At 71.3% G+C, this 115,343-nt stretch carries 90 protein-coding genes, 1 tRNA gene, 3 pseudogenes and 1 riboswitch (2 of these 95 running past the window's edge); of the genes and pseudogenes, 53 read left to right on the top strand and 41 right to left on the bottom strand.

Annotated features, from left to right (window positions below):
• Window positions 1–576 carry the 5' end (the start) of a leucyl aminopeptidase gene (locus IPK37_18375; GenBank protein ID QQS00726.1) on the bottom strand. Its footprint begins 936 nt before the window's first position, so the window shows 576 of its 1,512 coding nt (coding positions 1–576); the start codon lies at window positions 574–576; the stop codon falls past the left edge of the window.
• Window positions 577–689: 113 nt separating this feature from the next.
• On the opposite strand from IPK37_18375, the gene gcvT reads away from it, so the two are divergent.
• Window positions 690–1,799: a glycine cleavage system aminomethyltransferase GcvT gene (gcvT, locus tag IPK37_18370; GenBank protein QQS00725.1), complete on the top strand. Its 1,110-nt coding sequence runs from the start codon at window positions 690–692 to the stop codon at window positions 1,797–1,799.
• Between the two features lie 73 nt (window positions 1,800–1,872).
• Here gcvT and cobU read toward each other — a convergent pair whose 3' ends face one another.
• The 6 genes from cobU to IPK37_18340 form a co-directional block, all read right to left on the bottom strand.
• Window positions 1,873–2,475: a bifunctional adenosylcobinamide kinase/adenosylcobinamide-phosphate guanylyltransferase gene (gene cobU, locus IPK37_18365; GenBank protein QQS00724.1), complete on the bottom strand. Its 603-nt coding sequence runs from the start codon at window positions 2,473–2,475 to the stop codon at window positions 1,873–1,875.
• Window positions 2,472–3,356, bottom strand: a complete 885-nt coding sequence (locus IPK37_18360; protein ID QQS00723.1) for an ECF transporter S component — start codon at window positions 3,354–3,356, stop codon at window positions 2,472–2,474. Before IPK37_18360 ends, cobU begins: the two co-directional genes overlap by 4 nt.
• A complete protein-coding gene (locus tag IPK37_18355) occupies window positions 3,353–5,068 on the bottom strand; it encodes an ATP-binding cassette domain-containing protein (GenBank protein ID QQS00722.1) in 1,716 nt (571 codons plus the stop codon). The genes IPK37_18360 and IPK37_18355 overlap by 4 nt, the downstream gene beginning before the upstream one ends.
• A complete protein-coding gene (locus IPK37_18350) occupies window positions 5,065–6,354 on the bottom strand; it encodes an energy-coupling factor transporter transmembrane protein EcfT (GenBank protein ID QQS00721.1) in 1,290 nt (429 codons plus the stop codon). The genes IPK37_18355 and IPK37_18350 overlap by 4 nt, the downstream gene beginning before the upstream one ends.
• Window positions 6,355–6,387: 33 nt before the next feature.
• Complete coding sequence (locus IPK37_18345) at window positions 6,388–7,353, bottom strand: hypothetical protein (protein ID QQS00720.1); 966 nt, start codon at window positions 7,351–7,353, stop codon at window positions 6,388–6,390.
• A 138-nt stretch (window positions 7,354–7,491) separates the two neighbouring features.
• Window positions 7,492–7,617: riboswitch (cobalamin riboswitch) on the bottom strand.
• A 147-nt stretch (window positions 7,618–7,764) separates the two neighbouring features.
• Window positions 7,765–8,421: a TIGR03085 family protein gene (locus tag IPK37_18340; protein QQS00719.1), complete on the bottom strand. Its 657-nt coding sequence runs from the start codon at window positions 8,419–8,421 to the stop codon at window positions 7,765–7,767.
• A gap of 98 nt (window positions 8,422–8,519) precedes the next feature.
• Here IPK37_18340 and hisI point away from each other — a divergent pair, with 98 nt between their 5' ends.
• The 15 genes from hisI to IPK37_18265 all read left to right on the top strand — a co-directional run bounded on the left by hisI (window position 8,520) and on the right by IPK37_18265 (window position 26,636).
• Window positions 8,520–8,933 carry a phosphoribosyl-AMP cyclohydrolase gene (gene hisI, locus IPK37_18335; GenBank protein QQS00718.1) on the top strand — a complete coding sequence of 138 codons (414 nt, stop codon included), beginning with the start codon at window positions 8,520–8,522 and terminating at the stop codon, window positions 8,931–8,933.
• Window positions 8,930–10,531, top strand: coding sequence for an anthranilate synthase component I (locus IPK37_18330; GenBank protein QQS00717.1), 1,602 nt, complete (start codon window positions 8,930–8,932; stop codon window positions 10,529–10,531). Before hisI ends, IPK37_18330 begins: the two co-directional genes overlap by 4 nt.
• The gene (locus IPK37_18325) at window positions 10,528–11,337 is read left to right on the top strand and encodes a Trp biosynthesis-associated membrane protein (protein QQS00716.1); all 810 of its coding nucleotides are present in this window, start codon (window positions 10,528–10,530) and stop codon (window positions 11,335–11,337) included. The genes IPK37_18330 and IPK37_18325 overlap by 4 nt, the downstream gene beginning before the upstream one ends.
• 248 nt (window positions 11,338–11,585) lie before the next feature.
• On the top strand, window positions 11,586–11,792 hold the full coding sequence (locus IPK37_18320; protein ID QQS00715.1) for a hypothetical protein: 207 nt from the start codon (window positions 11,586–11,588) through the stop codon (window positions 11,790–11,792).
• 207 nt (window positions 11,793–11,999) lie between these two features.
• Window positions 12,000–12,821, top strand: coding sequence for an indole-3-glycerol phosphate synthase TrpC (gene trpC / locus IPK37_18315; protein ID QQS00714.1), 822 nt, complete (start codon window positions 12,000–12,002; stop codon window positions 12,819–12,821).
• A gap of 80 nt (window positions 12,822–12,901) precedes the next feature.
• Window positions 12,902–14,158, top strand: a complete 1,257-nt coding sequence (gene trpB / locus IPK37_18310) for a tryptophan synthase subunit beta (GenBank protein ID QQS03003.1) — start codon at window positions 12,902–12,904, stop codon at window positions 14,156–14,158.
• Between the two features lie 32 nt (window positions 14,159–14,190).
• Window positions 14,191–15,045, top strand: coding sequence for a tryptophan synthase subunit alpha (locus IPK37_18305; protein QQS03002.1), 855 nt, complete (start codon window positions 14,191–14,193; stop codon window positions 15,043–15,045).
• Entirely contained in the window at window positions 15,042–15,569 is a 528-nt protein-coding gene (locus tag IPK37_18300) for a DoxX family membrane protein (GenBank protein QQS00713.1), read from the top strand. Before IPK37_18305 ends, IPK37_18300 begins: the two co-directional genes overlap by 4 nt.
• Window positions 15,570–15,636: 67 nt before the next feature.
• Complete coding sequence (locus IPK37_18295) at window positions 15,637–16,491, top strand: thioredoxin domain-containing protein (protein ID QQS00712.1); 855 nt, start codon at window positions 15,637–15,639, stop codon at window positions 16,489–16,491.
• Between the two features lie 64 nt (window positions 16,492–16,555).
• Window positions 16,556–17,482: a prolipoprotein diacylglyceryl transferase gene (locus tag IPK37_18290; protein ID QQS00711.1), complete on the top strand. Its 927-nt coding sequence runs from the start codon at window positions 16,556–16,558 to the stop codon at window positions 17,480–17,482.
• Window positions 17,483–17,653: 171 nt separating this feature from the next.
• Window positions 17,654–22,204, top strand: coding sequence for a glutamate synthase large subunit (gene gltB / locus IPK37_18285; protein QQS00710.1), 4,551 nt, complete (start codon window positions 17,654–17,656; stop codon window positions 22,202–22,204).
• Window positions 22,197–23,654: a glutamate synthase subunit beta gene (locus IPK37_18280; GenBank protein ID QQS00709.1), complete on the top strand. Its 1,458-nt coding sequence runs from the start codon at window positions 22,197–22,199 to the stop codon at window positions 23,652–23,654. Before gltB ends, IPK37_18280 begins: the two co-directional genes overlap by 8 nt.
• Before the next feature lie 420 nt (window positions 23,655–24,074).
• Window positions 24,075–25,493: a pyruvate kinase gene (pyk, locus tag IPK37_18275; GenBank protein ID QQS00708.1), complete on the top strand. Its 1,419-nt coding sequence runs from the start codon at window positions 24,075–24,077 to the stop codon at window positions 25,491–25,493.
• 170 nt (window positions 25,494–25,663) lie between these two features.
• Window positions 25,664–25,746, top strand: a tRNA-Leu gene (locus IPK37_18270).
• A gap of 218 nt (window positions 25,747–25,964) precedes the next feature.
• On the top strand, window positions 25,965–26,636 hold the full coding sequence (locus IPK37_18265; GenBank protein QQS00707.1) for a response regulator: 672 nt from the start codon (window positions 25,965–25,967) through the stop codon (window positions 26,634–26,636).
• Between the two features lie 219 nt (window positions 26,637–26,855).
• Here IPK37_18265 and IPK37_18260 read toward each other — a convergent pair whose 3' ends face one another.
• Both IPK37_18260 and IPK37_18255 read right to left on the bottom strand, forming a co-directional pair.
• Window positions 26,856–27,629, bottom strand: coding sequence for a DUF554 domain-containing protein (locus IPK37_18260; protein ID QQS00706.1), 774 nt, complete (start codon window positions 27,627–27,629; stop codon window positions 26,856–26,858).
• 10 nt (window positions 27,630–27,639) lie between these two features.
• Window positions 27,640–28,098, bottom strand: coding sequence for a hotdog fold thioesterase (locus IPK37_18255; protein ID QQS03001.1), 459 nt, complete (start codon window positions 28,096–28,098; stop codon window positions 27,640–27,642).
• 200 nt (window positions 28,099–28,298) lie between these two features.
• Between IPK37_18255 and polA the strand changes: the two genes are divergently transcribed.
• The 3 genes from polA (at window position 28,299) to IPK37_18240 (ending at window position 31,914) form a co-directional block, all read left to right on the top strand.
• On the top strand, window positions 28,299–30,989 hold the full coding sequence (gene polA / locus IPK37_18250; GenBank protein QQS00705.1) for a DNA polymerase I: 2,691 nt from the start codon (window positions 28,299–28,301) through the stop codon (window positions 30,987–30,989).
• A gap of 203 nt (window positions 30,990–31,192) precedes the next feature.
• The gene (locus tag IPK37_18245) at window positions 31,193–31,417 is read left to right on the top strand and encodes an antitoxin (GenBank protein QQS03000.1); all 225 of its coding nucleotides are present in this window, start codon (window positions 31,193–31,195) and stop codon (window positions 31,415–31,417) included.
• Entirely contained in the window at window positions 31,408–31,914 is a 507-nt protein-coding gene (locus IPK37_18240) for a PIN domain-containing protein (protein ID QQS00704.1), read from the top strand. Before IPK37_18245 ends, IPK37_18240 begins: the two co-directional genes overlap by 10 nt.
• Here IPK37_18240 and IPK37_18235 read toward each other — a convergent pair.
• A complete protein-coding gene (locus IPK37_18235) occupies window positions 31,890–32,672 on the bottom strand; it encodes an ATP-binding protein (protein ID QQS00703.1) in 783 nt (260 codons plus the stop codon). The genes IPK37_18240 and IPK37_18235 overlap by 25 nt on opposite strands.
• Window positions 32,669–34,212: pseudogene (locus IPK37_18230) on the bottom strand (IS21 family transposase). The gene IPK37_18235 and the pseudogene IPK37_18230 overlap by 4 nt, the downstream one beginning before the upstream one ends.
• 332 nt (window positions 34,213–34,544) lie before the next feature.
• Between IPK37_18230 and IPK37_18225 the strand changes: the two are divergent.
• Window positions 34,545–34,979 carry an ASCH domain-containing protein gene (locus IPK37_18225; GenBank protein QQS00702.1) on the top strand — a complete coding sequence of 145 codons (435 nt, stop codon included), beginning with the start codon at window positions 34,545–34,547 and terminating at the stop codon, window positions 34,977–34,979.
• 346 nt (window positions 34,980–35,325) lie between these two features.
• Here IPK37_18225 and IPK37_18220 read toward each other — a convergent pair whose 3' ends face one another.
• Window positions 35,326–35,916, bottom strand: a complete 591-nt coding sequence (locus tag IPK37_18220) for an SDR family oxidoreductase (GenBank protein QQS02999.1) — start codon at window positions 35,914–35,916, stop codon at window positions 35,326–35,328.
• Between the two features lie 250 nt (window positions 35,917–36,166).
• Here IPK37_18220 and IPK37_18215 point away from each other — a divergent pair, with 250 nt between their 5' ends.
• Complete coding sequence (locus tag IPK37_18215; protein ID QQS00701.1) at window positions 36,167–36,661, top strand: winged helix-turn-helix transcriptional regulator; 495 nt, start codon at window positions 36,167–36,169, stop codon at window positions 36,659–36,661.
• On the opposite strand, the gene IPK37_18210 is transcribed toward IPK37_18215, so the two are convergent.
• The gene (locus tag IPK37_18210; GenBank protein QQS00700.1) at window positions 36,616–37,329 is read right to left on the bottom strand and encodes an ABATE domain-containing protein; all 714 of its coding nucleotides are present in this window, start codon (window positions 37,327–37,329) and stop codon (window positions 36,616–36,618) included. The two genes, IPK37_18215 and IPK37_18210, sit on opposite strands and share 46 nt — an antisense overlap.
• Before the next feature lie 74 nt (window positions 37,330–37,403).
• On the opposite strand from IPK37_18210, the pseudogene IPK37_18205 reads away from it, so the two are divergent.
• Window positions 37,404–38,016: pseudogene (locus IPK37_18205) on the top strand (class I SAM-dependent methyltransferase).
• A 365-nt stretch (window positions 38,017–38,381) separates the two neighbouring features.
• On the opposite strand, the gene IPK37_18200 reads toward IPK37_18205, so the two are convergent.
• The 3 genes from IPK37_18200 to IPK37_18190 all read right to left on the bottom strand — a co-directional run bounded on the left by IPK37_18200 (window position 38,382) and on the right by IPK37_18190 (window position 41,503).
• Window positions 38,382–39,407 (bottom strand): alpha/beta hydrolase, encoded by a 1,026-nt coding sequence (locus tag IPK37_18200; protein QQS00699.1) that lies wholly within the window; start codon window positions 39,405–39,407, stop codon window positions 38,382–38,384.
• Window positions 39,408–39,566: 159 nt separating this feature from the next.
• On the bottom strand, window positions 39,567–40,301 hold the full coding sequence (locus IPK37_18195; protein ID QQS00698.1) for a hypothetical protein: 735 nt from the start codon (window positions 40,299–40,301) through the stop codon (window positions 39,567–39,569).
• 299 nt (window positions 40,302–40,600) lie between these two features.
• Window positions 40,601–41,503 carry a class I SAM-dependent methyltransferase gene (locus IPK37_18190; GenBank protein ID QQS00697.1) on the bottom strand — a complete coding sequence of 301 codons (903 nt, stop codon included), beginning with the start codon at window positions 41,501–41,503 and terminating at the stop codon, window positions 40,601–40,603.
• A 265-nt stretch (window positions 41,504–41,768) separates the two neighbouring features.
• Between IPK37_18190 and rpsA the strand changes: the two genes are divergently transcribed.
• The 7 genes from rpsA (at window position 41,769) to IPK37_18155 (ending at window position 50,086) form a co-directional block, all read left to right on the top strand.
• Window positions 41,769–43,232: a 30S ribosomal protein S1 gene (rpsA, locus tag IPK37_18185; protein ID QQS00696.1), complete on the top strand. Its 1,464-nt coding sequence runs from the start codon at window positions 41,769–41,771 to the stop codon at window positions 43,230–43,232.
• A 393-nt stretch (window positions 43,233–43,625) separates the two neighbouring features.
• Window positions 43,626–44,390 carry a sugar ABC transporter permease gene (locus IPK37_18180; GenBank protein QQS02998.1) on the top strand — a complete coding sequence of 255 codons (765 nt, stop codon included), beginning with the start codon at window positions 43,626–43,628 and terminating at the stop codon, window positions 44,388–44,390.
• Window positions 44,387–45,241 carry a carbohydrate ABC transporter permease gene (locus IPK37_18175; protein QQS00695.1) on the top strand — a complete coding sequence of 285 codons (855 nt, stop codon included), beginning with the start codon at window positions 44,387–44,389 and terminating at the stop codon, window positions 45,239–45,241. The genes IPK37_18180 and IPK37_18175 overlap by 4 nt, the downstream gene beginning before the upstream one ends.
• A 39-nt stretch (window positions 45,242–45,280) precedes the next feature.
• A complete protein-coding gene (gene ugpC, locus IPK37_18170) occupies window positions 45,281–46,417 on the top strand; it encodes a sn-glycerol-3-phosphate ABC transporter ATP-binding protein UgpC (GenBank protein QQS00694.1) in 1,137 nt (378 codons plus the stop codon).
• A 79-nt stretch (window positions 46,418–46,496) separates the two neighbouring features.
• Window positions 46,497–47,822: an ABC transporter substrate-binding protein gene (locus IPK37_18165; GenBank protein QQS00693.1), complete on the top strand. Its 1,326-nt coding sequence runs from the start codon at window positions 46,497–46,499 to the stop codon at window positions 47,820–47,822.
• Window positions 47,819–48,739 (top strand): glycerophosphodiester phosphodiesterase, encoded by a 921-nt coding sequence (locus tag IPK37_18160; GenBank protein QQS00692.1) that lies wholly within the window; start codon window positions 47,819–47,821, stop codon window positions 48,737–48,739. The genes IPK37_18165 and IPK37_18160 overlap by 4 nt, the downstream gene beginning before the upstream one ends.
• A gap of 153 nt (window positions 48,740–48,892) precedes the next feature.
• On the top strand, window positions 48,893–50,086 hold the full coding sequence (locus tag IPK37_18155; protein QQS00691.1) for a dephospho-CoA kinase: 1,194 nt from the start codon (window positions 48,893–48,895) through the stop codon (window positions 50,084–50,086).
• Between the two features lie 21 nt (window positions 50,087–50,107).
• Here the strand turns inward: IPK37_18155 and IPK37_18150 are convergent, their stop codons facing one another.
• The 3 genes from IPK37_18150 to IPK37_18140 form a co-directional block, all read right to left on the bottom strand.
• Window positions 50,108–50,263: a hypothetical protein gene (locus IPK37_18150; protein ID QQS00690.1), complete on the bottom strand. Its 156-nt coding sequence runs from the start codon at window positions 50,261–50,263 to the stop codon at window positions 50,108–50,110.
• Between the two features lie 129 nt (window positions 50,264–50,392).
• Window positions 50,393–50,593: a helix-turn-helix transcriptional regulator gene (locus IPK37_18145; protein ID QQS02997.1), complete on the bottom strand. Its 201-nt coding sequence runs from the start codon at window positions 50,591–50,593 to the stop codon at window positions 50,393–50,395.
• A gap of 13 nt (window positions 50,594–50,606) precedes the next feature.
• On the bottom strand, window positions 50,607–50,999 hold the full coding sequence (locus IPK37_18140; protein QQS00689.1) for a hypothetical protein: 393 nt from the start codon (window positions 50,997–50,999) through the stop codon (window positions 50,607–50,609).
• Between the two features lie 271 nt (window positions 51,000–51,270).
• On the opposite strand from IPK37_18140, the gene uvrB reads away from it, so the two are divergent.
• Both uvrB and IPK37_18130 read left to right on the top strand, forming a co-directional pair.
• On the top strand, window positions 51,271–53,370 hold the full coding sequence (gene uvrB, locus IPK37_18135) for an excinuclease ABC subunit UvrB (protein ID QQS00688.1): 2,100 nt from the start codon (window positions 51,271–51,273) through the stop codon (window positions 53,368–53,370).
• Between the two features lie 333 nt (window positions 53,371–53,703).
• Window positions 53,704–54,744, top strand: a complete 1,041-nt coding sequence (locus tag IPK37_18130; protein QQS00687.1) for a TerC family protein — start codon at window positions 53,704–53,706, stop codon at window positions 54,742–54,744.
• A 5-nt stretch (window positions 54,745–54,749) separates the two neighbouring features.
• On the opposite strand, the gene IPK37_18125 is transcribed toward IPK37_18130, so the two are convergent.
• The 6 genes from IPK37_18125 to IPK37_18100 form a co-directional block, all read right to left on the bottom strand.
• Window positions 54,750–55,067, bottom strand: coding sequence for a helix-turn-helix transcriptional regulator (locus tag IPK37_18125; GenBank protein QQS00686.1), 318 nt, complete (start codon window positions 55,065–55,067; stop codon window positions 54,750–54,752).
• A gap of 895 nt (window positions 55,068–55,962) precedes the next feature.
• Window positions 55,963–57,840: a CocE/NonD family hydrolase gene (locus tag IPK37_18120; GenBank protein ID QQS00685.1), complete on the bottom strand. Its 1,878-nt coding sequence runs from the start codon at window positions 57,838–57,840 to the stop codon at window positions 55,963–55,965.
• A gap of 20 nt (window positions 57,841–57,860) precedes the next feature.
• Window positions 57,861–58,847: an amino acid ABC transporter substrate-binding protein gene (locus tag IPK37_18115; protein QQS02996.1), complete on the bottom strand. Its 987-nt coding sequence runs from the start codon at window positions 58,845–58,847 to the stop codon at window positions 57,861–57,863.
• 69 nt (window positions 58,848–58,916) lie between these two features.
• Complete coding sequence (locus IPK37_18110; GenBank protein QQS00684.1) at window positions 58,917–59,687, bottom strand: amino acid ABC transporter ATP-binding protein; 771 nt, start codon at window positions 59,685–59,687, stop codon at window positions 58,917–58,919.
• Complete coding sequence (locus tag IPK37_18105; protein ID QQS00683.1) at window positions 59,684–60,511, bottom strand: amino acid ABC transporter permease; 828 nt, start codon at window positions 60,509–60,511, stop codon at window positions 59,684–59,686. The genes IPK37_18110 and IPK37_18105 overlap by 4 nt, the downstream gene beginning before the upstream one ends.
• 179 nt (window positions 60,512–60,690) lie before the next feature.
• Window positions 60,691–61,308 carry a TetR family transcriptional regulator gene (locus tag IPK37_18100; GenBank protein ID QQS00682.1) on the bottom strand — a complete coding sequence of 206 codons (618 nt, stop codon included), beginning with the start codon at window positions 61,306–61,308 and terminating at the stop codon, window positions 60,691–60,693.
• Window positions 61,309–61,505: 197 nt separating this feature from the next.
• Here IPK37_18100 and IPK37_18095 point away from each other — a divergent pair, with 197 nt between their 5' ends.
• From IPK37_18095 to IPK37_18075, 5 genes are all read left to right on the top strand, one after another.
• Window positions 61,506–62,651, top strand: coding sequence for an acyl-CoA dehydrogenase family protein (locus tag IPK37_18095; protein QQS00681.1), 1,146 nt, complete (start codon window positions 61,506–61,508; stop codon window positions 62,649–62,651).
• A 114-nt stretch (window positions 62,652–62,765) separates the two neighbouring features.
• Window positions 62,766–63,518, top strand: coding sequence for an SDR family oxidoreductase (locus IPK37_18090; GenBank protein ID QQS00680.1), 753 nt, complete (start codon window positions 62,766–62,768; stop codon window positions 63,516–63,518).
• The gene (locus IPK37_18085; GenBank protein QQS00679.1) at window positions 63,518–64,618 is read left to right on the top strand and encodes a phosphotransferase family protein; all 1,101 of its coding nucleotides are present in this window, start codon (window positions 63,518–63,520) and stop codon (window positions 64,616–64,618) included. The genes IPK37_18090 and IPK37_18085 overlap by 1 nt, the downstream gene beginning before the upstream one ends.
• Window positions 64,618–65,853, top strand: coding sequence for an acyl-CoA dehydrogenase family protein (locus IPK37_18080; GenBank protein QQS00678.1), 1,236 nt, complete (start codon window positions 64,618–64,620; stop codon window positions 65,851–65,853). Before IPK37_18085 ends, IPK37_18080 begins: the two co-directional genes overlap by 1 nt.
• Complete coding sequence (locus tag IPK37_18075; protein ID QQS00677.1) at window positions 65,850–67,394, top strand: long-chain fatty acid--CoA ligase; 1,545 nt, start codon at window positions 65,850–65,852, stop codon at window positions 67,392–67,394. The genes IPK37_18080 and IPK37_18075 overlap by 4 nt, the downstream gene beginning before the upstream one ends.
• A gap of 14 nt (window positions 67,395–67,408) precedes the next feature.
• On the opposite strand, the gene IPK37_18070 is transcribed toward IPK37_18075, so the two are convergent.
• The 4 genes from IPK37_18070 to IPK37_18055 all read right to left on the bottom strand — a co-directional run bounded on the left by IPK37_18070 (window position 67,409) and on the right by IPK37_18055 (window position 71,646).
• A complete protein-coding gene (locus IPK37_18070) occupies window positions 67,409–68,917 on the bottom strand; it encodes an acetyl-CoA hydrolase/transferase family protein (GenBank protein ID QQS00676.1) in 1,509 nt (502 codons plus the stop codon).
• 210 nt (window positions 68,918–69,127) lie between these two features.
• Window positions 69,128–70,012: an EamA family transporter gene (locus tag IPK37_18065; GenBank protein ID QQS00675.1), complete on the bottom strand. Its 885-nt coding sequence runs from the start codon at window positions 70,010–70,012 to the stop codon at window positions 69,128–69,130.
• A gap of 112 nt (window positions 70,013–70,124) precedes the next feature.
• On the bottom strand, window positions 70,125–70,814 hold the full coding sequence (locus tag IPK37_18060; GenBank protein QQS00674.1) for an MBL fold metallo-hydrolase: 690 nt from the start codon (window positions 70,812–70,814) through the stop codon (window positions 70,125–70,127).
• Between the two features lie 70 nt (window positions 70,815–70,884).
• On the bottom strand, window positions 70,885–71,646 hold the full coding sequence (locus tag IPK37_18055) for a maleylpyruvate isomerase family mycothiol-dependent enzyme (protein QQS00673.1): 762 nt from the start codon (window positions 71,644–71,646) through the stop codon (window positions 70,885–70,887).
• Window positions 71,647–71,805: 159 nt separating this feature from the next.
• Between IPK37_18055 and uvrA the strand changes: the two genes are divergently transcribed.
• Window positions 71,806–74,937, top strand: coding sequence for an excinuclease ABC subunit UvrA (gene uvrA, locus IPK37_18050; protein QQS00672.1), 3,132 nt, complete (start codon window positions 71,806–71,808; stop codon window positions 74,935–74,937).
• Window positions 74,938–77,870: 2,933 nt separating this feature from the next.
• Here the strand turns inward: uvrA and IPK37_18045 are convergent.
• On the bottom strand, window positions 77,871–78,809 hold the full coding sequence (locus tag IPK37_18045) for a hypothetical protein (GenBank protein ID QQS00671.1): 939 nt from the start codon (window positions 78,807–78,809) through the stop codon (window positions 77,871–77,873).
• 462 nt (window positions 78,810–79,271) lie between these two features.
• On the opposite strand from IPK37_18045, the gene IPK37_18040 reads away from it, so the two are divergent.
• Window positions 79,272–79,799 (top strand): Rieske (2Fe-2S) protein, encoded by a 528-nt coding sequence (locus IPK37_18040; protein ID QQS00670.1) that lies wholly within the window; start codon window positions 79,272–79,274, stop codon window positions 79,797–79,799.
• 141 nt (window positions 79,800–79,940) lie between these two features.
• On the opposite strand, the gene IPK37_18035 is transcribed toward IPK37_18040, so the two are convergent.
• The 5 genes from IPK37_18035 to IPK37_18015 all read right to left on the bottom strand — a co-directional run bounded on the left by IPK37_18035 (window position 79,941) and on the right by IPK37_18015 (window position 85,568).
• A complete protein-coding gene (locus tag IPK37_18035) occupies window positions 79,941–80,645 on the bottom strand; it encodes an ABC transporter ATP-binding protein (GenBank protein QQS02995.1) in 705 nt (234 codons plus the stop codon).
• A gap of 20 nt (window positions 80,646–80,665) precedes the next feature.
• The gene (locus tag IPK37_18030) at window positions 80,666–81,448 is read right to left on the bottom strand and encodes an ABC transporter ATP-binding protein (protein ID QQS02994.1); all 783 of its coding nucleotides are present in this window, start codon (window positions 81,446–81,448) and stop codon (window positions 80,666–80,668) included.
• Between the two features lie 122 nt (window positions 81,449–81,570).
• On the bottom strand, window positions 81,571–83,295 hold the full coding sequence (locus IPK37_18025) for a branched-chain amino acid ABC transporter permease (protein QQS00669.1): 1,725 nt from the start codon (window positions 83,293–83,295) through the stop codon (window positions 81,571–81,573).
• Complete coding sequence (locus tag IPK37_18020; protein QQS00668.1) at window positions 83,292–84,215, bottom strand: branched-chain amino acid ABC transporter permease; 924 nt, start codon at window positions 84,213–84,215, stop codon at window positions 83,292–83,294. The genes IPK37_18025 and IPK37_18020 overlap by 4 nt, the downstream gene beginning before the upstream one ends.
• Window positions 84,216–84,335: 120 nt before the next feature.
• Window positions 84,336–85,568, bottom strand: coding sequence for a branched-chain amino acid ABC transporter substrate-binding protein (locus tag IPK37_18015; protein QQS00667.1), 1,233 nt, complete (start codon window positions 85,566–85,568; stop codon window positions 84,336–84,338).
• A gap of 287 nt (window positions 85,569–85,855) precedes the next feature.
• Here IPK37_18015 and uvrC point away from each other — a divergent pair, with 287 nt between their 5' ends.
• From uvrC to IPK37_17970, 9 genes are all read left to right on the top strand, one after another.
• The gene (gene uvrC / locus IPK37_18010; GenBank protein ID QQS00666.1) at window positions 85,856–87,814 is read left to right on the top strand and encodes an excinuclease ABC subunit UvrC; all 1,959 of its coding nucleotides are present in this window, start codon (window positions 85,856–85,858) and stop codon (window positions 87,812–87,814) included.
• Window positions 87,815–88,092: 278 nt separating this feature from the next.
• A complete protein-coding gene (rapZ, locus tag IPK37_18005) occupies window positions 88,093–88,926 on the top strand; it encodes an RNase adapter RapZ (protein ID QQS02993.1) in 834 nt (277 codons plus the stop codon).
• A complete protein-coding gene (yvcK, locus tag IPK37_18000) occupies window positions 88,910–89,872 on the top strand; it encodes a uridine diphosphate-N-acetylglucosamine-binding protein YvcK (protein QQS02992.1) in 963 nt (320 codons plus the stop codon). Before rapZ ends, yvcK begins: the two co-directional genes overlap by 17 nt.
• Before the next feature lie 120 nt (window positions 89,873–89,992).
• On the top strand, window positions 89,993–90,973 hold the full coding sequence (gene whiA / locus IPK37_17995; GenBank protein QQS00665.1) for a DNA-binding protein WhiA: 981 nt from the start codon (window positions 89,993–89,995) through the stop codon (window positions 90,971–90,973).
• A gap of 181 nt (window positions 90,974–91,154) precedes the next feature.
• Complete coding sequence (gap, locus tag IPK37_17990; protein QQS00664.1) at window positions 91,155–92,156, top strand: type I glyceraldehyde-3-phosphate dehydrogenase; 1,002 nt, start codon at window positions 91,155–91,157, stop codon at window positions 92,154–92,156.
• A 108-nt stretch (window positions 92,157–92,264) separates the two neighbouring features.
• Window positions 92,265–93,473 (top strand): phosphoglycerate kinase, encoded by a 1,209-nt coding sequence (locus tag IPK37_17985; GenBank protein ID QQS00663.1) that lies wholly within the window; start codon window positions 92,265–92,267, stop codon window positions 93,471–93,473.
• A gap of 4 nt (window positions 93,474–93,477) precedes the next feature.
• Window positions 93,478–94,269, top strand: coding sequence for a triose-phosphate isomerase (locus IPK37_17980; GenBank protein ID QQS00662.1), 792 nt, complete (start codon window positions 93,478–93,480; stop codon window positions 94,267–94,269).
• A gap of 333 nt (window positions 94,270–94,602) precedes the next feature.
• Window positions 94,603–94,848: a preprotein translocase subunit SecG gene (gene secG / locus IPK37_17975; protein ID QQS00661.1), complete on the top strand. Its 246-nt coding sequence runs from the start codon at window positions 94,603–94,605 to the stop codon at window positions 94,846–94,848.
• A 48-nt stretch (window positions 94,849–94,896) separates the two neighbouring features.
• Window positions 94,897–95,247, top strand: coding sequence for an RNA polymerase-binding protein RbpA (locus IPK37_17970; protein QQS00660.1), 351 nt, complete (start codon window positions 94,897–94,899; stop codon window positions 95,245–95,247).
• A 3-nt stretch (window positions 95,248–95,250) separates the two neighbouring features.
• On the opposite strand, the gene IPK37_17965 is transcribed toward IPK37_17970, so the two are convergent.
• From IPK37_17965 to IPK37_17950, 4 genes are read right to left on the bottom strand one after another with little or no spacing between them, the layout of a single operon-like run.
• Entirely contained in the window at window positions 95,251–96,393 is a 1,143-nt protein-coding gene (locus IPK37_17965) for a glucose-6-phosphate dehydrogenase assembly protein OpcA (protein ID QQS00659.1), read from the bottom strand.
• Window positions 96,390–97,934 carry a glucose-6-phosphate dehydrogenase gene (locus IPK37_17960; GenBank protein QQS00658.1) on the bottom strand — a complete coding sequence of 515 codons (1,545 nt, stop codon included), beginning with the start codon at window positions 97,932–97,934 and terminating at the stop codon, window positions 96,390–96,392. The genes IPK37_17965 and IPK37_17960 overlap by 4 nt, the downstream gene beginning before the upstream one ends.
• Entirely contained in the window at window positions 97,931–99,049 is a 1,119-nt protein-coding gene (tal, locus tag IPK37_17955; GenBank protein ID QQS00657.1) for a transaldolase, read from the bottom strand. Before tal ends, IPK37_17960 begins: the two co-directional genes overlap by 4 nt.
• Before the next feature lies 1 nt (window position 99,050).
• Window positions 99,051–101,222, bottom strand: a complete 2,172-nt coding sequence (locus IPK37_17950; protein QQS00656.1) for a transketolase — start codon at window positions 101,220–101,222, stop codon at window positions 99,051–99,053.
• A 342-nt stretch (window positions 101,223–101,564) separates the two neighbouring features.
• Between IPK37_17950 and IPK37_17945 the strand changes: the two genes are divergently transcribed.
• A complete protein-coding gene (locus tag IPK37_17945) occupies window positions 101,565–102,512 on the top strand; it encodes a protoheme IX farnesyltransferase (protein ID QQS02991.1) in 948 nt (315 codons plus the stop codon).
• A gap of 59 nt (window positions 102,513–102,571) precedes the next feature.
• Here IPK37_17945 and IPK37_17940 read toward each other — a convergent pair whose 3' ends face one another.
• Window positions 102,572–103,588, bottom strand: coding sequence for a potassium channel protein (locus IPK37_17940; protein QQS00655.1), 1,017 nt, complete (start codon window positions 103,586–103,588; stop codon window positions 102,572–102,574).
• Window positions 103,589–103,622: 34 nt separating this feature from the next.
• Window positions 103,623–104,591, bottom strand: a complete 969-nt coding sequence (locus IPK37_17935; GenBank protein ID QQS00654.1) for a heme A synthase — start codon at window positions 104,589–104,591, stop codon at window positions 103,623–103,625.
• Between the two features lie 294 nt (window positions 104,592–104,885).
• Between IPK37_17935 and IPK37_17930 the strand changes: the two genes are divergently transcribed.
• From IPK37_17930 to IPK37_17910, 5 genes and pseudogenes are all read left to right on the top strand, one after another.
• Complete coding sequence (locus tag IPK37_17930) at window positions 104,886–105,665, top strand: electron transfer flavoprotein subunit beta/FixA family protein (protein QQS00653.1); 780 nt, start codon at window positions 104,886–104,888, stop codon at window positions 105,663–105,665.
• A gap of 47 nt (window positions 105,666–105,712) precedes the next feature.
• A complete protein-coding gene (locus IPK37_17925; protein ID QQS00652.1) occupies window positions 105,713–106,675 on the top strand; it encodes an electron transfer flavoprotein subunit alpha/FixB family protein in 963 nt (320 codons plus the stop codon).
• A gap of 152 nt (window positions 106,676–106,827) precedes the next feature.
• On the top strand, window positions 106,828–109,062 hold the full coding sequence (locus tag IPK37_17920; protein QQS00651.1) for a (Fe-S)-binding protein: 2,235 nt from the start codon (window positions 106,828–106,830) through the stop codon (window positions 109,060–109,062).
• 14 nt (window positions 109,063–109,076) lie between these two features.
• Window positions 109,077–110,757 (top strand): annotated as a pseudogene (locus tag IPK37_17915) (acyl-CoA dehydrogenase family protein).
• Between the two features lie 107 nt (window positions 110,758–110,864).
• Window positions 110,865–115,343 carry the 5' portion of an SDR family NAD(P)-dependent oxidoreductase gene (locus tag IPK37_17910; protein ID QQS00650.1) on the top strand. 4,881 nt of this gene lie beyond the right edge of the window, so 4,479 of the gene's 9,360 nt are visible here — the first part of the coding sequence; its start codon is at window positions 110,865–110,867; its stop codon lies beyond the right edge, outside the window.

Below are 115,343 nucleotides of genomic sequence, written 5' to 3'. Positions count from 1 at the left end.
GTTGACCAGATCGCGGGCCCAGTGGACCTCGTCGACCAGGACCGCCGCGCGCGCGACCGCCGTCTGGGCCGCCGCGGCCGCGCGGGGCTTGCCGGCGCCGAGCAACTGGATCTGCTCGACGGGCGCGTGCGCGTCGGCCTTGGCCAGGCCCTTCGGGCCGCGGTGCGCGGTGAAGGCGTAGCTGCCGTAGCCCAGCCCCTCCGTGACCGCCCCCGCGGTCTCGGGCAGGTCGTCCGGCAGCACCACTGCCGCGCTGGACCGGCCGGCGAGCGCCCGCCCGGCCGCGCCCGCGGCCCGCCGCAGGTCCTCGGCGGTGGGGGACTGCCCGGGCTCGCCGCCCACCCCGGCGACCAGGACGGCCTTCGCCGCGACCCCGGGCACGTGGGTGAGCCAGGTGACCTCGTCGGCCGACCCTCGGGCGCGCAAGCTCGTCGCGGTGTCGCCGATCGCCTGGGCGAGTCGGGGCCGCAACGCGCCCAACAGGCGGGGGGCCGCCGCGCCGGGGGCCGCGAAGACCACCAGGGCGTCGGCGTCCGCGTCGTGGGCCGCTCGGTCGGTGAGCGCGAACGTGGTCACAGGGCAAGGCCTTTCGTAGGGAACGAGCGGTGCGGTCGGGCGGGGCCACGGGAAATCGGCAATCCTGCCCAACCGAGTGATTATCCGTCGAACCGCCCGATAGCGTGACCGCTATGACCGATCAGCAGCTGCAGACCTCCCCGCTCGACGCTCGGCACCGGGCCCTCGGCGCCAAGATGGCCGACTTCGGCGGCTGGGCCATGCCGATCGAGTACCCGGGTGGCGGCGTGCTGCGCGAGCACCAGACGGTCCGCGAGCGGGTCGGCATTTTCGACGTCTCCCACCTCGGCAAGGCCTCGGTCATGGGGCCGGGAGCCGCCGACTTCGTCAACCGCTGCTTCACCAACGACCTCCGCAAGGTCACGCCGCCCAAGGCGCAGTACACGATGTGTTGCGACGAGGCGACCGGCGGCGTGGTCGACGACCTCATCCAGTACGTGAAGTCGGACGACGACGTCTTCCTCATCCCCAACTGCGCGAACACCGCGGAGGTGGTCCGGCGGATGCGGGCGCAGCTGCCCGCGGGTCTGGATCTGACCGATCTGCATCGCGACTACGGCATCGTCGCGGTGCAGGGTCCGAAGTCGGCGGAAGTCGTCGCCGCGCTGGGGCTGCCCACCGAGCTGGAGTACATGAGCTACGCGGACGCGACCTGGGATGGCGCCCCGATGACCGTATGCCGGACGGGCTACACCGGCGAGAAGGGCTACGAGCTCGTGGTCCCGTGGGCCGCGACCGAGTCGGTGTGGGATGCGTTGGTGGCGGCGATGGAGCCGTACGACGGGCTGCCGTGCGGCCTCGGCGCCCGGGACACGCTGCGGACCGAGATGGGGTACGCGCTGCACGGGCACGAGCTCTCGATGGACATCACGCCGAACATGGCCCGGGCCGGCTGGGCCGTCGGCTGGGACAAGGATGCTTTCTGGGGCAAGCAGGTGCTGTCGGAGCAGCGGGCGGCGAAGACCTGCCGCCTGTCCTGGGGTCTGCTGGTCGAGGGCCGGGGCATCCCGCGGGCGGACTGCCTGGTGAAGAACGCCGCCGGGGAGGAGATCGGCGTCGTCACCTCCGGGACCATGTCGCCGACCCTGCGCCGCGGCATCGCGCTCTGTCTGCTGGATCGCGGCGCGGCGGAGGGTGACTCGGTGGTCATCGACGTCCGCGGCCGCGACGTCGCCGCGGTGGTGACCAAGCCGCCGTTCGTGCAGACCCAGGTAGCGGACTGATCGCAGGCTCGTCGGTCTCGCCGTTCTGAACTCCGCGGAGGCGGCGTCGGCGGGGGGCCTGCGCGTCGGCGCGTCAGGGCGCCTCGGGGGACGCCGAGGGCAGCGGTGCCGCCGCGGCGACGGTCGGGGCCGCGGTCAGATCGAGGACCCGCCCGGCCACGACCAGCGCGACGTGGTCGCAGGCCTCGGCGACGCGAGCGTTGATGCGGCCCAACAGGTCCCGGAACAGTCTTCCGGAGGCGTGCTCGGGGACGACGCCGAGGCCGACCTCGTTGGTGACCAGCACGACCGGGCCGGGCGGCACCGCGAGCGCCGCGATCAGTCCGTCGAGTCCGTGGTCCACCGCCTCGGTGGCCCGGTCCCGGTCGTCCCACGCCTGAGCCTCGTGGACCAATCCTGCGAGCCAGGTGCCGAGGCAGTCGACCAGGACCGCCCGCGGTGCCGTCGCGACGGCCTCGGCGAGGCCCGCCGGCTGACGGGCGGTCTCCCAGGTCTCCCAGTGCGCGGGGCGCCGGTCCTGGTGCAGGCGGACCCGCTCGGCCCAGTCCGGGTCGGCCGCCGGGTCCGGGACGGGACCGGGCGCGACGTACCGCACCCCTGCCGCGTCGGCGAGCAGGCGCTCGGCGTACCGGCTCTTCCCGCTGCGGACCCCGCCCAGCACGAGGATCGACGTCATCGGAGCCCTCCGGTGTCGGCGCGGGGAGCGGGCGCGACCCGGGCGGGGTCGCGCCGTGGATCGGGGGGCGGGGGAGCGGCAGTTGCGGGCTCGAAGGCCGGCGCGGCGTCGAAGGCCGCCCGGCGCGTCGCCCGGCGCAGCGTCCGCAGCAGGGGGCGGCCGGCGATCAGGGTCAAGGCCGCGGTGAGCAGGCCGCGCGGCAGGTCCCAACCCAGCGACGTGGCCAGGTAGAACGCGAGGTAGTGACCGAAGTTCACCGACAGCGGCGCCCCGGGGACGTAGCCGGCGCCCTCCGGAGCCGAGGCCCCGAGGAACGGCCAGAACCACAGGTTCATGACGAGGCCGTAGAGGAGACCGGCGATGAGACCGTACGCCGCGAGGACCGCCACCTCGGCCCGGCCGCGCAGCGGGGGCAACAGCGCGGCGGCGAGGGCCACCCAGCCGGTGGCGACCATCTGGAACGGCGCCCACGGCCCGACCGCCCCGGTGAGGAAGGCGCCGGTCAGCAGGCAGAGCGCGCCGGTGAGGAAGGCCAGCCGGGCCCCGAGCACGCGCCCCGCCAGCACCACCACGAAGAACATCGGCTCGAGCCCGGCCACGCCGGCGGACAGCACGCGCATCCCACCGCCGAGCGCGGCGATGACGCCGATCATCGCCACCGACTTGGCGTCGAGCCGGGCGCTGCCCTGCTCGGCGAGGACGACCGCGCCGCTCAGGCCGACAAGGAGCGCGAACAGCCACGGCGCGTCCTGGCCGTGGCCGGCGCCCACCGGGGCGGACACGACGAACGGCCAGCCGAACGCCGCCAGCCCGATCAGCGTCAGCAGCCCGAGCAGGGCATGCCCGGGCAGGTCGCGGGCCCGCCGCGCCCGGGGGCTCATGGCGTCTCCGCGGGGGCGGGCGCCGGGAGCGCCTGCCGGGCTCGGACGTCGGCCAAGGTCAGGCACGGCACGGGGTGCAGGACGCGGGCGATCTGCGGGGCGTACGCCGTCGAGGTCGCGAGCACGTTCGGGCCCGCGTCGTCGGCGACCACCTCGCCGTCCGCGAGGAGGACCACGCGGGTGGCGGCCTCCGCGGCCAGTTCGACGTCGTGGGTGGCCATGACGACGGCGGTGCCGTCTCCGGTCAGCCGCCGCAGGATGGCGACGAGATGCGCCTTCGCCGCGTAGTCCAGCCCCCGGGTGGGCTCGTCGAGCAGCAGGACGGCGGGGTAGCTGAGCAGCACGACCGCGAGCGCCAGGGCCAGGCGCTGGCCCTCCGAGAGGTCGCGGGGGTGGGCGGCGGGGTCAAGCGGTCCGGCCAGGTCGGCCAACAGCGCGGCGGAGCTCCCCGCCGGCAGCCCTGCGTCGGCGTCCGCGTCGTGGCACTCCTCCTCGACGCTGGCGGCGTAGAGCAGGTCCGCCGGGTCCTGTGGGACCAGGCCCACCGCGGCCACCCGATCCGCGCGCGGGTAGTCGGCGACGGACCGGCCGCGTATTGAGATGCGGCCGCTCGCGGCGGTGAGGGCGCCGGCACAGGCCCACAGCAGGCTCGACTTGCCGGCCCCGTTGCGGCCCATCACGGCCACGATCTCCCCGGGCCGCACCGCGAGGTCGACGCCGGCGACGACCCGCCGGCCGGCCCGCACGACGTCGAGGCCGGTCACGTCGAGCGCCGGGGCGGCGTCCTGGTCGGGTCGAGTCGCCGAGGCGGCGGTCGTGGTCGCTGCGGTCGAAACGACGGCGCCGGTGGCCGACGTGGCCGTGGCGGTGAGGGTGGCCGAGGTGGCCGGGAAGGTGCGGGCAGCCAGCTCGGCCCGCAGCTGCGGCGCGGCGCGGCGGGCCGCCCGCACGGACAGCGGGAGCGGGGCCCACCCGGCGTACCGTCCCAGGCCCACGATCGGCGGGAACACGCGACTGGTCGCCATCGCCTCGGTGGGCTCCAGGACGTCGCTGGCGAGGCCGTCCTCGACGAGCACGATCCCGTCGGCGTGGTGGACGACGCGCTCCAGCCGGTGCTCGGCGAGCACGACCGTCAGCCCGTGGTCATAGACGAGCCGCTGCAGCGCGGACAGCACCTCCTCGGCAGCGACGGGATCGAGCGCCGAGGTGGGCTCGTCGAGAACGAGCAGCTCGGGGCCGCTCGCGAGGACCGCGGCGATCGCGACGCGCTGCTGCTGCCCCCCGGACAGACGCCGTAGCGGCCGGGTCCGCAGGTCGGCGAGGTCCATGAGGTCGAGGGTCTCCTCGACCCGGCGCCGCATGACGGTCGGCGCCATCCCGAGGGTCTCCAGGCCGTAGGCGATCTCGTCCTCGACGTGGTCGGTGACGAAGCTCGTCGCGGGGTGCTGGTGCACGTAGCCCACCACCCCGGCGAGATCGCGGGGCCGATGCTCGCGGGTGTCGCGCCCGGCCACCCGGACCCGCCCACGCAGCCTGCCGCCGGTGAAGTGCGGCACCAGCCCGATCAGCGAACCCAGCAGCGTCGACTTGCCGCTGCCGGTCGGACCGCAGACGAGGATCATCTCGCCCTCCGGTGCATGCAGCCTCGGGCAGCGCAACGCCGGAGCGGACGCGTCCGCGAACCGGATCTCCAAGTCCTGGATGTCGATCACGGCGCGGGCCTCAGGGCGGGCACTCCGGCGGTCGGTTGACGCAGGCGGCTTAGGTCGCCGGCGCGATCCCGATCGCCGACGCGATCTTGATCGCCGACCCGAGCCCGATCGGCGGCGCGGCCCCTCGCGAGGGCCGGGGCCAGCGCGTGCGGGGTGAGGTCGCCGTCGTCGGCACCCCGGGCCGGGGCCGCGGGGACGCTCGACGCAGCGGACTCGACCGGCGGCTCCGGGGTCAGCGCTCCCGGCAACGCGACCACGACCAGGGCGAGGACTGGTACGAGCGGCAGGTCGGGCACCGTCAACGGCATGGTCGGGGGCCGCATGCCGGTGGGGTCGAGGGCGCCCCAGCCGCCGAAGGCCACCGCCACCGTGACGCCGCACGCAATCGTGACCCACTCCGGGCGGGCGAACGGGTCTCTGCGGTAGCGCGTCCGGGGATCTCGGCCGGCCCCGAACCACAGGGTCGCGGCGGCGACGAGGATCCCCAGCACGAGCACGGGCAGGCCGACCGCCACCGGCGTGAACCCGTCGAGCAGGCCGTAGACGCCGACGACCACGCCGCCCAGACCCAGCATGGCCAGGCCCGACGCCAGCAGCTGTCGCTGCCGGGACGTGACCGTACGGCCGTAGCCGCGGCACTCCATCGACGCGGCCAGGCCGAGCGCCCCGTCCAGCGCGGCGGACACGACCGGGACGACGAGGCGACCCGTCTCCCGGACCCCTCGGCCCCGGTGCCCCCGCAGGCGCCGCGCCCGCGCCAGGCGCTGCGCCTCCGTGACGAGCCGTGGTGCGTAGGTGAGGCCGACGACGAGCGCGGTGCCCACGTCGTACAGGGTCGCGGGCACGTACCGCAGCAGGCGACGCGGCCCGGCCAGCGCGTTCGCCGCGCCGACCGAGCCCAGGACGACGGCGAGTTGCGCGCCGTCGTACAAAGCCCGCAGCAGTGGCTCGAGATGCACCGCCCCCCCGAGCCGCAGGCCGCCCAGCCAGGCGGGCAGGGGCACCACGGGCAGCTCGACGAGCAGGTGCGCGCCCAGCCGCGCGCCGCCGAGGGCCGTGGCCCCGACGCGCAGCACGATGGCCAGGGCGCCCATGAGCAGGAACGCGGCGAGGATCCGCCCGGTGCCGGGCTCCCGGCGCTGCGCCACGGTCCACCCCAGCAGGGCGGCGAGCAGGCCGAGGAGCCAGGGGTTGGTGGTCCGGGACGCGGCGACCCCCACGCACAGCGCCCAGCACCACCAGGCCGCGGGATGCAGCAGGCGGGGGCGGCTTGTGCGGGGGGTCACCGAGGTCCCATCGGCGGGGCGTCGTCGGGTGGGTCAGGCGGTCGGGTCGACGTCCCGGGCGACCGGACGGTCACCCTCGGCGTGCCGGTCGCCGGGCGATGTCGGGGCAGTGGCCCCCGAGTGCGCCCCGGTGGAGTCGGCGGTGCCGCGTGCGTCGGCGGCACCGGTGCCGTGGGTCGCGGGCTGGGCGGGCGGGCCGGTACGCCGACGCCGGCGCAGCAGCCAGGCCAGCGCGGCCGCCAGCGCCACGACCACCACGGCGATGGCCGTGAGCAGCGTCTTGCTGGGTCCCTGGTCGGCGGCCTGCCGGTTCTCGGCGGCGTCCTGGGTCTTGGGCTGCTCCCGCGGCGCGCTCACGGAGATGTCGACCTTGTCGTCGGCGGTCTTCGCGTCGGCGGGGATGGTGGCGACGGGGTCGCCGCAGCCAGAGGAGCCCGGCCAGTTGTCGATGGCGCAGACCATGCCCTTGTCCTCGCGAGGACCGGCGACGGCGTTGAGCACCTCGGCGCTCGACGCGCCGGTCATCACGCTGGCGCAGCGCGCGATCGGCGCCGGCGGGTTGACGTCGGCCCCGGCGTCGGCCTTGCGGCCGTAGTCGATCACGACGCCGACCCGCTTCTTGCCGGCCTCGGCCGCGGTCTTGCCGCAGATGGCGTCGAACGAGGGCAGCGCCCGGGGGAAGCGCGGGTCCTGCACCGCGGCCGTGGCGAAGCGCCAGCCGTCCACGGTCCCGTCCTTAGGGACCACCTGGAAGGCACCGGTCTGGGAGAAGTCCCACTTGCCGTTCGCCTGCTGGTAGTACCCCCAGAAGCGGTACCCCTCGGCCGCCGCGGACGTGCCCGTCGCGGTTCCGGTGGCGCTCCCGGTGGTCGAGGCCGCGCCGCTGGGCGACGGGGCGGGTGTGGTGGTCTCGGCGGCGAGCGGGACGGCGAGCGCCCCGGGGGCGGCGAGGGTGGCGACGGCGAGCAGACCGAGGGTGGGGCCTGCGGCGGCGCCCACCGTCGACCTCAGGGCGGTCCGCAGCTGGCGGGGGTGAAGCGGTGACGACAAGGGGATGACCTCCTCGAGCGGGCGAGGCACGGTCCATCCAGGTCCGGGCTCCGGCCCCGCTCTCCACGACGGGTTGTTCCAGGGAGCCGAGCGGCCGACCGCGGTGGTCCGGCTCGGGCGAGTCGCCTCACCCTCACGGTTGCGGGACAGCGCCGGAATCGCACCGGCTTCTCCGCCCGTCGGCCTTTCGGTGCCACCGACAGTGGCATTCGTCGCGGGGGCGTGTCAAAGCGCAGCTCCGGCAGGATTCACCCGCGGACCCGTCGCGACCAGCGCCGCGATCGCGGCCGCTGCACCCGGGCGCGGCAGCCGCCGCCGTCGCCGCGAGGGATAGCTGAGATAGCCGCGAGGGCGGCCGGTTCAGAGACCGAAGCGGGTCTCGCGGAACTTGGCGACGGCGTCCGGCTCGCCCTCGATGCGGACCTGCGCCACCGAGCCGCGCCCGAAGGCGAATAGCAGGATCTCGCCCGGGTCTCCGCACAGGGTGACGGCCCCTTCGCGGGTCTCCCCCTTCACCTGCTTGCGGCCGCCGACGCCGCCCGCATCGAGGGTGAGCCCGACGGGGGAGCGGCGGAAGAACAGCTGGCCCACCTGCCGCAGTCGCGCCCACAGCGCCTCCGCGAAGTCGCGGTCCAGCTCGCGGCGCGCCTGCGGGGTCCAGCCCGGCTCGGCCCGCAGGACGTCCTCGTGGTGGACGTAGAACTCGGCGAGGTTGATGGCGTCGTCGACGCTGCCCACCCGGATGGGGGACCAGCCCTTGGGGCCTTCGCGCACCATGTCGACCAGGGCGTCCCACGGCTGCTCGGCGTACTGCTCCTGCACCCGCTGCGTGTGGTCCGTCAGCACCTGGACGGGAACGAGCACGCCGGCGGCCGCGTCGGGGCGCCGCTCGCGCAGCACGAGGTGAGCGGCCAGGTCACGGGCGTCCCAGCCCTCGCAGAGCGTGGGGGCATCGGGTCCGACGCGGGTGAGGGTGTCACAGAAGGCGGCGCGTTCCTGCTGGGCGAGTCCGGTCATGGCCGTCAGTGTGGCAGTCCTACCACCGGGTCACCACCCGCGACGGCCGCGCCGGACGCCGTACGGCGGGTGCCCGCCCCACTCGACGTACCGGCAGAATGACCGACGTGACGCAACCCTCCTCCACCCCGCCGAGCGGCCGAGCCGCGGCCGACGGCCTCGACCCGACGGTGGCCGACCGGCTCAAGCGCGACGCGAACGGCCTGGTCGCCGCGATCGTGCAGGACCACCGCACCGGCGAGGTGCTCATGCTCGGGTGGATGGACGACGAGGCGCTGCGCCGGACGCTGAGCACCGGCCGCGTGACGTTCTGGTCGCGGAGCCGCTCGGAGTACTGGCTCAAGGGCGACACGTCGGGGCACGTGCAGTACGTGCAGTCGGTCGCGATCGACTGCGACGGCGACGCGCTGCTCGTGCGCGTCGAGCAGGTGGGCGCGGCGTGCCACACCGGGGCCCGGACCTGCTTCTTCACCGAGCTGCCGGCCGTCCGCGGCGGAGAGGACGCCTCATGACCGACACCGGAGCAGCCACGATCGGGGGCGCCCCCGGTGCGGAGGTCACGCTCGCGTACGGCGCCACCTGGCCCTCGCTGGACGACTTCCGCGAGCTGGCCCGCGGCCGGCGGTTCATCCCCGTCGTGCGGCGCCTGCTCGCCGACGCGGAGACCCCGCTGGGGGTGTACCGAAAGCTGGCCGGGTCTCGGCCCGGAACCTTCCTGCTGGAGTCCGCGGAGCACGGCGGGGTGTGGTCGCGCTACTCGATCGTGGGCGCGGCCTCGCGCGCGGTCCTCACCGAGCGCGACGGCCGGGCCTGCTGGCTCGGGGACGTGCCGGTCGGCATTCCGACGGACGGCGACCCGGTCGAGGTGCTGCGGGATGCGCTGGCCGCGCTGGCGACGGAGCCGATCCGCGGGCTGCCGCCGCTGACCGGCGGGTTCGTGGGGTACGTGGGCTACGACGCCGTACGCCGGTGGGAGCCGCTGCCCGCCGAGGCGGTCGACGACCTGGGCCTGCCGGAGCTGGCGATGATGCTGGCCACCGACCTGGCCGTGCTGGACCACGCCGACGGCTCGATCTACCTCGTCGCGAACGCGGTGAACTTCGACAACACCGACGAGCGCGTCGACGAGGCCCACGCCGACGCGCTGCGGCGGCTCGACGCCATGACCGTCGCCCTGGCCGAGCCGGCCGCGGCGACCGTCGCCGTCATCGACGCGGCCGAGGCCGGATCCGCGGCGGACGGCACGGGCGTGGTGAGCAACCAGACCCGCGAGCAGTTCGAGGCCATGGTCGAGACAGGCAAGGAAGCGATCCGGGCGGGCGAGGTCTTCCAGGTCGTGCTGGCGCAGCGGTTCAGCGCGCCGTGCCCCGCCGACGCCCTCGACGTCTACCGGGTGCTGCGCACGACGAACCCGAGCCCGTATATGTACCTGCTCCGCCTCGTCGACCCCGGCGGCCGGCCGATGGACGTCGTGGGCTCCAGCCCCGAGGCGCTCGTGAAGGTCGAGTCCGGGCGGGTCATCACCCATCCCATCGCCGGGTCGCGGCCGCGTGGCGCGACGCCGGAGGAGGACGAGACGCTGGCCGCCGAGCTCGTGGTCGACCCCAAGGAGCGCGCCGAGCACGTGATGCTCGTCGACCTGTCCCGCAACGACCTGCAGAAGGTCTGCGAGCCGGGGTCCGTCGAGGTCGTGGACCTGATGAGCGTGCACCGCTACAGCCACATCATGCATTTGGAGTCGACGGTGGTGGGGGCCCTGCGGGCCGACCGCAGCGCGTACGACGTCCTCGCCGCCACCTTCCCCGCGGGCACCCTGTCGGGGGCCCCGAAGCCGCGGGCGATGGAGCTCATCGACGCCCTCGAGCCGACGCGGCGGGGGCTCTACGGTGGCGTCGTCGGCTATCTCGACGTGCACGGCGACCTCGACGCGGCCATCGCGATCCGGACGGCGGTGATCCTCGACGGGACGGCGTACGTGCAGGCCGGCGGCGGCATCGTCGCCGACTCGGTGCCGGCCAGCGAGTACTTGGAGAGCGTGTCGAAGGCCGCCGCTGCGCTGCGGGCCGTGGCCCGGGCCGCGACGATGCGTCCCCCCGAGGCGAGCCGATGAGCGGTGCCGGCCCGGCGCCGCGCGCGAGCGGCGACCCGGTGCGTTCCGGCGGTGCCGCGCCAGTCCGGGCCGGGGTGCTGACGCGCCGGGCGACCGCCGTGCTGGTGGCGCTCGCCGGCGCGGGCCTCGGCCTCATCGTGGCGGCCCGGCCGCTGGCGACCGGCCAGGCGGGTGCCGGCGGCGTCACGACCGGGGCCCGGTTGAGCGCCACGGGGTCCGGCCTGGCCCCGGCGTACCCCGCGCTGCTCCTCGTCGCCGCCGCAGCGGCGGCGACGCTCGCGTTCGCCGGGCCGCGGCTGCGGGTGGTCGTGGCGGTGCTCCTCGGCGCGGCGGGGCTGGGGGCGGAGGTCGCCTGGCGGGCGGGGCTCGGCGACGCGGCGGCCGGGCTGTCCCGGTCGACGGTGCCCCCGGGGCTGCCCGTCCACGACGTCACCGTGTCGTCCCTTGCCTGGATCGGCGATCTCGCGGCCCTGGTGGTGCTGCTCGGCGCCGGGTTGGCGTTGGCCTTCGGGTCGCGCTGGGGGCGGGGGTCGCGGCGGTACGACGCGCCCGTCGATCCCGCGGGTAGCGCCGGCGCCGGGATCGCGTCCGCCGCGTCTGGCGTTCCGGGACCTCCCGGCGACGCCGCGGGCGTGGCGGATGGGCCGGGAGCAGCGGAGCCGCGGCAGCCCGGTACGTCGGGTCGGCCGCGAAACGCTACGTCGGGAGCGGGGCGGACCGAGGCGTCGCACGTGTCGGAAGCCGCGAGCCGGCGGGCCGACGATGACTGGGATGCCCTCTCCCGGGGCGAGGACCCCACCCTCTGATCCACCTGACCCACCGGCGGCGACCCGGTTGAGGGCCGAGGACCGACCGATCGGCGCCGACAGAGGCCGCCCAGCCCAGCGCCCGCGATTGTCCGGCTCGGTCGAGCCGTGCGCATTCGCGGCCTGGCACAATGTCGCTCACGGCGGAACACCGACGTCCGAGCACACCCCGGCGCACGTCGCCCGGGCCACCCGCACGGAACCCGGCACCCGCCGCCGACTCATGAGCGACACGGAGGAATGCGCAGATGTCCGGCAAGGTCTCCCACGGCAACACCCCCGCGGCCTGGATCGGCACGCTCGTCATGCTCGTGGGTGCCCTGCTCGCAAGCGTCGGTGTCGTGCTCGGCTGGTCGTGGATGTGGATGACCGGCGCGGTCCTGTGCGTGGTGGGCGCCGTCGCGTGGATCGGGCTTCAGCGCGCCGGCGGCAAGTGGGTCGAGGACATGTGGTGATCGCCGCCGGCGACTCCCTTACCTGCTGAAAACCCCCTGAACCGCCCGCACCTCCCCGACGCCCAGCAACTCCCGGCGTACCGCCGTTGACTCCTGCCCTGCGCGCCTGACGCGCGCCGCCACCCCCTCCCGCCCCGCGAGCGAGCTGTGCTGTCCACGCGCGGATCCCGATTCGGACCACTCGCGCGGTCTCGTTACGCTGACCTCGTGCCTACCGTTCTGGACGAGATCATCGAGGGCGTCCGCGAAGACCTCGTGCAGCGTCGCGCCCGGGTGAGCCTCCCGGACCTGAAGGAACGCGCCGCCCGCGCGGTCGATCCGCGCGACGCGCTGGCCGCCCTGCGCCAAGGTGAGTTCGGGGTCAAGGTCATCGCTGAGGTCAAGCGGAGCAGCCCGAGCAAGGGGGCGCTCGCGATGATCGCGGACCCCGCCGGGCTCGCGCGGGACTACGAAACCGGCGGCGCGAGCGTGATCAGCGTGCTGACCGAGCAGCGACGGTTCGGCGGCAGCCTGGACGACCTCGTCGCGGTGCGCGGGGCGGTTGACATCCCGGTGCTGCGCAAGGACTTCATCGTGGATCCGTATCAGATCTGGGAGGCCCGGGCCCACGGCGCCGACCTGGTCCTGCTCATCGTCGCCGCGCTGGAGCAGGAGGTCCTCGTCGGCTTGCTGGAGCGGACCCGGTCCCTGGGCATGCACGCCCTCGTGGAGGTCCACGACGAGGACGAGGCGAGCCGCGCGGTGCAGGCCGGGGCCGCGATCGTCGGCGTCAACAACCGCAATCTCAAGACCCTGGACGTCGATCGCGGCACGTTCGGGCGGATCGCCCCGCACCTGCCCGCCGGGGTCGTCAAGGTGGCCGAGTCCGGCGTCCGCGGGCCGCACGACGTTCTCGAACTCGCCCGGCTCGGCGCCGACGCCGTGCTCGTCGGCGAGGCGCTCGTGACCGGCGGCCGCCCGCGGGAGGCCGTCCAGGAGCTGGTCACCGCGGGTTCGCATCCGTGCCTTCGCCACCCGGGAGAGTCGTGACCGAGACCAGCCAGATTACCCAGCCCAGCCCGCCCAGCAGCGCCGGCCCGGCCGGCCCGGGGGTCGACCTGCGCGAGGCCATGGGCATCGGGGTCGGCCGCTTCGGCGATTTCGGCGGCCGGTACGTCCCGGAGGCCCTCATCGCCGCCCTGGAGGAACTCGACGAGGCCCGGCTGAAGGCCGCGGTCGACCCCGAGTTCCAGGCCGAGCTGCGCCGGCTGCAGACGGAATACACCGGCCGCCCGAGCCTGCTCACGGAGGTGCCGCGGTTCGCCGAGCACTGCGGCGGGGCCCGGGTCTTCCTCAAGCGCGAAGACCTCAACCACACGGGCAGCCACAAGATCAACAACGTCCTGGGGCAGGCGCTGCTCACCGTGCGGATGGGCAAGAAGCGCGTCATCGCCGAGACCGGGGCCGGCCAGCACGGGGTGGCGACCGCCACCGCAGCCGCGCTCATGGGGCTCGACTCCGTCGTCTACATGGGCGAGCGCGACACCCAGCGGCAGGCCCTCAACGTGGCGCGGATGCGCCTGCTCGGGGCGGAGGTCATCCCCGTCACCCACGGGAGCCGCACCCTCAAGGACGCCGTCAACGAGGCCCTGCGGGACTGGGTGGCCAACGTCGAGACGACGCACTACGTGCTGGGCACCGTCACCGGACCGCACCCCTTCCCCGAGATGGTCCGCGACTTCCACAAGGTCATCGGCGAGGAGGCCCGCGAGCAGATCCTCGCCCGCGTCGGTCGCCTGCCCGACGCGGTCATCGCCTGCGTCGGTGGGGGCAGCAACGCCATGGGCCTGTTCCACCGGTTCCGCGACGACGCCGGCGTGCGGCTGATCGGCGTGGAGGCCGGCGGCCAAGGCATCGCCTCCGGCAAGCACGCCGCGCGGTTCTCCGGCGGGTCGCGGGGGGTGCTGCACGGCGCCGCGACGTACGTCCTGCAGGACGACGACGGCCAGACCGTCGAGTCGCACTCGATCTCGGCGGGCCTGGACTACCCCAGCGTGGGGCCGGAGCATGCGCACCTGCATGAGAGCGGCCGGGCGGAATACCGCGCCGCCACCGACCAGGCGGCCATGGAGGCGTTCCGGCTGCTGACCCGCACGGAGGGGATCCTGCCGGCAATCGAGTCCGCGCACGCGCTGGCCGGCGCGATGGACGTGGGCCGCGAGCTCGGCCCGGACGCGATCCTCATCGTCAACCTCTCCGGCCGGGGCGACAAGGACGTGGACACCGCGGCCCGCTACTTCGGCCTGGTCACGGGCGAGGAGCTGGTCGAGGCGGAGGAGATCAAGGCGGCCGAGCCGGTCGACGAGGCGGAGGGGAGCGGCTGGTGAGTACGACGAGTCCCGCGGCGCCCGCGCCGGGAATGAGCGCCGCCACGGCCACGGCCACGAACCGTACGTCGAGCGGGGCGGGCCGCGAGGCCCTCGAGGCGGTGCTCGCCCAGGCCAAGGCGGAGGGTCGGGCCGCGCTGATGGGCTACCTGCCGGTCGGGTACCCCACGGTGCCCGAGTCCCTCGAGGCCATGCGCACGCTGGTCGAGGGCGGCTGCGACGTCGTCGAGGTGGGCTTCCCCTACAGCGATCCGGTGCTCGACGGCCCGGTGATCCAGGACGCGGCGTCGACGGCGATGGCCAACGGCGTACGGCTCACCGACGTCTTCCAGGCCGCCCGCGCGGTTGTGGAGGCGGGCGGCGTTGCCGTGGTGATGAGCTACTGGAACCCGATCCGCACCTACGGCGTCGACCGGTTCGCCGCCGACCTGGCCGCGGCGGGGGGAGCCGGGGTGATCACGCCGGACCTCATTCCCGACGAGGCGGGGGAGTGGCTCGCCGCCGCGCAGGCCCACGACCTGGCCCCGATCTTCCTCGTCGCGCCGAGCTCGACCTCGGCCCGGCTGGCGATGACCACGGCGCACTGCCGCGGGTTCGTCTACGTGACCTCGGTGATGGGCGTCACCGGCGCGCGGACCAGCGTCGGCTCGGCCGCCCGCGAGCTGGTCGCCCGCACCCGCGCCGCGACCGACCTGCCGCTGTGCGTCGGCCTCGGCGTGAGCAACGGCGCCCAGGCGGCCGAACTTGCCGCGGTCGCCGACGGGGTCATCGTCGGGTCCGCGCTGGTCAAGACCTTGTCCGGCGACGCTCCGTGGCCCGACCGGCTGACGGCCCTGCGCGGCCTCGTCGCCGAGCTCGCCGCCGGGGTCCGGCGAGGCCACGCGTGAGGAGTTTGCGCCCCGCGCCCTGGCAGCGCTGGGTCAGCCTGGCCGCGCGACTCGCCCTCGCCGCGGTCTGGTTGTACGCCGCCTCGACCAAGCTCGGCAAGCCGTTGACCAGCGCGCGGGCCGTGCAGGCGTACGACATCTTCCCCTACGATCTCGCCGGCCTCATCGGGCAGGCGCTCCCGGTGGTCGAGCTGGCGCTCGGGCTGCTGCTGCTCGTCGGCTTGTTCGTCCGGCCGGTCGCGATCCTGTCCGGGATCCTGCTGGTCGTCTTCATCGCGGGCATCGCCTCGGCGTGGGCCCGCGGGCTGCGCATCGACTGCGGCTGCTTCGGCGGCGGGGGTGCCCTGGCGTGGGACCAGCAGCCGGCCTACCTGCAGGAGATCCTGCGCGATGTGGGCTTCCTCATCCTCGCCGGATGGCTGGTGCTGCGGCCCAATTCGCCGCTGGCCGTGGACAATCGATTCGAGCGCAGCGCCCCTGCCGGATACCCGGCGGACGGCGTCGGCCCCGGAACCACCCCCTGACCCCAGTCGTTGACAGCGACGGCGCACCCGCACCTGCGGTCCGCCGCGCGAGCCCGAAGGAGAGAGCATGGCGTCCGCCCCGCAGAACGATCGGCAGCGCAAGATCGCCGAGGCCGCCGGCAGGCCAGGCGGCGGGAACAGCAAGAAGATCCTCGCCGCGGTCGTGGGCCTGCTCGTGGTGCTCGGCATCGTGCTCGCGCTGTGGCTGCCCAACCGCGGCGGCGACACCCCCGCCCCCACGGCCAGTGGGTCGACCTCCGGGGGAACGGCCACGAGCGGCGCGACGTCGGGCAGCGCCACCTCGGGGGGCACGTCCGGGGCCACCAGCGGCGCGGTCGCGCTGCCGAAGGGCGTCAAGGACGGGACCTCGCCGATCGTCGCGAGCAACGGCGGCGTCCTCAAGGAGGGCGTGCCGACGCTGACCATCTTCGAGGACTTCCAGTGCCCGGCCTGCAAGCAGGCCGAGGACCTCTTCGGGGCGCGCATCCGGGAGCTGGGCAAGGCCGGCAAGGTCAACCTCGCCTACTACGTCGAGACCTTCCTGGACGACAGCCTGCGCAACGACGCCTCGAAGCGGGCCGGGAACGCCGCCCTGTGCGCCGCGGACGCCGGCAAGTTCGAGGACGCGCACGACAAGATCTTCGCCAAGCAGCCCGCCAAGGAGGGCGACGGCTACACCGATGAGACGCTGCAGGCGGCCGTGGCCGATGCCGGGGTCTCCGGGGCGGCCCTCGACACGTGGAAGCAGTGCGCGGCGAACAAGACCTACCTGCCCTACCTCAAGAGCGTCGACCGCTACAGCTTCGAGACGGTCAAGCTGCAGGGCACGCCCGCGTTCTACGTCAACGGCAAGGCCATGAGCCTGGCTGGCGTCGGCAGCGCGGACGACTTCGAGAAGAAGCTGTTCGAGACGGCGAAGTGAGCCCAGCGATCGAGCGCACCCGCGTCGATTGCCTGGACGGCGAGGAAGGCCAGGAGAAGCGCTGATGCTGTTCGCCCCGATCCCTGCCTCGCTGCCGAGCCCCGACGTGGCGGTCTGGCACCTCGGCCCGCTCCCGATCCGGGCCTACGCGCTGTGCCTGCTCACCGGCATCGTCGTGGCGGCCTGGCTCACCGCCCGGCGGCTGCCGGAGCGCGGGGTCGAGGCGGAGAAGGCCATTGATGTGGCGCTGTGGGCGGTGCCCTTCGGGATCGTCGGCGGTCGGCTCTACCACGTGATCTCCAGCCCACAGGCCTACTTCGGCCCCGGCGGCCAGCCGGTCCGAGCCCTCTACATCTGGGAGGGCGGCCTGGGGATCTGGGGCGCCGTGGCACTCGGGGCGGTCGGGGCCTGGCTGGGCTGCCGCCGCCACGGCGTACCGCTGCTCGTCTTCGGCGACGCCCTCGCGCCCCCGCTGCTGATCGCCCAGGCCATCGGACGGCTCGGGAACTGGTTCAACAACGAGCTGTACGGCGGCCCCACCGACGTCCCCTGGGCGCTGGAGATCCACCAGTGGGACCACCAGGCCGGGCGGGCGGTGCTCGATGCGGCCGGCCAGCCCGTCGTGATCGGCACCTTTCACCCCACGTTCCTCTACGAGGCCGTGTGGTGCCTGCTCGCCGCGGCGCTGCTGTTCTGGGTCGACCGCCGGTTCGGCGCTGGGGCGGCCCCGCGGGGGGCCGCGGCGGTGACCGAGGGCTCGCGGGACGCCGTACGGCGCGTGCTGGCGCCCGGCCAGCTCTTCGCCCTCGTGCTGATGCTCTACACGGTCGAGCGCTTCGTCGTGGAGAACCTGCGCATCGACGACGCCAACCACGTGCTCGGGCTGCGGCTCAATGTCTGGACGTCCGTCCTGGTCTTCGCCTTCGGGGCCTGGTGGTTCTGGTGGCTGGGCCGCCGCGGGCGCCGCCGCTCCGGCGAGGCCACCGGTTAGCCGCCATCTGGACGAGGCGTCTCGCACATCGAGATGGCCCCGGTCATTTCGGGTGCGGCCCAGCCGGTAGAGTGCCATCGGCCGGACAGCGCGGTCCGGTTCATCGCGCCGTCTCGGCGTACTCTTTCCCCCGACCTCATCGGTCCTCTCCCTCAAGGACGGTGAAACGACGTGTCCGCACGCGACTTCTCCGCTGTCCCCGCCGCCACCGGTCTGTACGACCCCGCCTACGAGCACGACGCCTGCGGCGTCGCCATGGTCGCGACCCTGCGCGGGGAGCCCGGACACGACATCGTCGAGCAGGCTCTGGTCGCGCTGCGCAACCTCGACCACCGCGGCGCCACCGGCGCGGACCCGCTCGTCGGCGACGGCGCGGGGATCCTCTTCCAGGTGCCGGACGCCTTCCTGCGCGCGGTGGCCGGGTTCGAGCTGCCCGAGCAGGGCCGGTACGCCGTGGGCACCGCGTTCCTGCCCGTCGAGGCGGACCGGCGCGCCGCGACTGTGCGTCGCATCGAGGAGCTGGCGGCCCAGGAGAGCCTGACGGTCCTCGGCTGGCGCGACGTCCCCACGGACTACGGCGTCATCGGCAAGGTGGCCCGCGACGTCATGCCGCACTTCGCCCAGCTGTTCGTCGCCGCCGCGGGCGCCCGCGAGGGCGCGGCCGGCATCGAGCTGGACCGGCTCGCCTTCTGCCTGCGCAAGCGCGCCGAGCACGAGACCGGCACCTACTTCCCGTCGCTGTCCGCCCGCACGCTGGTCTACAAGGGCATGCTCACCACCGAGCAGCTCGACCACTTCTACCCGGACCTGCACGACACCCGGGTCGTCACCGAGCTGGCGCTGGTCCACTCGAGGTTCTCCACCAACACGTTCCCGAGCTGGCCGCTCGCGCACCCCTACCGGCTGATCGCCCACAACGGGGAGATCAACACGGTGCGCGGCAACCGCAACTGGATGGCCTCGCGGGAGTCGGTGCTCAAGAGCGACCTGATCCCCGGCGACCTGACCCGGCTCTTCCCGATCTGCGACCCGCACGGCTCCGACTCGGCCGGCTTCGACGAGGTGCTGGAGCTGCTGCACCTCGGCGGCCGGAGCCTGCCGCACGCGGTCCTCATGATGATCCCGGAGGCGTGGGAGAACCACGCCGAGATGGACGCCGCGCGCAAGGCCTTCTACCAGTTCCACGGCTGCTTCATGGAGCCCTGGGACGGCCCGGCCTGCGTGACGTTCACGGACGGGACGCTCATCGGCGCCGTACTCGACCGCAACGGCCTGCGGCCCGGCCGCTACTGGGTGACCGACGACGGCCTGGTCGTGCTCGGCAGCGAGGCGGGCGTGCTCGACATCCCGGCGGAGAAGATCGTCGAGAAGGGCCGGCTCAGCCCCGGCAAGATGTTCCTCGTGGACACGGCCGCCGGCCGGCTGATCTCCGACGAGGAGGTCAAGAGCGAGCTGGCCCAGGAGCTGCCGTACGCGCAGTGGCTCGACGAGGGCATGGTCGAGCTGCACGATCTTCCCGAGCGCGAGCACATCCTGCACACCCCCAGCTCGGTGGCGCGCCGTCAGCAGACGTTCGGCTACACCAGCGAGGAGCTGCGGATCCTGCTCGCGCCCATGGCGGCGACCGGGACCGAGGCGCTCGGCTCGATGGGCACCGACACCCCCATCGCGGTGCTGTCGGACCGGCCGCGGCTGCTGTTCGACTACTTCACCCAGCTCTTCGCCCAGGTGACGAACCCGCCGCTGGACGCGATCCGGGAGGAGCTCGTCACCAGCGTCGGCGGGACCGCCGGGCCCGAGCTCAACCTCCTCGGGGCGACCCCCGAGCACTGCCGCCAGATCGTGCTGCCCTTCCCGGTGATCGACAACGACGAGCTGGCGAAGATCGTGCACATCGACGCGGACGACGACGCCGGGTCGGGCACGGCGACCGTGGTCGTGTCCGGGCTGTACGACGTGGCCGGCGGGGCCGCTGCCATGAAGCAGCGACTCGAGATGATCTTCAAGGAGGTCTCGACGGCGATCCGGCGGGGCGCCCGGTTCGTCGTGCTCTCCGACCGGGACAGCACCATCGACAAGGCCCCCATCCCGTCGCTGCTGCTGACCGCCGCGGTCCACCACCACCTCATTCGGGAGAAGACCCGCACCCAGGTGGGTCTGATCGTCGAGGCGGGCGACGTCCGCGAGGTGCACCACGTCGCCCTCCTCGTGGGCTACGGCGCCGCCGCCGTGAACCCCTATCTCGCGATGGAGACCGTCGAGGACATGGTCCGCTCTCGGGCCATCACCGGCGTGACCAGCGAGAAGGCCGTCGCCAACCTCATCAAGGCGCTCGGCAAGGGCGTCCTGAAGGTCATGTCGAAGATGGGCATCTCGACGGTGGCGAGCTACCGCGGCGCCCAGGTCTTCGAGTGCATCGGCCTGGCCAAGGAGGTCATCGACGCCTACTTCACGGGGACGACGAGCCGCCTCGGCGGCGTGAGCCTGGACGTCCTCGCCAAGGAGGTCGAGGCGCGGCACCGCACGGCGTACCCGGTCTCCGGCGTCGGCAACGCGCACCGCAAGCTGACGACGGGCGGGGAGTACCAGTGGCGTCGCGAAGGCGAGCCGCACCTTTTCAACCCTGAGACGGTGTTCCGGCTGCAGCACTCCACCCGGAGCCGGCGCTACGACCTGTTCAAGCAGTACACGGCGCGGGTCGACGGGCAGTCTAAGCGCTTGATGACGCTGCGCGGGCTCTTCGAATTCGACACGAGCGGGCGCACCGCGATCCCGATCGACCAGGTCGAGCCGGTCAGCGAGATCGTCAAGCGGTTCTCCACGGGCGCGATGAGCTACGGCTCGATCAGCAAGGAGGCCCACGAGACCCTCGCGATCGCGATGAACCGCCTCGGCGGCAAGTCCAACACCGGCGAGGGCGGCGAGGACGTCGACCGGCTGCTCGACCCGACCCGGCGCAGCGCGATCAAGCAGGTCGCCTCGGGTCGGTTCGGCGTGACCAGCCACTACCTCACCGAGTCCGACGACATCCAGATCAAGATGGCGCAGGGCGCCAAGCCCGGCGAGGGCGGCCAGCTGCCCGGCGCCAAGGTCTACCCCTGGGTGGCCCGGACCCGGCACTCGACGCCCGGCGTGGGGCTCATCAGCCCGCCGCCGCACCACGACATCTACTCGATCGAGGACCTGGCCCAGCTCATCCACGACCTGAAGAACGCCAACCCCAGCGCGCGGATCCACGTCAAGCTCGTCTCCGAGGTGGGCGTGGGCACGGTCGCGACCGGGGTGAGCAAGGCGCACGCCGACGTCGTCCTGATCTCCGGGCACGACGGCGGCACCGGTGCCTCGCCGTTGACGTCGCTCAAGCACGCCGGGGCGCCCTGGGAGCTGGGCCTCGCCGAGACGCAGCAGACGCTGGTGCTCAACAACCTGCGCGACCGGATCGTCGTGCAGACCGACGGTCAGCTCAAGACCGGGCGCGACGTGGTCGTCGCGGCGCTGCTGGGGGCCGAGGAGTTCGGGTTCGCCACCGCTCCGCTGGTGGTCAGCGGCTGCATCATGATGCGGGTGTGCCACCAGGACACCTGCCCGGTGGGCATCGCCACGCAGAACCCCGAGCTTCGGTCCCGGTTCACCGGCAAACCGGAGTTCGTGGAGACGTTCTTCGAGTACATCGCCCAGGAGGTGCGGGAGCTGCTCGCCCAGCTCGGGTTCCGCAGCATCGCCGAGGCGGTGGGGCACAGCTCGGTGCTTGACGTCCGTAAGGCCGTCGACCACTGGAAGGCCGCCGGGCTGGACCTGTCGCCGATCCTCGCGGAGGCGGTGCCGGAGGGCGACGCGGCCCGCTATTGCACCCAGGCGCAGGACCACGGCCTGGCGCAGGCGCTCGACAACGAGCTGATCGCGCAGGCGCGCCCGGCGTTGGAGCGTGGTGAGCCGGTGCGCATCGAGGCGAGGATCCGCAACGTCAACCGCACGGTCGGCACGATGCTCGGGCACGAGGTCACGAAGGCCCACCACGAGGGTCTGCCGGAGGACACGATCACGGTGAACCTCACCGGCGAGGCCGGGCAGTCGTTCGGGGCGTTCCTGCCGGCCGGCGTCAGCATGCGCCTGTTCGGCGAGGCCAACGACTACGTCGGCAAGGGCCTCTCGGGTGGTCGGCTGGCCGTCCGGCCCGAGCCGTCGTCCCACCTCGCCGCCGAGCGCAACGTGATCGCCGGCAACGTCGTCGGCTACGGCGCCACGAGCGGCGAGATCTTCCTGCGCGGCACGGCCGGGGAACGGTTCTGCGTGCGCAACTCCGGCGCCAGCGCCGTGGTGGAGGGCGTGGGCGACCACGGCTGCGAGTACATGACCGGCGGCACGGTCCTGGTCCTGGGCCCCACCGGCCGCAACTTCGCGGCCGGGATGTCGGGCGGCGTGGCCTACGTGCTCGACCTCGCCCGGCAGCGGGTCAACCCCGAACTCGTCGACGTGCTGGAGCTGCGCGACGACGACGCGGACCGCGTCGAAACCCTCCTGCGCCGCCACCTGGAGGCGACCGAGTCGGTCGTCGCCGCCGAGCTGCTGGCCGACTGGCCGGCCAGCCGCGCCCGATTCTCGCTCGTGCTGCCCCGCGACTACCAGCGCGTCCTCGACGTGCGGGCCGCCGCGGAGGCGGACGGGCTCGACCCCGACGGCTCCCAGGTCTGGGAGCGGATCATGGAGGCCTCCCGTGGCTGACCCGCATGGTTTCCTCAACCACCGGGAGCGCCAGCTCCCGTCCCGCCGCCCCGTCCCCGTGCGGCTGCGCGACTGGAACGAGGTCTACGAGCCGCAGGACGTCCGCGACCTGCAAGACCAGGCCGGACGCTGCATGGACTGCGGCATCCCGTTCTGTCACAGCGGGTGCCCACTGGGCAACATCATCCCGGAGTGGAACACCTTCGCCTGGAAGGGCCGCTGGGGCGACGCGATCGAGCGCCTGCACGCGACCAACAACTTCCCGGAGTTCACCGGCCGGCTGTGCCCGGCCCCGTGCGAGACCGCCTGCGTGCTCGGGATCAACCAGCCCGCGGTGACGATCAAGCAGGTCGAGGTCACGATCATCGACCGGGCCTTCGACGACGGCCGCGTCATGCCGATGCCGCCGGAGCGGCTGTCCGGCCGCACGGTCGCGGTCGTCGGCTCCGGCCCGGCCGGGCTGGCGGTCGCCCAGCAGCTCACCCGGGCGGGGCACACCGTCGCGGTGTACGAGCGCGCCGACAAGGCCGGTGGCCTGCTCCGCTACGGCATCCCCGAGTTCAAGATGGAGAAGCAGGTCCTCGACCGGCGCCTCGCGCAGATGCGCGCCGAGGGCACCCGGTTCCGCACCGGCGTCAAGGTGGGGGCGGACCTCACGGGGACGGAGCTGCGCAAGCGGTACGACGCGGTGGTGCTCGCCACCGGCGCGACGGTGCCGCGTGACCTGTCGGTGCCAGGGCGGGAGTTCGAGGGCGTCGTGCAGGCGATGACGTACCTCCCGCAGGCCAACCGCGTCGCGCTCGGTCAGGACGTCGTCGACCAGATCGTCGCGACCGGCAAGGACGTCATCGTCATCGGCGGCGGCGACACCGGCGCGGACTGCATTGGTACGGCGTTGCGGCAGCGCGCCAAGTCCGTGACCAGCCTGGAGATCATGCCGCGGCCGCCGCAGGAGCGCGCGGACGCCCACCCGTGGCCGACGTACCCGATGCTCTTCCGCGTCGCCAGCGCGCACGAGGAGGGCGGCGAGCGGGTCTACTCGGTGAACACCAAGGAGGTCATCGGCGACGAGCGCGGCAAGGTCAGCGGGCTGCGGCTGGTCGAGGTGCGCCTCGAGGACGGCCGGTTCGTCGAGGTGGACGGCACCGAGCAGGTGCTCCCCGCCCAGCTGATCCTGTTGGCGATGGGCTTCACCGGCCCGGAGAAGGCCGGGGTCGTGGAGCAGCTCGGTGTGGAGCTCGACGAGCGCGGCAACATCGTGCGCGACGAGCACTACATGAGCAGCGTTCCGGGGGTCTTCGTCGCGGGCGACTGCGGTCGCGGGCAGTCGCTGATCGTGTGGGCCATCGCCGAGGGGCGGGCCTGCGCGCACGGTGTCGACGCCTGGCTGACGGGCGAGTCCGCGCTGCCGCGGCCGATCAGCCCGACGGATCGCCCGCTGACGGTGTAGCCGCGGTCCGGGGTCGTCCGCGACGCCGGGCTGTGGGAGTTGCGTCGAGGCTTCCGGGCCGTGAGGGTTCGGCCGGCGTTCGGTGCAGCCGGTTCCCGGGAGCAACGTGCTCCCTGCGGTGAGGCGCCTCAGGTTCAGTCGAGACAACTCCCGTACGTACGTGTGTCGTCTCGTCTCGAGGTGAGGCGCCTCAGGTTAAGTCGAGACAACTCCCGTACGTACGTGTGTCGTCTCGACACGAGGTGAGTCGCCTCAGGTGCGGGGCTGACGACGCGCCGCCGCGCCGCAGCTCTGCCGCGGGCACCCTTGCGGCACGGCGCCAAGAATGCATGGCCATGCCACCCGACGTACATCCGCTGGCCCCCCGGCGTGCGCCGAGCCTGTCGGGGGCGCCGATCCGGCGCCCGTAGAATCGAATCCATGCGCCGCGCCAAGATCGTCTGCACCATCGGCCCCGCGGTTGACGACCCGGTGAAGATCCGTGCCCTGGTCGACGCGGGCATGGACGTGGCCCGGATCAACCGCTCGCACGGCTCGTTCGAGGACGCCGAGCGGCACATCGCCATGGTCCGCGAGGCCGCCGAGGCCGCCGGGCGTCAGGTGGGAGTGCTGGTCGACCTTCAGGGGCCGAAGATCCGCACCGGCCGGTTCGCCACCGGGCCGGTCCTGCTCAACGACGGGGACCGGTTCACGATCACCATCGACGACGTGGACGGCGACAAGGACCGGGTCTCCACCACGTTCAAGGGCCTGCCGGGTGACGTGCGCCCCGGCGACACGCTGCTCGTCGACGACGGCAAGATCTGCCTGCGCGCCGTCGAGGTGACCCCGACCGATGTCGTCACCGAGGTCACCGAGGGCGGCACCATCTCCAACAACAAGGGCATCAACCTGCCCGGCGTACCGGTGAGCGTCCCCGCCCTGTCCGACAAGGACGAGGAGGACCTGCGCTGGGCGCTGCGCATGGGGGCCGACTGGATCGCGCTGTCGTTCGTGCGCGACGCCCGCGACGTCATCCGGTGCCACGAGATCATGGAGGACGAGGACGTCCGCCGCCCGATTCTCGCGAAGGTGGAGAAGCCGCAGGCGGTCGCCAACCTGGCCGAGATCATCCGGGCCTTCGACGGGATCATGGTGGCGCGCGGCGACCTGGGCGTCGAGATGCCCCTCGAAGAGGTGCCGCTGGTCCAGAAGCAGGCGATCGAGCTGGCCCGTCGGGAGGCCAAGCCCGTCATCGTGGCCACCCAGGTGCTGGAGTCGATGATCGACAACAGCCGCCCCACCCGGGCGGAGGCCAGCGACTGCGCCAACGCCGTGCTCGACGGCACGGACGCGCTGATGCTGTCGGGGGAGACGAGCGTCGGCGCCTGGCCGATCCAGGCGGTCCGCACGATGGCCCGCATTATCGAGAACACGGAGGACCACGGTCTGGCCCGGATCCCCCCGCTGGGCACCGAACCCTCCACCGTCGGCGGCGCCGTCACCGCGGCGGCCGCGCGGATCGGGCACGCGCTGCAGGCGAAGTACCTGGTGTGCTTCAGCTCCTCCGGCGACTCCGCCCGGCGGATGTCCCGGGTGCGGTCCGAGCTGCCGATGCTCGCCTTCACCAACGACCCGCAGACCGCGCGGCGGCTGACGCTGACCTGGGGGACGCGGGCGTTCGTCGTCCCCAAGTTCCGGCACATGTCGACGATGGTCGAGGCCGTCGACCAAGCCCTCCTCTCCGAGGGCGTCGTCACCGACGGGGACGTCCTCGTCGTGGTGGCAGGCCGACCGTACGGCGTGAGCGGCACCACCAACTCGCTGCGCGTGCACGTCGTGGGCAGTCTCGACAGCTGAGGCTCGACCGCTTCCGGGGATTCCCAGTTTGTTCGCCGGGCCGGGCCGGCCCTGGCGTGGCAGGGGCGGACTGGGTTCGGAGCGGTTCGGCGTGTGGGTCGGCCGGACGGTGCGGCGGGGCCGGCCGCGCAGCACGTATGATGGTCCGCGCCTGGGCAACTGGGTCACCCGCCGGGGTGGTGGAATGGCAGACACGGGGCACTCAAAATGCTCTGACCGCAAGGTCGTGCGGGTTCAAGTCCCGCTCCCGGCACCGTAGTCCGGCAGCACAGTCAGCCATCCGCGGAGCACGCTACGGCCGCGTAGACGCGCGCCGGTCCCATTCCGGCGTCCGGTGCCCTCTGGGCGGCCACCGGCGCCACCCTCCGATGTCGGTCCGTTGGTTCGGATCCCGTTGCCGCTCGCTGGAATTCAGCGTACGTCCAGGATCCGCCTCACGTGCGGTCAGGATCGAGGTCCTAAGATGTGCGGGTGACCATCAAGCCCACGGCCCCGGTACCAGCCCCGCCCCCGTCCCGTCCGCAGGTCCTCGAATCCGCCGCTGAGGACGCCGGCCGGGATGGCGTCCGCGTGGTCGTGGCCGAGGACGAGGCCCTGATCCGCCTCGACCTGGCCGAGATGCTGGCCGACAGCGGCTACGACGTAGTCGGCCAAGCCAGCGACGGCGAGCAGGCCGTGGACCTTGCCCGCGAGCACCGCCCCGACCTGGTGATCCTCGACGTGAAGATGCCCGTCAAGGATGGGATCTCGGCGGCTGAGGTGATCGGCAAGGAGCGCATCGCGCCGTGCGTCATGCTGACCGCGTTCAGCGACCGCGACCTGGTCGAACGGGCCCGCGACGCCGGCGTCATGGCCTACGTGGTCAAGCCCTTCACCATCGACGACCTGCGCCCCGCCATCGACATCGCCCGGTCCCGTTGGGTCGAGCTGCACGCCCTGGAGGCGGAGATCGCCGACCTCGGCGAGCGGCTGGAGACCCGCAAGACGGTCGACCGCGCCAAGGGGATCCTGCAGGAGCAGATGGGACTGACGGAGTCCGAGGCCTTCCGGTGGATCCAGAAGACGGCGATGGACCGCCGGTTGGGAATGCGCGAGGTGGCCCAGCTCGTGATCGACGGCCTGCCCTCGGGCAAGAAGAAGTAGCCCGCCCGCTGGCGACGCGACAGGCAGCTCGCCGCTGCGATTGCCGGCCGAGGAAGCGATGACGAGCTCCCGGTCGGCCTTTATCCGTACGGCGACCGTTCGTGACCTGCGGTTTGGGTGCCATGGCACCAAACGCGCAGGTCGTGAGCGGTCATGGGCCACAGCCGTGCCGAACGAGGCGTTCGGGCACGCCGGCCGGGAGCGGTGATCGGCGCGTCTCTAGCGCGCCACCAGCGTCGTGAGCAGCGGCGCCACCACCAGCGCCGGGAGCATGTCGCCGACCGGGATCTGCCGGATCCGCAGCAGCCGCAGCCCGATGCCGGCGAGGACCAGGCCTCCGGTCGCGGTCAGCGCCGCGATCTGCGCGGCAGGCATGATCGTGCCGAGGAAGATGCCCACGATGGTCAGCGCACCCTGGATGACCAGGACGGACAGCGCCGAGGCGAGCACCCCGATCCCGAACGACGCCGCGAACGCCATCGATGCGAACCCGTCGAGCACCGACTTCACGGCCAGCTTGTCGATGCCACGGCCCAACCCGTCGTCCAGCGAACCCAGGATCGTCAGCGGGCCAACGCAGAACAGCAGGGTCGCCGTCAGCCAGCCCTGGGTGAAGCGGTCGGCCTCGGCCTGCTCGGCGGCGCCCTCCAAGGCGCGACCCCGGCGCCGCGCCGACCAGCGGGCCGCGGCGTCACCCAGGGACTCCAGCCGGTCCTCGATCCGCAGCATCGAGCCGGCGATGCCCCCGATCAGCAGGCTGCCGAGCACGATGAGGACGGGCGCGCCGGTGCGGACGCGCGAGGTCAGCTCCCCGTCCATCACCGACGCCGCCGACAGCGCCGCCATGAGGAGGGTGACCAGGCCGAGGCAGTCGGTCACCAGGTCCCGGGTGCGTTCGGGTAGCCGGTTGCCCACGAGCATGCCGATCAGCGACCCCACGATGACGGTCGCGGCGTTGAGCAGGGTGCCCAGGCCGGGGAAGCCCCCGGTCATCGGTGCGCGCTCATGCGCCCGGCGTGTCCCCACCGACGTCTTGGACGTCGTCGCCGTCGTCGGAGTCCACGACGCCCTCGGGGTCCTGTGCGGGGGCACCCGGCGCGCCCGGCGCGCCCGGGGCGCGATCGATCAGCATGCAGGTCAGCCGCGAGGTGCAGACGCGGCGGTCCTGCTCGTCGACGATGACGATCTCGTACGTCGCGGCGCTCGTGCCGGCGTGCAGCTTCGTCGCGGTGCCGGTCACGGTGCCCGAGCGCACCGCCCGGTGATGCGTGCAGTTGAGCTCGACGCCGACGGCCAGCTTGCCGATGGTGTGGGCGTGGTAAGCGGCCGCGATCGAGCCGACGGTCTCAGCGAGGACCGCGCTGGCGCCGCCGTGCAGCAGGCCGTAGGGCTGCCGATTGGGCTCGACCGGCATCGTCGCCACGGTCTGCTCGGGGCTGGCGTGCGTCACGTCGATGCCCATCCGCCCGACGAGCGTCTCCTCGCGAGGCAGCGTGACGCCGCGCGGCAACGCCGTACTCGATCCGCCGTCCCGGCTGCCCCAGGGCCTCTCGCTCACGCCGTACTCTCCTTTGCCTTTTCGCCGCGCCGATCCGGCGGGCCGGCCCCGGGCGACGTACGGTGTACGTCGCGCTGTCGGGGGTGGGGCCTAGGCTGCCACATGTGAGTCGCCTCCTCCTTCTCGACGGTCACTCCCTGGCGTACCGGGCGTTCTTCGCGCTGCCGGCGGAGAACTTCTCGACCCAGACCGGGCAGGTCACCAATGCGGTGTTCGGGTTCACGTCGATGCTCATCAATGTGCTGCGCGACGAGGAACCGACGCACGTCGGGGTCGCGTTCGACCGGGCGCGGGAGACGTTCCGGACGCAGGAATACGGGGAGTACAAGGCGGGGCGCGCCAGCACCCCGGAGGACTTCCGCGGCCAGGTGGCGTTGATCAAGGAGGTCCTCGACGCGCTGCGGATCAGGCACGTGGACGTCGCGGGATTCGAGGCGGACGACATCATCGCGACGCTGGTGGCGCAGGCGCGGGCGGACGGCATCGCGGATATCCGGATCGGTTCCGGCGACCGCGACACGTTCCAGCTCGTGGACGACTCGACGACGATCATCTACCCGGTGCGCGGCGTCTCCGAGGTGTGGCGGATGGGGCCGGCGCAGATCGAGGAGAAGTACGGCGTGCCGCCGCGGCTCTACAGCGATCTGGCCGCGCTCGTGGGGGAGACCTCGGACAACCTGCCCGGGGTGCCCGGCGTGGGGCCGAAGACGGCGGCGAAGTGGCTGACGACGTACGGCGACCTGACCGGCGTCATCGCGCACGTGGATCAGATCAAGGGCAAGGCCGGGGAGTCGCTGCGGGCGCACGTCGATGCCGTGCTGCGCAACCGGCGGCTCAACCGGCTGGTCGACGATGTCGAGCTGGACGTGTCGATCGAGGACCTGGCGCGGCGGCCGTGGGACCGCGACGAGGTGCATCAGGTCTTCGACGGGCTGGAGTTCCGGGTGCTGCGGGACCGGCTCTTCGCGACGCTGACGACGGCCGAGCCGGAGGCCGAGGCCGGGGTCGCGGTGGACGGCGCCGTGCTGGCGCCGGGTGCGGTGGGGCCGTGGCTGGCCGCGCACGCCGGACCGGGGGTGCGCACCGGGGTGCACGTGGTGGGCACCTGGGCCCGGGGCACCGGCGACGCGGAGGGGGTGGCGCTGGCGGCGGGGGAGGAGGCGGCGTACGTCGACCTGGCGGGGATGTCGATGGCCGACGACGCGGCCTTGGCGGCCTGGCTGGCGGACCCCGAGCGGCCCATGACGCTGCACGACGCGAAGGGCCCGCTGCAGGCGCTGATCGCCCGCGGGTACGCGCCGGTGGGGCTGGTCCACGACACGGCGCTCGCGGCGTACCTGGCCCGCCCGGACCAGCGGTCCTATGACCTGGCCGATCTCACGGTGCGCTACCTCAAGCGGGAGCTGCGGCCCGAGGACGACGCCGCGGCGAGCGGCCAGGGGGTCCTCGACTTCAGCCCCCAAGGCGACGCCGCCGCGCAGGACGCGATGGTCCGCGCCCGGGCGGTGCTGGACCTGTCGGTGGCGCTGGACGAGGAGCTGGCCCGGACCGGGGGCACCGCTCTGCTGGCCGACGTCGAGCTGCCCATCGTGCACATCCTGGGCCGGATGGAGCGGGTCGGGATCTCGGTGGACCGCGACGGGCTGGAGTCGTTGGAGGGGCACTTCGCCGACCAGGTGGCGCAGGCCCAGGCGGATGCGTACGCGGCGATCGGCGACGACACCGTCAACCTCGGTTCGCCCAAGCAGCTCCAGGTGATCCTGTTCGACAAGCTGGGCATGCCGAAGACGAAGCGGACCAAGACGGGGTACACGACCGACGCGGACGCGTTGGCCGACCTCTATGGCAAGACCGAGCACCCGTTCCTGGAGGCGCTGCTGCGGCACCGGGACGCGGCGCGGCTGCGGGTCACGGTCGAGGGGCTGCTGAAGTCGATCGCGGACGACGGGCGCATCCACACGACGTACATGCAGACGATCGCGGCGACCGGGCGCCTGAGCTCGACGGACCCGAACCTGCAGAACATCCCGATCCGCACCGAGGAGGGGCGGCGGATCCGGTCCGCGTTCGTGGTGGGTCGATCGGCGGGGATCGAGTTCGAGTCGCTGATGTCGGCGGACTATTCGCAGATCGAGATGCGGATCATGGCGCACCTGTCCGGCGACGCGGGGCTGATCGAGGCGTACCGCGCCGGCGAGGATCTGCACCGGTTCGTCGGGGCCCGGGTGTGGGAGGTCGACCCGGCCGACGTGACCAGCGCGATGCGCGCCAAGGTGAAGGCGATGAGCTACGGGCTGGCGTACGGGCTGTCGGCGTTCGGCCTGTCCAAGCAGCTGACGATCTCGACGGCCGAGGCGACGGGGCTGATGGAGGCGTATTTCGACCGGTTCGGCGGGGTGCGGGATTACCTGCGGTCGGTCGTCGACGTGGCGCGCAAGCAGGGGTACACGGAGACGATGCTGGGCCGGCGCCGCTATCTGCCGGACCTGACGAGTTCGAACCGGCAGCGCCGGGAGATGGCCGAGCGGATGGCGCTCAATGCGCCGATCCAGGGGTCGGCTGCGGACGTCATGAAGGTAGCGATGCTGGGCGTGGACCGGGCGCTGCGGGGCGAGGGACTCGCGTCGCGGGTGCTGCTGCAGGTGCACGACGAGTTGGTCTTGGAAGTCGCGCCGGGGGAGCGGGAGGCGCTGGAAGCGCTCGTACGCCGGGAGATGGGCGCCGCGGTGCCCCTCGACGTACCGCTGGAGGTCAACGTCGGCGTCGGCCACAGCTGGTTCGACGCGGAGCACTGAAGCGAGGGAACGGCACTCCGGCGAGGCGGGGCGGGACAGGGGTCTCTCAAGCGGGAAAGGCGTCTTTAGCTGGTTCGACCCCTCTCCCGCCCCGTTGGCTGAGTTACGCCAGACAGTCCGCGGCGGCGTGGCGACAGACTCCTGGCCAGCGTGCCATACGGCGTATATCCTGGCTGTATCTACAGGGGATGGAGGACGCCATGGTGATTACCAAGCTGTTCCGAGCCAACCGTACTCAGGCGGTTCGCCTCCCGGCAGAGGTCGCATTTCCCGAGGACGTGGAGGTCAGCATCGTCGTCGAGGGCAACTCACGAGTCATCACCCCGGTGGGCCACACCTGGGACCGGTGGTTCGACGACGTGCGCGCCAACCCCGCTGGCTTTCCCGAGCGGGACCAGCCTCCGATGCAGGAGCGCGAATGGTGGTGATCGCGCCACAGTTTCTCTTGGACTCAAGCGTTCTCATCGAGGCTCTGCGTCGTGCGTCGCCGGACCTGCAGGCCCACTTGGCACGCCACGAGGGACGGTTGGCGACCTCGACCGTAGTGGTCTCCGAGCTCTACTTCGGCGCCGCAAGAGCGAACGATCCCGAGCTGGGCAGGTCACAGGCTGAGCGGCTTCTCGAACTGGTGACGGTGCTGGACCTTGATCGGTCGGCGGCGGATCATGCGGCGCAGATCCGGGCCGACTTGGCGCGGAAGGGCACACCGATCGGCCCCTTTGACGTCCTCATCGCGGGCCACGCCCGGTCCCGCGGGTTGACGGTGGTGACGGCTGTCAAGGGACAGTCGGAACTGCCCAGTGGCGGACATGAAAGCTGCCCGCTGACGGTCACGAGATCTGCCCGGTGGTGGCCACGGGATCTACCCAAGGGGGTTGTGGCCACCACCGACCAGGGTGGTCAGTTCAACGGGCTCACCCCTTGACCGGCGAGTGCTTGGGTGAGCCGGACGCTGTCGCCGCTGGTCTGGCAGACGTGGGCGTGGTGGAGCAGTCGGTCCACCGTGGCGGTGGCCAGCGTCTTGGGCATCAGCTCGTCGAACCCAGAGGGGTGGAGGTTCGAGCTGATCGCGACTGACCGCTTCTCATAGGCGGCGTCGACGAGTCTGTAGAGCCCCTCGGCGGCGTCCGCGGCGACCGGCAGCAGGCCGATGTCATCGACGATGACCAGGTCGGCGCGCAGGACCCGGGCGATGGCCTTGGTGACAGTGTCGTCCGCACGGTGCCTTCGGAGTAGGACGCCGAGGTCTTCCAGGGTGAACCAGGCGACCTTCAACCCGGCCTCGACGGCTTGCTGGCCAAGGGCCTCCAGCAGGAACGTCTTCCCGGTGCCCGACGGGCCGCAGACCACGAGGTTCTCGCGGCGGTGGACCCATTCCAGGGTGCGGAGCGCCTGCTGGGTCGGGACTGGGATCGAGGATGCCTCGGGCTGCCACGCGTCGAAGGTCTTCCCGGTGGGGAAGCCCGCCGACGCTCGCCGGGTGACAAGTGCGGAACGCTCCCGGCCGGCGACCTCCTCGGCGAACAGCGCCTTCAACACCTCGGCGGGCTCCCAGCGTTGGGCTTTCGCGGTTGCGACGACCTCGGGTGCGTGACGACGGATGTGCGGCAGCCGCAACCGGCGCAACAGCTCCTCCAGTTCGGCTGGCAGCGGCGGTGCTGACGCCGTGCTTCTCGTCGTCATCGGGCCACCTCGTTCCCGTCGCGGCCGTCGTGCTGGCCGACCTGTTCACCGAGCCGTGCCCATGCGCTGGTGCCCTGGGTCAGCGAGGAGTCCTCGCTGGCCCGGTGCTCACCGGCTTTCGGTGCTCGGGCGTGGTGGTCCAGGATCGAGGACAGGTCTGCTTCGGCGAACCGGCCGTGCACGGCGGCGTGGCCCAGTGCCCAGTCGACCTCGACGGGGTCGAACAGCTTGGCCAAGCTGAGGGCTTCGGCCATCTTGACGCGCATCCGTGGTGTGCCTGCGGCGGCGGCCTCGATCAGCCACAACCTCGCGCCCTCGCCCAGGTCGAGGAAGTCGGACTCGGCCGGGTTCTTCGCACGGGGCTGGCGGTCCAGTGGCCCGGACGGCTGGGCTGGGAAGTGCTCGTCATCGATCTTCGGGGTGCCGGGTGTGGCCCGGCGGTGGCGGGCGACTTCGAGGGGACCGTCCTGGCCGACGTGGACGATGACGACCCACTCGTCCTCGCCGACACCATGGGCACGGACCCACACCGTCGCACCCAGCAGGGCATGCGGGACCGAGTACTGGCCGGACTCGAACATCACCATCGGTGTGTTGCCCGGCACCACCCGCGTGGTGCCGAACGCGACCGTGTGCGGGGTCATCGGGACCGGGTGCAGCCGGACCCGTTCCTCGGCGAGCATCTCGATCGGTGGCCGACGAGTGACCCGGTGCGCTCGGGTGTTGACCTTCTCGCAGAACTCCACGCACGCCGCCCGAGCTCGGCGAACGAGGCGTACCCCTCGCGCAGGTTGGTGTCCTTGGGGACCAGGTCGGCCTTGCTGATCTTCACCGACGACTCGGTGCCGCCCTTGGACGCCGGATCGGCCGGGACGCAGGTGTGCACGACCATCGAGTAGTGCTCGGCGAACGCCACCAGCTGCGGATTCCGCACCGGAATTCCGGCGATGTGCTCGACCGTGACGGTCTTCTCGTTGTCGGTCAACACATAGGTCGGCACCCCACCCAGCCGCCGGAACGTCACGTCCAGGGCAGCGAACACCGAGGGCATCGTCTTGTCGCGGATCGGCAACACGACCCGGAACCGCGACCAAGCCAGCCAGGCGACGAACAGCACGGTCTTGACGCCGTCGACGACGGGGCCATCGCCGTAGTCGTACTGCAACCACATCCCCGGCTCAGTCACCCAGGGACGGTGCACCCGCACGTGTCCGGCCCGGTAGGACTTCTTGACCTTCGCGACCGCACGGCGGGTGGTGCGCTCCGACCCTCCGTAGCCCAGGGCGAGCAGCTTCTCGTGCGCCACATCGGCACGGACCTTCCCGACCGACCGCTCGACCCACTCCTCGACCTTGGGCAGATACTCATCGATCAACATCGGCCGCACCGCCGCCGCCGGCAACTCCCCGCCGCCAGCACGGCGATCCACGTACCGCTTCACCGTGTGGTGGGAGCAGCCAGCCAGCTCGCCGGCATCGCGCAACGAACCTGTTAGGTCGTAGGCATCCAACATTTCCATGATCTCCTCGGCAGACTTCAACTCATCCCTTCCTCGGGAGCGATAGGGCGCATCAGCACCGCTCATCGCACCCGAGGAAGGGGCCTCAACCGCGCAGGTCGGCGAGGCAGACGACGTCGTGTCGGGCAGATCCCATGACCGTCAGTGGGCAGTTCTCACGTCCGCCAGCGGGCAGCTTCGTGGCCGTCTCCGGGCAGTTTCTCGTGGCCGCCGACAGACGGCGAACCTTCGGGAGTTTCAACGAGTGGACGGCCTGCTGGTCGAGGACTGGACGCGCTGACCGTGCTCCATTGAGGCGCGCGAGGCGACCGAGTGTTCCCGAACATGACGCTCACCCCGACTAGGAGCGGTTCTTGCAGGGGTACCTCGACGGCCTCCCGACCGGCGTGCGTCCCCTGGGGCCGATCAGCGCGGCGTGCCCAGGCAGTCCGCAGATCGCTGACCGACTCCTCGACCTGTATCTGGCAGGCACGAAGACCGCCGGCAGTGGCCTGGTCGAGGATTACCTGACGGCGCGTGACCCCCTTCCAAAGGTCGGCGACCACTGGATCTTCCTGGATTCGGGAGGACGCCCTCGATGCATCCTGCGCACCAGCAGAGTCGAGATGCGCGTGTTCCGGGACGTCCCGGAGCGCATCGCCGTCGCGGAGGGCGAAGGCGATCTCTCCCTCGCGTACTGGAAGCGCGCCCCCGCCGAGCACTACCGACCCCACCTGTCCGAATGGGGCATCGACGACATTGAGGCCGCGACGGTCGTGACCGAGTTCTTCACCCTCGTGCATCGCTGACCGTCATGCCTGCCCGATCGCCCTGCGGCGTCCGTGCTCGTGGGTTCGCACGCTCGTGTGCTGCCGCCGCAGGTACGCCGTACACGTCTCGTCCGCCCGCGCCAGCGGACGGGTACCCGGACAGCCAAGGGTGGCGTCGGGGAGTCCGGCGTCACGGCGACGATCAATACCTCTTCATCGGGACTGTTTGCGCGGTGAGGGCAGGGATTGGTCTTTGCAGGGAACGAGACGACGCGCCCGATCCGGGTCATCGGCGCGCGGCCAGGCTCCGAGCGCGCGGAACGAGGTCTACGGGGCGGTGGGGGTAGCCCCGCCAACGGCGCAGGGTCGTCGGCGGCCCGGCCCGTCAGCCCCCCCATGCCGCCTGTCCGCCGTCCACCTGGAAAACCGCCCTGGTGACAAACGATGAGGCGGGCGAGGCCAGCCATGCGACCGCCTCGGCCACCTCGTTCGGTTGCCCCAGGCGTCCCAGCGGCACGTGGCTGCCAACCTGCTCACGTACGTCGGCAGGTTGCCGCAGGAGCCCTCCGGACTCGATGGGGCCGGGCGCCACGGCGTTGACCCGGACCCCGCGCCCGGCCATGTCGAGAGCGGCACAGCGTGTGAGTCCGATCACGCCATGTTTGGCGGCGGTGTAACCAGACATGCCTGGCGCCGCCCGCAGGTCGGCCGTCGATACGATGTTGACCAGGCTTACGCCGCTGGTCATGGCCTGCAGTTCGGCCCGCATCGCCACGAACGTCGCGCGCAGCGCAGTCGCGATCACGTTGTCGAACTCGGCAACATCCATCGCCGGAAGGGGCGCCGGACGGTGGGCTAGGGCGAAGTTATTGACCGCCACGCTGAGGCCGTCGAGACTCTCGACGAGGTCGCAGACCGCGTCGTCGTCCGTGACGTCGAGGACCGCGACGCGGACCGACCCGCGATCACCGGTCAGCCTGTCCCGGGTGTCCTCGAGGCGATGGCGATGCGAGCCGCGAGCACGAGATCAGCGCCGCGGCAGGCGAGAGCGGTGGCGATAGCCTCGCCGATCCCCCCATGAGCTCCGAGCAGGAGTGCCGTGCCTTTGACAGGGCCGGTCATCTGAGGCGACAGGTCGGTAGGGGGAGGGATCGTCGCGTCCATGTCGTTCATAAAGTGAATGATTCATCTCAAGAATTTTTCTGTCAACGTCGTAGCATTGATTCATGTCAGAGCGTGCTCAGCCTGGACGGATCGCCTACCGGCTCTCCCAGTTGGGCACTGTGGCGACCCGCCAGTTTGCCGGCCTGGTCAAGGACCTCGACCTGACGCCCCCAGAGGCGGGGGTCCTCCGCCTGATCTCCCACAGCCCCGGCATCGGCCAACGCGACTTGGCGGAGCGTCTGGGCGCAGCGCCGAGCCGTGTCGTCGCTCTGCTGGATCAACTGCAGGCCAAGGAACTGGTCGACCGACGCCGGAGCGAGACCGACCGCCGAAGTCATCAGCTGGTCCTGACCGACTCGGGAGAGGAGATGATGCAGCGGTTGACCGCCGTCTCGGCAACTCACGGAGCCCGCACGCTCGCGCCGCTGTCCCAACCCGAGCGTCGTCAGCTGGGCGCCTTGCTGGACAAACTCGCCACGGCGCACGGGATCGAACCTGCCGTTCATCCCGGCTACCGGACCGGGACGCCACCGCGGGTCGAGCCCGAGGACGGGTGACGCGGGTCCTCATCGAGATAGCCGACCGGTGGCCGATCGTCCGAGCCACGTAGCCAACGGGCGGCCGCGTTCCCCCGCGTCACCGGGTGGGATTGCTCGCCGGTCGCTGCACTCGCTTGCGAGCGTCGTCGGCGGTACGCAGCGGCGTTGATGCGGTTGCCGCACTGTTGCATGCCGCACCAGATGCGATTGCCAGCGCGTGAGCGGTCGAGGAAGAGGCGCGTGCAGCCGTCCCGGTGGCATTGACGCACCCGGTGGGCGTCTGGGCCGGTGGCGAGGTCGATGCCGTCGCGGGCCAGAGCACTGAGGATGGCGGCGAGGTCGCCGTACGCCCTCTTCGTCGGTTCGGTGTCGTGCTCGATGGCGAGCTGGATCGTCGGCGGAGCCTGCCGTGCCGCGTTATTGAGCTCAGTGATCGCCTCGGGCGGGAGCGGTGCCGCGGCCGCGAGAGCACAGCCGAGTGAGTAGAGGTCTTCACGAAGCCGACGGACCTCTGCCATTTGGGCTGCCGGGAAGGGCGTGAGGTCTGCGACCAGCCCGGCCGCGCGCGCCCATGCGACGACGTCGGCTGTCGTGCCCAACAGGTCCTTGGGGGTGGCGGTGGAACGAAACATGAGGGTCGCCGCGAAGTCGAGACAGAGTCGATCGCTTCGGAAGCTGAATGTCACGTCACCATCTTGACTGGTGATCCGGTTCCGCACCAGACTGTCACTGTCTTAAGTAGTGACGAAGGAAGGTGCGCATGGACCACGATCGTCAGGTTCTGTTGGCGGAGTTGTACGAGCAGGGCCGAGGCGTCGATGCCGCCGAACCCGACCGGCTGCGACGGCGACGAAATCTCGAACCTGACAGCTCAGCGTTCCTGAGACTCCTCGTTCTCGCGCTACGCCCGGCCCTCGCTCCCGGAACTGGGAACGTCGAACGGGTACTCGACCATCTGGCTCGCGGACGCGTGCTCATTCACCGGCACGCGCCTTCGCACTGTGGACAACGACCCCGGTCGTGCGGCGGAGGCCGCAGCGAACCTCGGCCGAGCCGGGCTTGCCCAGGTCGTGGACCAGCAGGTTGGCGACGCCGCGGAGGTGCTGGCGACGTCGGCGGACGGCTCGTGGTCGATGATCTTCCTCGATGCGGAACGTCCGGCGTACGTCGGGTACTGGCCGCAGCTGCGCCGGGTGCTGTCCCCTGGCGGGCTCCTGGTCGTGGACAACTGCCTCTCCCACGCGGACGAGGTGGCCGAGTTCCGCGACTTGGTCCAGGGCTGCGACGACGTCGAGTCAACGCTCCTAACAGTCGGCGCGGGGCTGCTGTTGATCACGACCGCTGGGCCGCCCGCGCGGCAGACCCCGATGTAAGTCGAGGGCCACGTCGGGCGCGGGTGATCCGCCGGTAAGGTCCCCGTCCCGCAGTCCGTCGTCGACCTGCCGGCACTTGGCTTGTCGGCGCCGGACCCGTGCGGAGTCGCTCCGATCGGAGCGGCGACGTCTCGGGACCGCAAGGGCACCGATCGGAGCGCTGGCGGACGGGTGCCCGGCCTGCCAAGGGGGGCGTCGGGGAGTCAGGTGTCACCGGCGACGATCAATACCCCTCGATCTGCACCGTTTGCGCGGTCTCGGCGGGGTATTGGTCTTTGCGGGGAACGAGACGACGCTCCCGATCCGGATCACCGGTGCACGGCCGGGGTTCTGAGCCGCCCACGCGACGAGGTCCACGGTCGGTATCAGCGGCCGATGGCCCGCGCCAGGTACGACGTGCGGGTCTCATTCGCCAGGCGGCCCAAGCGGGTGTCCGCCGCCATCTCGGCGAAGCCGTGCCAGCCGCCGGGCCAGACGTGCAGCTCCGTGGGTACGCCGGCCTGCAATAGCGCACTGCCGTAGGCCATCACGTCGTCGCGGAACAGGTCCGCCGAGCCCACGTCGAGGTACGTGGGGGGTAGCCCCGCCAACAGCTCGTGGTCGTCGGCGGCCCGGCCCGGAGCGGCGTACACGCTGACCTCCGCCCCGCCGGCCGCCTCGCCTAGGTAAGCGTGCCAGGCGGTGGTGTTGCTGGCCCGGTCCCAGGCCCCGCCTTCGGGGTGCTCGTACGCCGACGGCCGGTGCGCACGGTCATCCAGCATCGCGTCCTGCAGGATCTGGAACGCAGGCCCAGGCACGCCCTCGTCACGGGCCCGCAACGACGCCGCGGCCGCGAGGCAGGCCCCCGCGCTGATCCCGAAGACGCCGAGCCGCGCGGGGTCGATCCCCAGCGGCCCGGCCTGGTCGTGCAGCCACGCCAGCACGGTCATGGCGTCATCGAGCGCCGCGGGGTAGGGATTCTCCGGGGAGAGCCGGTAATCCGGCGAGATCGCGACGATGCCGAGTTGTGCGACCCACCGCGCCAATCCGGGGCTGCCCGAGAACGCATCCCCGGTCACCATCCCGCCGCCGTGGCACGCCAGGACGACCGGCCGCGGTCCTGTCCACGCAGCCGTCGGCCACAGGATGAGGACCGGGATCGAGGGGGCCTCCCCGCGGCCGGGCACGACGCGCTGCTCCGCGCAGACGGCGCCGCCCTGGCTGAGGTCGTCCTCGCTGGGTCGCCACATGGCGTTGAGGGCCCGGAGCCGCCAGACGTCCTCGGCGCGCAGCGGGTGCCCGTCGACGGCGCCGGCTCCGACGAGCGGGGCGAGTTCGGGGTCGTACGGCGGGTGCCGCCGGGACCGCTCACCTCGGCGCGCGGGACCCTGCTCGCTGGCGCCGTACGTCATGCCGCCCATCCTGGCCGGAACCCTTGCGGCCCGCCCACACCGTCCGTCCCGCGGCGATCCGCCCGCCCGCGCCGCGGGTCACCGCTGGACGGTCGGAGCCCACCCCGCGGGCCTGCATGACGGCGAAGGGAGGCGCGGCATGTCGCGGGGACGGCCGCGTCACCCGGCCCACAACGCCGCGAGCGACTCGCGGGGGCGCTCGATCAGCGGGATGTGCCACGCGCCGTCGCGCCCGGCGACTTCGCGCTCCACCATTCCGGGATAGGCGCGGGCCCACGCCAGCCGGGCTGCCGGCACGTCGACGCTGGGGTCGCGCTCCGCGTGCGCGCCGGACAGATAGGTCGTTCGACCCGCGTGGCCCCCCGTGGTCGAGCGTGCCGCCGACCCGACGGCGTGACTGCCGATGAAGTCGGCCTGGCCCATCCGGATCGCCATGGACAGGCCCCGCTCCGCCTTTCGCGCTGCGTCGATCAGCCCGGCATCTGCGCCCTCCTCGGCCGGCGGCTGCGCAGTCACGCTGGTCCCGATGGAGGCGACGACACGCGCGACGGCGCTGCTCAGCGGCCCGCCTCGCCAATGCCGCGCCAGCGCGAACGCGAGCGCGGGCGAGCGCGCGGTGTCGGGCCCGCTGACGGCGCAGTCCAGGACCAGAACCGCGGGGCCGAAAGCAGATCCTGCGGCCGCGTACATATCGGCCAGCTCCGCCGCGACGAGCCCACCCATCGACGCCCCGTAGAAGCGGACCGTGGCCGGCCGCAGCCAGGCGAGCTCGGCGTCCACCAGGGCGGCGGCGGAGCTGGGATCCACCTGACGGTTGCCGTAATCCACCACGATCAGCACCTGACCGGCCTGGAGGTGCGGGCCGAAGGCTCGGGCGAGGACTTCCGCCGACATGCCATATCCCGGGGCGACCACGGCCACCGCCGGACCGGCTGACGACCGGGGGGGGGCGTGGCTCCCTCGGCACGGCCCGGACCGACCACATGCAGCCGGGTCGCGACCAGCTCAGGCCAGCGTTTCCCCAGCATGCCGTCGGCCAGCAGGGCGAGGCTCGTCGCCACCAAGAGCGCCAGCCCGACACGGCACCGCCGTCCCCGGCGTCGGGGCCCGCGCCGCCGGGGCCTACGTCGGCGGGTTTCGGGCGAGGCGGCCGAGGGGACCTGCTCACCGTGAGCGTTGGTGGGCACCGACGCTCACCGCCGGGTCACGAAGATCGCCGTGCCGGGGATGAGCCGGCCGCGCAGCGGCGACCACCCGCCCCACACCGCCTCGTTGCCGGCCGGCCACTCCGGTTCCAGCAGGTCCGTTAGCGTGAACCCCGCGGCGACCAGCTCGCGGACCCGGTCACCCAGGGTTCGGTGGTGCTCCGCGTAGGTCACCGTCTCCCCGCGGCTCTCGACGTACGGCGTCTCGTCGAAGTAGCTGCGCATCACCGTCAGGCCCTCGGGCCCGGGCGCGTCCGGGAACGCCCACCGGATCGGGTGGCTCACCGAGAACACCCAGCGGCCGCCGGGCCGCAGCACTCGCGCCACCTCCCGCATCAGCGCGGCGGAGTCCGCGACGAACGGGACGGCGCCGTACGCCGAGAACGCCAGGTCGAAGCACCCGTCCGCGAAGGGCAGGGCGCACGCGTCGGCCTGCACGTACGCCGGGAGGGCGGGGCACCCAGCAGCCCCGACGGGACCCGGAGCAGCCCCGGCGGGACCGGAACCGCGGCGCAAGCCCTCCTCGATGCGCCGGCCCTGCGCCAGCATGCCGGCCGACAGGTCCACCCCGACCACCCGCGCCCCGGCAGCGGCGGCCCAGCGCGCCCCCTGCCCGCCCCCGCAGCCCACCTCGAGCACGTCGAGCCCGGCCACCTCGCCCAGCAGCCGCGCGTCCGACTCCGGCAGCCCCTCCGGCCCCCACACCAGATCCGCGGCGCCGAGGAAAGCGCCGTGCTCGGCGTGGTACCGCTCCGCATCCACGTCCCACCAGAACCGGTTCCCCGCAACGCTCTCGGGCTGGTCAACCACCCGATAGCCGGCCGTGCGATCGGACCGTTCGGCGTCCTCGTCGGCCCGGCTCGCGACAGGGTCCGCAGCCTCCTCCACCATGTCGCTAGTGTGGCCCGTCGGCGGCTGCGGGCGACTTTGCCCCCGGCCGAGCCGCCGGGTAGGGTAGACGAGCGCATACGCGTGCGCGCGTGTCGCATTCGCGGTCGTGCGGACATCGTCGGGAAAACGGCGCAGCCGTCCCCGGGTCCGACCGGCCGCACTCGTTTGTCCGCTCGTTCGCACCACCCGTGTATGTCCCTGTACGCCGGGACCGGGCCCATGCTCGGCCCCTTGACCATCTGTCCACAATCGGAGCCCCCACTACATGACTGCCAGCCCGGCTATTACCCAGATCGCGATCAACGACGTCGGTTCTGAGGAGGACCTGCTCGCCGCGATCGACGCCACCATCAAGCACTTCAACGACGGCGACATCGTCGAGGGAGTCATCGTCAAGGTCGATCGGGACGAGGTCCTGCTCGACATTGGCTACAAGACGGAGGGCGTCATCCCCTCCCGCGAACTCTCCATCAAGCACGATGTCGATCCGGGCGAGGTCGTCTCCGTCGGCGACGAGGTCGAGGCCTTGGTTCTCCAGAAGGAGGACAAGGAAGGCCGGCTGATCCTGAGCAAGAAGCGGGCTCAATACGAGCGCGCCTGGGGCACGATCGAGAAGATCAAGGAAGAGGACGGGGTCGTCACCGGCACCGTCATCGAGGTCGTCAAGGGTGGCCTCATCCTCGACATCGGCCTGCGCGGCTTCCTGCCGGCGTCCCTGGTCGAGATGCGGCGCGTCCGCGACCTCCAGCCGTACGTCGGCAAGGAGATCGAGGCCAAGATCATCGAGCTGGACAAGAACCGCAACAACGTGGTCCTGTCCCGTCGCGCCTGGCTGGAGCAGACCCAGAGCGAGGTCCGCACGACCTTCCTCAAGGAGCTGCAGAAGGGCCAGGTCCGCTCCGGTGTCGTCTCCAGCATCGTTAACTTCGGTGCGTTCGTGGACCTCGGCGGCGTCGACGGTCTCGTGCACGTCTCCGAGCTGTCCTGGAAGCACATCGACCACCCGAGCGAGGTCGTCGAGGTCGGCCTGGAGGTCACCGTCGAGGTGCTCGACGTGGACATGGACCGCGAGCGCGTCTCCCTGTCGCTGAAGGCGACCCAGGAAGACCCGTGGCAGCACTTCGCCCGCACCCACGCCATCGGCCAGGTCGTGCCGGGCAAGGTCACCAAGCTCGTGCCGTTCGGTGCGTTCGTGCGCGTCGACGACGGCATCGAGGGCTTGGTGCACATCTCCGAGTTGGCCGAGCGCCACGTGGAGCTGCCGGAGCAGGTCGTCACCGTCGGTGCCGACATCTTCGTCAAGGTCATCGACATCGACCTGGAGCGCCGCCGGATCTCGCTGAGCCTGAAGCAGGCCAACGACGCCGCGGTCGCCACGGCCGAGTTCGACCCGACGCTCTACGGCATGGCCGCGGAGTACGACGAGCAGGGCAACTACAAGTACCCCGAGGGCTTCGACCCCGAGACCAACGAGTGGCTCGAGGGCCACGAGGCGGCTCGCGAGAAGTGGGAGAAGCAGTACGCCGAGGCGCACGCCCGCTGGGAGGCCCACCGGGCGCAGGTCGAGGAGGCCGTCAAGGCCGACGCCGAGGCCGGCTCGGGCGGCAGCGGGGACGCGGTCCCCACGTCGTACTCCTCCGGCGGCGGCGACACGGCGGCTCCCGTCGAGGGCACCCTCGCCTCCGACGAGGCGCTGGCCGCGCTGCGGGAGAAGCTCACCGGCAACTGACGACACGCCCGGACGGCAGTCGCCGCCCGAACCGCCCGAAGGCCCCGAATCCCCTGGTGGATCGGGGTCTTCGGCGTTGCCGGAGGCGTGTTGTTCGCATGGCGTTCACCGACTGGCTCGTCAGGTGGGTCCTCGACGCACTAGAAAGCAGGCGTGAGCACCTCCGCACAGCCCCTGACGCCGAGCGGCGCCGGACCAGCCGCACCCGCCGGCCCGGCCGGACCCGGCCCGGCCTCGCCTGCCGAGCGTCCCGTGCCCGTGGGGCCGCCGCCGCGCCGGGCGGGCCGGGAGGTGCGGGAGTGGGGGTTCGCCGCCGCGATCCTGCTGCCCAACCTGATCCTGCTCGTGCTGTTCGTCTACCGGCCGCTGATCGACAACATCCGACTGTCGTTCATGAACTGGAACATCTCGAGCCCCACCGCGACCTTCATCGGGCTGGACAACTATCGAGAGTGGTTCACCGCCGAGGCGACCCGCACCATCGTGAGCAACACGGTGATCTTCACGGTGTGCTCGGTGGCCGGCTCGATGTTGCTGGGGCTGGGGCTCGCGCTCCTGCTCGACCAGAAGCTGCGCGGCCGCAACCTCGTGCGGTCCTTCATGTTCGCGCCCTTCGTCATCTCCGGCGCCGCGATCGGGGTGGCCTTCCAGTTCGTCTTCGACCCGCAGTTCGGGCTCATCAAAGACCTGCTGGCGCGGGTGGGGGTGGCCGCCCCCGACTTCTACCAGCAGCAGGGGTGGGCACTGTTCATGGTCACGCTGACCTACATCTGGAAGAACATGGGCTACAGCTTCGTCATCTACCTCGCCGCGCTGCAGGGTCGGCGCGCCGACCTGGACGAGGCGGCCGAGATCGACGGCGCGAGCGGCTGGACCCACTTCCGCAAGGTGCTCCTGCCGCAGCTGCGGCCCACGACGTTCTTCCTGTCGATCACGGTCCTGCTCAACTCGGTGCAGGTCTTCGACATCATCAACGTGATGACCCGAGGCGGCCCCGTGGGGATCGGCACCACCACGCTGGTGTACCAGGTCTACCAGGAGACCTTCGTCAACTCCCGGGCCGGCTACGGCGCCACGGTCGCGACGATCCTGTTCGTCTGCCTCCTCGTGCTCACCGTCGTCCAGGTCCGCATCATGGATCGGGGGCAGCAGGCATGAGCAGGGCCGCGACCCGGGACCCCAACGAGAAGCCGGTCATCACCAAGGTGCTCGGCTATGCCGCGATGGTCGCGGCCGTGCTCGTCATCGGCGTCCCGCTGTTCTGGATCGTCGTCACGTCGATCAAGCAACGCCAGGACATCTACGTCACACCCGCGATGTATTGGCCCGACCCCGCCATCACCGAGAACTACCGGGTCGTCTTCGGGGACCTCCCGTTCGCGACGTACCTGCGCAATTCGGCGATCATCACGATCATCTTGTCGAGCGTGAAGATCCTGCTCGGGGTGGTCAGCGCCTATGCGTTGGCGTTGTTGCGATTCCCGGGACGAAACCTCGTGTTCCTCGTCGTCATCGCGACGCTCATGGTGCCCACCCAGATCACCCTGATCTCCAACTACGCGCTGGTGGCGCAGCTCGGCTGGCGCAATACCTTCCAGGGCATCATCCTGCCGTTGGCCGGCACCGCCTTCGGCACGTTCCTCATGCGCAACCACTTCCTTTCGCTGCCGACCGAGATCATCGAGGCGGCCCGGATGGACGGCGCGGGCCCGATCAAGTTGTTGCTGCGGGTCGTCTTGCCGCTGTCCTGGCCCACCCTCGTTGCCTTCGCCCTCATCACCGTGGTCAACGAATGGAACGAATACCTGTGGCCTTACCTGATGTCCGATGACGAAAAGACGGCGCCTCTGCCGGTGGGTCTGACCTTCCTGCAGAACAACGACGGCGTCACCAACTGGGGGCCCGTCATGGCGGGGACCATCATCGTCATGGTGCCCGTCCTGATCCTTTTCCTGCTGCTGCAGCGGTACATGATCAAGGGGCTGACCAGCGGCGCCGTCAAGGGCTGACGCCCGCCCCCGACGTACGAACGAAGGAGAATCTCCCCGATGGCCACCGTGACCTTCGCCGGCGCGACCCGCAGGTACGACGCGTCCTCGGCCCCGGCCGTCGACCACCTCGACCTGGACATCGCCGACGGCGAGTTCCTCGTCCTGGTCGGGCCGTCCGGGTGCGGGAAGTCCACCAGTCTGCGGATGCTGGCCGGCCTCGAGCCGGTTGACGAGGGCCACGTCTTCATCGACGGGCACGACATGGCCGGGGTGCGGTCCCGGGACCGGGACGTGGCGATGGTCTTCCAGAGCTACGCGCTCTACCCGAACATGACGGTCCGGGACAACATGGGGTTCGCGCTGCGCAACGCGGGCGTGGGCAAGGCGGACACGGCGCAACGGGTCGCGGAGGCGGCCCGGATCCTGCAGCTCGAGGAGCTGCTGGACCGCAAGCCCGCCAAGCTCTCCGGCGGCCAGCGGCAGCGCGTCGCCATGGGTCGGGCGATCGTGCGCAGCCCCAAGGTGTTCTGCATGGACGAGCCGCTGTCCAACCTCGACGCCAAGCTGCGCGTCTCCACGCGCAGCCAGATCGCCGCCCTGCAGCGGCGCCTGGGGGTCACGACCGTCTACGTCACCCACGATCAGGTCGAGGCCATGACCATGGGGGACCGGGTGGCCGTGCTGCTCGACGGTCGGCTGCAGCAGGTGGCCACCCCTGAGGAGCTCTACGAGCAGCCGGTCAACGCTTTCGTCGCCGCCTTCATCGGGTCGCCGGCGATCACGCTCATCACCGCGCCGGTGCAGGGTGACGCGGCGAACGTGCACGGCCTGGCCGTGCCGCTGCCGACGGACGTCGTGGCGCACCTGGGCGATCCGCAGGGGCCGGGCCGGGACGGGGGGCGACGGGTGCAGGTCGGCGTCCGGCCGGAGGGCTGGGAGGTGGTCTCCGCCGGTACGCCGGGTGCGCTGACACTCGACGTTCAGCTGGTCGAGGCCCTGGGCTCGGAGTCCTTCGTCTACGGCAGCCCCACGGACAGCACCGACGGGGAGGTCGTCGAGGTCCCCCGGATCGCGGTCAAGGTGGACAAGCGCGTCAAGCCGGCCGCCGGCGAGCGCCTGGCCGTGGCGCCGCGCGAGAACGAGCTGTATTTCTTCGACGCCGACACCGGCGCCAGCATTCACCGCCGCGGATGAGCGAGCGGACCACGCCGACCGTCGCGCCGGGCCGCCCGGTCCGAGCCAGCAGATCGCACCGAATGAAAGGGAAAGTGCCGTGACTGAAGTAAGTCGTCGAGGATTCCTCGGATTGGCCGGACTCGCCGCGGCGGGGGCGGGGCTCACCGCCTGTGCCGGCACCGGGGGTGGCACGGGCGGGGGCAGTGGGACCGGGACCGGGACCGGGGGCGGCAGCGTCACCTCGCTGGAGTTCTGGAGCAACCACCCGGGCAACAGCAAGGAGGTCGAGACCGCCCTGATCAAGAAGTTCCAGGACGCCAATCCCGGCCTCACCGTCAAGCTGGTCGACGCCGGCAAGAACTACGAAGAGGTCGCCCAGAAGCTCAACGGCGCCCTTGCCGGTGGGCAGCTGCCGGACGCCGTGGTGCTTTCCGATGTCACCTGGTTCAACTTCGCCCTGAACAAGCAGCTGGAGCCGGTCGATGACCTGCTCTCCGCGGCGAAGCTGAGCAGCGGCGACTACGTCGACTCGCTGTATAGCGACTACAAGAATGGCGACAAGCATTACGCGCTGCCGTTCGCCCGCTCGACGCCGCTGTTCTATTACCACAAGGAGATGTGGGCCAAGGCCGGCCTGCCGGACCGCGGGCCGAAGACCTGGGACGAGTTCGCCGAATGGGCGCCGAAGCTGGCGCAGGCCGCCGGGGCGGACAAGTCCTCCATCGTGCTCGCCGACGGCTCCAACTACCTGGACTGGTATTTCCAGGGGATGGCCTGGTCGATGGGTGGAGCCTATTCGGATGGCTGGGATCTGAAATTCACCGATGCCAAGACGATCGCCGCGGGTGAATTCCTGAAGAAGATGTTCGCCCAGAAGTGGGCACGGGCGGCCAAGCAACCGTCCTCCGACTTCAGCGCGGGCACCGCCGCCTGCTTGCTGGAGTCCACGGGTGCGCTCGGCGGCATCGCGAAGAACGCGAAGTTCGCGTTCGGCACGGCCTTCCTGCCCAGCCCCGACGGGGTGAAGGGATGCCCGACCGGTGGCGCCGGCATCGGCATTCCCGCCAAGATCTCGTCCGAGCGCAAGGCCGCCGCCATCAAGTTCGTGGAGTTCCTCACCAACCCCGAGAACACCGTGACCTTCACCCAGGCCACCGGTTACATGCCGGTGCGGAAGTCGGCACTCGAGCTGGCGGCCGAGAAGGACTTCATGGCGAAGAACCCCAACGCCAAGACCGCGATCGAGCAGCTGCCCCGGACGAAGTCCCAGGACAACGCCCGGGTGTTCGTGCCCGGCGGCGGCATGCGCGTCGGCAAGGCCCTCGACCAGATCGCCCAGGGCGGCGACGTCAAGGCCGTCTTCGAGGCCCTGCAGAAGGAGACGCAGACCGTGATCGACCGCGACATCAAGCCCAGGCTGTGACGGGGTCCCCCGGCGCGATCGGATCGACGACCGGTCGCGGTCCCTGGGGCACCGGCGTGCTCGATGTTCAGGCGCACGCCGGTGCCCAGGGGCACTTCGTCGGCAACACCTGGCCCGCGTTCGAGCGGGCCGCCGAGCTGGGGGCGCGCAACGTCGAGCTCGACGTGCGGGTCACCGCGGACGGCGTACCGGTCTGTTGGCACGACCTGATCCTGGTCCCGCACGAGGCGCGCTGCCGGGATCCGCGGCTCTACGGCCGCCGGCTGGACGAGCTGACGTACGCCGAGCTCGGCACCGTCGAGGTGGGCGAGGTGACGCAGCCGGCGTTGCCGACGCAACGGCCCGTCCGCGGCGTGGGGATGCTCCGGCTGGTCGACCTGTTCCGGCGGCTCTCGGCGACGGCCCCGGACATGTGGTTCACGGTCGAGATCAAGCTCGACGCGCGGGACCCGGCGCAGGTGGCGCGGCGCGAACGGATCCTGGCGGCGGTGCTCGCGGCGATTGATGCCGGGGGCGTCCGGGAGCGCGCGATCGTGCACAGCTTCGACTGGGCGCTGCTGCGGCTCGCCGCCCGCCTGGCGCCGGACCTGCCGCGCTCGGCCCTGGCCTCGCACGGGGAGACCTGGGTGCCGGGCAGCCCGTTCGTGGGGGAGCGGACGTACGCCGAGTGCGGCGGCGACCTGGCCCTCGCGGCGTACCGTCTCGGCGTCGACGCCGTCGCCCCCCGCTGGTGCGACGAACGCGGGGAGCTCGTGGTGGATCGGGCGTTCGTCGACCGGGCCCACGCGCTCGGCCTGGCGGTCAACCCGTGGACCGTCGACGCGCCCCGGGATCACGTCCGGCTCCTGCGCGCGGGTGTGGACGGAATCGTGACAAATTACCCCGAACGGTTGCTGCCTGGGGGACTCGCGCACTGACCCGACCGACCCTGCGCCACATGGCCGGCGCCGGGTCGGCGCGCGGGCCTGCTCGCCGCGCCGCTGCCTGTTGTTCGCATCCCTGTCCCGACCCGCCAGGAGAGGCAACGCCAAAGCCTGTCCCGTCGGTGGCTTCGGACCTACAGTGAGGTCATGTTGCGGGTAGGCCTCACGGGAGGAATCGGGTCGGGGAAGTCCACGGTCGCCAAGCTGTTGGCCGAGCGCGGAGCGGTGGTCGTGGATGCCGACGCGTTGGCGCGCGAAGTGGTCGCCCCCGGCACCGACGGGCTGGCCCGCGTGCGGGAACGGTTCGGCGACAAGATCGTCGGGCCGGACGGCGCGCTCGATCGGCGCGAGATGGCCTCGATCGTCTTCGGCGACGAGAAGGCCCGCGCCGACCTCGAGGCGATCACGCACCCGCTGGTGGCCGCCCGGTGTGCCGACCTGCTCGACCAGGCCGGGCCGGAGCGGATCGTGGTGTACGACGTCCCGCTGCTCGTCGAGAACAAGCTCGGCGCCGACTACCACCTCGTGGTGGTCGTGGACGCTCACCCCGAGGTGCGCCTGGAGCGGCTCGTGCAGCGGCGCGGCATGTCGGAGGCCGACGCGCGGGCGCGCATGTCGCACCAGGCGACCGATGCCCAGCGGGCGGCCGCGGCCGACGTCCTGATCTGCAACGACGGGACCGAGGACCAGCTGCGCGCCGCGGTCGACGAGCTGTGGGACGACCGCTTGCTGCCGTTCGACGACAACCTGCGGGCGCAGCGCCGCTCGACGTGGCGCGCGCTGGGGGTCGCGGCGCCGTACGACGAGGACTGGCCCCGCCAGGCGGACCGCCTCATCCAGCGGCTCAGCCGCGCCCTCGGCCAGCGGGCGCCCGAGATCGAGCACGTCGGCTCGACGGCCGTCCCGGGCATGCCCGGCAAGGACGTCATCGACCTGCAGATCGGGGTGTCGGACCTCAAGGACGCCGACGACCCCGAGTTCGTGGCCGTGCTCGGTCAGCTCGGCTTCCCCCGGCTCGAGGACGTCCGAATGGACCACCCGACCGGCGAGCTGCTCGACCCCGAGCTGTGGGTGAAGCGCTACCACGTCTCGTGCGACCCGGGCCGGGTCGTGCACATCCACGTCCGGGAGGCGGACAGCGCGGGCTGGCAGTCGGCGCTGCTGTTCCGGGACTGGCTGCGCGCGAATCCGGATGCTGCGGCGGAGTACGTCGAGGTGAAGCGTCGCCTCGCCGAGTCCGCCGAGGACACCCGCGCCTACGCCACCGCGAAGGAGCCCTGGTTCGAGGAGGTCTGGCCGCGCATCACCGCGTGGGCGCAGAAGTCCGGCTGGCGCGCCTGACCCCTGCGCCGGGCGGGTGGGTTAGCTCACCGGCTTCACGTCCCGCAGGACGGTGCCGTCGCGGAGGGTGAGGTCGTACGTCGGGTGCGAACCGTCACCCTCCGGTCGCGCGGGCCATTCGGCATAGAAGCGCCCGTTCTCTACCGCGGCCGTGGTGTCGCGGTCGTCGGCGCGCACCGTGACCGAGGCGAATCAGGAACGCGCGACGTGGTCGGCTGCTCTGGTCGGTTCACACCCTGTACCTGTCCGGCACGGCGGCGAGTGTTTCGCTGCCGCGCGCAGCGTCGCCCCCGTGCTCACTCGGGATTACTCGCCGGCATCGTCGAAGAAGATCGATTCCACCGGCTGCGCGAAGTGGCGGGCGAGGCGGAGCGCGAGGGGCAGGGACGGGTCGTACTTGCCCGTCTCGATGGCGTTGACCGTCTGTCGCGACACCCCGAGGGCCTCGCCGAGCGCGCCCTGGCTCAGTCCGGCCGCGGTGCGGAGTTCACGGACGTTGTTGCGCAGCACGACCCAGGTCTCACAGCGCTCGACGTGTGACGACCCGGTTCGCGACGAACCAGACCAGGCAGAGGAACGGCAGCCGTACGTCGGAGCCCCTCGCGTCCGGATAGCCGGCGCCGAGGCGCCACAGGAGGATGGAGAGCTCAACGGTGATCGCGGCCATGCCGACCCAAGCCAGCGCCCGGCTGAGCAGGAGATGATCTCGCTCGTCCGCCGGTTGGGCGGCGTCGAGGCGGGAGACGTCGTCGCCACGCCCGCGGCTGAGCAGGCGCAGCGTCCAGAGGGCTGAGGCGACCCCCAGGACGCACAGGAGGCTCACGAAGAGCACGCGGTGGGCCGCTGCCCAGATGGCTCCCGCGACCATGATGGCGAGCAGGACGCGATTCCAGTGAGTCATGGCGATGGTCATGGGGAGAGCGTGGTGTAAAGCATTCTTGACTGTCAAGGAGGCTTGACATTCGTGCCGTCGCGCACGGGGCCTTCGCTGACGGGTGGGGTTGGCGCTGGGGGTGGGGGTTATCGCCGCAACCGTGAGCGCTCAGGGCAACCATGAGCGCTCAGGGCATCAGTCGGCGGCGGGGGCCACGTGGGGCGGCAGGGGCCACCGTGAGCTGGTTGGGCATTCCGGTCACGCGGCGGGCGCCGGAGCGTTGTCGGACCCCCCGGATAGCCTGAACGCCATGCGGCCCATCACCGATCTGCAACGCACCGTCGCCCCGTTCCGGGTCGAGGCCGAGTTCGAGCCCTCGGGCGACCAGCCGGCCGCGATCGAGGAGCTTGCCCGGCGGGTCACCGCGGGGGAGACCGATGTCGTGCTGCTTGGGGCCACCGGCACGGGCAAGTCGGCGACGACGGCGTGGATGATCGAGCGGGTGCAGCGGCCGACGCTGGTCATGGCGCCCAACAAGACCCTGGCCGCGCAGCTGGCCAACGAGCTGCGCGAGCTGTTCCCGCACAACGCGGTCGAATACTTCGTGAGCTATTACGACTACTACCAGCCGGAGGCCTACGTCCCGCAGACGGACACCTACATCGAGAAAGACTCCTCGATCAACGACGAGGTGGAGCGGCTCCGGCACAGTGCCACGAACTCGCTCCTCACCCGCCGGGACGTGGTGGTCGTCGCGTCCGTGTCGTGCATCTACGGGTTGGGAACGCCCCAGGAGTACGTCGACCGGATGGCGCGGCTCAAGGTCGGCCAGCAGATCGAACGCGACCAGCTGCTGCGCCGCTTCGTGGAGATGCAATACACCCGCAACGACCTGGCCTTTACGCGCGGCACGTTCCGGGTGCGCGGCGACACGGTCGAGATCATCGCGGTCTACGAGGAGCTCGCGATCCGGATCGAGTTCTTCGGGGACGAGATCGAGCGGATCTACACCCTCCACCCGATGACCGGCGAGGTGATCCGCGAGGAGACGGAGATGTACGTCTTCCCCGCCACCCACTACGTCGCCGGCCCCGAGCGGATGGAGCGGGCCATCAAGGGCATCGAGCTGGAGCTGGCCGATCAGCTCGCCACCTTCGAAAAGCAGGGCAAGCTGCTGGAGGCGCAGCGGCTGCGGATGCGGACCCACTACGACATCGAGATGATGCGCCAGGTCGGCAGCTGCGCCGGCATCGAGAACTACTCGATGCACATCGACGGCCGCACCCGGGGCAGCGCCCCCAACTGCCTCCTCGACTACTTCCCCGAGGACTTCATGCTGGTCATCGACGAGTCGCACGTGACCGTGCCGCAGATCGGGGCCATGTACGAGGGGGACATGTCCCGCAAGCGCACCCTCGTCGAGCACGGCTTCCGACTGCCCAGCGCCATGGACAACCGGCCGCTGAAGTGGGAGGAGTTCCTCGAGCGCATCGGCCAGACCGTCTACCTGTCGGCCACCCCCGGGCCCTATGAGCTGGCCAAGTCCGACGGTGTGGTCGAGCAGATCATCCGGCCCACCGGCCTCATCGACCCGGAGATCGTCGTCAAGCCCACGAAGGGTCAGATCGACGACCTCATGCACGAGATCCAGGAGCGCACCCGACGCGACGAGCGCGTCCTGGTCACGACCCTCACGAAGAAGATGGCCGAGGACCTGACGGATTACCTTCTGGAGCGCGGCATCCGGGTGCGCTATCTGCACAGCGAGGTCGACACCCTGCGCCGGGTGGAGCTGCTGCGGGAGCTGCGGCTGGGGGAGTACGACGTGCTTGTCGGCATCAACCTGCTCCGCGAGGGACTGGACCTGCCGGAGGTGTCCTTGGTCAGCATCCTCGACGCCGACAAGGAGGGCTTCCTGCGCTCGACGCGCAGCCTCATCCAGACCATCGGCCGCGCGGCGCGCAACGTGTCGGGCCAGGTGCACATGTACGCCGACGACATCACCGACTCCATGCGCGACGCCATCGACGAGACCCAGCGTCGTCGCGAGAAGCAGATCGCGTACAACACCGAGCGCGGCATCGACCCCCAGCCCCTCCGCAAGCGGATTGCCGACATCACCGACCTGCTGCAGCGCGAGGACGCGGACACCGAGGCGCTGATGGGCAGCGGACGCACCCAGTCACGCGGCAAGACCGGTGGGCGGGCGCCCAAGGCAGCCGGCGGCGGAGCGGGCGGCCGGGGGCGGTGGCGGCGGACGCCTCGGTGGCGGGCGCCGCCCTGGCCGGCGGGATGCCCGCCGCCGACCTCGCCGGGCTCATTCAGGAGCTCACCGCGCAGATGCACCAGGCCGCCGCGGATCTGCACTTCGAACTCGCGGCGCGGTTGCGTGACGAGCTCGCCGACCTGAAGAAGGAACTGCGCCAGATGCGCGAAGCCGCCCGGTGAGCCAGCACCCGCGGTGCGACGTCTCTGGCCGCGATGTCGCGTCTCTCATCGATCTCCCGGTCTCGGCGATGCGGCGGTCGCAGCCTCTCCGCACCGCCGAGCCGCCATTCTCGCGAGGGGGGCCGCCTAGTGGCGCCGACCCGCCCCGTGACAGAATCGGCCGTCAGCGGAGGGGAGTATCCCTGCGCGGCGCCCTCGTCAGCACGGACCGCCTGCATGCACTCGGTCCCGGGGACGCCGGCCTTCCAGGTGGGAGAGACCTCCGGCCGCACTGTCGCGTCCGGAAGGCAACAATGTGAGCATTCCTGTATGGGTGTGGATCCTCACCCTCGCGGTCACCACCCTCGTCCTGCTCCTCGATGTGGTGATCATTGCCCGTCGGCCCCACGTGCCCTCGATGGGCGAATGCGCACGCTACCTGGCCATCTACGTGGGTGCCGCCATCGCGTTCGGCATCGGCGTCTGGGTGTTCGCCGGGCACCAATACGGCGCGGAGTTCTTCGCCGGATGGTTGACGGAGTACTCGTTGTCGATCGACAACCTCTTCGTCTTCCTCATCATCATGGCCAAGTTCGGCGTGCCCGAACGCTTCCAGCAGTCGGCGCTGATGGTGGGCATCGTCATCGCCCTGATCCTGCGCGGGATCTTCATCGCCGTGGGCGCCGCCCTCATCAACCAGTTCGCCTGGGTCTTCTACATCTTCGGCGCCTTCCTCATCTACACAGCGGTCAAGCTGGCGCGGGAGGCGATGGCCGACGACGACGACGAGGAGTTCGAGGAGAACGCCTTGCTGCGGTGGGTGGAGAAGCGGTTCCCCGCGACCCAGTCCTGGGATCACGGCACCCGGCTGTTCGCCCGCGAGGGGGGCAAGCGCCTCATCACCCCGATGCTCGTTGTGATCCTGGCGCTCGGCACGACCGACCTGCTCTTCGCGCTCGACTCCATCCCGGCGATCTACGGCCTCACCAAGGAACCCTTTCTGGTGCTGACCGCCAACATCTTCGCCCTCATGGGCCTGCGGCAGCTCTACTTCCTCATCGGCGGACTCCTCAAGCGGCTCGTCTACCTGGGCCTAGGGCTCTCGGTGCTGCTCGCGTTCATCGGGGTCAAGCTCATGCTGCACGCCCTGCACGAGAACACCCTGCCGTTCATCAACGGCGGCCAGCCTGTGCTTGCCGCCCCAGAGATCCCCATCGGCGTCTCCCTCGGCGCCATCGTCGTCATCCTCGGCGTCACGACCGTCGCGAGCCTCATCCGCTCGGGTCGCAACCCGCAACACCAGCTGTCGTACGACGATGTCCACTCCGGCCGCCACGAACACGATCATGAGCGGTGACCGCCTCAACGCATGATGGCCCGAAGCACCTCGTCGCCGAGCCGGGACACCACCGCAGGGTGCATGCGATGGTGCACATGCCGCCCCTCCCGCACCGAGCTGATCAGGCCGGCTTCCCGCAGCAACCGCAGGTGTCGGGACACGGCTGGCGGGCTCTGCCCGGTCCGCTGCGCCAGTTCGCCGGTCGTGATCGATTCGCCGAGCAGGTGCCGACAGAGCTCCCAGCTCCCCGGCTCGGACAGCACAACCAGTCGGGCGCGCAGCTGCCCTTGCGTGGATACGGCCGTCGCTCCGGCCAGGTCCTGAACACTGAACTGCACCACCGGCGGTAGCCCCGGGTCTCCCTTCACCAAAACGTGCGGCCACGTTCGCACCGACGGCACGAGGAGCAACCCCGCGCCGTGGTCGCCGATGCGCGCGTTCTGCGCGCTTGTCGAACGCCACCCGCGAGTTGCCTGCCACGCGATGAGCCAGCGCTGACAGCGATGCGACGACGTCAGCAGGGGCGTCGACGCCGAGGCGAGCGGTCACGCGGTCGGCCGCACGGCGCAGGACCGGACGGGTCTGCTCCCACTCAGCGGCGAAGAAGGCCCGGTCGCAAGCGTGGAGGGCTTCCACGAGGTCGTCACGGAGGCGTGTCGGGTCAGCGACGAGAGCGTGCGCGAGGTCGCCTCGGTGAAAGGACTTGTTCTCGCACTCACTCAGCCACGCGTGATCCTGACCAACCTCGTCGGCGCCCGCCCAGGTGTGGGCCCGGCCGCGGATTCCGTTCGCCGCGAGGGGGACAAAGACCTCCAAGGGGAGGGCGGCCAGCGCGGACAGTTCATCGGCCAGGGTGACGGGGGTCCCCGCTGCCTCCCGGGTGGCCAGACCAGCCGGCGTACGGTCGCGCATCGGCAGGAGGAATCGGGTTCGGTACCGCGCCCACAGGGGCGCGAATCGATGCACGGCCGAGGCCGTCGAGCCGTCGAGGGAGGCGATGACCGCGTGCGCCCACTCCCGCGACTCCGCATGGTGGTCCGACTCGGCCAGCACGTGGAGGCACGCCATGAGCTCGGCCAGCGGCGACACGACCACGGCGACCTGGTCCCGTCGGGTGGGGACGTCGAGGCTGATCACCATGAGGCCCAGTGTCGGTGCCGCGAGTCGCGCGGCCAACCACCCGGCCCGGCCGGGCGGGCGGTCGGCGCCATGCGCCCGGCCAGTCTCCCCCCAGACTCACGGCAGGGCATCGAACTCCAGCCGGCTGGCCGCCAGGTGCAACGTCGTCCGGGCCACTCTGCGGCGAGCGTCGTGCGCGACCGGATCACCGGGGTGGGGGTTCACGTCGCAGCGCGGGAAGTTGCTCGACGTGACGTCGAGGCGGATCCGGTGCCCGGCGACGAACCGGTTGGCGACGTCCGGGACAACCACCCGTACCTCGTACGCGCGATGCGGCTCCAGGAGCACCGGCCGCTCGAACGATTCGCGGAACCGCAGCCGCAGCAGCCCGTCCGTCACGTTCATCGCGTAGCCGGCCGGATAGTCGGCAGTCGGGGGGTGTTCATCGACGAGCTTCACCGCGAGGTCGGTGTCCGGGACGGAGGTCGAGACGGTCAGCACGGCGGTCACCGAGCCCGCCAGCACGACCTCCCGAGCCAACGGCGCCGTCCGGAACGTGACGACATCGGGTCGGGCGCACAGCGGGAGGACGGCGCCGTCAGGGCCGGGGACGACCTGGTCGAACGCCCCCCCGCGCATGAGCGGCTCGCCCGACGTGATGGCCCCACCGACGCTCGGCGTGGGGTGGGCGGGGTCGTAGTCGTACGTGACCGTCGCGCCACGTCGTGCCCTGGTCTCGCCGAGCGAGCCCGGACCGAGGTGCAGGGTGCGACGCTGCGTCTGCTCCGGTGGCCAACGGTGGGCGTCGCGCCACTGGCCGCCGTGTCGCATCCGCCCGTCCGACCCGCGCCGCCCGTCACCGCCGCCCATGACGAAGTAACGGACGAAGGTCATCGCCGCCGAGCCCTGCGGTTCCGCCGTCGAAGCCGCCGCCGAAGCCGCCGTCGAAGCCGCCCCTGAGGGCGGCGCCGCCGGTCTGGACGGCTCACGACGTACGGCGTGGTCGAGCCAGGCCGCCCGGTAGCTGGGGTAGTCGCGGCCCAGTCCCGCATCCCGGGTCGCCGCCGGACCGAAGTCCACGTCGCCGGCGTACGTCACGCTCCGCGCCCCATGCGTCCAGGGGCCGGCGATCAGCCCCGTGGGAGCGCCCCGACGGCGAAGCTCGGTGGCATTCTCGACGGCCGTGCGGACGTAGGGGTCGTACCAGCTGGAGATGTGCAGACTCGGAACCACCGGGAATGCGTCGTAGTAGTCCCGGGCGTGCAGCCCCGGCCGGCGCCAATAGGCGTCGAGCGTCTCGTGCTCCCACTGGTCGAAGAGGAAGTCCTCGTACGCCGCGGCCCCGGTCAGGGGAGAGTCTCCCCGGTGCCACGGCAGCCGCGTGAACCAGGCCGCCAGGTCGACGCGCGCCAGCCTGTCGGCCAGGACCGGGTCCGCGCGGACCTCTGGACTCTGCCGAGCGTGCCGCAGCGCCCAGGTCACCTGCTTCAGCTCGAAGGCCCCACCGAGTCGGCCGCCGGAGCAGTACGCGCTGGCGAAGCCGCCCGAGTCCAGAATCATCGCGGCGAGGCCCGGGGCACCCAGCGACGCGGTCGCGGCCTGGGTATGCGCGGAGTACGACACCCCGATCGTCGCGATCCGCCCGTCGCACCACGGCTGGCGCAGGATCCACTCGTGCGTCGCGACCCCGTCCTCGACCTCCCCGGTGTATTTGGTGAAGCGACCCTCCGACGCGCCGCGGCCGCGGCAGTCCTGGCGAACCACGGCGTACCCCGCCGCCACGAGGATCGCCGCGCCCGAGTCGGGGGTGACGGGGCGCCCGCCAGAGTGGGTCCCGTCGGAGGCGCGCAGGTTGCGGATCCCGTACGGCGTACGTTCGAGCACCACCGGCCGCGGCAGCGATCCGCCCGCATCCAGGGGCGGCAGGTACACATCGGTGGCGAGCCGTACCCCATCGGGCATCGGCACGAGGTGGCGCTGCCGGGTCGGCACCATGGTGCCGTCGTGGGCCAAGGTCACTTCAGGCCGGGCCAGATCTTCAGCAGCTGGGCGTTGGGAGCCTCGGTGAAGTAGGTGTTGTACATCTTCTTGAGCGTCCCGTCGTTGACCATGTCGGTCACCGTCTTGTCCCAGGCCTTGACCAGGGCGTCATTGGACTTCTGGAAGGCCACCGTCGTCTCGTGGTCGACCGGCGCGGACGCGGCGATCTCCAGGTCCGGGAACTGCTTGAGGTATTCCTCGGCGTCCGGGCCGCCCATCACGGCCGCGTCGACGGTGCCCGAGTTGAGCTGACTGACGGCGGCCCCCAGGGCCTGGAAGTTGGTCTTCACGGCGCCCTTCATCTTGTCCGTGACGAACTTCTCCTGGACCGCGCCGGTGACCACGCCGACCTTCTTCCCGCTGTAGCCGCCGAGATCGGCCGAACCGGCCCCCTTCTTGGTGACGACCGCGGTGGTGGACCAATACAGGCCCTTGCCGAAGGAGACCACCTGCTGCCGCTCGGTGGTCACGCCCAGCCCGGAGGCGACCATGTCGAGCTGCCCGGAGGACAGGCTCTGCAGCCCTGCCGTCACCGTCGTGGACTTGTAGGTCACCTTCAGGCCGAGACGCTTGGCGACCTCGTTGGTGATGTCGACGAGTAGCCGGAGAACTCGGAGCCCTTGGAGACGACGAACGGCGGCTGCGAACCCGTCGAGGCCAACAGGACCCCTGGGGTGAGCAGGTGGTACGGGTTCTCGCCGGCCGCCCCGGGCGAGGCGGCGCCGCCGGAGCTGCTCGGGCTCGCGGAGTTCGAGTCGGAGGAGCCGCAGGCACTGAGCCCACCGGTGGCCAGCAGGGCGAGGACGGTGCCGGTGGCCGCGCTCACCACGGCGCGGCGGCCGGTGCGGTGGCTCCTGCGGGCGGGGCGGCTGGAACCGGCGGAGCGGCTTGCGCAGCTGAGGCGGTTGGAAGCAGGCATGACGGGCTCGTTTCTGTGGCGGGCGCGGACGCGCCGGGCGGATGGACGAAGGGGTGCGTTCGCGGTCGGGCGACGGGTCGACCCGGGACCGGTATGCGGTGGCGGAGGTGGGTCAGAGCACCTGGGCGAGGAACCGCTGCAGGCGGTCGGACTGCGGGGCGGCGAGGACGGAGCGGGCCGGCCCCTGCTCGGCGATGACGCCGTCGTCCATGAAGATCACGCGATCGGCGACCTCGCGGGTGAAACCGATCTCGTGAGTGACGACGACCATGGTCATGCCGGTCGCGGCGAGGGACCGCATCACGTCCAGGACACCCTTGACGAGCTCGGGATCCAGTGCTGAGGTCGCCTCGTCGAACAGCATGACCTCGGGCTTCATGGCCAGCGCACGCGCGATGGCGACCCGCTGCTGTTGGCCGCCGGAGAGGTCGGCGGGACGCTGGTGGGCGAGGTGCGTCAGGCCGAGGCGCTCGAGTTGATCGCTCGCCTCACGGCGGGCCGCGTCGGCGGGCATCTTACGCACCGTGGTGAGCGCCGTCGTGATGTTGGCCGTGACGTCCAGGTGCGGGAACAGGTTGAAGTGCTGGAACACCATGCCGATCCGGGCACGGGCCGCATCGACATCCGTGCCGGGATCGGTCAGCACCGTGCCGTCGACGACGATCGTCCCTGAGCTCGGCGGCTGCAGGAGGTTGATGCACTTGAGCAGGGTCGATTTCCCGGAGCCGGACGGTCCGATGATGCAGACCACTTCGCGCTCGGCGATGTCCAGGTCGATGCCCTTGAGCACCTCGACCGTGCCGAACGACTTGCGAATGCCGCGAAGCGTGATGAACGCGCTGCCGGTGGCCGGGCTGGTGGCGTCAAGCGTGGGGGCGGTCATGCGTCGGCTCCGTTCGTTTGGAGGGCGGGCACAGCCGGCAGGGTCGACCCCGGGGCGCCGGCCGTCGGGCCGATCGGCGGGTTCGAGGGGTCGCCCGGATCGGGATCGAGCGCCCTGGCGGGAGAACGGCGCCGTCCGCTGCGCAGCCGCCGGTCCCACCAGTTCACGAAGTACGTCAGGGGCACGGTGAGCATCAAGTAGCACAGGCCCGCGGCGACCAGCGGCGAGGAGTTGTAGAGATCTGACTGGCGTTCAAAGGCGATGAAGTAGATCTCCCGCTGGCCGACCGTCAGCCCGAGCAGATAGACCAGGGCGCTTTCCTTGATGTCCACGATGAACTGGTTGGTGAGCGCCGGGAGCACGTTGCGGATGCCCTGGGGAACGACGATCTTCCGCATGGTCTGCAGGTGGGTCATTCCGAGCGAGCGGCCGGCCTGCATCTGGCCCTCGGGGACGGCCTGGATCCCCGCCCGGAAGATCTCCGAGCAGTACGCCGCCGAGATCAGGCCCACCGCGAGCACGGCGTACCCGGTTGGGCTGGACCCGAACGGCTTGAGGTGCGCGGCGGGCAGACCGAGTCCGACCAGGCTCACCGTGACGATCGCCGGCAACCCGCGAAAGATGTCGACGTAGATGCGCGCGGGAAGCCGGATGAGCCAGTGCCGCGACAGCAGCATCATGGCGAGGACGAGACCGAGTACCAGACCGAAGATGATGGCCAGGACGGCGATCAGCAGCGTGTTCTTGACGCCTTCGGTCAGGAGCAAGGGCAACACGTCGGCGATGACCCGCAGGCCGAAGAATGTCTTGAGGAAGTCGTTCACGTGGCCTCGTTCCGTCGGTGGTGGGGCAGGCGGCTACCGTTCGGATCGGCACCAGGGTGAACGCGCGATAGTTGCACCAATCTGTTAAGTGTTGGCGGCCCGGATGGGGAGGGGTTCGGCCCCGTCGGCACGGCGAGGCACGCGACGGCTCATCCGGCCGGTGCGGCCGGGTGACTGCCTCAGGCGCCCACCATCCGCAGCGCGAGGTCGCTGTAGGTGTCCGCGACATGGTCAACGGACCAGCGGCCCTTCGGTCGATACCAGTGCGCCACGTCCATCCCCAGGGAAAGCACCGCGCGCCCGGTCAGGTGGACGTCGTCGACCCGGAACTCCCCGGCCGCGACGCCCGCCGCGATGAGATCCCGCACCAACTGATCCATCGCCTGCCGGAGCGCATCGACATCCCGGCGGTGCTCGGGGGACAGGGCGTCCAGCTCGTCGTTGACGACCCGGGCGATGTCCCGCCGCCGCGCGTGCTCGCCGACGAAGGCCCGCACCACGGCGGCCAGCTGATCGCGGGGGTGCTCCGCCCCGGCGACCGCCGCCTGCAGGGCGCCGTACAGCTCGCGGTGGCCTGCCATCGAGATGAGGTAGAGCAGGTCCTCCTTCGACTGGTGGTGCACGTAGACCGCGGCGGGACTGAGGTTGGCCGCGCGCGCGATGTCGCGGGTGGTCGTGGCGTGAAAGCCCTTCTCCCCGAACGCGGCGACGGCGGCGGTCAGCAGCCGATCGCGGCCCGCGTCCCCCGTGGGGCTGAGCGCGGAGGCGGCCGGGCCCGGGCTCTGATCCTGCGCCATCGTTCCTCCTGTTGCCGTGGCTCTGCCCCGTGGACGCTCCCGTTGACGAAGCGTCACCCACCCGTCAGTATGCTTCCAGAGACAAGCTAAGCAAGCGCTTAGTTACCGTAGACTAGCCGGTATTCGAGGCACCCGACGGAGCGCACAGATCGGCGCCCCCGGACCAACTGAGCCGGACCGACTGAGAAGGAGCAGGCATGCCCCGCAACCTGTACAGCGAGGAGCACGAGGACTTCCGCAACTCCGTGCGCGAGTTCGTCGACCGCACGCTCAAGCCCCGCGCCGAGCAGATGATCAAGGACCACGTCATCGCGCGGGACATCTGGCTGGAGGCCGGCAAGCAGGGATTCTTCGGGCTCGCCATTCCGGAGGAGTACGGCGGTGCGGGCGTCGAGGACTACCGCTTCAACTCGGTCTTCGCCGAGGAGATGGGCAAGTTCACGGCGGCGGCGGCGTCCTGCTTCGGGATCCACGCGGACATCACCGCGCCGTACATCGTGCACATGGGCACCGACGAGCAGAAGCAGCGCTGGCTGCCCGGGGTGGCCGCGGGTGAGCTGATTCTCGCGATCGGGATGACCGAGCCGTCCGGCGGCTCCGACCTGGCCAACCTCAAGACCACGGCGGTCAAGGACGGCGACGACTGGATCGTCAACGGCTCCAAGACCTTCATCACCAACGGGCACCAGTGCGATCTCGCGGTCGTGGCCGTGCGCACCGACCCGAGCAAGGGCGCGCGCGGCATCTCGCTGCTCGTGCTGGAGAAGGACATGCCGGGCTTCACGAAGGGCCAGCCGCTCGACAAGGTGGGCCAGGTGGAGTCGGACACCTCGGAGCTGTTCTTCGAGAACGTCCGCGTGCCCGCGGCGAACCTGCTCGGTCAGGAGGGCATGGGCTTCATTGCGATGATGCAGCACCTGCCGCAGGAGCGGATCGGCAACGCGATCGCGAACGTCTCCAACGCCAAGCAGATCCTGGCCGAGACCATCCAGTACTGCAAGGACCGCAAGGCCTTCGGCCAGCCGATCGGCATGTTCCAGCACAACAAGTTCAAGATCGCCGAGATGGTCACGAAGGTCGAGGTGGCCGAGGCGTACGTCGACGACTGCATCGCCGCGCACGTCGAGGGCAAGCTCACCGCCGTGGATGCCGCGAAGGCGAAGTGGTGGGCCGCGCAGATGCAGAGCGAGGTCCTCGATGAGTGCGTGCAGCTGCATGGTGGCTACGGCTTCATGAACGAGTACCGCGTGGCCCGCGCCTGGCGGGACGCCCGCGTGCACAAGATCTGGGCGGGCACGAACGAGATCATGAAGGAGCTCATCGGCCGCGACTTGGGCCTGTGACGAACCGCTAGTTCGAGCTCAGTGACGGGCGGGTCCCTAAGTCGGACCCGCCCGTCTTTACCGCAGTAAGTTACTAACTGGTCTCTTCCTAATTCCTCGGTCAGAAGGACAGCCATGCAGCGTTTCACCGACCACGTGGCCCTCGTCACCGGCGCCAGCCGGGGCATCGGGCTCGACATCGCCCGGCGCCTGGTCGCCGAGGGCGCCCGCGTCGCCCTTACGGCCCGCGGTCAGGAGACCCTCGACGCCGCGGTGGCCGAGCTAGGCGGCCCGGACGTGGCCTTCGGCGTCGCGGGCCGCGCCGACGACCCGGCCCACCAGGCCGACACCGTCGCCCAGGTGCTCGCCCGCTGGGGTCGCCTGGACCATCTCGTCAACAACGCCGGCATCAACCCGGCGTACGGACCCCTCGCCACCCTCGACCACGCGCCGGCCCGCAAGCTTCTCGAGGTCAACGTCCTGGGGACCCTCGGCTGGACCCAGGCGGCGTGGTCGGCGTGGATGGCGGAGCACGGCGGCACGATCGTCAACATCGCCTCGCTGGGTGCGGTGCGGCCGGCGCCGGGCATCGCGATGTACGGCGCCAGCAAGGCCGCCGTCGTGCACCTCACCGAGGAGTTCGCGCTGGAGTTCGCCCCGCGGGTGCGGGTGAACGCCGTGGCCCCGGGGGTGGTGAAGACCGACTTCGCGAAGGCCCTGTACGCCGGGCGCGAGGAGGCCGTCAGCGCGGCGTACCCGCTGCGCCGCCTCGGCGAGCCGCAGGACGTGAGCGGGGCCGTCGCGTTCCTGCTGGCCGAGGAGTCGGCCTGGATTACCGGCCAGACCCTCGTCATCGACGGCGGTCTCACGCTGCGCGGCGGCGAGTGATGACGCGCGACGCGACGGGGCACACCGACGGCTCGCGCGGCGACCTGCCCGGCCTCGACCTCGCGGCGCTGCGCCGGCATCTCGACGAGCACGCCCCGGACGTGCTGCCCGGCGAGCTGACCGCCAGCCTCATCGCGGGGGGGAAGTCCAACCTGACGTACGTCGTCACCGGCGCGCACGAGGGTTCGGAGCGGTCGCTGGTGCTGCGGCGCCCGCCGCTCGGGCATGTCCTGGCCACGGCGCACGACATGGGGCGCGAATACCGGGTCATGTCCGCGCTGGCCGACACCGCGGTGCCCGTGCCCACGACGTACCTGCTCGTCGAAGACGATGCGGTGCTGGGCGCCCCGTTCTACCTGATGGAGCGCGCGGCCGGCACGCCGTACCGCAGTGCCGCCGAACTGTCCCCGCTGGGACCGGACCGGACCCGCGCGATCGGGATGCGCCTGCTCGACATTCTCGGCCTGCTGCACGCGGTGGACCCGGCGGCGGTGGGGTTGGCGGACTTCGGCCACCCGGACGGCTTCTGCGAGCGGCAGGTCCGCCGCTGGGGCCAGCAGCTGGAGCGGTCCCGCAGCCGCGACCTGGCCGGGGCCGACGAGCTGCACGCGCGGCTGTCCCAGGACATCCCGAGCGGGCAGGCCGGCGCCATCGTGCACGGCGACTACCGGCTCGACAACCTGCTCGTGGATTCCCATGTCGATCCCTCTGGCGATGCCACCGACACGGTGACCGCGGTGCTCGACTGGGAGATGGCGACGCTCGGCGACCCGCTCACGGATGTGGGCTTGCTCGTCGTCTACAACGAGCTGGCCACGCTCCTCCGGGGCGGCGGCGGGGGGCTCGTGCTGGACGTCTCGCGCGCCGACGGCTACCCCACGATGCCGGAGCAGCTCGGCGCGTACGTCGCCGCGAGCGGGCGCGACCTGTCGCGGCTGAGCTGGTACGTCGCGCTGGGCTACTACAAGCTCGCGGTCATCCTCGAGGGCATTCACTACCGGCACACCAAGGGTCAGACGGTCGGGGCGGGCTTCGCGACGATCGGTGAATACGTCGAGCCGCTGCTGGCGGGTGGCCTGACCGCGCTGAAGGAGCGGTGATGGAGTTCGCGTTCGACGCCCAGACCGAGGAGTTGCGGGATCGGCTGGGGGCCTTCATGGCCGAGCACGTCGACCCGGCGCGGGAGACCTTCCCGGCGCAGCTGGCCGAGCTCGACGCGGCGGGGGAGCGGTGGGCCTGGTCGCGGACCCCGGTGATGCGGGAGCTGCAGGCCGAGGCGAAGCGGCAGGGGCTGTGGAACCTGTTCCTGCCCGGTGAGCACGGCGGCGGCCTGACGAACCTGCAGTACGCGCCGCTGGCCGAGATGTCGGGGCACGCCATCGCGATCGCTCCGCCCGCCATGAACTGCGCGGCGCCCGACACGGGCAACATGGAGGTCCTCAACGAGTACGGCAGCCCCGCCCAGCAGGAGCGCTGGCTGACGCCGCTGCTGTCCGGTGAGATCCGCTCGGCGTTCGCGATGACCGAGCCGGACGTCGCGAGCAGCGACGCGACCAACGTGCAGACCCGCATCGAGCGGCGCGGTGACCGGTACGTGATCAACGGCCGCAAGTGGTGGATCACCGGGGCCATGAACCCGGACTGCTCGATCTTCATCGTCATGGGCAAGACCGACCCGGACGCCGACCGGCACCGCCAGCAGAGCATGATCCTCGTGCCGCGGGACACTCCCGGGCTGGAGATCGTCCGGCCGCTCATGGTCCTCGGCTTCGACGACCACGAGCACGGCGGGCACGCCGAGCTGCGGTTCACCGACGTCGAGGTGCCCGCCGAGAACATCATCGGCGGCGAGGGGGAGGGCTTCGCGATCGCGCAGGCCCGCCTCGGCCCCGGCCGGATCCACCACTGCATGCGGGCGATCGGGCTCGGCGAGATGGCGCTGGCGGCGATGTGCCGGCGGGCCGCCGAGCGGGTCGCGTTCGGCAAGCCGCTCGCCGCTCAGGGGATGGTGCAGGACTGGATCGCCCAGTCGCGGGTGCGCCTGGAGCAGGCCCGGCTGCTCGTGCTCAAGACGGCGTGGCTCATGGACACCCAGGGCAACCGCGCCGCGCACGCCGAGATCCAGGCCATCAAGATCGCGGTGCCCTCGACGGTGGAGTGGATTCTCGACAAGGCGATCCAGACGTACGGCGCGGGTGGGCTGAGTCAGGATCCGGGGCTCGCGGAGGCGTACGCCGGGGTGCGCAGCCTGCGCATCGCCGACGGACCGGATGAGGTGCACAAGTCCTCGCTGGCCAAGCGCGAGGTGCGGCGCCAGACGGGAGCCGGGTCATGACCGTCGAGGGGACCACCACGCTGTCGTTGGCCGCGGTGCTGGCCGAGTCGGCGATCCGCCGGCCCGAGCACGCGGCGGTGGTGCAGGGGGACCGGCGGCTGACGTACGCGCAGCTGTGGCACCTGGCGGCGCGGTATGCGCAGGCCCTGATCGATCGCGGCGTCGGCCCGGGGGACCGGGTCGCACTGATGGCGCCGAACACCATCGAGTTCGTCGCCGGCTACTTCGGGATCGTCGCGGCGGGCGGCACGATCGTGCCGGTGCCGGCCATGTTGCAGCCCAAGGAGGCGGCGTACCTGCTGCAGCACTCGGGCGCCCGCAGCGTGGTGGCGGACCCGTCGCTGCTGCCTGTAGCAAGCGCCGCGGCCGAGGCGGTGGGCCTGCCGGCGTACGCGCTGGCGACCCTCGCCGACGGCGTCGCGCCGCTGCCGCACTACGTCGCCCGGCGGCCCGACGACGTGGCGGTCGTCTTCTACACGAGCGGCACCAGCGGCGCCCCCAAGGGCGCCCGGCTGACCCACCTCAACCTCGTCATGAACGCGACCGTCGCGGCCTTCGACTGCTTCGACTTCACGCCCGACGACGTGATGTTCGGCTGCCTGCCGCTGTTCCACGTGTTCGGGCAGTCCTGCGCGATGACTGCGGCGTTCCGGGCCGGCGCGTGCCTGGTGCTGCAGCCGCGGTTCGAGCCGCGCGAGGCCCTGCGCCTCATGGTCGCGGAGAAGACCACGCTGATGCTCGGCGTACCGACGATGTTCCTCTACCTCGTGCAGGTCGCAGACGCCGGCCGGGCCGCCGGGCTGTTGCCCACGGACGGCCCGATCGTGCCGAGCCTGCGCTTCGCGGTCTCGGGCGGGGCCGCCCTGCCCAGCCAGGTCCAGGACCAGTTCCAGGACGCCTTTGGGGCCCCGATGTACGAGGGCTACGGCCTGTCCGAGACCAGCCCCGTGGCGAGCACCAACCAACCGATCCTCGGCACCCGGCCGGGCACCATCGGCAAGCCCATCTGGGGCGTCGACGTCGCGGTGGCCGACCCGGGCGTGGCCGACCGGGTCGTCCTGCTCCCGGACGGCGAGCGCGGCGAGCTGGTGATCCGGGGGCACAACGTCTTCGCCGGCTATCTCGACGACGACGCCGCGACGGCGACCGCCGTGGTCGACGGTTGGTTCCGGACCGGGGACATCGGCATCAAGGATCCCGACGGGTTCATCCGGATCGTCGACCGCACCAAGGACGTCATCATCCGCGGCGGCTACAACGTCTACCCCCGGGAGGTGGAGGAGCTGCTGATGACGCACCCCGACGTGCATCAGGTCGCGGTCATCGGGCTGCCCGACCCCAAGCTCGGCGAGGAGGTCTGCGCCGTGATCACCCCGAAGCCGGGCGCCCGGATCGATCCCGACGAGATGATCGCCTGGTCGCGGGACCGGCTCGCGCACCACAAGTGCCCCCGCCGGGTCGAGATCGTCGAGGAGTTGCCGATGGGGCCGAGCCAGAAGGTCCTCAAGCGGGAGCTGCGGAGCCAGTACGCCTCGGCGTGAGCCCCTCGAGGGGCTCAGCGCATCGTGCCCTCGGCCAGGTACCGGCGATGCCACTCGTGCGCCAGCGCCAGGTCGTGGGGGGTGTGCATGCCGTTGGCGACCTTCGCCGCGCGCTCGACGTACTCCTCCAGCGCCGCCCGGTAGTCCGGGTGCGCGCAGTTCTCGATGATGACCTTCGCGCGCCGTCGCGGAGCCAGCCCGCGCAGGTCGGCCAGCCCCTGCTCGGTGACGATGACGTGCGTGTCGTGCTCGGTGTGGTCGACGTGCGACACGAAGGGCACGATCGCGGAGATCGCCCCGCCCTTGGCCGTGGACGGCGTCACGAAGCAGGACAGGTAGGCGTTGCGGGCGAAGTCGCCCGAGCCGCCGATGCCGTTCTGCATCCGGCTGCCCATGATGTGCGTCGAGTTGACGTTGCCGTAGATGTCGGCCTCGATCAGACCGTTCATGGCGATGACACCGAGCCGGCGGATGAGCTCCGGGTGGTTGGAGATCTCTTGGGGGCGCAGCACGATGTTGCGCCGGTAGCGGGCGGCCTCGTCGTTCATGCGCTGGGCGTAGTCGGGGGACAGGCTGAACGCCGTCGCCGACGCGAAGCGCACCTTGCCCGCGTCGATGAGGTCGATCATCCCGTCCTGGATGACCTCCGTGTACGACGTGAGCTCCTCGAACGGGCTGTCCAGCAGGCCCGCCAGGACGGCGTTGGCGATGTTGCCGACGCCGGACTGGAGCGGCAGCAGGTTGTCCGTGAGTCGGCCCCGCTTGACCTCGTGCGCCAGGAACTCCAGCAGGTGCCCCGCGATGGCCTTGCTGTCGGCGTCGAGTGGCTTGAACGCGCTGTTGCGGTCGGGCGCGTCGGTCTCCACGATCGCCACGACCTTGTCGGGGTCGCAGCGCAGGTGCGGCTCGCCGATCCGGTCGGAGGGGCGCGTCATCATGAGGGGCTTGCGGTACGGCGGGAGGGCCGTGCCGTAGTAGATGTCGTGCATGCCCTCCAGGTCGGCGGACTGCCAGGCGTTGACCTCGAGGATGACCTTGTCGGCCTGGTCGATCCAGGTCTTGTTGTTGCCGATCGAGGACGCCGGGATGAGGTGACCGTCCTCGGTGATGCCGGTGACCTCGATGACCGCGGCGTCGAGCTTGCCGAAGAAGCCCTCCCAGACCAGAGGCGCGACGTGCGAGAGGTGCACGTCGATGTAGTCCATGGTGCCGGCGTTGATCTTGCCGCGGGTGACCGGGTCGGACTGGTAGGGGATGCGCAGGTCGACCCCGTCGGCCTCGGCCAGCGCGCCGTCGAGCTCGGGCGCGGTCGAGGCCCCGGTCCACACGCCCACCCGGAACGGCGTACCTTCCGCGGTCGCTTCCCGGATCCGGGAGGCGAGGGCGATGGGGACCTCCTTGGGGTACCCGGCGCCGGTGAACCCGCTCATCCCCACGTTGTCGCCGGGGTGGATCGTCTTCGCGGCGTCGCTGGCGCTCATGACCCTCTTGCGCAGCTCCGCGTTCGCGATGCGGGTGGCCATGCAGTTCCCTCCACAGGTCGACAGGTGGCGGCGCGGGGCCGCGGGCTCACGGCGTGCAGCCGTTGGTTGGGCCACGGCGCCCTCGCGGGCGTGGTGGTGCCGTCACTACCGTAAGCCGCCGGGGACGGCGTACGGCGCATCTTGTGCCTTTGTCGTAACAACTTTGAGCAAAGTCACACGGGGCGCGGGCGCGGCGGCGTGGCTCCCACGTCAATCCACCGGAGCCGGGGAACGCACGGTGACGACCGCGGAGGCGCACACCACCAGCGCCATCCCGGCGAGCTGGACCGGGGTGAGTCCCTGGTGCAGGACCAGGGCGCCGGCGAGCGCGGCGGCCGCTGGCTCCAGGCTCAACAGGATGCCGAAGACGCGCGCGTCCAGGCGCCGCAGGGCCACGAGTTCGAGGGAGTAGGGCAGGACCGAGGACAGCACCGCGATCCCGGCCCCCTTGATGAGGGCGTCGGGTGCTAACAGCCCCGTGCCGTCCACCGCGAACCCGGTCGGGACGACCAGCGCCGCGGCGACGACCATCGCCCAGGCGAGCCCCTCCGTACCGTCGAAGGCTCGTCCCGTGCGGGCGGAGAGGAGGATGTACGCCGCCCACGAGGCACCCGCCGCCAACGCCAGCCCGATGCCGATGAGGTCCACCTGGTCCAGCGGGGTGGTGGCCACCTGGGAGATGAGTACGACCCCCGTCCCAGCGGCGAGCACCGCCAGGCCGTCCCACAACCGCCGGGACAGGGCGGCCGCCAGGAGCAGGGGCCCGAGGAACTCGATCGTGACGGCCACGCCGATGGGGAGCCGTCCGAGGGAGCCGTAGAAGGTGCTGTTCATGACGGCGAGGGCGACGCCGAAGGCCGCCGCCGTACGGAAGTCCGCCCGGGTGTGCCCCGCGACCCGGGGGCGGGCCACCGCGAGCATGATGACCGCGGCGACGCCCAGCCGCAGGGCGACCGAGCCGAAGACGCCGATCAGCGGGATCAGCGTGGCCGCCAGCGCCCCGCCGAATTGCACCGACAGGATCGAGGCGAGGACGAGCGCGACCGGAAAGCCCGTGCTCTCTCGGCGTACGGGCGAGGTGGACACGGGCGCCATTCTGCCCGGCCCGGGGTGACCCGCGCCGAGACCTCACTCCCGGGAGAGATTTGGCCTGGTGACCTGCACCGAGCCTTCGTGCGAGCCTGCGGGACGGGTCGACTCGCAGGCGTCACCAGCCGCGGGCGCGCCACTCGGCCAACTGGGGACGCTCCACCCCGAGCGTGGTGTCCTTGCCGTGGCCGGGGTAGATCCAGGTGTCGTCGCCGTACACCGCGAACACGCGCTCCTCGACGTCGTCCAGAAGCGCGGAGAAGTCGACCGCGGAGTTCGTCTTGCCGACCCCCCCGGGGAAGAGGCAGTCGCCGACGAAGAGGTGGGCCCGGCCGGAGTCGGGTTCGGTCCAGGCCAGGGCGACGCCGCCCGGGGTGTGGCCGCGGAGCTCGAGGACGGACAGCCTCTGCCGCCCGAGGACGATCTCGTCGCCGTGGGCCAGGCGACGCTCGGGAGGCAGCGGGAGGGCGTCGGCGTCGTACCGGCCCGCGAGCGTCGCGGCCTGCGTGCTCGCGGCCAGCTCGGACAGGGCGCGCACGTGGTCCCAGTGCCGGTGGCTCGTGACGATCATCGAGAGGTGGCCGCTGCCCTCGCCGATCAGGCGGGTGAGCCGGGGGGCGTCGTCCGCGGCGTCGACCAGCAGCTGCTCCTTGGTGTCCGTGCAGGTCAGCAGGTAGCAGTTGTTGTCCATGGCGCCCACGCTGGCCTTGCGGATCGTCAGGGGGCCCAGCTCGCGGACGTCGCTGGGGCCTCCGGGGGTCACCTCGCCGGTGTAGCGGTCGGGGGCGTTGGGAGTCGTGTCGGGCATCTGGGTCACCTCGGGGTCACGGGCGGGTACGTCGCTGGAAAGAGGCCGGTACGTCGGGGCGTGCTGCCGGTCAGGGCAGCGTGGGCAGGGGGCCGGTGGAATCGACACGGTCGGTGACGCCGCGGGTCAGCCACTGGAGCAGGTCGCTCGCCGAGCCCTGCACAGCCACGACGCCATCGGCCACGGTCTCGCTCGGGGTCGTGCCGACGAGGTAGTGGTCTCCGTCGTGGCTGTTGATCGACAGCTTCGGGCCACCAGGCCGGGCCAAGCGGGAGACGGCCAGGTCGAGCAGGTCGGCGATCGCGAGCGGGTGGGCGTCGTCCAGCGTGAAGCCGGCCCGGAGGTCGAGGTGGTGCAGGACGACCTCGTTGAGACGGCGCCGGGGCAGGTCGCGAGGGTCCGCGGGCCCCGAGCTCATCTGGAGCTCGTGGGTGGCCAGCGGCAGGGCCAGCGCGGCGAGCCCGTCCCGCACCAGGTCGCAGGAGCGGCTCAGGTCGGCCAGCTGGTCGGCGGCCGGGCGCGGCGCGCCCTCCTCGATGTCGGCGTCGCGGCTGGCCTGGGAGGGGTACTGCGGGGTGCGTACGCCGGTGCGGGCCCAGACCACCAGCCGGACCAGGCTCTCCGCGTTGCGGGCGAGGTGCGTGACGATGTGGCCGCGGGTCCAGCCGGGGCACAGCGACGGCTGGGCCAGGTCCTCGTCGGTGAGGGTCTCGACGGTGGCGAGCAGCTTGGCCGTCTCGACGTCGAGCAGTTCGAGCGCGGCGGGGATGTCGGCGGGGGACAGGTGCCCGGTGGGCTCGGGAGACGCGGTGGGCTCGGGGGACTCGGCCATGGGGCCCATCCTGGCCCAGGCAGATCATGGGGCGCACCCCCGGCCGGAAACGGGACGGGCCGTGGGTCGTAGTCGGCGCGGCACGGCCAGGGCGGGCCCCACCTCCGCCGTACCGCAGCCGGTCGCAGCGTTGTCGGAGGCGCCGCATAGCATGTCCGCGTGACATCCGGTCCCCTCGCTCCGTCCCGCGCGCACGACCGCCTCATCGTGCGTGGCGCGCGTGAGCACAACCTGAGGAACGTCTCGATCTCCATCCCCCGGGACGCGCTCACGGTCTTCACCGGCCTGTCCGGGTCGGGCAAGTCGTCGCTGGCGTTCGACACGATCTTCGCCGAGGGCCAGCGGCGCTATGTCGAGTCGCTCTCGGCGTACGCGCGGATGTTTTTGGGCCAGATGGACAAGCCCGACGTGGACTTCATCGAGGGGCTGTCGCCCGCCGTCTCTATCGACCAGAAGTCGACCAACCGCAACCCCCGCTCCACCGTGGGCACCATCACGGAGGTGCACGACTACCTGCGGTTGCTGTTCGCGCGCGCGGGGACGCCGCACTGTCCCGTGTGCGGGGAGCAGATCACGCGGCAGACCCCGCAGCAGATCGTGGACCGCTTGCTGGAGTTGCCGGAGCGCACGCGGTTCCAGGTGCTGGCGCCGATGGTGCAGGGTCGCAAGGGGGAGTTCGTCGACCTGTTCGCCGAGCTGCAGACGAAGGGCTATTCGCGGGCGCGGGTCGATGGCGAGACGGTGAACCTGACCGAGCCGCCCACGCTGGAGAAGCAGAAGAAGCACACCATCGAGGTAATCATCGATCGGTTGGTGGCCAAGGGCGCCGACCCCGCCGCGAAGCAGCGGCTCACCGACTCCGTCGAGACCGCGCTGCGGCTCTCCGGTGGACTGGTGCTGATCGACTACGTCGACATCGGCCCGGACGACCCGGAGGGCCGGCCCGCGGAGCGGCGGTTCTCGGAGCGGATGGCGTGCCCCAACGATCATCCGATTTCGATCGACGAGGTGGAGCCCCGGACGTTCTCGTTCAACAGCCCGTTCGGCGCCTGCCCGCAGTGCACGGGGCTCGGCACCGAGCTCGAGGTGGACCCCGAGCTGCTCGTTCCCGACGAGGAACTGAGCCTGCGGCAGGGCGCGATCGCCCCGTGGGCGCAGGGGCAGAAGATGAACGACTACCAGATGCGGGTCGTGACCGCGCTGGCCGAGGACCTGACGTTCTCCCTGGACGCCCCGTGGCGCACGCTCCCCGAGCGGGCCAAGGAGGCCCTGCTGTTCGGGCGGGACTACAAGGTGCACGTGAAATACCGCAACCGGTTCGGGCGGGAGCGGTCGTACACGACGGGGTTCGAGGGCGCCGTACCGATGGTGAAGCGGCGCCACGGCGAGACGGACAGCGACTACGCGCGGGACAAATACGAGGGCTTCATGCGCGAGGTGCCCTGCCCGGCATGCCGGGGCGCCCGCCTCAAGCCGGAGTCGTTGTCGGTGCTCATCGATGGTCGCAGCATCGCGCAGGTGTCGGCGATGTCCATCGCGGAGTGCGCGGAGTTCCTCCGCGGGGTCCGGTTGGGGGCCCGGGAGGCGCAGATCGCCGAGCGGGTGCTCCGGGAGATCGGGGCCCGGCTGGGATTCCTGCTGGATGTCGGCCTGGACTACCTGTCGCTGGATCGGCCGGCCGCCACGCTCTCCGGCGGGGAGGCCCAGCGGATCCGGCTCGCGACGCAGATCGGGTCCGGCTTGGTGGGCGTCCTGTACGTGCTCGACGAGCCCTCCATCGGCCTGCACCAGCGCGACAACCAGCGGCTGATCGGCACCCTCACCCGGCTGCGCGACCTGGGCAACACCCTCATCGTCGTCGAGCACGACGAGGACACCATCGAGGCCGCGGACTGGGTGGTCGACATCGGGCCCCGGGCGGGGGAGCACGGCGGCGAGGTGGTCCACTCCGGGCCGTTGGCCGAGCTGCTGACCTGCCCGGAGTCCCTGACCGGCGCGTACCTCTCGGGGCGACGCTCGATCGCGCTCCCGGCGGTGCGTCGGCCGATCGACAAGCTTCGGCAGCTCGCGGTCCTGGGGGCCCGCCAGAACAACCTGCACGACGTCGACGTGCAGTTCCCCCTCGGGGTGTTCGTGGCTGTGACCGGCGTCTCGGGTTCGGGCAAGTCGACGCTGGTCAACGACATCCTCTACAACGTGCTCGCGAACCGGCTCAACGGCGCCCGGCACGTGCCCGGGCGGCACCGGACGGTCACCGGGCTGGAGCATCTGGACAAGGTCGTGCACGTCGACCAGAGCCCCATCGGGCGGACGCCGCGCAGCAATCCCGCGACGTACACGGGGGTCTTCGACCACATCCGCAAGCTCTTCGCCGACACCACGGAGGCGAAGATCCGCGGCTACCAGCAGGGCCGATTCAGCTTCAACGTCAAAGGCGGGCGCTGCGATGCGTGCTCCGGTGACGGCACGCTGAAGATCGAGATGAACTTCCTGCCCGACGTGTATGTGCCGTGCGAGGTGTGCCACGGGTCGCGGTACAACCGGGAGACCCTCGAGGTTCACTTCAAGGGCAAGACCATCGCCGACGTTCTCGACATGCCGATCGAGGAGGCGGTGGACTTCTTCGCGGCGGTGCCGGCCATCAGCCGGCACATGAAGACGCTGTACGACGTGGGCCTGGGTTACGTCCGCCTCGGGCAGAGTGCCACGACCCTGTCGGGTGGTGAGGCGCAGCGCGTCAAGCTGGCCTCCGAGCTGCAGCGGCGCGCGACCGGCCGCACGATCTACGTCCTGGACGAGCCCACGACCGGCCTGCACTTCGAGGACATCGGCAAGCTCCTGGAGGTGCTGCAGGGCCTGGTCGACAAGGGCAACACGGTGATCGTGATCGAGCACAACCTCGACGTCATCAAGTCCGCCGACTGGATCGTCGACATGGGCCCGGAGGGCGGCGACAAGGGCGGCACGGTGGTGGCGAGTGGTACGCCCGAGCGGGTCGCCGCCGACCCGGCCAGCCACACCGGTCGATTCCTCGCACCTGTGCTCGCCAAGCAACGGCCCGTGCCGGTTGGGGCCGCGCCGGCTCCGAGCGCCGCGGCCACCGCCCCGGCCAAGGCGGCTGGGCGCGGCAAGGCCGGTGGCTCTGGCGCCGCCGGGGCCCGAGCGGCGACCAAGGTCGGCCGGACGACGAAACCGGTGGCGGGCTCGGCCTCGGGAGCCGGCGCCGCGGCCGGGCGCCCAGCAGCGAAGAAGGCGACGGCCGCAGCCAAGCGGCGCGCCCGCCAGGCATAACGCCGGGGTCTCAGCCGCCAGGTGCCCAAGAAGATGACCGTCGCAGCCAAGCGGCGCGCCCGCCCGGCGTACCACGGCCGTTCCGCCACCCGCCGGCGCTGCGCTCGATCTCCGGCATGGGCGCTCTCCCTGGACTGCCGCCCTGTTTCTGGCACTGGCGCCCTTCTTCAAGAAGGGCGCCAGTGGGGGTAATGGGGCGGCAGTGGGCCCGAACCGAGTCTGGATGCGGCGGAGTCGACGTGCGGAGGTCCAGCCCAGGCAGCCAAGGGGCGTCCGGTGCTTCGCTCGATCGCCGGCAGTGGCGCTCTTCCTGGACTGCCGCCCTGTTTCTGGCACTGGCGCCTCATTTTCGTGGATCGTCGACGCCTTGTTTGCCGCACTCGCGCCGTGGGATTGGGCAATCCCGCTCCATTTCCCAGACTGCCGCCCTGTTCCTGGCACTGGCGCCCTTCTTCAAGAAGGGCGCCAGCGGGGGTAATGGGGCGGCAGTGGGCCCGAACCGAGTCTGGATGCGGCGGAGTCGACGTGCGGAGGTCCAGCCCAGGCAGCCATGTCGGCGGCCACGAGAAACTGCCCGGAGACGGCCACGAAGCTGCCCGCTGGCGGACGTGAGAACTGCCCACTGACGGTCATGGGATCTGCCCGACGACGTCTCTGCCTCGCCGACCTGCGCGGTTGAGGCCCCTTCCTCGGGTGCGATGAGCGGTGCTGATGCGCCCTATCGCTCCCGAGGAAGGGAGAGTGAAGTCTGCCGAGGAGATCATGGAAATGTTGGATGCCTACGACCTAACAGGTTCGTTGCGCGATGCCGGCGAGCTGGCTGGCTGCTCCCACCACAGGTGAAGCGGTACGTGGATCGCCGTGCTGGCGGCGGGGAGTTGCCGGCGGCGGCGGTGCGGCCGATGTTGATCGATGAGTATCTGCCCAAGGTCGAGGAGGGGTCAGCGGTCGGTGGAGGTCCTGCCGATGTGGCGCACGAGAGCTGCTCGCCCTGGGCTACGGAGGGTCGGAGCGCACCACCCGCCGTGCGGTCGCGAAGGTCAAGAAGTCCTACCGGGCCGGACGTGGGGGCACCGTCCCTGGGTGACTGAGCCGGGGGTGGTTGCGTCGACTAGGCGATGGCCCCTGTCGCCGTGCTGTTCGTCGCCTGGCTGGCTTGGTCGCGGTTCCGGGTCGGATCCGCGACAAGACGATGCCCCGGTGTTCGCTGCCCTGGGCTGACGTTCCGGCGGCTGTGGGGTGCCGACCTAGTGTGACCGACAACGAGAAGACCGTCACGGTCGAGCACATCGCCGGAATTCCGGTGCGGAATCCGCAGCTGGTGGCGTTCGCCGAGCACTACTGATGGTCGGCACACCTGCGTCCGGCCGATCCGGCGTCCAGGGCGGCACCGAGTCGTCGGTGAAGATCAGCAAGGCCGACCTGGTCCCCAGGACACCAACCTGCGCGAGGGGTACGCCTCGTTCGCCGAGCTCGGTGGAGTTCTGCGAGAAGGTCAACACCCGAGCGCACCGGGTCCTGCCCGATCGAGATGCTCGCCAGGAACGGTCGCTGCCCGGTCCCGATGACCCGGCCGGGTGGTGCCGGGCAACACCCGATGGTGATGTTCGAGTCCGGCCAGTACTCGGTCCCCCCCCCCCTGTTGGGTGGTGTCCGTGCCCATGGGTCGGCGAGGAAGTGGGTCGTCATCGTCCACGTCGGCCAGGACGGTCCCCTGAAGTCGCCCGCCACCGCCGCCGCCCCCAAGATCGATGACAGACTCCGCCCAGCCTCCGCCCTGGACCGCCAGCCCGCAGACCCGGCCGAGTCCGACTTCCTGACCTGGGCGAGGGCGCGTGGCTGATCGAGGCCGCCGCCGCAGGCACACCACGGTGCGTCAGATGGCCGAAGCCCTCAGCTGGGCTGTTCGACCCCGTCGAGGGCTGGGCACTGGGCCCGCCGCCGCCGGCCGGTTCGCCGAAGCAGACCTGTCCCGATCCTGGACCACCACGCCCGAGCACCGAAGCCGGTGAGCACCGGGCCAGCGAGGACTCTCGCTGACCCAGGGCACCAGCGCATGGGCACGCCGGTGAACAGGTCGGCCAGCACGACCCCGACGGGAGAGGTGGCCCGATGACGACGAGAGCCGGCGTAGCCCGCCCTGCCAGCCGAACTGGAGGAGCTGTTGCCCGTGCGGCTGCCGCACATCCGTCGTCACGCACCCGAGGTCGTCGCAACCGCGAAAGCCCAACGCTGGGAGCCCGCCGAGGTGTTGAAGGCGCTGTTCGCCGAGGAGGTCCGGCCGGGAGCGTTCCGCACTTGTCCCCGGCGAGCGTCGGCGGGCTTCCCACCGGGAAGACCTCGCTGGCGCCCAGGCATCTGATCCCAGTCCCGACCCGCAGGCGCCGCACCCTGGAATGGGTCCACCGCCGCGAGACCTCGTGGTCTGCGGCCCCGGGCCCGGGAAGACGTTCTGCTGGAGGCCTGGCCAGCAAGCCGTCGAGGCCGGTGAAGGTCGCCTGGTTCACCCTGGAAGACCTCGGCGTCCCCCAAGGCACCTGGGACCCGCCCGCCCCCCGCCGACGGCCTGCTGCCGCCCGCGCCCCAGGGGCCTCAGACTCGCGACGCCGCCTGAGAAGCGGTCAGTCGCGATCAGCCGAACCTCCACCCCTGGGTCGACGAGCTGATGCCCAAGACGCTGGCCACCGCCACGGTGGACCGACTGCCCACCACGCCCACGTCTGCCAGACCAGCGGCGACAGCGTCCGGCCACCCAAGCACTCGCCGGTCAGGGGTGAGCCGTTGAACTGACCACCCTGGTCGGTGGTGGCCACACCCCCTGGTAGATCCCGTGGCCACCACCGGGCAGATCTCGTGACCGTCAGCGGGCAGCTTTCATGTCCGCCACTGGGCAGTTCCGACTGTCCCTTGACACAGCCAAGGGGCCTCCGGCGCTAGGCAGCCCGCGTCAGCCAGGTGATCGCGGCCTCGATGCGCGCGGCAATGATGGCCGGACGAAACAGCTCTGGCCACGTGAAATGAATGACGTACCAGCCGGCCGTATGAAGATCCTCGTCGCGGGCTTTCTCCGCGCGCAACGCACGACGTACCGATTCGTCCCGTTGCTCAGGCCACGGCGCGTACTTCTCGATGCCGTCGAACTCCAGCGCAAGCCGGTACCCAGAAATGGCGAGGTCCACCCGGTATGAGCGACCGACGCACCCCGGGTCGACCTGCGTCTGGACCGAGTAGCCGAGGAGCAGGACCTGCCACCGGAGCAACGACTCGCCGACCGATTCGGCCTGCGGATCGGCGGCGGCCACCGCCGGTCGTACCCGAGACATCCCCGGCGAATGCGCGTAGTCCGCCATCGCTTTCGCCAGACCCGACCGCGTGACCATGCCGCGCCGTAGCGCCTGGTCGGCCGCCGGGAGGAGCGCCTCGGCACCCCAACGCAGCCCGGTCTGGACGAGAGCATGCGCAACCTCGACGTGCTGGGGAGGGTCGTTGCGAGCGAGAGAGCGGGTGGATACGTCGGCCGCGTGCAGGACGTGGTCGCTCCGGCGGCGGTACCGAGCGCCGCGAAGCGACGTGATGTGCGCCGTGGTCAGTGGTACGCCGTGCAACGGCAGCCCGACGTCCGCCAGCGCGCTGTGATGGCTGAGGACGGCGCGGCCATCGTGTCGGGCCAGCACCGCGGCGGCGAGACGCCGATGGGACTCCTCCGGGCTGGCGTCGCGGCGGGGCAGCCCGTATGTCGCCCGACCGATCCGACAGATGGCGCCCGCGCCGACGAGGGCCTGCAGCTCGGCGTCGACCACGCCGAGACGGCCCAGTTGAGCTCGGCTGAGATCGCCCTGAGCGGCGAGGATCCCGGTGACGGTGTCGCGCATGGTGCCAGCATGGGTCGCCCTGCGTCGATGGCGTGCGCACGCGCTGACAGGCTGTGGACGGCGCCGTACGTCGGGTGGGGTGGGGATACGCGTGCCCGTTCCAGTGCCCCGAAACCCGACTGCCGCCCTGTTTCCCTCACTGGCGCCCTGCTTGAAGAGGGGCGTCAGTGAGGGAAAGAGGGCGGCAGTCCATGAAGAGGGCGCCAGTGCGGAGGTCGTCGGCTGGGAACGAGGGCGCCAGTGAGGCAAACAGGGCGGCAGTCGGGGAAAGAGGGCGGCAGTCGGGGAAAGAGGGCGGCAGTCGGGGAAACCGGGCGCCAGTCGGACATGCAGCGTGAACCGACTCGGGATTCGTGCGGGCCGGACTCAGCCGCCCGGCGGCGGCGCGGTGAACGTAGGGTGAAGGAAGCGTCAACCACCTCAGGCCGGCCGCTCGGCCGCATGGCAAAGGAGTTCAGCCTCGTGTTCTCTGCGCACCACGGTTCACCGGATGTCGCCGTCGCCTCGGCCGACCTCGCATCGGGGCAGGCGGCGAACCCCGACGTACCGTCTCGGCGCTCCGTGCTCCGCGCCGCCGCGACGGTGACCATCGCCGGCGTCGCGGTGACCGTGCTCGGCGCGTGCGGCGGGCAATCGGGAGCGGGCGCCGGGGGACAGGTTACCCACCAGCCCGACCTGTCCGACTCGGCCAAGGCGGCCATAGCCAAGGCCGTGAAGGCGGGGGAGGTCCCCGTCGGCAAGTCCAAGATCTTCGCCGACGCCGGCGTCATCGTGAGCCAGCCGACAGCGGGAAGCTACGTGGCCCTGAGCACGTACTGCCCGCACGCCGGCGGCCACGTCAGCGAGGTGTCCTCGCGCGGCTTCCTGCGGTGCCCGCTGCACGGCAGCGAGTTCGACCCGGCAACAGGCGAGGTGAAGGTCGGGCCGTCGGCGAAGGGCCTCGGCGTCCAGAAGATCAAGGTGGACGGCGACAAAGTCACCTCCGCCTGAGCACCGGGCCGACGGGCCCTGCCAGCTGGTGATCGACGGGGTCGCCAGCAAGCTGGGCGGGGCCCGGGCCGGAGCGACCGGAAGCCCACCCGCCCGACACGGTCGGGACGCTGAGACCTAGCCTCCGCGCCCCGACCGGCCTCAGTCCTCGCCCAGGTAAGCCTTGCGCACCTGGTCGCTGGCCAGCAGCTCCTTGCCCGTGCCCGACGCGACGATCTTGCCGACCTCCAGGACGTACCCGCGGTCCGCGAGGGTCAGCGCCGCCTGCGCGTTCTGCTCCACCAGCAGGATCGTGGTGCCCTGCTCGCGCAGCGTCCGGATCGTCGCCATGATCTTCTGCATCATCAGCGGCGAGAGACCCATCGACGGCTCGTCCAGCAGGAGCAGCCGCGGCTTGCTCATCATGGCGCGGCCCATCGCGAGCATCTGCTGCTCGCCGCCGGAGAAGGTGCCGGCGGGCTGGTCCGCGCGCTCGTGCAGGATCGGGAACAGCTCGTACGCCGCCGCCAGGTCCTCCTCGATGCCGTGGTCCTTGCGGGCGTACGCCCCGAGCAGGAGGTTCTCCTTCACCGTCATCCGGGGGAAGATGTGCCGGCCCTCGGGTGAGTGGGCGACACCCAGAGTGACGATCTTGTGCGCCGGGACCCCGTCGATGCGCTGGCCCTCGAACGTCACCGACCCCTTGGCGGGCGGCAGCAACCCGGAGATCGTGCGCAGCGTCGTCGTCTTTCCCGCGCCGTTCGTGCCGATGAGGCACACCACGGAGCCCTGCGGGACGGTGAACGAGATGCCCTTGACGGCCTTGATCTTTCCGTAGGCGACGACCAGGTCCTTGACCTCCAACATCGCCGGTGCCGTGGTGTCGCTCACCGGGTGCCCTCCTCGTCCGCGATCAGCAGGTCGTCGTCGGGCGCCTCGAGCGACTCCGGCGTACCGATGTAGGCCTCGATCACCCGGGGATCCGACTGCACCTGCTCGGCGGTGCCCTCCACGAGCGTCTCCCCGCGCACCATGCACAGCACCCGGTCGCACAGGTTGAAGATGAAGCGCATGTCGTGCTCGATGACGAGAATCGCGAGCCCCGAGTCGCGCATCTTGAAGATGAGGTTCTCGGCGTCCCGGGTCTCCTGCGGGTTCATCCCCGCCGTCGGCTCGTCCAGCAGGATGAGCTTGGGGTCGGTGGCCAAGGCCCGGGCGATCTCGAGGCGGCGCTGGTCGCCGTACGGGAGGTTCCGGGCCAGGTGTTCATCGGTGCCGGCCAACCCGACGTACGCCAGCAATTCCTTGGCCCGCGCCCGGGTCGCCGCCTCCTCCCGGCGGAACTTCGGCCCGTGCAGGATCGAGGTCAGCGGCCCGGCGGTGGTCCGGCAGTACCGGCCGACCATGACGTTCTCCAACGCCGTCATGTTCGCGAAGAGCCGGATGTTCTGGAAGGTCCGGCTCATTCCCGCCTTCACCACCGCGCGTGGCTGGGGCGGCAGTACGGCGCCCTCGAACGTCACCTGCCCCTCGGTGGGCTTGTACAGCCCGGTGAGGCAGTTGAAGAAGGTGGTCTTCCCGGCCCCGTTCGGGCCGATGAGGCCGACGATCTCGCCCTCGCGGACGGTCAGGTCGACGTTGTTGACCGCGACCAGCCCGCCGAAGCGCATGGTCACGCCCCGGGCCTCCAGGACGGCCCGCCCCTGACCAGGGGCGGGGCCTGTCCCGGGACCATTTGCGGGACCGGCCGCGGGACCGGTCGCGTCGGGGGTCAAGGGCTCCGCAGCGTGACTCACTTGACCTCCTCCATGTGCACGTGCTCGACTCGTTCGGCCAGCTCGGTGTCGTCTTCGTGGAACTCCAGCTTGCGCCGCTTGCTGGCGACCAGACCCTCGGGGCGGAAGCGCATCATCAGCACCAGCAGCACGCCGAAGAGCAGCAGCCGGTTCTCCGAGAAGAAGCGCAGCTTCTCCGGGAGCAGCTTCAAGATCACGGCCCCGACCAGGACGCCGCCCACGGTGCCCATGCCGCCGAGGACGACGGCGGCCAGCAGGAACGCCGACTCCAGGAACTGGTAGGAGTCCGGGGACACCGCGGTGTCCGCGTGCGCCTTGATGGTGCCGGCCAGGCCGGCCAGGAACGCGCCGCCCGCGAAGGCGAAGAGCTTCAGCCCGAAGACGTTGACGCCCATCGCCTCGGCGGCCTTCTCGTCCTCCCGGATGGCCACCCAGCCGCGGCCGATGCGGCTGTTGTTGAGGCGGGTGAACACCAGAATGATGAACGCGATCAGCAGCAACAGCAGAAGGTAATAGTTCGCCATCCGGGTGATCGCGAACCCGGCGATCGTGTGCGTCTCGCCGAAGTCGAAGCCGAAGAGGTTCAGCTCGGGGATCGCGTTGATGCCGTTCGGGCCCCGGGTGAGGTTGGGGCCGTTGTTGCCGTCCAGGTTGAACATCGACAGCCGGAAGATCTCACCAAAGGCGAGCGTGACGATGGCCAGGTAGTCGCCGGACACCCGCAGCGTCGGGGACCCGATGATCAGGCCCAACGTCGCCGAGATGCACGCGCCCAGGAGGACGACGAGCAGGAACGGCGGCTTGACCCCGATCGTGGCGAACGCCGACTCGGACAGGGCCGCCCCGACATAGGCGCCCGCGCCCAGGAAGGCGATGTACCCGAGGTCGAGCAGCCCGGCGAGGCCGACCACGATGTTCAGGCCCATCGCCGTCGCGGCGAAGATCAGCACGTTCGTGGCGATCGCCATGTTGGCGTCGGACCCGTTCTGGGTCAGCGGGAACATCATGGCCGCCACCATCGAGGCGGTCAGCAGGACGGTGCGGTGGTGGGCGAAGATGATGCTCAACCAGTCGAAGACGCCGCCGCCCGACATGCCAGCGGCCAGTGCCCCGACGAACGCGAGGAAGACCACCAGCAGGGCGCCGTCCTGGAGATCCAGCCCGTACGCCGCACCGAAGAGCAACGCCGCGACGAAGCCCACCACGATGAGGATCTCGACCACCGCGGGGAAGCGGTGGTGCTCCTGGATGACGTGCTGGTCCGCCGGCAGCCAACGGGCCCCCGCCCACAGCAGCACGGCGCCGGCGAGGGCGACCCAGGCGCCCGGGTCGAGCGCTGCGAAGCGTGCCTTGTCCTGGACCACGATCGCGAGCATGACCACCACGACGAAGGCGATGATCCCGGCGCTGAGCCGCCGCAGGCCGCTCTGCCGCCCGAACAGCCGGCGCCACCGGTCGGCGCGCGGGAGCCGCAACACGAGCTGGATGACGGCGTACGCCGCGAGCGCCAGCAGCAGCACCTGGGTGGGCGAGGGGAACCCGTAGACCGTCAGGTCATCGAGAAGGCTGGGGTTGTAGGTCCAGGACAGGAACGCGCTCGCGACGAGCAGCGCGATTCCGGCGGCACCGATCAGGATCGCGGGCCGGCTGCTGCGCACCGTGGCGCCGTCATCCGGGGCGGTGCGGCGCAGCCGTTGCCGCAGCGGGGGAATGTCGCTCATGCCCGATCCACCACCCGAGCGCCCATGATCCCCTGCGGCCGGAACACCAGCACGAGAATCAGCAGCGCGAACGCGACGACGTCCTTCCACGGCCCCGCGCCGAGGTAGATGCCGATCGACTCGACCACCCCCAGCGTGAGCCCGCCGACCACGGCGCCGGCGACGTTCCCGATGCCGCCGAGGACCGCGGCCGTGAACGCCTTCAGGCCCGCCATAAAGCCCATCCGGAACTCGATGTTGCCGTTCTGCAGGCCCTGCGCCACGCCGGCGATCGCGGCCAGGGCCGCACCCACGGCGAAGGCGATGACGATGACCTTGTCCACGTCGATGCCCATCAGCCGCGCGGTGTCCGGGTCCTGCGAGACGGCCTGCATCGCCCGGCCCTGCCGGGTCGTGTTGATGAACCACCACAGGAACGCCGCGGACAGCACCAGCGCGCCCATCGTGAAGAGCGCGGGCCGCTGGAAGGTGACCCCGCCGACGACGAAGGGCGACCCGGTGAAGCCCTCCACGGCCGGGAAGGGGATGTTCTGCTTGGCGTCGGGAAGCCCGGGGATGCGGCCGTAGTAGAGCCGCACGATCTCCTGCAGGAAGATCGAGATGCCGATGGCGGTGATCAGCGGGGCCAGCCGCGGGGCGTGCCGCAGCGGCCGGTAGGCGACCCGCTCCATCAGCACCGCCGTCGCGACCGCGGCCACCATGCCGCCGAGGATCATGACCAGCAGCACCCACCAGGCGGTGGTGTCCTTGAAGAGCACGATGTACGTCGTGAGGGCGCCGAAGGCGCCGATCATGAAGACCTCGCCGTGGGCGAAGTTGATGAGCTGCACGATGCCGTAGACGACGGTGTAACCGACGGCGATCAATGCGTAGAGCGAGCCGAGGGTGAGCCCGTTCACGAGCTGCTGGACGAGTTCCACGCAACTCCTTCCTGACGTGCCGTGCCCTTCTGGGGCCGTGCAGGTGGATGGGGCGCCACTGGCGCCCGACTGGGGCGGCGAGGATTCCTCGCCGCCCCAGTCAGCGCGATCGCTGGCGAACTACTTCGCCACTTCGCCGGTCTTGTCGTCCTTCCAGGCCCCGTCCGTCACCTTGTAGACGGTGAGGGTGCGGGTGGTGCTGTCGCCGTACTGGTCGAAGGCGACCTTGCCGCTGACGCCGTCGAAGGAGGCCTTGCCGATGGCGTCGATGGTGGCCTTGCGGGCCTCCTTCGCGCTCTTCGCGTCCTTCAGGCTGACCTTGAGCCCCTCGATGATGGCCTTGGCCGCGTCGTACGCGTAGGCGCCGTACGCCGACGGCTCCTCCTTGTAGTTGCCCTTCTTGTACGCGTCCAGGAACTCCTGACCCTTGGCCATCTTGGCGATCGGCGCGCCGACCGAGGTGGCCAGGTCGCCGGTCGACTGGGCGCCGGCCAGCTTGATGTACTGCGGGTCGTAGATGCCGTCGCCGCCCATCAGCGGCACTGCGAGACCGGCCGCCTTCATCTGCTGCGACAGCGGCCCGGCCTGCGGGTACTCGCCGCCGTAATAGACCGCCTTCGGCGCGGCGGCCTTCACCTTGCTGATCGCCGCCGAGTAGTTGGCATCGTCCGGGTTGATCGTCTCGGCCGCGACGACCTTGCCGCCCTTGGCGGCGAAGTCCTTGGCGAAGGCATCGACGAGGCCCTGGCCGTAGGTCTTCTTGTCGTGGATCGTGGCGACGCTGGTGATGCCCTTCTCGATCAGGTATTGCGCCGCGAACGGACCCTGGACGTCGTCGGTGGTGCAGGTGCGGAAGTAGTTGGGGTAGAGCCGCTTGGGTGCCGTCAGGTCCGGGCCCTTCGTCAGGCTGGGGTTGGTGTTCGCGGGGGAGATCATCGCGATGTTCGCGGTGTTGAGGACCGGCTGCACGGGGCCGGCGACGCTGGAGTTCAGCGTGCCCACGACGCCCACGACGTTGTCGCTGGAGGCCATCGCCGACGCGGCGTTCTTGCCGGGCTCGGGCTTGCCCTCGTCGTCCTTGGCGTCGAGCTCCAGGGTCCAGCCCGGAATCGTCTTGGCCTCGTTGGCCTGCTTGATCGCCAGGTCAACGGAGTTCTTCATGCCGAGGCCCATGGCGGACAGGCCACCGGAGAGGGGCGCGATGAGGCCGATGACGGCCTTCTTGTCCGCACCGGAGCCGCTTCCACCCGTCGCTGAGCTCCCGGTCTCGGAACGGGAGCCACAGCCGGCGAGGCCGACCACCGTGGCGAGAACGGTGACGCCGACACCGGCGCGCACGAACGAGTTCTTCATCGATCCTCCTGGGAAGGCGTCCCGGGCCGTCGCGACCCGTCGGGCCGACCGGTCGGTCGGCGGACTGCAGTGCGCACGGAGACTAGATGATGTTTCGCCGATCACGGAAGTAGGCGCGACCTCATCGCGACGTTGCAGGTCAAAGACGTCTGTCCAACGGTTCCAGGACCGGGCGAGCGGTCGGCCGCCTGCGCCGTACGGTCGAGTAGGTTCGCCCCGCACCCGGCCCCCGAGAGCGTTCGGGCCGGTCCGCGGGTTGTCGGCGGGTACGCCGTACGCTGAGCCGCGTGGCCGACCCCTCGACGTACCGCCCCCGGCCGGGCGAAATCCCCACCGAGCCAGGGGTCTACCGCTTCCGGGACGCCCACGGCCGGGTCATCTACGTCGGCAAGGCGAAGAGCCTGCGGCAGCGGCTCTCGTCGTACTTCCAGGACGTCGCCGGCCTGCACCCGCGCACGCAGACGATGGTGCGCACCGGCGCGAGCGTCGAGTGGACCGTCGTGGCGACGGAGGTCGAGGCGCTCCAGCTGGAATACAGCTGGATCAAGGAGTTCGAGCCGCGGTTCAACGTCAAGTACCGCGACGACAAGTCCTACCCGTACCTGGCCGTGACCATGGCCGAGGAGTTCCCCCGCGCCCAGGTGCTGCGCGGGGCCAAGAGGGCAGGGACCCGCTACTTCGGGCCTTATGCGCACGCCTGGGCCATCCGGGAGACCCTCGACCAGCTCCTCCGGGTCTTCCCCGTGCGCACCTGCAGCAAGGGCGTCTTCCACCGGGCCGGGCTGTCGGGCCGCCCCTGCCTGCTCGGCTACATCGACAAGTGCAGCGCGCCGTGCGTCGGCCGCGTCGACGCCGACGCGCACCGGGCGATCGCCGAGGAGCTGTGCGACTTCCTCGCGGGCAACACGGGTCGGTTCGTCAAGCGGCTGGAGGCGCAGATGCGCGCGGCGGCCGCGGAGCTCGACTTCGAGACCGCGGCCCGGCTCCGCGACGACCTCGGTGCGCTGGAGCGCGCCCTGGAGCGGTCCGCGGTGGTGCTTGCCGACGCCACCGACGCCGACGTGTTCGGGATGGCCAGCGACGAGCTCGAGGTGGCCGTGCAGGTCTTCCACGTGCGCGGCGGCCGCGTCCGCGGTCAGCGCGGTTGGGTCAGCGAGCGGGAGTCCGCCGACGACGCGGACCTCGTGCAGCAGCTCCTTATGCAGGTCTACGCGGCGGAGTCGGCCGAGGGCGTGCCGCGGGAGGTGCTGGTGCCGACGCTGCCGGCGGACTGCGAGGCCGTCGCCGCGCTGCTGTCGGAGGTACGTCGGGCGCGGGTGTCGGTCCGGGTGCCCCAGCGGGGCGACAAGCGCGCCCTGGCCGAGACGGTCACCCGCAACGCCCAGCAGGCGCTGGCGCGGCACAAGGTGGCCCGGGCCGGCGACCTCACCGCGCGCGGCCAGGCCCTCGCCGACCTGCAGGAGGCCCTGGGCCTGGCGGAGGCGCCGCTGCGGATCGAGTGCTTCGACGTCAGCCACGTGCAGGGCACCAACGTCGTGGCCTCGATGGTGGTGTTCGAGGACGGCCTGCCGCGCAAGGGCGAATACCGCCGCTTCGCGGTCCGCGGCGAGGCCGAGACCGGCGCCACCGACGACACGGCGGCCATGCACGAGGTGCTCACCCGGCGCTTCCGGCGGCACGTGGCCGAGGCGTCGAGCTCGGCGGGCCCCGACGTACCGGCCGGGATCGACCCCGAGACCGGCAAGGCACGACGGTTCGCCTACGCCCCCCAGCTCGTGGTCGTCGACGGCGGGCTGCCCCAGGTCAACGCGGCGCAGGCGGCGCTGGACGCGCTCGGCGTCACCGACGTGGCGCTGGTGGGGCTCGCCAAGCGGCTCGAAGAGGTGTGGCTGCCGGGGGAGGAGTTCCCCGTCATCCTGCCGCGCGGCAGCGACGCGCTGTTCCTGCTGCAGCGGATCCGGGACGAGGCGCACCGGTTCGCGATCACGTTCCATCGGCAGCGCCGGAGCAAGGCCATGACGACGAGCGCCCTGGACACGATCCCCGGGCTCGGCCCCGCCCGACGGGCGGCGCTGCTCAAGGCGTTCGGGTCGGTCAAGGCGATCCGGGCGGCGGACCCGGACGAGCTGGCCGCCGTGCCCGGCATCGGTCCCGCGCTGGCGCGCACCATCGCCGACCGGCTGGCCGCCGGCGCGGCACAGGTCGCACCGGCCGTCAACGTGACGACCGGTGAGATCCTGGACTAGGCCGGATCCGGGCGCGGGGACGACACAATGACCACAGGATGACCACAGGACGACCACGAACCGGAGGGCTCGAGGCGATGAGCGAGGGCGGCGAGGGGCTGGGAGGCACCCCGGCGGGGTTCGCCGGCGGTGCCGGGCTCGGCGGATCAGGCCTGGCCGGCCCGGGGCTGGGCGGCCCCGGACCGAGCGGACTGCGGCCGGGCGGGCTCGGGCCCGGCGGGCCGGACGAGCGCGACGCGGACGGTGAGGGAGACTTCCAGGTCGCGATCCTCACCGGGATGAGCGGGGCCGGCCGGTCGACGGCGGCGCACGCGCTGGAGGACCTCGGCTGGTACCTCGTGGACAACCTGCCCGCCTCGATGCTGCCGCAGCTCGCGCAGCTCGCCTCCGCCCCCGCGTCGAACGTCACCCGCCTGGCCGCCGTCGTCGACGCGCGGTCGCGTGGCTTCTTCGACGCCTTCCGCGGGGCCCTGGCCCAGCTGCGGGCGATGGGCCTGCGGCCGCGGGTCATCTTCATCGACGCCAACGACGAGTCGCTGGTCCGCCGCTTCGAGAGCGTGCGCCGCCCGCACCCGCTGCAGGGGGACGGACGGCTCCTCGACGGCATCCAGGCCGAACGCAAGAAGCTGGCGGATCTGCGCTCCGACGCGGACCTCGTCGTGGACACCTCCGGCCTCAACGTGCACCAGCTCTCCGCCAAGGTCCGCGACATCGCCAACGAGGGCGCCCCGACGACCCGGCTGCGGATCGCGATCGTCTCCTTCGGGTTCAAATACGGCCTGCCGCTGGATGCCGACCTCGTCTTCGACATGCGCTTCCTGCCCAACCCGTACTGGATCCCCGAGCTGCGCAATCAGACCGGCCGGGACGAGGGCGTCGCCTCGTACGTGCTCGGGCAGCCGGGCGCACTGGAGTTCGTCGAGCGATTGGTGAGCCTCATGGAGCCGATGCTGGAGGGGTACCTGCGCGAGGGGCGGCGCTACATCACCGTCGCGATCGGCTGCACCGGTGGCAAGCACCGCTCGGTCGCCATCTCGGAGCGGCTGGCGCACCGCCTGCACACGCCGGAGGTCGCGACGATCCTCTTCCACCGGGATCTCGGGCGGGAGTGAGGTGAGCGCGCACCGGCCGACGGTCGTCGCGCTCGGCGGGGGACATGGTCTGGCGGCCTCGTTGGCCGCGCTGCGGCACCTGTCGGACCAGATCACGGCGGTCGTCACCGTGGCCGACGATGGCGGATCGAGCGGGCGGCTGCGCCGCGAGTACGACGTCCTGCCGCCCGGTGACCTGCGGATGGCCCTCGCGGCGTTGTGCGACGACTCGCAGTGGGGGTTGCTGTGGAGCGACGTGCTGCAACACCGCTTCGCCGGCCCCGGACCCCTGGGCGGGCACGCGGTGGGCAACCTGCTGATCGTCGCGCTGTGGGAGCTGCTCGGCGACACGGTCGAGGGGCTCGACGTCGTGCGCCGGCTCCTGGGGGCGCGGGGTCGGGTGCTGCCGATGGCGGCCGTCCCGTTGCACATCTCCGCGCTGGTCCGCGGCCTCGACCCGCACGACCCGGAGTCGATCTGCGAGGTGTTCGGGCAGGCCCAGGTGGCAACCACCGCGGGTGAGGTGCTGGAGGTGCGGCTGGACCCGGCGGATCCGCCGGCCCACCCCGAGACGGTCCGGGCGGTCCGCGAGGCCGACTGGGTGGTCCTCGGCCCGGGGTCGTGGTTCACCTCGGTGATGCCGCACCTGCTCGTGCCGGAGCTGGCGGTGGCGCTGGCGGAGACGAAGGCCCGCCGGTTGCTCACGCTCAACGTGCAGATGCAGACCACGGAGACGATGGGCTTCACGGCGGCGCGCCACCTGGACGTGCTCGCCCACCATGCGCCCCAGTTCCACCTGGACGTCGTGCTGGCCGACCCGGGCGTCGTCGACGACCGGGATCGCGTCGAGGCGGCGGCGGCGCAACTGGGCGCGGAGCTCGTGGTGGCGAGCGTGGTCGCCCCGGACCGGCCCAAGGTGCACGACGTGCTGCGCCTGGCTGCGGCGTACCGCGACGTCTTTTCCTGACCACCCCCTCCGCGAACGTCGACGCTGACCAGGACCGACGCGAAGTTGGACACTCGTTCGATGTGCCGGGGCGCCGTCGGCCGGTCGGAAGCACTCCGCGCCAGTGGCACTATTTACGCCATGGCCATGACCGCGAACGTCAAGGACGAGCTCAGTCGGCTGCCGGTGACCAAGCCGTGTTGCCGCAAAGCGGAGGTCTCCGCGTCCTTGCGACTCGCCGGCGGGCTGCACCTGGTGGCCGGCCGGATCGTGGTCGAGGCCGAGCTGGACACCGCCTCGGCGGCCCGCCGGCTGCGGCGCGACATCACCGAGGTCTACGGGCACGCGACCGAGCTGATGGTCGTCTCGGAGGCGGGGATTCGCAAGGGCAGCCGGTACGTCGTGCGGGTCGAGCAGAACGGCGAGGACCTGGCCCGGCAGACCGGGCTGGTCGATCTGCGCGGGCGTCCGGTCCGGGGCCTGCCGCCGCGGGTCGTCAACGGCGCGGTGTGTGACGCGGAGGCCGCCTGGCGGGGCGCCTTCCTCGCGCACGGCTCGCTGACCGAGCCGGGCCGATCGAGTTCGCTGGAGGTGACCTGCCCGGGGCCGGAGGCGGCGTTGGCGCTGGTGGGGGCCGCGCGGCGGCTGAGCATCCAGGCCAAGGCGCGCGAGGTGCGCGGGGTGGATCGGGTGGTCATCCGGGACGGCGACGCGATCAGCGCCATGCTCACCAGAGTCGGCGCGCACGACGCGGTGCTGGCCTGGGAGGAGCGGCGTATGCGCCGCGAGGTCCGGGCGACGGCGAACCGCCTGGCCAACTTCGACGACGCCAACCTGCGGCGGTCGGCGCGGGCTGCGGTCACCGCCGGCGCCCGGGTGGCGCGGGCCCTGGAGATCCTCGGCGAGGAGATCCCCGAGCACCTGCGCGAGGCCGGTCAGCTGCGGCTGGACCACAAGCAGGCCAGCCTGGAGGAACTCGGCGCTCTGGCCCAGCCGCCGATGACCAAGGACGCCGTGGCCGGGCGGATCCGGCGGCTGCTCGCGATGGCCGACAAGCGGGCCAGCGAGCTCGGCATCCCGAGCACCGAGGCCGGGCTGACCGAGGAGCTGCTGGAGGCCTGATCCGCGCCGCGGCGGGCCATTCGGCCAGATCCTTAGCTGCTATCAACACCGCGGACCCGCTAGGGTCGAATCGTCGTACGACGGCGTGCCGGCCCCTACCGCAAGCAGTGGCGTGACATCACCGCGTCCCGCGCGACTGGGGGCTCTCGCCACCGGTAAGCAACCCCAGGAAGGCAGCGTTGTGACTGTTCGCGTTGGCATTAATGGATTTGGCCGCATCGGCCGTAACTTCTTCCGGGCCGTCGCGGCCTCAGGTGCGGACATCGAGATCGTCGCGGTCAACGACCTCACCGACAACAAGACCCTCGCCCACCTCCTCAAGTACGACTCGATCCTCGGTCGTTTCCCGGGCGAGGTGACCTACGACGAGTCCTCGATCACCGCGAACGGCAAGAAGTTCGCCGCGTGGGCCGAGCGCGACCCGGCGAAGCTCGACTGGAAGGGCGTCGGCGCCGACATCGTCGTGGAGTCCACCGGCTTCTTCACGGACGCCACCAAGGCGAAGGCCCACATCGACGGCGGCGCCAAGAAGGTCATCATCTCCGCGCCGGCGAGCAACGAGGACATCACGATCGTCATGGGCGTCAACGACGACCTGTACGACGGCAGCCAGACGATCATCTCCAACGCCTCGTGCACCACGAACTGCCTCGCGCCGATGGCGAAGGCGCTCAACGACGGCCTCGGCATCGTCAAGGGCCTCATGACGACGATCCACGCCTACACGCAGGACCAGAACCTGCAGGACGCGCCGCACAAGGACCTGCGCCGCGCCCGCGCCGCTGCCCTCAACATCGTCCCCACCAGCACGGGTGCCGCCAAGGCCGTCGCGCTGGTGCTGCCGGAGCTCAAGGGCAAGCTGGACGGCTACGCGCTGCGCGTGCCGACACCGACCGGCTCGGCGACGGACCTGACCTTCGAGGCCGGCCGCGAGACGACCGTCGAAGAGGTCAACGCGATCGTCAAGAAGGCCGCCGAGGGCCCCATGAAGGGCAAGCTCGTCTACACCGAGGACCCGATCGTCTCCAAGGACATCGAGACCGACCCGGCGTCCTGCATCTTCGACTCGGGCCTGACCAAGGTCATCGGCAACCAGGTCAAGGTCGTCGGCTGGTACGACAACGAGTGGGGCTACAGCAACCGCCTCGCGGACCTGTGCGTCCTCGTGGGCAGCAAGCTCTGATCGAGCCCAGCACCCCAACGTGATCGATCCCGTGCGTCGGGTGGCCCGCCCGGCCGCCCGACGTACGGGCTTTTCTTGCGCCCATTCGCGACTCGACAGGAGCCCCCTATGAAGACGGTCGACGATCTCGTCCGCGACGACCTGCACGGCAAGAAGGTCCTGGTCCGCAGCGACCTCAACGTCCCCCTCGACGCCGACAAGAACATCACCGACGACGGCCGCTTGCGCGCCTCAGTCCCCACGATCAAGGCCCTCACCGGCGCGGGCGCGGCGGTCATCGTCGTCGCGCACCTGGGTCGCCCGAAGGGCGCGCCGGAGGAGAAGTACTCCCTGGCTCCCGTCGTCGCCCGGTTCTCCGAGCTGCTCGGCACGGACGTGAAGTTCGCCTCTGACACGGTCGGGGAGTCCGCCCAGGGCGTCGTGGCCGGCCTGGCCGACGGTGAGGTGGCGCTGCTGGAGAACCTGCGCTTCAACGCGGGCGAGACCAGCAAGGACGAGGCCGAGCGCGGCGCCTTCGCCGACCAGCTCGCGGCCTTCGCCGACTACTACGTCTCCGACGGCTTCGGCGTCGTGCACCGCAAGCAGGCGAGCGTGTACGACGTCGCCACCAAGCTCCCGCACTACGCCGGCGGCCTGGTCGGCGCCGAGGTCGATGTGCTCAAGCGGCTCACGCAGGACCCGCAGCGGCCGTACGCCGTGGTCCTGGGCGGCGCCAAGGTGGCCGACAAGTTGGCCGTCATCGAGAACCTCATGAAGACGGCGGACCGCCTGCTCATCGGCGGCGGCATGGCCTACACGTTCCTCAAGGCGCAGGGCTACGAGGTCGGCAAGTCGCTGCTCGACGAGACGATGATCGACACCTGCAAGGGCTTCCTCGAGCAGGCCCAGGCCAAGGGCGTCGAGCTGGTCCTGCCCGTCGACACCGTCATCGCGCCCAGCTTCGGCACGGACGGCCCGATCTCCACGGTCGGCGTCGACGCGATCCCCGCCGACATGATGGGCCTGGACATCGGCCCGGAAAGCGGCAAGCTCTTCGCCAGCAAGATCACCGACTGCAAGACGGTGTTCTGGAACGGCCCGATGGGCGCGTTCGAGATGGCGCCGTACGCCGCGGGCACGAAGGCCGTCGCGCAGGCCCTGGTCGACGCGACCGCCGACGGGGCGCTCACCGTGGTCGGCGGCGGCGACTCCGCGGCCGCCGTACGGCAGTTGGGCTACACCGACGACCAGTTCGGGCACATCTCCACTGGTGGCGGCGCGAGCCTGGAATACCTGGAGGGCAAGACCCTCCCCGGCATCGACATCCTGGGAGCCTGAGCAGATGAGCAACCGCATCCCGCTGATGGCGGGCAACTGGAAGATGAACCTCGATCACCTGCAGGCGACGCACCTGGTGCAGAAGCTGGACTGGACGCTCAAGGACGCCAAGCACGATTACGGCGCGGTCGAGGTCGCGGTCTGCCCGCCGTTCACCGACCTGCGCACCGTGCAGACCCTGGTCGAGGGCGACGGCCTGAGCCTGCGGTACGGAGCCCAGGACATCAGCCAGCACGACGAGGGCGCCTACACCGGTGAGATCTCGGGCCCGATGCTGAGCAAGCTCGGCTGCACGTACGTGATCATCGGGCACAGCGAGCGGCGCGAGTACCACCAGGAGTCGGACGAGCTGCTCAACGCCAAGGTCAAGGCGGCGTACAAGCACGGCCTGACCCCGATCCTGTGCTGCGGCGAGGGCCTGGACATCCGCAAGGCCGGCAACCAGGTGAGCCACGTGCTCGCCCAGATCGAGGCCGACTTCAAGGACATCCCGGTCGAGCAGGCCAAGTCGATCGTGGTCGCGTACGAGCCCATCTGGGCGATCGGCACCGGCGAGGTCGCCACCCCCGAGGACGCCCAGGAGGTCTGCGGGGCGATCCGCGGGAAGCTGGCCGAACTCTACGACCAGGCCACGGCCGACGGCATCCGGATCCTGTACGGCGGCTCGGTCAAGGGCGACAACGTCGCGGCGATCATGGCGCAGCCCGACGTCGACGGCGCGCTCGTCGGCGGCGCGTCCCTGAAGCCCGAGGACTTCGGCACGATCTGCCGGTTCCGGGAGCAGTCGGCGAGCTGACCCGGGCTGAGTCGAGTCGGCGAGCCGACCCGGCGTCACCACGGCGCCCCTCCGGTGGTTCATTTCCGTCACCATGGTGATGGTTTTCGACCGCCAGGGGGGCGCCGTGGTCATGTCCGAGCAATTCGTGAGCAGCCCGTGAGCCCCGCGCGCTGCGGGAGCGTGTCGGACGTCCGACGCGCTCGGGATTCATGGTTCCGTCAGGTACGATCGAGGCTGCTCCAGGAGCCATCGGCTCGCGTTTCCCGCAGATTCCCGCAGATCCAGGCCCCGTAGACCCGCACCTCGACGTCTGCGGACCTGGCAGCCCAGACCCAGACAAGGTGACCTCACGTGGACGTACTGAAGATCGTGTTGGACGTCTTCCTGATCCTGGGCGGCCTGTTCCTCGTCCTGCTGATCCTCATGCACAAGGGCAAGGGCGGCGGGATGTCCGACATGTTCGGCGGCGGGTTCTCGAGCACGATGGGTGGTTCGTCGGTGGCCGAGCGCAACCTCAACCGCATCACCGTCACGGTGGCGCTGGGGTGGACCGCTTGCATCGTCGGACTGCAGCTCCTCGAGCGGTTCCACGGCTGAACCCCCTGTCCCGGCAACGGCGCCGGGCCGTACAAGGAGGAATGCCCCATGGTGGGTGCGAACGCGATTCGTGGTAGTCGAGTCGGTGCGGGACCGATGGGGGAGGCGGAGCGCGGGGAGGCTGCCCCCCGGGTGACGATCTCCTACTGGTGCGCCAACGGGCACGAAACCAGCCCCAGCTTCGCGGTGGACGCCAGCGTCGGCGTACCGGAATTCTGGGACTGCCCCCGGTGCGGCTTCCCCGCCGGTCAGGACCCGGCCAACCCGCCTGCGCAGATGCGCATCGAGCCCTACAAGACCCACCTGGCCTACGTCAAAGAGCGGCGCACCGACGCCGACGGCGAGGCCATTCTCGCCGAAGCGCTGTCCGCACTCCGAGAGCGTGGCCTCGTCGTCTGAGCGTCAGGCCTTCTCGCCGCGGCGCTTCGCCTGCACCCGCTCGCGCTGCTCGCCCCGGCGACGGCGTACGGCCTCTTCCGACGCCGCCTGCGGCGGCGCCTCGCGTTCCACCATGACGGCGCTGCCCTGGCCCGCGGTGGCCCGCCGGATCTGCTCGGAGATGGTGCGTGCCTCGGCGAGCGACGGGGCGTGGCCGGCGTCCACGGCGTCGGTGACGGTCATGAGCGCCTCGCCCGTGAGCAGCGGCAATCCCTTGCGCAGGGTCTCCTCGTAGACCTCGTCCGGGTCGAGTCGGGCGAGTTCGTCGGAGAGGCACTCCTCGTCGGTACGCCGAGCGAGGGCCAGGCGCCGGACCGGCTGACCGGGGTGCGCCAGGATCGCGATGAGCCCGTCCGGGCGGACCAGGTCGATCGGCCCCGAGGGGCGGTCCAGCCGGACGGAGAGCAGGCCGCTGCCCGCCGGGGCGCGCCCGCGCACCACCGGGCAGCCGAGCTTGCTGCCGAGCCAGCCGGCCAGTAGGTCGGTGGAGCCGGAGTCCAACCCGCCGCACACGGTCACGCGGGTGACCGACTCGAACGGGGGTTGTTCCAGGGCGGCGGCCAGAATGCCGCGCCACTTCGTCGTCCGGGTCCACACCAGGTCGGTGTCGCCGGGCGCGTAGACGGCCGCCCGGGCGGCCACGGCCTTCGCCGGATCCGGCGCGTGCTCGGCGTCGGTGATGCGCCGCTGGGCCAGCGCCCCCACGGGGTCCGCCGCCGGGTTGTCCGGGGCGCCGTACGGCCACCACGCGACGATGGGGGAGTCGGGCAGCAGCAGCGGCAACACGACGGACTCGGCGTGCGCCACGAGTCCCCCGGACAGGCGCAGCACGATGATCTCGGAGGCGCCGGCGTCACCGCCCAGGCGGATCTCGGCGTCGATCTGGGCCTCGCCCCGGTCGGTGCCCTCGACGATGGCGACGATGCGGCTGGGGTGCTGGTACGTCGCGCGGGTCGCCACCGTGAGCGCCTGGTCGGCGTGCGCGGCGTCGACGAGGACGACCAGCGTGAGGACCCGGGACAACGCCATCGCGCCCGCCGCGTCCCGCAGGTCGCGCAGCTTCGCGGCGACGGCGCCGACGGACGTGCTGGGCAGGTCGACGATCATGGCATCCTCCAAACCCGGCCGTCCCGGGCGAGCATCTCGTGGGCGCTGCTGGGCCCCCAGTGCCCGGCCGGGTACTCCTCCGGCGCCTTTCCCGAACGGGCCCACGCCGCCGTGACCGGGTCGAGAATCCGCCAGGACAGCTCGACCTCCTCGTGCCGGGGGAAGAGCGGCGGATCGCCCAGCAGCACGTCGAGGATCAGCCGCTCGTAGGCCTCCGGGCTGGACTCGGTGAACGCGCGGCCGTAACCGAAGTCCATCGTCACGTCCCGGACCTCCATCTGCGCGCCGGGCACCTTCGCCCCGAAGCGCATGGTCACGCCCTCGTCGGGCTGCACCCGGATGACGATGGCGTTCTGGCCGAGCTCCTCCGTCTCGTTCTCCGTGAACGGCAGGTGCGGCGCCGGCTTGAAGACCACGGCGATCTCCGTGACGCGCTTGGCCAGACGTTTGCCGGTGCGCAGGTAGAACGGCACCCCGGCCCAGCGGCGCGTCTGCACGAGCAGCTTGAGGGCCGCGAACGTCTCGGTGGTGGAGGTGGGGGAGACCCCCTGCTCCTGGGCGTAGCCCTGGACCTCCTCCCCGGCCTGCCAGCCGGCGGCGTACCGGCCGCGGGCCGTGCACTTGCTCACCGGACCGGCCAGGGTGACCGCGGAGAGCACCTTCTCCTTCTCGGCCCGCAGGTGATCGGCCCCGAAGGAGACCGGCTCCTCCATCGCGGTCAGCGCCAGCAGCTGGAGAAGGTGGTTCTGGATCACGTCGCGGGCGGCGCCGATCCCGTCGTAATACCCGGCGCGCCCGGCGATGCCGATGTCCTCGGCCATCGTGATCTGCACGTGGTCGATGTGGCTGCCGTTCCAGATGGGCTCGAACAGCTCGTTGGCGAAGCGGAGCGCCAGCAGGTTCTGCACGGTCTCCTTGCCGAGGTAGTGGTCGATGCGGAACACGGAGTCCGCCGGGAACACGCTCTCGACGATGTCGTTGAGCTCCCGGGCGCTGGCCAGGTCGTGCCCGAAGGGCTTCTCGATGACGACCCGACGCCAGGCGTCCCCCTTGCCCTCCGCGAGCCCGGAGCGCTGCAGCTGGCGGCAGACCGGACCGAAGAAGCCCGGCGGGATCGACAGGTAGAACGCGTGGTTGCCGCCGGTGCCCCGCTGCTCGTCCAGCAGGTGCACGGTGTCGACGAGCAGGTCGAACGCTGCGTCGTCGTCGAAGCTGCCGGGGACGAACCGGATCCCCTCGGCGAGCTGACCCCAAACCTCCTCCCGCCACGGGGTGCGGGCGTGCTCGCGGACGGCGTCGTACACCAGCTTGCCGAAGTCCTGATCCGCCCAGTCCCGGCGCGCGAAGCCCACCAGCGAGAACCCCGGTGGGAGCAGTCCCCGGTTGGCCAGGTCGTAGATGGCGGGCATGAGCTTCTTGCGGGCGAGGTCGCCGGTGACGCCGAACATCACCATGCCGCAGGGCCCGGCGATCCGGGGCAGCCGCTTGTCGCGGTGGTCGCGCAGCGGGTTGACCCCCTGGGCGACGCGCGCCGGACTCACGAACGGCTCGCCTTGCTCAGCTCGTCGCGGACGCTGCCCAGCAGCTCCCCCCAGGAGGCCTCGAACTTCTCCAGGCCCTCCTTCTCCAGCAGTTCGACGACCTCGGTGTAGCTCACCCCGAGCCGCTCCAGATCATCGAGCTGCGCGGTGGCCTGCTCGTACGTGCCCGTCACCGTGTCGCCGTGGATCTGGCCGTGGTCGGCGACCGCCTCGAGGGTCTTGCCGGGCATCGTGTTCACGGTCAGGGGCGCGACCAGCTCGGTGACGTACATCGTGTCCGGGTACGCCGGGTCCTTGACCCCGGTGGAGGCCCAGAGCGGCCGTTGCTTGTGCGCGCCGTCGTCGGCGAGGTTGGCCCAGCGCGGCGTGGCGAAGGTCTCCTCGAAGGCCTGATACGCCAGCCGCGCATTGGCGATGGCGGCCTTGCCGCGCATCGCCGCGGCCTCGGGCGTGCCGATCGCGTCCAGCCGCTTGTCGATCTCCGTATCGACCCTGCTGACGAAGAACGAGGCCACCGAGTGGATGGTGGACAGGTCGCGGCCGTGTTCGCGGGCCTGCTCCAGGCCGGTGAGATAGGCGTTGAGCACGCCCCGGTAGCGGTCCAGGGAGAAGATCAACGTCACGTTGACGTTGATGCCCTCCTCGATCGCGGTGGCGATCGCCGGCAGGCCCTCCACCGTCGCCGGGATCTTGACCATCACGTTCGGCCGGTCGACCGTGGCCCACAGACGGCGGGCCATCTCGATCGTCGCGGTGGTGTCGCGGGCCAGCCGCGGGTCGACCTCGATGGAGACGCGGCCGTCCTGGCCGCCGGTCGCGTCGTACACCGGCCGCAGCACGTCGCACGCAGACCGTACGTCGTCCGTGGTGATCGCAAAGACGGCCGCATCCACGTCCGCCCCGGCGCCGGCGAGCTGCGCCACCTGGTCGGCGTAGGCCTCGCCCTTGCTCAGGGCGGCGGCGAAGATCGTGGGGTTGGTCGTCACGCCGACCACGCCGCGGTCCGTGAGGAGCTTCTCCAGGTCGCCGCTGCTGATCATGGACCGGCTCAGGTCGTCGAGCCAGACCGAGACGCCGTTCTGGGCGAGTGCGTCGAGGTTCGGGTTGGTCGCCATGTCAGTCGCCTTTCACCGTGCGGATGGTCTGGTGGGCCGCCGCGACGACGTTGTCTGCGGTGAATCCGAACTCCTTCATGAGGACCGAGCCGGATCCCGACTCCCCGAAGTGGTCGATCCCGACGACGACGCCGGCGTCGCCGACGTAGGTCCGCCACAGGCGCGGTTCGGCGGCCTCGACCGCCACGCGCGCCCGCACCGAGGGCGGCAGGACCTGCTCGCGGTAGGCGGCGTCCTGCGCCTCGAACCACTCCCAGCACGGCATCGATACCACCCGCGCCTTGACCCCCTCGGCGACGAGCTGCTCGTACGCGCCCACGGCGTGCTGCACCTCCGAGCCCGTCGCCAGGAGGATCACGTCGGGCTTGCCGTCGGGTGCGGCACAGGCGAGCACGTAGGCCCCCCGCGCGGTGCCCTCGGCCGAGGCGTACGTCGTGCGGTCCAGCACCGGCAGCGCCTGGCGGGACAGGATCAGACCCTTGGGGTCCTCCCACGAGGTGAGGATGGTCCGCCACGCCACCGCGGTCTCGTTGGCGTCCGCGGGCCGCACCACCTGCAGGTTCGGGATGAGGCGCAGGCTGGGAATCTGCTCGATCGGCTGATGGGTGGGGCCGTCCTCGCCGAGCCCGACCGAGTCGTGGGTCCACACGAAGACGACCGGGACCCGCTGCAGCGCCGCCAGCCGCACGGCCGGTCGCATGTAGTCCGAGAAGGTGAGGAACGTGCCGCCGTACGGCCTGGTCAGCCCCTCCAGGGCGATCCCGTTGAGGATCATGCCCATGGCGTTCTCGCGGATGCCGAAGTGCAGCGTCCGCCCGTATTCGTTGCCGGGGAACATCTTGGTCTGGTGCTCGGCGGGCACGAAGCTCGGCTCGCCCTCCATCGTCGTGTTGTTGGAGTCGGCCAGGTCGGCCGAGCCGCCCCACAGTTCCGGCATGACGTCCTTGAGCGCCGTGAGCACCTTGCCGGAGGCCGCCCGCGTCGCCATGCCCTTGTCGGCGTCGGCGGGGAACGTGGGGATGGCGGCCGCCAGGCCCTCCGGCGTCTGGTGATCGCGCACGCGGTCGAGCAGCGCGGCGCGCTCGGGGTTGGCGGCGCGCCAGGCGTCGTACGCCTGCTGCCACTCCTGGTGGGCAGCCGCGCCCCGCTGCGCTACCCCGCCTCGGGTGTGGGCCAGCACGGCGGGGTCGACCTCGAAGGTCTGCTCCGGGTCGAAGCCCAGGAGCGTCTTGATCGCCTTGACCTCGTCCTCGCCGAGGGCCGCACCGTGCGACTTGCCGGTGTCCTGCAGCGTCGGCGCGGGCCAGGCGATGATCGTGTCGAGGATGACGATCGTGGGCTTGTCGGTCACGGCCCGGCCGGCCTCGATGGCGGCGGCCAGGGCGTCGATGTCTTCGACGTACGCCGCCTCGCCGGTGCCCGCGGACCCCTCCGCCGGCCGCCACGAGACGTGCTGGACGTCCCAGCCGTACGCGGCGAACCGACCGGCGACGTCCTCGCTGTAGGCGATGTCCGTGCGGTCCTCGATCGAGATCTTGTTGGCGTCGTAGATCAGGGTGAGGTTGCCGAGCTTCTGGTGGCCCGCGAGCGAGCAGGCCTCGCTCGCCACCCCCTCCTGCAGACAGCCGTCGCCGGCGATCACGTAGATGTGATGGTCGAACGGGCTGGTGCCCGCCGGCGCCTCGGGGTCGAAGAGCCCCCGCTGGCGGCGCTGGGCCATGGCCATGCCGACCGCGCTCGCCAGGCCGGAGCCGAGGGGCCCGGTGGTCACCTCGACGCCGGTGGTGTGGTGCACCTCCGGGTGCCCGGGCGTCTTGGACTTGAAGGTGCGCAGGGCCTCCAGATCGGCCAGCTCGAGGCCGATGCCGGCCAGGTAGAGCTGCACGTATTGCGTCAGGCTCGCGTGCCCGTTGGACAGCACGAAGCGATCCCGGCCCAGCCACTGCGGGTCGGCCGGGTCCAGGCGCATGATCTGCTGATAGAGCAGGTACGCCACGGGGGCCAGGCTCATCGCCGTGCCCGGGTGGCCGTTGCCGGTCTTCTGTACGGCGTCGGCGGCGAGGACTCGCGCGGTGTCCACCGCCCGGACGTCGAGATCGGTCCATCCCACGGCGGCGACCACCGGGGACGGGAGCGAGGCGTCTCGCTGGGTTGCGGCAGCGGGCTCGGACACGGGGAACTCCTTTATTCGTCCTGTGACGGGCCGGGTGACACGGACCGTTACACCTCTGCGAGCTTAACCAGCCCCCCCGACGGCGCACCTCCGGTGGCTCGGTGTGGCCACCCGGGCCTGCGACCGTTCGTCGCACCGCCGCCGATTCGAGCGGACAATTGGTCGACCGTCCCGACGACCCTGTCGAATCGCCGTCCACCTCCAGGACCGCTCGTCGGGTTCGCCCGTAGACTGGGCGGGCGTCTCTCCGAGCACAGGGGAGGGGTGCATCCAGGTCGCGGGTGGGGACGCCCACCCGACGTACCTCCTCATCGGCGTTCCCCGAAGGACGATGTGACCGCGCTGCAACCCCGCCGCCACACTGCCGACCGCGCGACCGAGGCGCCGTCGGCCACCTTCGGCGACTACATGTCACTGATCAAGCCGCGGATCATCGAGCTGCTGCTCGTGACGACGTTCCCGGTGATGTTCCTCGCCGATCGCGGCGTCCCGGCCCCCGGGCTGATCCTCGCCACCCTGCTCGGCGGCACCCTGTCCGCGGCCAGCGCCAACATCCTCAACTGCTACCTCGACCGCGACATCGACCGGCTCATGCACCGCACCGAGAACCGGCCGCTCGTCACCGGCGCGATCTCCCCGCAGCGCGCGCTCGCGCTCGGCATCGTGGTCGGTATCGCCTCGACCCTGGTCCTCGGCCTGCTGGTCAACTGGCTCTCGGCCGCGCTGTCGCTGGGCGCCATCGCGCTGTACGTCGTCTTCTACACGATCCTGCTCAAGCGCCGCACCGCCCAGAACATCGTCTGGGGCGGGGCGGCCGGCTGCATGCCGGTGCTGATCGGCTGGTCCGCCGTGACCAACTCGCTGTCCTGGGCGCCGGTGATCCTCTTCCTCGTCGTGTTCTTCTGGACGCCCCCGCACTATTGGCCGCTGTCGATGCGCTTCAAGGACGACTACGCCGCGGCGGGCGTGCCGATGCTCCCCGTGGTCGCGCAGGACGTGGCGGTGGCCCGGCGGATCGTCGCGTATGCCTGGGCGACCGTGCTCACCTCGCTCGCCCTCATCCCCGTGGCCCCGATGGGATGGCTGTACGTCGGGTGCGCGGTGGTCTCCGGTGTCGTGTTCCTGCTGGAGTCCTACCGGCTGCTGGCCCGCGCCAAGGATCCCGAGAACACCACGCTCACGGCGTTGAAGCCGATGCGCCTGTTCCACTACTCGATCAGCTATCTCACCCTGGTGTTCGTGGCCGTCGCGGTGGATCCGCTGGTCTACCTGCCGCTGCCCGGTCGCTGAGCCGGCCCGCGCACGGGCCGCTTGCCCGGCCCGCGAGCTCAGGGCGGCCGGGAGCGGCTTCAGCTCGCTCGGGTGGGGCTCGCGTCGGCCACGCCACCGGCCGCGGCAAGCCGGGAGAGCTGTTCTTGGCTGCCGAAGGCGATCAGCACGCTGCCGGGGGCGACCAGCACGTCCGGTCCGGGCGTGGCGGTGAAGCTCGGGGCGCCGGGGTGGCGGATCGCCAACAGCAGGCACCCGATGGTGTGCTGCAGATCGAGGGAGCCGACCGTCCGGCCGGCCAGCAGCGAGCCGGGCCTGACGTCCACCTGCTGAATCCGGTACTCGAACTCCTCGTCGTGCATGACCACGTCCATGAACTGGGTGGCGGCCGGCGCGAGCGCGAACGACGCGAGCCGCCGGCCGCCGATGCGCTGCGGATTCACGGCGCGGTCGGCTCCGGCCAGCACCATCTTGGTCTTGGAGTCGTCGGTCCGCGCTCGGGCCACGATCACCAGGTCGGGCCGGAGCGCCCGCGCGGAGAGGACGACGTACACGGAGTCGGCGTCGGTCTCCAGGGCGGCGACGAGGGCGCGGGCGCGCTCGATGCCGGCCTCCTTGAGGACGTCGTCGGTGGTCACGTCGCCGACGACGTACGGCACGTCGACGCCCTGCAGCTTGGCGGGGTCGTGGTCGACGATCACGACCCGCTCGCCGGTGGCCCGCAGCTGGTCCACGGCGGCCCGGCCGACGCGGCCGTAGCCGCAGACGATCACGTGGTCCGACTTGGCGGCGATGCGCTGGTCCATGCGGCGCCTTTCCAGGTAGCTGGGCAGGTCCCCGTGGGTCAGGGCCTCCAGGAGCACGGTGAGGTTGTAGAGGCAGGTCCCGACGCCCACCACGATGAGGACGATGGTGAACACCTCGCCGGCGGTGGTGAGGGGCCGCACCTCGCGGAAGCCGACCGTCGCGATGGTGGTGACCGTTTGATACACGGCCTCCATCGGCGTGAAACCCAGAACCAGGTAGCCGATGGTGCCGAAGACGGTGACCACCAGCAGGGCGCCGAGCGCGGTCGTGATGCGGCGGAGGCTGTTCACGTCGACCGGGCCGAGGTGGCGGGCGTCATGCAGGTCAGTGTGCCGCCTGGGCCTCGCGTCGTGGGGCTGGGGCGGGCTCGCGCGTGGCGAGGACGCCGAAGGTCACCACGGCCGTCAGGACGGCCGAGATCGCCATGTGCACGGCGACCAGTCCGATGGGCAGCCCGAGGAAGTACTGCGCGTAGCCGATCGCGCCCTCGACCAGGGACAGGTGCAGCGCGGCCGTCCACCACCGTCGATAGGACGCGGCCACCCCGGGCGAGCGGCGGATGAGCACCGCGATGACCACCAGGGTCGCGACGAACAGCCACACCGCCCCGGAATGCAGGCGCGAGGTCGTGACCGGGTCGAATCCGAACCGCACCGGCTCGTCGGCGTCGCCGGAGTGCGGCCCCGAGCCGGTCACCGCGGTGCCGAGGACCACCAGGACCGCGAAGGCCGCGGCGGCGAGCAGTGCGAGGCGCCGAAGCAGCGCCGGTACGGCGGGGCTGGTGGGCGCCCCGCCCTCGTCGTACCGCACCAGCAGCCACGCCGAGAAGGCGACCAGCGCGATCGAGAGCAGGAAGTGCGGGGAGACCGTCCGGGGGTCCAGCTTGGCCAGCACGATGATCCCGCCGACGACGGCCTGCGCCACGATGCCGAGGAGGGGGACGGCGGCCCACCAGGCGAAGGACCGATCCGGGCCGCGCCGGGTGCGCATCGCCCGCCGGATCGCCTCCACCAGCACCCAGATCGCGGCCGCGGCGAGCACGAACGTCATCAGCCGGTTGCCGAACTCGACGAATACGTGCCAGCCCTGCTCCTGCTGGGCCACCGGCGTGAACGAGCCCGGGGTGCACTGCGGCCAGGTCGGGCACCCGAGCCCCGATCCCGTCAGCCGGACGAGGCCACCCGTGACGATGATCACACCCTGCAGAATGAGATTGGCAATGAGCGCAATTCGGAGCCGGTCCCTCGTCGCCGGCGGGGCAGGGGCGGTTACGACAGTGGTCACGGGCCTCATGCTACGGGGCGACCACCAGCGGGCCGAGCGGGCCGGCCGAGCAGCGCGGGTGGCCGCTGGGTCACCGGTGATGACGTGCCCGTCAGCGGCGCCTCTCGCGGCTACCTCGGTAGTGGCGGCGAATGATACTCACCAGTCACTTTTTTGACCACCTGCGGCGATGCGTGAGTCGGGCCACATTTGGCCCGTCGGGACTTGCGGCCCCTTCCAGGCCGGGCGTCACAGGCACTAGTGTCCTGAATCACACAGCCCTGAAAACGTCATATGCAGCGCCGTTGCCGGAGTAGGTGTCCCATGAAGATCGTTGTCCTTGTCAAGTACGTCCCCGAACCTTCCGCCACATGGAAGTTCGCGCCCGACCTCACGCTGGATCGGGCAGCGGTCGAGGGACGCCTCAGCGAACTCGACGAATATGCGGTCGAGCAGGCCGTGCGTCTCGTCGAGTCCGGTGCCGACGCCACCATCACCTACCTGACGGTGGGACCGGCTCGCGCAGTGGACGGGCTCCGCAAGGCGCTCGCCATCGGCGGCACCGATGCGGTCCACGTCGTCGACGACGCGATCCACGGATCGTGCGCCGTGGCCACCTCCCGGGTGCTGGCCGCCGCGCTGGAGAAGATCGGCTACGACCTCGTCCTCACCGGCATGGCCTCGACCGACGCCGAGATGTCCGTGATGCCGGCCATGCTGGCCGAGCGGCTGGGGATCAACCAGGCGACGTTCGCCGGCGACCTCCAGGTGGCCGACGGCGCGGTGACCATCCGCCGCGAGACCGACGCCGAGACGCTCACCGCCACGACGAAGCTGCCGGCCATCGTCAGCGTCACCGACCAGACGCCCGAGGCCCGCTACCCCGCGTTCAAGGCCATCATGGGCGCCAAGAAGAAGCCCGTGACCACGATGTCCCTCGCCGACCTGGGGCTGGACCCGGCGTCCGTCGGCAGCGGCGCGGCGACCACGCAGGTGCTCTCGCTGGCCCCGGCTCCCGCGCGTGCCGCGGGAACGATCGTCACCGACGACGGCACCGGCGGCGAGCAGATCGTCGCCTTCCTCGGCGCCCGCGGCCTCGTCTGAGCCGTTCGCCCGCCTCCCCGACCCCCGAGATTTTGCAGGAGAGATCGATGTCCCAGGTTCTTGTTCTCGCCGAGGCGGCGCCGACCGGCGTCCGCAAGGCGTGCTTGGAGTTGCTCACCATGGCGCGCGAGCTCGGCGAGCCCGCCGCCGTGCTCGTGGGCGATGCCCCCGAGGCGGCCGTGGCCCAGCTGACGGAATACGGCGCCGCCACCATTTACCACGTGGCCGGCAGCGAGCGGAGCGACTACCTGTCGGTGCCCGTCGCCCGGGCGCTCGAGGCGGTCGTCGCGCAGGCCCAGCCGATCGCGGTCCTCCTGGTGAGCGGCCCGGAGGGCAAGGACGTGGCGGCCCGGCTGGCGGTCAAGCTGGAGTCGGGCCTCGTGACCGACGCCATCGCCCTGGAACTCGACGGTGACGCCGTCGTAGCCACCCAGACCGTCGTCAACAACCAGTACGTGGCGAAGACCAAGATCACCCGCGGGCCCGCCATCGTCACGGTCCGGCCCAACTCGGTCAGCGCCGCGCCCGCCCCGGGTGCGGGCCAGCTGACCTCCGTGGATGCGACGTACGACGACGCCAGCAAGGCCACCGCGATCACCGGCCGCACGCCCAAGGGTTCGACGGGTCGCCCCGACCTGCTCGACGCCGGCGTGGTCATCACCGGCGGCCGCGGCGTGGGTTCCGAGGAGGGCATGGAGCTCATCGGGCAGGTCGCCGACGCCCTCGGCGGGGCGGTCGGCGCGACCCGTGCGGTCACCGACCTCAAGTGGGCCCCGCACGACCTGCAGATCGGCCAGACCGGCAAGACCGTCGCCCCGAGCCTCTACCTGGCCGCCGGGGTCTCCGGCTCCATCCAGCACCGGGCCGGCATGCAGTCCAGCAAGACCATCGTCGCGGTGAACAAGGACCCCAAGGCCCCGATCTTCCAGGTCGCCGACCTGGGCGTCGTCGGTGACCTGCACAAGGTCCTGCCCGCCGTGCTGGAGCAGGTCAAGACCGTTCGCGGCTGACCTGACCGCCCGGCACCCCAGCCCATCGCCGTCGCGGCCGGGCGGCGGTCATCCGCCGCCCGGCCGTCCGGTTCCCCCCGACCTCTCCGGCGCTTGACGCGCCCCGACGTCACCTCGAACACCGTCTGCGCAGCGGTGGGAAGAAGTCGCCCATGTACGCCGTTCGTGTCGCCCTCGGACTCCTCATCGTCCTCGGGGGACTCATCATCGCGGGCCGCCGGCTGGCCTACCTGTACGCCGTGGGCCGCACGGCCCAACCCGTCGAGCCCGGCCGGGCCGCGGATGCCGGCGCCGCACTCAAGGCGGAGCTGCGCGAGGTCGTGGCCCAGCGCAAGCTGGTGCGCTGGACGGCCCCGGGTTGGGCGCACGCCTTCGTGTTCTGGGGCTTTTGCGTCCTGCTGCTGACGATCATCGAGGCCTTCGGCGCCATCGTGAACCCGCTCTTCCAGATCCCGGTCGTCGGGAACTGGCCGGCCCTGGGCTTCATCGAGGACCTCTTCGCGCTGGCCTGCCTCGCCGCGGTCGCCGTGTTCACGGTGTTGCGCCGCCGCCAGGATCCCGCCGCGTTGGGCCGGCAGTCCCGGTTCTACGGCAGCCACCTCGGCCCGGCCTGGATCACGCTCGGCGGGATCACCGCGGTCGTGCTCACCGTGCTGCTCACCCGCGCGGCGCAGATCAACGCGCAGGAGGTCAACAGCACCGATCGCCTGCAGTTCCTCAAGGGCGCCTTCGCGTCCCAGGCGCTGGCCAAGGTCTTCGAGCCCCTCGGCGTACCCGCCAACGAGGTGCTGGAGACCGTCTTCCTGCTGCTCGGCCTGGCCGTGCTGATGGCCTTCGTCGTCTTCGTCACCTACAGCAAGCACCTGCACATCCTGGCGTCGCTGCCGAACGTGTGGCTGGCCCGCCGGCCGCGGGCGCTCGGCACCGTCAAGGGCCTGTACATCGCCGGCAAGCCCGTCGACCTGGACTCGATGGACGACCTCGACGAGGACGCCCCGCTCGGCGTGGGCAAGGTCGAGGACTTCACCTGGAAGGGCATGCTCGACTTCGCGACCTGCACCGAGTGCGGCCGCTGCCAGAGCCAGTGCCCGGCGTGGAACACCGACAAGCCGCTCTCGCCGAAGCTGCTCATCATGGGCCTGCGCGACCACGCGCTCGCCAAGGCGCCGTACCTGCTGGCCACGAAGGACGCCGACGGTGAGCGCACCGGGGTGCCCGCGGCGGCGGCCGCCGAGGCCGAGCGCCCGCTGGTGGGCCCCGAGGGCGACGAGACCGCGATCGTCGACGACCACGGCGTGCACGGCGAGGGCGTGATCCCCTACGACATGCTCTGGTCCTGCACGACCTGCGGCGCCTGCGTCGAGCAGTGCCCGGTCGACATCGAGCACGTGGACCACATCGTCGACATGCGGCGCTACCAGATGCTCATGAACTCGGCCTTCCCCGAGGAGGCCGCCGGGATGCTCAACGGCCTCGAGCACGCGGGCGACCCGTGGGGGCGCGGCGCGCGGCTGCGGATGAACTGGGCCACCGAGCTGGACTTCGAGATCCGCGTGTTCGGCGCCGAGGGCGAGGACAAGATCCCCGACGACGTCGAGTACCTCTTCTGGGTCGGCTGCGCCGGCGCGCTCGACGACACCGCGATGCGGACCAGCCGGGCGGTGGCCACGCTGCTGCACGAGGCGGGCGTCAACTTCATGGTGCTCGGCGAGGCCGAGGCCTGCACGGGCGACCCGGCCCGGCGGGTGGGCCACGAGTTCCTGTTCCAGATGATGGCCACGCAGAACGTGGAGACGCTCAACGAGGCGGGCGCCAAGCGCATCGTCGTGACCTGCGCGCACTGCTTCAACACGCTCGCCAACGAATACCCCGCCTTCGGCGGTCACTACCAGGTCGTCCACCACACCAGCCTGCTCAACGACCTCGTCGCGGCGGGCCGCCTGACCCCCGTAGCGCCGGTCGCGCAGACCGTGACCTACCACGACCCGTGCTACCTCGGGCGGCACAACCGGATCTTCGCGCCGCCGCGCGAGGTCCTCGGGAAGGTCCCCGGCGTCCGGCTGGCCGAGATGCCCCGGCACGCCGAGCGGTCGTTCTGCTGCGGCGCCGGCGGCGGCCGCATGTGGATGGACGAGAACATCGGCAAGCGCATCAACCTGGAGCGCACCGACGAGGCGCTGACCCTCAACCCCGGCACCATCGCGGCGGCGTGCCCGTGGTGCATCACCATGCTCGACGACGGCCTGAAGCAGCGCCGCCAAGAGGGCGTGATCGGTGACGACGTCCAGGTCACGGACGTCGCCGAACTCCTGCTTGCCAGCGTGCGCCCCGCAGGGGCCACGGCACTACGTGAGAACCCCACGACCGAGGAGAAGGACGAGTCATGACAGAGGCGGCAACGATGGGTCACGTCGGAGGCGCGGGGCTCGACCTGGGCTCCCTCAACCTCATGCTGGAGGCCCTCGGCGACTTCGTCGACGCGGCCATGTCCCCCGAGCAGCAGCTGGACCTCGACCACGAGGACGTCTGCCCCGAGGAGATCGTCCGCGGCATGTCCGACCCCGAGCAGCTCGGGGTGCAGCTGGTCTTCATCCCCGAGGCGTACGGCGGCCTCGACGGCGGCGCGTTCGACGCCTACCGGGTCTGCGAGGCCATGGCCCGCAAGGACATCGGCCTGGCGACCGCCGTCTTCGCCACCTTCCTCGGCTCCGACCCCATCGTCGTCGGCGCCACCGAGGAGCAGAAGCAGGAGTGGCTGGGAGCCATCGCCGAGCAGGGCGTGGTCTTCGCGTACGGCGCGACCGAGCCCGGCGCCGGCTCCGACCTCGGGGCGCTCACCACCACCGCCGTACCGATCACGGGCGACGACGGGGAGATCACCGGCTACCGGATCAACGGGTCCAAGCAGTGGATCTCCAACGGCTCCATCGCCGACTACACGACGATCCTCGCCAACACCCCCGAGGGGCCGACCTGGTTCGTCGTACCGAAGGGCACCGCGGGCTTCTCCTCGGGCCCGCCGGAGGACAAGCACGGCCTGCGGCTGTCGAACACGGCGGCTCTCACCCTGGAGGACGTCGAGGTCCCCAAGGGCGCCCTCATCGGCGACGTCCCGGGCCAGGGTCTCGTGCAGGCCCAGCAGGTGTTCGGCTACACGCGCCTCATGGTGGCGGCGTTCGGGCTCGGCGGCGGCTGGGAGGCCCTCGACCGCGCCATCGCCTACTCCAAGGAGCGCGAACAGGGCGGCAGCCTGCTGTGCGACAAGCAGGGCTTCACGCACAAGCTGATCGTGCCGAACGTGGTGCACCTCGAGGCCGCCCGCGCCTACATCGAGATGACCGCGGACGACATCGACCGCGGCCTGGGCGAGAACGGCGCGCGCAACACCGAGGGCGCCATCGCGAAGTACATGGCCACGGTGTTCGGCAACATCGCGGCGAACGACGCGATCCAGGCGCACGGCGGCTACGGCTACACGCGGCCCTACGTGGTGGAGAAGGTCAAGCGCGACGTCCGCATCACCGAGATCTACGAGGGCACCAGCGAGATCCTCGAGATGACGATCGGCCGGGACCGCTGGCAGGCGCACCTGAAGAGCCAGTTCCGGCACTACGCCAACATGGCCGCGGAGATGCAGCAGCTGCACGCCCGGCACCCCGAGGTCGGCGCGGACATCGCCGCCCTCGCCCTGCACAGCCTCGGCATTATCTTCGAGGCGTGCCGGTCGGCCCGCCTGACCCGCAACCAGCACGTCCTGTTCCGCCTGGGCGAGTTGGCGGCCTGGGCCGAGACGGCCGGGAACTACTGCAGCCGCGCGGCGGCGCTCGCCGACGGTACGCCGTTCGAGAAGACCCCCAAGCGCTTCGACGCCCGCGCCACGGCCCTGATGAGCAAGACCTTCGCGCGCGAGACCGCGAACAAGGTCGCCCTCGAGGATCCGGTGGGTGGGCAGCGGGGCCGACCCGGGCAGCCCGGCCATGGCGGCGCTCGACGCCATCCCCGCCGCGCAGATCCGCGCCGCGCAGGCGGGCGGCCTCGCCGACATGGATGCCATCGCGGACGTCCTCTACGAGCGGGCCTGACCCGCGCCTGACGGGGACCTGGTCGTCCCCGGCACTCTCCGGGCCGAGGCTCGGCCCCCGACCCGACCGACCGACGCGCTGACAGCGCCATCGCAAGGAGAGCACGCATGAGCAGTCACGGCGAACCCATTGCCGTCATCGGGACGGCGGCCATCATGCCGCAGGCCCCGTCCGCCGAGGCCTTCTGGAACAACATCCAGCAGGGCGTCTACGCGATCACGGAGACCCCGGTCGATCGTTGGGACCCGGCGCTCTACTGGGACCCGGACCACACGGCCCGCGACAAGACCTACAGCAAGATCGGTGGCTGGGTCCGCGAGTTCGACTGGAACCCCGTGGCCTGGAAGCTGCCCATCCCGCCGACGGTCGCCAAGCAGATGGACGAGGGGCAGCGGTGGGCCATCAGCGCCTCCCGGGCCGCCCTCATCGAGGCGGGGTGGCCGAACTGGAAGGTCGATGGCGACCGGATGGCGGTCATCTTCGGCAACGCGATCGGTGGCGAGAAGCACTACATCTCCAGCCACCGGGTGCGGCTGCCCGACGTGGTCAAGTACCTGGAGAAGGTGCCGGCCATGACCTCGCTCGGGGTCGACGTGCAACGCCGGATCATCGAGGAGACCCGGGCGGCCTTCCTCGACGACCAGCTGGAGATCACCGAGGACACCATGCCCGGTGAGCTGTCCAACGTGCTCGCCGGCCGCATCGCCAACCTGTTCAACTTCCACGGCCCGAACTACACGACGGACGCGGCGTGCGCGTCCGGGTTCGCGGCGATGACCAGCGCGATCGCGGGCCTGCGGGCGCACGACTACGACGCCGTCATCACGGGCGGCATCGACCGCAACATGGGCATCGAGGCCTACGTGAAGTTCTGCAAGATCGGTGCGCTGTCGGCCTCCGGCACGCGGCCGTTCGACGCCGACGCGGACGGCTTCGTCATGGGCGAGGGCGCCGCGCTGTTCGTGCTGAAGCGGCTCGCCGACGCCGAGCGCGACGGCGACAACATCCAGGCCGTGATCCTGGCGGTGGGCGGTTCCTCCGACGGCAAGGGCAAGGGCATCACCGCCCCCAACCCGGCGGGTCAGAAGTTCGCCGTGGCGCGCGGCTGGGACTGGGCCGGCATGGACCCGGCCACCTGCACGGCGCTGGAGGCGCACGGCACGTCGACGCGGGTCGGCGACGCCGCCGAGCTCGCCTGCCTGACCGAGGTCTTCGGCGCCTCGGGCGCTCGCCAGGGCTCGATCGCCCTCGGCTCGGTGAAGTCGAACATCGGCCACCTCAAGGCCGGGGCCGGCGCCGCCGGTCTGTTCAAGATGGTCAAGCAGCTGCAGCACAAGATGCTGGCGCCGAGCCTGAACTTCAAGACCCCTAACGAGAACGTGGACTGGGGCACCATCCCGTTCGCCGTCAACACCCAGCTGCGGCCCTGGAACGCCGAGGACTGCCCGGACGGCATCCGGCGCGGCGGCGTCAGCGCGTTCGGCTTCGGCGGGACGAACTTCCACGTGGTCGCCGAGGAGTACGTCCCCGGCCGGCACAAGCCCCAGCCGACGATCCACGCCTCGGCCGCGATTCCCGCGGCGGCGGGCGCGGTCATGACGGCCGGCGTCGCCGGTGCGGCCCCCGCGGCCCAGCCCACCAAGACCCCGCTGCGGGGCGCCCTGGTGGTCGGCGGCCCGACCGACGCCGACGTCGTCCGCCAGCTCGAGGCGGTCCTCGCCGAGGCCAAGGCCGGGCGGGCCCCCGCCCCGGCCGCGCCCGACCCGGCGCTGGCCGGCGCCGCGGTCCGCGCGGCGATCGACTACGGCGACGCGGCCGAGCTGGCCGGCAAGATCGAGAAGCTGCTCAAGGCGTTCGCCAGCGGCAACCCCGCCGCCTTCCGCCTGATGCGCCAGCAGGGCATGTTCGTCGGCCGCGGGCCCGCGCCCAAGGTCGCTTTCCTCTACACCGGCCAGGGCAGCCAGTACGTCAACATGCTCGCCTCGCTGCGCCAGACCGAGCAGATCGTCCGCGACCGGTTCGCGCAGGCCGACCGGGTCATGACGCCGCTGCTCGGCAAGCCGCTCTCGGAGTTCATCTTCACCGACCCGGCCGATCAGGCCCGCGTGAAGGAGCTCGGCAAGGGCCTCATGCAGACCGAGATCACCCAGCCCGCGGTGCTCGCGACGGACCTCGCCCTGACCGAGATGCTCGCCGCGTTCGGCGTACGGCCGGACATGGTGATGGGGCACAGCCTCGGCGAGTACGGCGCGCTCGTCGCCTCCGGCGCCCTCGGCTTCGACCAGGCCCTGGAGGCCGTCAGCGCCCGCGGCCGGGAGATGACCAAGGTGTCGATGGGCGACAACGGGGCCATGGCCGCCGTGTTCGGGCCCCTGGACGAGATCCAGGCGACCGTGGACGCGGCGGACGGGTACGTCGTGGTCGCGAACATCAACTCGCACAGCCAGGCCGTCGTTGGCGGCGCCACGGACGCCGTCGAGCGGATCGTCGAGGTCTTCAAGGCCAAGGGCATCAACGCGACCCGGATCCCGGTCAGCCACGCCTTCCACACCTCGATCGTGGCGCCGGCCTCTGAGCCGTTCGTCGAGGTGCTGCGCCGGCTCAACATGAAGCCGCCGAAGCTGCCCATCGTCGCCAACGTCACCGGCGAGTTCTACCCGGGCGACGCGACGACCGAGACGATGCTGCAGTTCGCGGGGCAGCAGATCGCCTCGCCGGTCCAGTTCGTCAAGGGCCTGAAGACGCTGTACGACGCGGGCGCGCGCGTCTTCGTCGAGGTGGGGCCGAAGAAGGCCCTGCACGGGTTCGTCGAGGACGTTCTCGGCGCCAAGGACGACGTGCTGGCGCTCTTCACCAACCACCCCAAGCAGCCGGACGAGGTGGCGCTGAACCAGGCGCTCTGCGGGATGTACGCCGCCGGCATCGGGCTGGGGACCCCCGCGGCCCCCGCCGTACCGGCCGCACCGGCAGCCGCCGCCGCGCCGGCCACCCCGGCGGCCCCCGCGGCCGCGAGCGCGGCGCCCGTCGTCGTGCGCCCCGGCGCGATCCGCTCCGCCGCGGACGTGCACGTGACGCCGGAGACCATCTCCCGCCTGGGCGAGCTGTTCGCCGGCGTGCTCGCCGAAGGCCTGGGCGTGTTCCGGGCCGACCCGGCGGTCGCCGCGGCGGCCCCCGACGTGGCGGCGCAGGCCGCTGGCGGCGGGCGCGGCCGGGCGACCGAGCCGCTCGTCATCACCGGCGCGTCGCTGGGCCTGCCCGGCAACCAGCCCGCGTTCGACGACGAGAACGTCGCGCGCCTGCTCGCTGGCCAGCAGTTCATCACCGCGGTGCCGGGCAAGTACCGGGAGATGATGGCGGACATGCGGATCACCCGCCTCGTCAAGGACGAGTCGGGCTCCGGCAGCTTCCAGCTGGTCGACAACGTCGCCGACGTCATCAAGCTCGCCGGCCAGATGGCGCCGTACGACGTCATCGAGCAGTTCGGCGTCGACAAGGCGCGCGACGACGCGCTGGACGTGGTCACCCGCCTGGGCATCGGCGTCGGCTTCGACGCCATGCGCGACGCGGGCATCCCGCTGGTGATGCGCTACAAGACCACGACGCTCGGCACCCAGCTGCCCGATCGCTGGCTGCTGCCGGAGAACCTGCGCGACGACACGGGCATCGTGTTCGCGTCGGCGTTCGCGGGCTACAACCGGTTCGCCGAGGCCATGGAGGGCTACTTCACCTACCGCGGCCGCCGGGAGAACCTGCTCGCCCTGGAGGGCCTGCGCACCCAGGTCAGCGACCCGGACACGGTCGCCAAGGTGGACGCGCTCATCGCCGAGACGCGCGCGAAGATGGCCACGGAGAACTACGAGTTCGACCGGCGCTTCCTGTTCCGCGCCCTGGCCATGGGGCACAGCCAGTTCGCCGAGCTGATCGGCTGCCGCGGCCCGAACACCACGGTCAACGCCGCGTGCGCGTCGACGACGCAGGCGCTCTCGGTGGCCGAGGACTGGATCCGGGCCGGGCGCTGCCGCCGGGTCATCGTGCTCTCCGCCGACGACACGACCCACGAGAACTTCATGCCGTGGATCACGTCGGGCTTCATCGCCTCCGGCGCCGCCGCGACGGACGAGCGGGTCGAGGACGCGGCGACGCCGTTCGACGCCCGCCGGCACGGCATGATCATCGGCGCCGGAGCGGCCGCGATGGTCGTCGAGGCCGCCGACGCGGCCCGCGAGCGGGGGATCCAGCCGATCGCGGAGATCCTCGGGTCGGTGACGGCGAACAGCGCCTTCCACGGCACCCGTCTCGACGTCGAGCACATCAGCGGCGTGATGGAGGCGCTGATCCGCGAGGTGGAGGCCCGCGGGTACGACCGGCACGCGATCGCCCCCAAGACCGTCTTTGTGTCGCACGAGACCTACACCCCGGCGCGCGGCGGTTCCGCGGCGGCCGAGATCAAGGCGCTGCGCGACGCGTTCGGTCCGGGCGCGGACCAGATCGTCATCACCAACACCAAGGGCTTCACGGGCCACGCCATGGGCGCGGGCATCGAGGACGTCCTGGCGATCAAGTCCCTGGAGACGGGGATCGTGCCG

The organism is Austwickia sp., assembly GCA_016699675.1.
Lineage (GTDB): Bacteria > Actinomycetota > Actinomycetes > Actinomycetales > Dermatophilaceae > Austwickia.
This window is presented reverse-complemented; position numbering and strand designations above follow the sequence as displayed.

What these genes read in the sequence shown, in the direction of transcription:
- gcvT (QQS00725.1), top strand. Translation starts at nt 690, where the DNA reads ATGACCGATCAGCAGCTGCAGACCTCCCCGCTCGACGCTCGGCACCGG.
- cobU (QQS00724.1), bottom strand. Translation starts at nt 2,475, where the DNA reads ATGACGTCGATCCTCGTGCTGGGCGGGGTCCGCAGCGGGAAGAGCCGG.
- IPK37_18360 (QQS00723.1), bottom strand. Translation starts at nt 3,356, where the DNA reads ATGAGCCCCCGGGCGCGGCGGGCCCGCGACCTGCCCGGGCATGCCCTG.
- IPK37_18340 (QQS00719.1), bottom strand. Translation starts at nt 8,421, where the DNA reads ATGACCGGACTCGCCCAGCAGGAACGCGCCGCCTTCTGTGACACCCTC.
- hisI (QQS00718.1), top strand. Translation starts at nt 8,520, where the DNA reads ATGACCGACGTGACGCAACCCTCCTCCACCCCGCCGAGCGGCCGAGCC.
- IPK37_18330 (QQS00717.1), top strand. Translation starts at nt 8,930, where the DNA reads ATGACCGACACCGGAGCAGCCACGATCGGGGGCGCCCCCGGTGCGGAG.
- IPK37_18325 (QQS00716.1), top strand. Translation starts at nt 10,528, where the DNA reads ATGAGCGGTGCCGGCCCGGCGCCGCGCGCGAGCGGCGACCCGGTGCGT.
- IPK37_18320 (QQS00715.1), top strand. Translation starts at nt 11,586, where the DNA reads ATGTCCGGCAAGGTCTCCCACGGCAACACCCCCGCGGCCTGGATCGGC.
- trpB (QQS03003.1), top strand. Translation starts at nt 12,902, where the DNA reads ATGGGCATCGGGGTCGGCCGCTTCGGCGATTTCGGCGGCCGGTACGTC.
- IPK37_18305 (QQS03002.1), top strand. Translation starts at nt 14,191, where the DNA reads ATGAGCGCCGCCACGGCCACGGCCACGAACCGTACGTCGAGCGGGGCG.
- IPK37_18295 (QQS00712.1), top strand. Translation starts at nt 15,637, where the DNA reads ATGGCGTCCGCCCCGCAGAACGATCGGCAGCGCAAGATCGCCGAGGCC.
- IPK37_18290 (QQS00711.1), top strand. Translation starts at nt 16,556, where the DNA reads ATGCTGTTCGCCCCGATCCCTGCCTCGCTGCCGAGCCCCGACGTGGCG.
- pyk (QQS00708.1), top strand. Translation starts at nt 24,075, where the DNA reads ATGCGCCGCGCCAAGATCGTCTGCACCATCGGCCCCGCGGTTGACGAC.
- IPK37_18260 (QQS00706.1), bottom strand. Translation starts at nt 27,629, where the DNA reads ATGACCGGGGGCTTCCCCGGCCTGGGCACCCTGCTCAACGCCGCGACC.
- IPK37_18255 (QQS03001.1), bottom strand. Translation starts at nt 28,098, where the DNA reads ATGGGCATCGACGTGACGCACGCCAGCCCCGAGCAGACCGTGGCGACG.
- IPK37_18240 (QQS00704.1), top strand. Translation starts at nt 31,408, where the DNA reads ATGGTGGTGATCGCGCCACAGTTTCTCTTGGACTCAAGCGTTCTCATC.
- IPK37_18235 (QQS00703.1), bottom strand. Translation starts at nt 32,672, where the DNA reads ATGACGACGAGAAGCACGGCGTCAGCACCGCCGCTGCCAGCCGAACTG.
- IPK37_18215 (QQS00701.1), top strand. Translation starts at nt 36,167, where the DNA reads ATGTCAGAGCGTGCTCAGCCTGGACGGATCGCCTACCGGCTCTCCCAG.
- IPK37_18200 (QQS00699.1), bottom strand. Translation starts at nt 39,407, where the DNA reads ATGACGTACGGCGCCAGCGAGCAGGGTCCCGCGCGCCGAGGTGAGCGG.
- IPK37_18195 (QQS00698.1), bottom strand. Translation starts at nt 40,301, where the DNA reads ATGTCGGCGGAAGTCCTCGCCCGAGCCTTCGGCCCGCACCTCCAGGCC.
- IPK37_18190 (QQS00697.1), bottom strand. Translation starts at nt 41,503, where the DNA reads ATGGTGGAGGAGGCTGCGGACCCTGTCGCGAGCCGGGCCGACGAGGAC.
- rpsA (QQS00696.1), top strand. Translation starts at nt 41,769, where the DNA reads ATGACTGCCAGCCCGGCTATTACCCAGATCGCGATCAACGACGTCGGT.
- IPK37_18180 (QQS02998.1), top strand. Translation starts at nt 43,626, where the DNA reads ATGAACTGGAACATCTCGAGCCCCACCGCGACCTTCATCGGGCTGGAC.
- IPK37_18175 (QQS00695.1), top strand. Translation starts at nt 44,387, where the DNA reads ATGAGCAGGGCCGCGACCCGGGACCCCAACGAGAAGCCGGTCATCACC.
- ugpC (QQS00694.1), top strand. Translation starts at nt 45,281, where the DNA reads ATGGCCACCGTGACCTTCGCCGGCGCGACCCGCAGGTACGACGCGTCC.
- IPK37_18155 (QQS00691.1), top strand. Translation starts at nt 48,893, where the DNA reads ATGTTGCGGGTAGGCCTCACGGGAGGAATCGGGTCGGGGAAGTCCACG.
- IPK37_18140 (QQS00689.1), bottom strand. Translation starts at nt 50,999, where the DNA reads ATGACCATCGCCATGACTCACTGGAATCGCGTCCTGCTCGCCATCATG.
- uvrB (QQS00688.1), top strand. Translation starts at nt 51,271, where the DNA reads ATGCGGCCCATCACCGATCTGCAACGCACCGTCGCCCCGTTCCGGGTC.
- IPK37_18120 (QQS00685.1), bottom strand. Translation starts at nt 57,840, where the DNA reads ATGGTGCCGACCCGGCAGCGCCACCTCGTGCCGATGCCCGATGGGGTA.
- IPK37_18110 (QQS00684.1), bottom strand. Translation starts at nt 59,687, where the DNA reads ATGACCGCCCCCACGCTTGACGCCACCAGCCCGGCCACCGGCAGCGCG.
- IPK37_18100 (QQS00682.1), bottom strand. Translation starts at nt 61,308, where the DNA reads ATGGCGCAGGATCAGAGCCCGGGCCCGGCCGCCTCCGCGCTCAGCCCC.
- IPK37_18095 (QQS00681.1), top strand. Translation starts at nt 61,506, where the DNA reads ATGCCCCGCAACCTGTACAGCGAGGAGCACGAGGACTTCCGCAACTCC.
- IPK37_18090 (QQS00680.1), top strand. Translation starts at nt 62,766, where the DNA reads ATGCAGCGTTTCACCGACCACGTGGCCCTCGTCACCGGCGCCAGCCGG.
- IPK37_18085 (QQS00679.1), top strand. Translation starts at nt 63,518, where the DNA reads ATGACGCGCGACGCGACGGGGCACACCGACGGCTCGCGCGGCGACCTG.
- IPK37_18080 (QQS00678.1), top strand. Translation starts at nt 64,618, where the DNA reads ATGGAGTTCGCGTTCGACGCCCAGACCGAGGAGTTGCGGGATCGGCTG.
- IPK37_18075 (QQS00677.1), top strand. Translation starts at nt 65,850, where the DNA reads ATGACCGTCGAGGGGACCACCACGCTGTCGTTGGCCGCGGTGCTGGCC.
- IPK37_18070 (QQS00676.1), bottom strand. Translation starts at nt 68,917, where the DNA reads ATGGCCACCCGCATCGCGAACGCGGAGCTGCGCAAGAGGGTCATGAGC.
- IPK37_18065 (QQS00675.1), bottom strand. Translation starts at nt 70,012, where the DNA reads ATGGCGCCCGTGTCCACCTCGCCCGTACGCCGAGAGAGCACGGGCTTT.
- IPK37_18060 (QQS00674.1), bottom strand. Translation starts at nt 70,814, where the DNA reads ATGCCCGACACGACTCCCAACGCCCCCGACCGCTACACCGGCGAGGTG.
- IPK37_18055 (QQS00673.1), bottom strand. Translation starts at nt 71,646, where the DNA reads ATGGCCGAGTCCCCCGAGCCCACCGCGTCTCCCGAGCCCACCGGGCAC.
- IPK37_18045 (QQS00671.1), bottom strand. Translation starts at nt 78,809, where the DNA reads ATGCGCGACACCGTCACCGGGATCCTCGCCGCTCAGGGCGATCTCAGC.
- IPK37_18035 (QQS02995.1), bottom strand. Translation starts at nt 80,645, where the DNA reads ATGTTGGAGGTCAAGGACCTGGTCGTCGCCTACGGAAAGATCAAGGCC.
- IPK37_18030 (QQS02994.1), bottom strand. Translation starts at nt 81,448, where the DNA reads ATGCGCTTCGGCGGGCTGGTCGCGGTCAACAACGTCGACCTGACCGTC.
- IPK37_18025 (QQS00669.1), bottom strand. Translation starts at nt 83,295, where the DNA reads ATGAGCGACATTCCCCCGCTGCGGCAACGGCTGCGCCGCACCGCCCCG.
- IPK37_18015 (QQS00667.1), bottom strand. Translation starts at nt 85,568, where the DNA reads ATGAAGAACTCGTTCGTGCGCGCCGGTGTCGGCGTCACCGTTCTCGCC.
- rapZ (QQS02993.1), top strand. Translation starts at nt 88,093, where the DNA reads ATGAGCGGGGCCGGCCGGTCGACGGCGGCGCACGCGCTGGAGGACCTC.
- whiA (QQS00665.1), top strand. Translation starts at nt 89,993, where the DNA reads ATGGCCATGACCGCGAACGTCAAGGACGAGCTCAGTCGGCTGCCGGTG.
- IPK37_17985 (QQS00663.1), top strand. Translation starts at nt 92,265, where the DNA reads ATGAAGACGGTCGACGATCTCGTCCGCGACGACCTGCACGGCAAGAAG.
- IPK37_17980 (QQS00662.1), top strand. Translation starts at nt 93,478, where the DNA reads ATGAGCAACCGCATCCCGCTGATGGCGGGCAACTGGAAGATGAACCTC.
- IPK37_17970 (QQS00660.1), top strand. Translation starts at nt 94,897, where the DNA reads ATGGTGGGTGCGAACGCGATTCGTGGTAGTCGAGTCGGTGCGGGACCG.
- IPK37_17965 (QQS00659.1), bottom strand. Translation starts at nt 96,393, where the DNA reads ATGATCGTCGACCTGCCCAGCACGTCCGTCGGCGCCGTCGCCGCGAAG.
- tal (QQS00657.1), bottom strand. Translation starts at nt 99,049, where the DNA reads ATGGCGACCAACCCGAACCTCGACGCACTCGCCCAGAACGGCGTCTCG.
- IPK37_17935 (QQS00654.1), bottom strand. Translation starts at nt 104,591, where the DNA reads ATGAGGCCCGTGACCACTGTCGTAACCGCCCCTGCCCCGCCGGCGACG.
- IPK37_17930 (QQS00653.1), top strand. Translation starts at nt 104,886, where the DNA reads ATGAAGATCGTTGTCCTTGTCAAGTACGTCCCCGAACCTTCCGCCACA.
- IPK37_17925 (QQS00652.1), top strand. Translation starts at nt 105,713, where the DNA reads ATGTCCCAGGTTCTTGTTCTCGCCGAGGCGGCGCCGACCGGCGTCCGC.
- IPK37_17920 (QQS00651.1), top strand. Translation starts at nt 106,828, where the DNA reads ATGTACGCCGTTCGTGTCGCCCTCGGACTCCTCATCGTCCTCGGGGGA.